The sequence below is a fragment of the Microcoleus sp. CAWBG640 genome (genome assembly GCF_020883015.1).
GTDB lineage: Bacteria > Cyanobacteriota > Cyanobacteriia > Cyanobacteriales > Microcoleaceae > Microcoleus > Microcoleus anatoxicus.
The window spans coordinates 1-115,343 of record NZ_JAHRFC010000009.1; the positions used below are offsets into that span (position 1 = coordinate 1).

General features: G+C 44.1%; 109 protein-coding genes. 43 read left to right on the forward strand and 66 right to left on the reverse strand.

Annotated features, from left to right (window positions below):
- The first annotated feature begins 492 nt into the window (after window positions 1-492).
- Both AAFP11_RS06785 and AAFP11_RS06790 read left to right on the forward strand, forming a co-directional pair.
- The gene (locus tag AAFP11_RS06785) at window positions 493-807 is read left to right on the forward strand and encodes a hypothetical protein (protein WP_340526368.1); all 315 of its coding nucleotides are present in this window, start codon (window positions 493-495) and stop codon (window positions 805-807) included.
- 502 nt (window positions 808-1,309) lie between these two features.
- Entirely contained in the window at window positions 1,310-7,705 is a 6,396-nt protein-coding gene (locus AAFP11_RS06790; protein WP_341736338.1) for an RHS repeat-associated core domain-containing protein, read from the forward strand.
- Between the two features lie 516 nt (window positions 7,706-8,221).
- Here the strand turns inward: AAFP11_RS06790 and AAFP11_RS06795 are convergent.
- Both AAFP11_RS06795 and AAFP11_RS06800 read right to left on the reverse strand, forming a co-directional pair.
- Window positions 8,222-8,350: a hypothetical protein gene (locus AAFP11_RS06795; RefSeq protein ID WP_341736339.1), complete on the reverse strand. Its 129-nt coding sequence runs from the start codon at window positions 8,348-8,350 to the stop codon at window positions 8,222-8,224.
- 421 nt (window positions 8,351-8,771) lie between these two features.
- Window positions 8,772-8,987, reverse strand: a complete 216-nt coding sequence (locus AAFP11_RS06800) for a hypothetical protein (RefSeq protein WP_341736340.1) — start codon at window positions 8,985-8,987, stop codon at window positions 8,772-8,774.
- Window positions 8,988-8,993: 6 nt separating this feature from the next.
- Here AAFP11_RS06800 and AAFP11_RS06805 point away from each other — a divergent pair, with 6 nt between their 5' ends.
- The 4 genes from AAFP11_RS06805 (at window position 8,994) to AAFP11_RS06820 (ending at window position 10,372) form a co-directional block, all read left to right on the forward strand.
- Entirely contained in the window at window positions 8,994-9,227 is a 234-nt protein-coding gene (locus AAFP11_RS06805) for a hypothetical protein (RefSeq protein ID WP_341736341.1), read from the forward strand.
- Window positions 9,214-9,636: a PIN domain-containing protein gene (locus AAFP11_RS06810; protein WP_341736342.1), complete on the forward strand. Its 423-nt coding sequence runs from the start codon at window positions 9,214-9,216 to the stop codon at window positions 9,634-9,636. Before AAFP11_RS06805 ends, AAFP11_RS06810 begins: the two co-directional genes overlap by 14 nt.
- A gap of 29 nt (window positions 9,637-9,665) precedes the next feature.
- The gene (locus tag AAFP11_RS06815; protein WP_341736343.1) at window positions 9,666-9,908 is read left to right on the forward strand and encodes a DUF4926 domain-containing protein; all 243 of its coding nucleotides are present in this window, start codon (window positions 9,666-9,668) and stop codon (window positions 9,906-9,908) included.
- Between the two features lie 284 nt (window positions 9,909-10,192).
- Window positions 10,193-10,372, forward strand: coding sequence for a hypothetical protein (locus AAFP11_RS06820; RefSeq protein ID WP_341736344.1), 180 nt, complete (start codon window positions 10,193-10,195; stop codon window positions 10,370-10,372).
- On the opposite strand, the gene AAFP11_RS06825 is transcribed toward AAFP11_RS06820, so the two are convergent.
- The 3 genes from AAFP11_RS06825 to AAFP11_RS06835 form a co-directional block, all read right to left on the reverse strand.
- The gene (locus tag AAFP11_RS06825; RefSeq protein ID WP_341736345.1) at window positions 10,365-10,784 is read right to left on the reverse strand and encodes a transcriptional regulator; all 420 of its coding nucleotides are present in this window, start codon (window positions 10,782-10,784) and stop codon (window positions 10,365-10,367) included. The two genes, AAFP11_RS06820 and AAFP11_RS06825, sit on opposite strands and share 8 nt — an antisense overlap.
- Window positions 10,768-10,983 (reverse strand): type II toxin-antitoxin system HigB family toxin, encoded by a 216-nt coding sequence (locus AAFP11_RS06830; RefSeq protein WP_341736463.1) that lies wholly within the window; start codon window positions 10,981-10,983, stop codon window positions 10,768-10,770. Before AAFP11_RS06830 ends, AAFP11_RS06825 begins: the two co-directional genes overlap by 17 nt.
- Before the next feature lie 246 nt (window positions 10,984-11,229).
- Window positions 11,230-12,708, reverse strand: coding sequence for an NAD(P)/FAD-dependent oxidoreductase (locus AAFP11_RS06835; protein WP_341736346.1), 1,479 nt, complete (start codon window positions 12,706-12,708; stop codon window positions 11,230-11,232).
- A gap of 3 nt (window positions 12,709-12,711) precedes the next feature.
- Between AAFP11_RS06835 and AAFP11_RS06840 the strand changes: the two genes are divergently transcribed.
- Window positions 12,712-12,840 (forward strand): hypothetical protein, encoded by a 129-nt coding sequence (locus tag AAFP11_RS06840; protein WP_341736347.1) that lies wholly within the window; start codon window positions 12,712-12,714, stop codon window positions 12,838-12,840.
- 94 nt (window positions 12,841-12,934) lie between these two features.
- On the opposite strand, the gene cobD is transcribed toward AAFP11_RS06840, so the two are convergent.
- From cobD to pilM, 6 genes are all read right to left on the reverse strand, one after another.
- Window positions 12,935-14,089, reverse strand: a complete 1,155-nt coding sequence (cobD, locus tag AAFP11_RS06845) for a threonine-phosphate decarboxylase CobD (RefSeq protein WP_341736348.1) — start codon at window positions 14,087-14,089, stop codon at window positions 12,935-12,937.
- Window positions 14,090-14,107: 18 nt separating this feature from the next.
- A complete protein-coding gene (locus AAFP11_RS06850; protein ID WP_341734161.1) occupies window positions 14,108-14,413 on the reverse strand; it encodes an HU family DNA-binding protein in 306 nt (101 codons plus the stop codon).
- A 755-nt stretch (window positions 14,414-15,168) separates the two neighbouring features.
- Window positions 15,169-17,565, reverse strand: coding sequence for an AMIN domain-containing protein (locus AAFP11_RS06855; protein ID WP_341736349.1), 2,397 nt, complete (start codon window positions 17,563-17,565; stop codon window positions 15,169-15,171).
- A gap of 83 nt (window positions 17,566-17,648) precedes the next feature.
- Window positions 17,649-18,476 (reverse strand): pilus assembly protein PilO, encoded by an 828-nt coding sequence (locus AAFP11_RS06860; RefSeq protein WP_341736350.1) that lies wholly within the window; start codon window positions 18,474-18,476, stop codon window positions 17,649-17,651.
- Entirely contained in the window at window positions 18,473-19,399 is a 927-nt protein-coding gene (locus AAFP11_RS06865; protein ID WP_341736351.1) for a PilN domain-containing protein, read from the reverse strand. Before AAFP11_RS06865 ends, AAFP11_RS06860 begins: the two co-directional genes overlap by 4 nt.
- Before the next feature lie 47 nt (window positions 19,400-19,446).
- Window positions 19,447-20,541 carry a type IV pilus assembly protein PilM gene (pilM, locus tag AAFP11_RS06870; protein WP_341736464.1) on the reverse strand — a complete coding sequence of 365 codons (1,095 nt, stop codon included), beginning with the start codon at window positions 20,539-20,541 and terminating at the stop codon, window positions 19,447-19,449.
- Window positions 20,542-20,859: 318 nt separating this feature from the next.
- On the opposite strand from pilM, the gene AAFP11_RS06875 reads away from it, so the two are divergent.
- Window positions 20,860-22,143: a sugar ABC transporter substrate-binding protein gene (locus AAFP11_RS06875; protein ID WP_341736352.1), complete on the forward strand. Its 1,284-nt coding sequence runs from the start codon at window positions 20,860-20,862 to the stop codon at window positions 22,141-22,143.
- Between the two features lie 50 nt (window positions 22,144-22,193).
- On the opposite strand, the gene AAFP11_RS06880 is transcribed toward AAFP11_RS06875, so the two are convergent.
- The 3 genes from AAFP11_RS06880 to AAFP11_RS06890 form a co-directional block, all read right to left on the reverse strand.
- On the reverse strand, window positions 22,194-22,625 hold the full coding sequence (locus AAFP11_RS06880; protein WP_341736353.1) for a type II toxin-antitoxin system VapC family toxin: 432 nt from the start codon (window positions 22,623-22,625) through the stop codon (window positions 22,194-22,196).
- Window positions 22,622-23,317 carry a hypothetical protein gene (locus AAFP11_RS06885; protein WP_341736354.1) on the reverse strand — a complete coding sequence of 232 codons (696 nt, stop codon included), beginning with the start codon at window positions 23,315-23,317 and terminating at the stop codon, window positions 22,622-22,624. Before AAFP11_RS06885 ends, AAFP11_RS06880 begins: the two co-directional genes overlap by 4 nt.
- A gap of 261 nt (window positions 23,318-23,578) precedes the next feature.
- Window positions 23,579-24,841 (reverse strand): folylpolyglutamate synthase/dihydrofolate synthase family protein, encoded by a 1,263-nt coding sequence (locus AAFP11_RS06890; protein ID WP_341736355.1) that lies wholly within the window; start codon window positions 24,839-24,841, stop codon window positions 23,579-23,581.
- A 66-nt stretch (window positions 24,842-24,907) separates the two neighbouring features.
- Here AAFP11_RS06890 and AAFP11_RS06895 point away from each other — a divergent pair, with 66 nt between their 5' ends.
- Complete coding sequence (locus AAFP11_RS06895; protein ID WP_341736356.1) at window positions 24,908-25,897, forward strand: DNA cytosine methyltransferase; 990 nt, start codon at window positions 24,908-24,910, stop codon at window positions 25,895-25,897.
- 151 nt (window positions 25,898-26,048) lie between these two features.
- Here AAFP11_RS06895 and AAFP11_RS06900 read toward each other — a convergent pair whose 3' ends face one another.
- Window positions 26,049-27,290, reverse strand: a complete 1,242-nt coding sequence (locus tag AAFP11_RS06900; RefSeq protein WP_341736357.1) for a Zn-dependent hydrolase — start codon at window positions 27,288-27,290, stop codon at window positions 26,049-26,051.
- Window positions 27,291-27,493: 203 nt separating this feature from the next.
- Here AAFP11_RS06900 and AAFP11_RS06905 point away from each other — a divergent pair, with 203 nt between their 5' ends.
- On the forward strand, window positions 27,494-27,901 hold the full coding sequence (locus tag AAFP11_RS06905; RefSeq protein ID WP_341736358.1) for a gamma-glutamylcyclotransferase: 408 nt from the start codon (window positions 27,494-27,496) through the stop codon (window positions 27,899-27,901).
- 157 nt (window positions 27,902-28,058) lie between these two features.
- Here the strand turns inward: AAFP11_RS06905 and puuE are convergent, their stop codons facing one another.
- The 4 genes from puuE to AAFP11_RS06925 all read right to left on the reverse strand — a co-directional run bounded on the left by puuE (window position 28,059) and on the right by AAFP11_RS06925 (window position 33,482).
- Window positions 28,059-28,973 (reverse strand): allantoinase PuuE, encoded by a 915-nt coding sequence (gene puuE, locus AAFP11_RS06910; RefSeq protein ID WP_341736359.1) that lies wholly within the window; start codon window positions 28,971-28,973, stop codon window positions 28,059-28,061.
- 19 nt (window positions 28,974-28,992) lie between these two features.
- A complete protein-coding gene (locus AAFP11_RS06915; protein WP_341736360.1) occupies window positions 28,993-29,694 on the reverse strand; it encodes a GntR family transcriptional regulator in 702 nt (233 codons plus the stop codon).
- A gap of 400 nt (window positions 29,695-30,094) precedes the next feature.
- Window positions 30,095-32,116 (reverse strand): iron uptake porin, encoded by a 2,022-nt coding sequence (locus AAFP11_RS06920; RefSeq protein WP_341736361.1) that lies wholly within the window; start codon window positions 32,114-32,116, stop codon window positions 30,095-30,097.
- Between the two features lie 244 nt (window positions 32,117-32,360).
- Window positions 32,361-33,482 (reverse strand): ABC transporter substrate-binding protein, encoded by a 1,122-nt coding sequence (locus AAFP11_RS06925; RefSeq protein ID WP_341736362.1) that lies wholly within the window; start codon window positions 33,480-33,482, stop codon window positions 32,361-32,363.
- Between the two features lie 397 nt (window positions 33,483-33,879).
- On the opposite strand from AAFP11_RS06925, the gene AAFP11_RS06930 reads away from it, so the two are divergent.
- Both AAFP11_RS06930 and AAFP11_RS06935 read left to right on the forward strand, forming a co-directional pair.
- Window positions 33,880-34,707, forward strand: coding sequence for an ABC transporter ATP-binding protein (locus AAFP11_RS06930; protein ID WP_341736363.1), 828 nt, complete (start codon window positions 33,880-33,882; stop codon window positions 34,705-34,707).
- 16 nt (window positions 34,708-34,723) lie between these two features.
- On the forward strand, window positions 34,724-35,494 hold the full coding sequence (locus AAFP11_RS06935) for an ABC transporter permease (RefSeq protein ID WP_341734104.1): 771 nt from the start codon (window positions 34,724-34,726) through the stop codon (window positions 35,492-35,494).
- Here AAFP11_RS06935 and AAFP11_RS06940 read toward each other — a convergent pair.
- From AAFP11_RS06940 to rsmI, 7 genes are all read right to left on the reverse strand, one after another.
- Window positions 35,479-35,634, reverse strand: a complete 156-nt coding sequence (locus tag AAFP11_RS06940) for a hypothetical protein (protein ID WP_341736364.1) — start codon at window positions 35,632-35,634, stop codon at window positions 35,479-35,481. The genes AAFP11_RS06935 and AAFP11_RS06940 overlap by 16 nt on opposite strands.
- 250 nt (window positions 35,635-35,884) lie before the next feature.
- A complete protein-coding gene (gene uraD / locus AAFP11_RS06945; protein ID WP_341736365.1) occupies window positions 35,885-36,385 on the reverse strand; it encodes a 2-oxo-4-hydroxy-4-carboxy-5-ureidoimidazoline decarboxylase in 501 nt (166 codons plus the stop codon).
- A 278-nt stretch (window positions 36,386-36,663) separates the two neighbouring features.
- Window positions 36,664-37,677 (reverse strand): aromatic ring-hydroxylating dioxygenase subunit alpha, encoded by a 1,014-nt coding sequence (locus AAFP11_RS06950; RefSeq protein WP_341736366.1) that lies wholly within the window; start codon window positions 37,675-37,677, stop codon window positions 36,664-36,666.
- A gap of 110 nt (window positions 37,678-37,787) precedes the next feature.
- Window positions 37,788-38,150, reverse strand: a complete 363-nt coding sequence (gene uraH / locus AAFP11_RS06955; RefSeq protein ID WP_341736367.1) for a hydroxyisourate hydrolase — start codon at window positions 38,148-38,150, stop codon at window positions 37,788-37,790.
- A 533-nt stretch (window positions 38,151-38,683) separates the two neighbouring features.
- The gene (hpxO, locus tag AAFP11_RS06960) at window positions 38,684-39,844 is read right to left on the reverse strand and encodes an FAD-dependent urate hydroxylase HpxO (RefSeq protein ID WP_341736368.1); all 1,161 of its coding nucleotides are present in this window, start codon (window positions 39,842-39,844) and stop codon (window positions 38,684-38,686) included.
- Between the two features lie 412 nt (window positions 39,845-40,256).
- Window positions 40,257-41,480: a glycosyltransferase gene (locus AAFP11_RS06965; protein ID WP_341736369.1), complete on the reverse strand. Its 1,224-nt coding sequence runs from the start codon at window positions 41,478-41,480 to the stop codon at window positions 40,257-40,259.
- Between the two features lie 79 nt (window positions 41,481-41,559).
- Window positions 41,560-42,423: a 16S rRNA (cytidine(1402)-2'-O)-methyltransferase gene (gene rsmI / locus AAFP11_RS06970; RefSeq protein WP_341736370.1), complete on the reverse strand. Its 864-nt coding sequence runs from the start codon at window positions 42,421-42,423 to the stop codon at window positions 41,560-41,562.
- A 49-nt stretch (window positions 42,424-42,472) separates the two neighbouring features.
- On the opposite strand from rsmI, the gene AAFP11_RS06975 reads away from it, so the two are divergent.
- The 3 genes from AAFP11_RS06975 to AAFP11_RS06985 all read left to right on the forward strand — a co-directional run bounded on the left by AAFP11_RS06975 (window position 42,473) and on the right by AAFP11_RS06985 (window position 45,859).
- Window positions 42,473-43,330, forward strand: coding sequence for a PfkB family carbohydrate kinase (locus AAFP11_RS06975; RefSeq protein ID WP_341736371.1), 858 nt, complete (start codon window positions 42,473-42,475; stop codon window positions 43,328-43,330).
- A gap of 305 nt (window positions 43,331-43,635) precedes the next feature.
- Window positions 43,636-44,760: a cupin-like domain-containing protein gene (locus tag AAFP11_RS06980; RefSeq protein WP_341736372.1), complete on the forward strand. Its 1,125-nt coding sequence runs from the start codon at window positions 43,636-43,638 to the stop codon at window positions 44,758-44,760.
- Between the two features lie 220 nt (window positions 44,761-44,980).
- Window positions 44,981-45,859, forward strand: coding sequence for an inositol monophosphatase family protein (locus AAFP11_RS06985; RefSeq protein WP_341736373.1), 879 nt, complete (start codon window positions 44,981-44,983; stop codon window positions 45,857-45,859).
- A 107-nt stretch (window positions 45,860-45,966) separates the two neighbouring features.
- On the opposite strand, the gene xseB is transcribed toward AAFP11_RS06985, so the two are convergent.
- A complete protein-coding gene (gene xseB / locus AAFP11_RS06990) occupies window positions 45,967-46,194 on the reverse strand; it encodes an exodeoxyribonuclease VII small subunit (RefSeq protein ID WP_341736374.1) in 228 nt (75 codons plus the stop codon).
- Window positions 46,191-47,360, reverse strand: coding sequence for an exodeoxyribonuclease VII large subunit (gene xseA / locus AAFP11_RS06995; RefSeq protein WP_341736375.1), 1,170 nt, complete (start codon window positions 47,358-47,360; stop codon window positions 46,191-46,193). The genes xseB and xseA overlap by 4 nt, the downstream gene beginning before the upstream one ends.
- Before the next feature lie 78 nt (window positions 47,361-47,438).
- Here xseA and AAFP11_RS07000 point away from each other — a divergent pair, with 78 nt between their 5' ends.
- Complete coding sequence (locus AAFP11_RS07000) at window positions 47,439-48,173, forward strand: hypothetical protein (RefSeq protein WP_341736376.1); 735 nt, start codon at window positions 47,439-47,441, stop codon at window positions 48,171-48,173.
- A gap of 228 nt (window positions 48,174-48,401) precedes the next feature.
- On the opposite strand, the gene gmk is transcribed toward AAFP11_RS07000, so the two are convergent.
- The 6 genes from gmk to AAFP11_RS07030 form a co-directional block, all read right to left on the reverse strand.
- A complete protein-coding gene (gmk, locus tag AAFP11_RS07005; RefSeq protein ID WP_340518651.1) occupies window positions 48,402-48,959 on the reverse strand; it encodes a guanylate kinase in 558 nt (185 codons plus the stop codon).
- A 79-nt stretch (window positions 48,960-49,038) separates the two neighbouring features.
- Window positions 49,039-49,305 carry a DUF370 domain-containing protein gene (locus AAFP11_RS07010; protein WP_340518650.1) on the reverse strand — a complete coding sequence of 89 codons (267 nt, stop codon included), beginning with the start codon at window positions 49,303-49,305 and terminating at the stop codon, window positions 49,039-49,041.
- Between the two features lie 461 nt (window positions 49,306-49,766).
- Window positions 49,767-51,869 carry a M3 family metallopeptidase gene (locus AAFP11_RS07015; RefSeq protein ID WP_341736377.1) on the reverse strand — a complete coding sequence of 701 codons (2,103 nt, stop codon included), beginning with the start codon at window positions 51,867-51,869 and terminating at the stop codon, window positions 49,767-49,769.
- A gap of 173 nt (window positions 51,870-52,042) precedes the next feature.
- Window positions 52,043-52,861 carry a hypothetical protein gene (locus tag AAFP11_RS07020; protein WP_341736378.1) on the reverse strand — a complete coding sequence of 273 codons (819 nt, stop codon included), beginning with the start codon at window positions 52,859-52,861 and terminating at the stop codon, window positions 52,043-52,045.
- 644 nt (window positions 52,862-53,505) lie between these two features.
- On the reverse strand, window positions 53,506-53,982 hold the full coding sequence (locus AAFP11_RS07025; protein WP_341736379.1) for a type II toxin-antitoxin system antitoxin SocA domain-containing protein: 477 nt from the start codon (window positions 53,980-53,982) through the stop codon (window positions 53,506-53,508).
- Window positions 53,983-54,252: 270 nt separating this feature from the next.
- Window positions 54,253-55,641: an NB-ARC domain-containing protein gene (locus AAFP11_RS07030; protein ID WP_341736380.1), complete on the reverse strand. Its 1,389-nt coding sequence runs from the start codon at window positions 55,639-55,641 to the stop codon at window positions 54,253-54,255.
- 208 nt (window positions 55,642-55,849) lie between these two features.
- Here AAFP11_RS07030 and AAFP11_RS07035 point away from each other — a divergent pair, with 208 nt between their 5' ends.
- From AAFP11_RS07035 to AAFP11_RS07080, 10 genes are all read left to right on the forward strand, one after another.
- On the forward strand, window positions 55,850-56,026 hold the full coding sequence (locus AAFP11_RS07035; RefSeq protein ID WP_341736381.1) for a hypothetical protein: 177 nt from the start codon (window positions 55,850-55,852) through the stop codon (window positions 56,024-56,026).
- An 89-nt stretch (window positions 56,027-56,115) separates the two neighbouring features.
- Window positions 56,116-57,288 (forward strand): radical SAM protein, encoded by a 1,173-nt coding sequence (locus tag AAFP11_RS07040; RefSeq protein WP_341736382.1) that lies wholly within the window; start codon window positions 56,116-56,118, stop codon window positions 57,286-57,288.
- 12 nt (window positions 57,289-57,300) lie between these two features.
- Window positions 57,301-58,545: an HEXXH motif-containing putative peptide modification protein gene (locus tag AAFP11_RS07045; RefSeq protein ID WP_341736383.1), complete on the forward strand. Its 1,245-nt coding sequence runs from the start codon at window positions 57,301-57,303 to the stop codon at window positions 58,543-58,545.
- 53 nt (window positions 58,546-58,598) lie between these two features.
- Window positions 58,599-59,009: a hypothetical protein gene (locus AAFP11_RS07050; RefSeq protein WP_341736384.1), complete on the forward strand. Its 411-nt coding sequence runs from the start codon at window positions 58,599-58,601 to the stop codon at window positions 59,007-59,009.
- Between the two features lie 15 nt (window positions 59,010-59,024).
- Window positions 59,025-59,207: a hypothetical protein gene (locus AAFP11_RS07055; RefSeq protein WP_341736385.1), complete on the forward strand. Its 183-nt coding sequence runs from the start codon at window positions 59,025-59,027 to the stop codon at window positions 59,205-59,207.
- 40 nt (window positions 59,208-59,247) lie between these two features.
- Window positions 59,248-59,490, forward strand: coding sequence for a hypothetical protein (locus AAFP11_RS07060; RefSeq protein WP_341736386.1), 243 nt, complete (start codon window positions 59,248-59,250; stop codon window positions 59,488-59,490).
- Entirely contained in the window at window positions 59,490-59,954 is a 465-nt protein-coding gene (locus tag AAFP11_RS07065; RefSeq protein ID WP_341736387.1) for a type II toxin-antitoxin system VapC family toxin, read from the forward strand. The genes AAFP11_RS07060 and AAFP11_RS07065 overlap by 1 nt, the downstream gene beginning before the upstream one ends.
- A 167-nt stretch (window positions 59,955-60,121) precedes the next feature.
- Window positions 60,122-60,448 (forward strand): flavoredoxin, encoded by a 327-nt coding sequence (locus tag AAFP11_RS07070; protein WP_341736388.1) that lies wholly within the window; start codon window positions 60,122-60,124, stop codon window positions 60,446-60,448.
- A gap of 13 nt (window positions 60,449-60,461) precedes the next feature.
- Window positions 60,462-60,722, forward strand: coding sequence for a hypothetical protein (locus tag AAFP11_RS07075; RefSeq protein WP_341736389.1), 261 nt, complete (start codon window positions 60,462-60,464; stop codon window positions 60,720-60,722).
- A gap of 87 nt (window positions 60,723-60,809) precedes the next feature.
- Window positions 60,810-61,031, forward strand: a complete 222-nt coding sequence (locus AAFP11_RS07080) for a DUF2281 domain-containing protein (RefSeq protein WP_341736390.1) — start codon at window positions 60,810-60,812, stop codon at window positions 61,029-61,031.
- Window positions 61,032-61,085: 54 nt separating this feature from the next.
- Here AAFP11_RS07080 and AAFP11_RS07085 read toward each other — a convergent pair whose 3' ends face one another.
- From AAFP11_RS07085 to AAFP11_RS07115, 7 genes are all read right to left on the reverse strand, one after another.
- The gene (locus tag AAFP11_RS07085; RefSeq protein ID WP_341736391.1) at window positions 61,086-61,238 is read right to left on the reverse strand and encodes a hypothetical protein; all 153 of its coding nucleotides are present in this window, start codon (window positions 61,236-61,238) and stop codon (window positions 61,086-61,088) included.
- 54 nt (window positions 61,239-61,292) lie between these two features.
- Window positions 61,293-61,694 carry a type II toxin-antitoxin system VapC family toxin gene (locus AAFP11_RS07090; RefSeq protein WP_341736392.1) on the reverse strand — a complete coding sequence of 134 codons (402 nt, stop codon included), beginning with the start codon at window positions 61,692-61,694 and terminating at the stop codon, window positions 61,293-61,295.
- Entirely contained in the window at window positions 61,691-61,936 is a 246-nt protein-coding gene (locus tag AAFP11_RS07095) for a type II toxin-antitoxin system Phd/YefM family antitoxin (RefSeq protein ID WP_340518638.1), read from the reverse strand. Before AAFP11_RS07095 ends, AAFP11_RS07090 begins: the two co-directional genes overlap by 4 nt.
- Window positions 61,937-62,047: 111 nt before the next feature.
- The gene (locus AAFP11_RS07100; protein WP_341736393.1) at window positions 62,048-62,224 is read right to left on the reverse strand and encodes a hypothetical protein; all 177 of its coding nucleotides are present in this window, start codon (window positions 62,222-62,224) and stop codon (window positions 62,048-62,050) included.
- 40 nt (window positions 62,225-62,264) lie between these two features.
- On the reverse strand, window positions 62,265-62,600 hold the full coding sequence (locus tag AAFP11_RS07105; protein ID WP_341736394.1) for a XisI protein: 336 nt from the start codon (window positions 62,598-62,600) through the stop codon (window positions 62,265-62,267).
- On the reverse strand, window positions 62,588-63,004 hold the full coding sequence (locus AAFP11_RS07110) for a XisH family protein (RefSeq protein WP_341736395.1): 417 nt from the start codon (window positions 63,002-63,004) through the stop codon (window positions 62,588-62,590). Before AAFP11_RS07110 ends, AAFP11_RS07105 begins: the two co-directional genes overlap by 13 nt.
- A gap of 82 nt (window positions 63,005-63,086) precedes the next feature.
- Entirely contained in the window at window positions 63,087-63,224 is a 138-nt protein-coding gene (locus tag AAFP11_RS07115; protein WP_341736396.1) for a hypothetical protein, read from the reverse strand.
- 69 nt (window positions 63,225-63,293) lie between these two features.
- Here AAFP11_RS07115 and AAFP11_RS07120 point away from each other — a divergent pair, with 69 nt between their 5' ends.
- Window positions 63,294-63,554 (forward strand): hypothetical protein, encoded by a 261-nt coding sequence (locus AAFP11_RS07120; protein WP_341736397.1) that lies wholly within the window; start codon window positions 63,294-63,296, stop codon window positions 63,552-63,554.
- A 55-nt stretch (window positions 63,555-63,609) separates the two neighbouring features.
- Here the strand turns inward: AAFP11_RS07120 and AAFP11_RS07125 are convergent, their stop codons facing one another.
- The 5 genes from AAFP11_RS07125 to AAFP11_RS07145 form a co-directional block, all read right to left on the reverse strand.
- Window positions 63,610-63,903: a type II toxin-antitoxin system mRNA interferase toxin, RelE/StbE family gene (locus AAFP11_RS07125; protein ID WP_341736465.1), complete on the reverse strand. Its 294-nt coding sequence runs from the start codon at window positions 63,901-63,903 to the stop codon at window positions 63,610-63,612.
- Complete coding sequence (locus AAFP11_RS07130) at window positions 63,891-64,103, reverse strand: hypothetical protein (protein ID WP_340518629.1); 213 nt, start codon at window positions 64,101-64,103, stop codon at window positions 63,891-63,893. The genes AAFP11_RS07125 and AAFP11_RS07130 overlap by 13 nt, the downstream gene beginning before the upstream one ends.
- 101 nt (window positions 64,104-64,204) lie before the next feature.
- A complete protein-coding gene (locus AAFP11_RS07135; protein WP_341736398.1) occupies window positions 64,205-64,498 on the reverse strand; it encodes a TIGR03792 family protein in 294 nt (97 codons plus the stop codon).
- Between the two features lie 26 nt (window positions 64,499-64,524).
- Window positions 64,525-66,735 (reverse strand): PAS domain S-box protein, encoded by a 2,211-nt coding sequence (locus AAFP11_RS07140; RefSeq protein WP_341736399.1) that lies wholly within the window; start codon window positions 66,733-66,735, stop codon window positions 64,525-64,527.
- A 404-nt stretch (window positions 66,736-67,139) separates the two neighbouring features.
- Entirely contained in the window at window positions 67,140-68,333 is a 1,194-nt protein-coding gene (locus AAFP11_RS07145) for an AAA family ATPase (protein WP_341736400.1), read from the reverse strand.
- Between the two features lie 286 nt (window positions 68,334-68,619).
- Here AAFP11_RS07145 and AAFP11_RS07150 point away from each other — a divergent pair, with 286 nt between their 5' ends.
- From AAFP11_RS07150 to AAFP11_RS07165, 4 genes are all read left to right on the forward strand, one after another.
- Window positions 68,620-68,793 carry a hypothetical protein gene (locus AAFP11_RS07150; protein WP_341736401.1) on the forward strand — a complete coding sequence of 58 codons (174 nt, stop codon included), beginning with the start codon at window positions 68,620-68,622 and terminating at the stop codon, window positions 68,791-68,793.
- A 266-nt stretch (window positions 68,794-69,059) separates the two neighbouring features.
- Window positions 69,060-71,780 (forward strand): diguanylate cyclase, encoded by a 2,721-nt coding sequence (locus tag AAFP11_RS07155; RefSeq protein ID WP_341736402.1) that lies wholly within the window; start codon window positions 69,060-69,062, stop codon window positions 71,778-71,780.
- Between the two features lie 509 nt (window positions 71,781-72,289).
- Window positions 72,290-73,768, forward strand: coding sequence for a tetratricopeptide repeat-containing serine protease family protein (locus tag AAFP11_RS07160; protein WP_341736403.1), 1,479 nt, complete (start codon window positions 72,290-72,292; stop codon window positions 73,766-73,768).
- An 81-nt stretch (window positions 73,769-73,849) separates the two neighbouring features.
- Entirely contained in the window at window positions 73,850-74,518 is a 669-nt protein-coding gene (locus tag AAFP11_RS07165) for a hypothetical protein (RefSeq protein WP_341736404.1), read from the forward strand.
- A 171-nt stretch (window positions 74,519-74,689) separates the two neighbouring features.
- Here AAFP11_RS07165 and AAFP11_RS07170 read toward each other — a convergent pair whose 3' ends face one another.
- On the reverse strand, window positions 74,690-75,469 hold the full coding sequence (locus AAFP11_RS07170) for a Tat pathway signal protein (protein WP_341736405.1): 780 nt from the start codon (window positions 75,467-75,469) through the stop codon (window positions 74,690-74,692).
- Between the two features lie 3 nt (window positions 75,470-75,472).
- On the reverse strand, window positions 75,473-75,976 hold the full coding sequence (locus AAFP11_RS07175; protein WP_341736406.1) for a hypothetical protein: 504 nt from the start codon (window positions 75,974-75,976) through the stop codon (window positions 75,473-75,475).
- Window positions 75,977-76,131: 155 nt separating this feature from the next.
- Between AAFP11_RS07175 and AAFP11_RS07180 the strand changes: the two genes are divergently transcribed.
- The 5 genes from AAFP11_RS07180 to AAFP11_RS07200 all read left to right on the forward strand — a co-directional run bounded on the left by AAFP11_RS07180 (window position 76,132) and on the right by AAFP11_RS07200 (window position 82,102).
- Window positions 76,132-77,742, forward strand: a complete 1,611-nt coding sequence (locus AAFP11_RS07180; protein ID WP_341736407.1) for an ATPase — start codon at window positions 76,132-76,134, stop codon at window positions 77,740-77,742.
- Window positions 77,743-77,839: 97 nt separating this feature from the next.
- Window positions 77,840-78,484: an SMI1/KNR4 family protein gene (locus AAFP11_RS07185; protein WP_341736408.1), complete on the forward strand. Its 645-nt coding sequence runs from the start codon at window positions 77,840-77,842 to the stop codon at window positions 78,482-78,484.
- Between the two features lie 68 nt (window positions 78,485-78,552).
- Window positions 78,553-79,794, forward strand: a complete 1,242-nt coding sequence (locus AAFP11_RS07190) for an exonuclease SbcCD subunit D (protein ID WP_341736409.1) — start codon at window positions 78,553-78,555, stop codon at window positions 79,792-79,794.
- Between the two features lie 104 nt (window positions 79,795-79,898).
- Window positions 79,899-81,227 (forward strand): AAA family ATPase, encoded by a 1,329-nt coding sequence (locus AAFP11_RS07195; protein WP_341736410.1) that lies wholly within the window; start codon window positions 79,899-79,901, stop codon window positions 81,225-81,227.
- Window positions 81,224-82,102 carry a DUF4435 domain-containing protein gene (locus AAFP11_RS07200; RefSeq protein WP_341736411.1) on the forward strand — a complete coding sequence of 293 codons (879 nt, stop codon included), beginning with the start codon at window positions 81,224-81,226 and terminating at the stop codon, window positions 82,100-82,102. Before AAFP11_RS07195 ends, AAFP11_RS07200 begins: the two co-directional genes overlap by 4 nt.
- On the opposite strand, the gene fmt is transcribed toward AAFP11_RS07200, so the two are convergent.
- Window positions 82,092-83,105 (reverse strand): methionyl-tRNA formyltransferase, encoded by a 1,014-nt coding sequence (gene fmt, locus AAFP11_RS07205; protein WP_341736412.1) that lies wholly within the window; start codon window positions 83,103-83,105, stop codon window positions 82,092-82,094. The genes AAFP11_RS07200 and fmt overlap by 11 nt on opposite strands.
- A gap of 90 nt (window positions 83,106-83,195) precedes the next feature.
- On the reverse strand, window positions 83,196-84,125 hold the full coding sequence (locus AAFP11_RS07210; RefSeq protein ID WP_341736413.1) for an OmpA family protein: 930 nt from the start codon (window positions 84,123-84,125) through the stop codon (window positions 83,196-83,198).
- A gap of 267 nt (window positions 84,126-84,392) precedes the next feature.
- Between AAFP11_RS07210 and AAFP11_RS07215 the strand changes: the two genes are divergently transcribed.
- The gene (locus AAFP11_RS07215; RefSeq protein WP_341736414.1) at window positions 84,393-85,064 is read left to right on the forward strand and encodes a hypothetical protein; all 672 of its coding nucleotides are present in this window, start codon (window positions 84,393-84,395) and stop codon (window positions 85,062-85,064) included.
- A gap of 10 nt (window positions 85,065-85,074) precedes the next feature.
- Window positions 85,075-87,084: an abortive infection protein gene (locus tag AAFP11_RS07220; protein ID WP_341736415.1), complete on the forward strand. Its 2,010-nt coding sequence runs from the start codon at window positions 85,075-85,077 to the stop codon at window positions 87,082-87,084.
- Between the two features lie 25 nt (window positions 87,085-87,109).
- Here AAFP11_RS07220 and AAFP11_RS07225 read toward each other — a convergent pair whose 3' ends face one another.
- From AAFP11_RS07225 to AAFP11_RS07235, 3 genes are all read right to left on the reverse strand, one after another.
- Complete coding sequence (locus AAFP11_RS07225) at window positions 87,110-88,444, reverse strand: LCP family protein (RefSeq protein WP_341736416.1); 1,335 nt, start codon at window positions 88,442-88,444, stop codon at window positions 87,110-87,112.
- 30 nt (window positions 88,445-88,474) lie between these two features.
- Window positions 88,475-88,702: a DUF6717 family protein gene (locus tag AAFP11_RS07230; protein ID WP_341736417.1), complete on the reverse strand. Its 228-nt coding sequence runs from the start codon at window positions 88,700-88,702 to the stop codon at window positions 88,475-88,477.
- Between the two features lie 172 nt (window positions 88,703-88,874).
- Window positions 88,875-89,957: a PIN/TRAM domain-containing protein gene (locus AAFP11_RS07235; protein WP_341736418.1), complete on the reverse strand. Its 1,083-nt coding sequence runs from the start codon at window positions 89,955-89,957 to the stop codon at window positions 88,875-88,877.
- Between the two features lie 373 nt (window positions 89,958-90,330).
- Between AAFP11_RS07235 and hemW the strand changes: the two genes are divergently transcribed.
- From hemW to AAFP11_RS07250, 3 genes are all read left to right on the forward strand, one after another.
- Window positions 90,331-91,656 carry a radical SAM family heme chaperone HemW gene (gene hemW, locus AAFP11_RS07240; RefSeq protein WP_341736419.1) on the forward strand — a complete coding sequence of 442 codons (1,326 nt, stop codon included), beginning with the start codon at window positions 90,331-90,333 and terminating at the stop codon, window positions 91,654-91,656.
- Window positions 91,657-92,289: 633 nt separating this feature from the next.
- On the forward strand, window positions 92,290-92,562 hold the full coding sequence (locus AAFP11_RS07245; RefSeq protein WP_341732804.1) for a DUF1830 domain-containing protein: 273 nt from the start codon (window positions 92,290-92,292) through the stop codon (window positions 92,560-92,562).
- 184 nt (window positions 92,563-92,746) lie between these two features.
- On the forward strand, window positions 92,747-94,312 hold the full coding sequence (locus AAFP11_RS07250; RefSeq protein ID WP_341736420.1) for an FAD-dependent oxidoreductase: 1,566 nt from the start codon (window positions 92,747-92,749) through the stop codon (window positions 94,310-94,312).
- 566 nt (window positions 94,313-94,878) lie between these two features.
- On the opposite strand, the gene AAFP11_RS07255 is transcribed toward AAFP11_RS07250, so the two are convergent.
- Window positions 94,879-95,745, reverse strand: coding sequence for a lipid kinase (locus AAFP11_RS07255; protein WP_341736421.1), 867 nt, complete (start codon window positions 95,743-95,745; stop codon window positions 94,879-94,881).
- 279 nt (window positions 95,746-96,024) lie between these two features.
- On the opposite strand from AAFP11_RS07255, the gene AAFP11_RS07260 reads away from it, so the two are divergent.
- Window positions 96,025-97,314, forward strand: a complete 1,290-nt coding sequence (locus AAFP11_RS07260; RefSeq protein ID WP_341736422.1) for a HEAT repeat domain-containing protein — start codon at window positions 96,025-96,027, stop codon at window positions 97,312-97,314.
- Window positions 97,315-97,500: 186 nt separating this feature from the next.
- Here AAFP11_RS07260 and AAFP11_RS07265 read toward each other — a convergent pair whose 3' ends face one another.
- From AAFP11_RS07265 to AAFP11_RS07320, 12 genes are all read right to left on the reverse strand, one after another.
- Complete coding sequence (locus AAFP11_RS07265; RefSeq protein ID WP_341736423.1) at window positions 97,501-98,676, reverse strand: DegT/DnrJ/EryC1/StrS family aminotransferase; 1,176 nt, start codon at window positions 98,674-98,676, stop codon at window positions 97,501-97,503.
- A 72-nt stretch (window positions 98,677-98,748) separates the two neighbouring features.
- Window positions 98,749-99,561, reverse strand: coding sequence for a glycosyltransferase family 2 protein (locus tag AAFP11_RS07270; RefSeq protein ID WP_341736424.1), 813 nt, complete (start codon window positions 99,559-99,561; stop codon window positions 98,749-98,751).
- 38 nt (window positions 99,562-99,599) lie between these two features.
- Complete coding sequence (locus AAFP11_RS07275; RefSeq protein WP_341736425.1) at window positions 99,600-100,703, reverse strand: DegT/DnrJ/EryC1/StrS aminotransferase family protein; 1,104 nt, start codon at window positions 100,701-100,703, stop codon at window positions 99,600-99,602.
- Window positions 100,696-101,334: a sugar transferase gene (locus AAFP11_RS07280; RefSeq protein WP_341736426.1), complete on the reverse strand. Its 639-nt coding sequence runs from the start codon at window positions 101,332-101,334 to the stop codon at window positions 100,696-100,698. Before AAFP11_RS07280 ends, AAFP11_RS07275 begins: the two co-directional genes overlap by 8 nt.
- A 114-nt stretch (window positions 101,335-101,448) precedes the next feature.
- On the reverse strand, window positions 101,449-102,522 hold the full coding sequence (locus AAFP11_RS07285; protein WP_341736427.1) for a FemAB family protein: 1,074 nt from the start codon (window positions 102,520-102,522) through the stop codon (window positions 101,449-101,451).
- A gap of 51 nt (window positions 102,523-102,573) precedes the next feature.
- On the reverse strand, window positions 102,574-103,701 hold the full coding sequence (locus AAFP11_RS07290) for a glycosyltransferase (protein WP_341736428.1): 1,128 nt from the start codon (window positions 103,699-103,701) through the stop codon (window positions 102,574-102,576).
- A gap of 106 nt (window positions 103,702-103,807) precedes the next feature.
- On the reverse strand, window positions 103,808-104,689 hold the full coding sequence (locus AAFP11_RS07295; protein ID WP_341736429.1) for a glycosyltransferase family 2 protein: 882 nt from the start codon (window positions 104,687-104,689) through the stop codon (window positions 103,808-103,810).
- A gap of 72 nt (window positions 104,690-104,761) precedes the next feature.
- On the reverse strand, window positions 104,762-105,934 hold the full coding sequence (locus AAFP11_RS07300) for a hypothetical protein (protein WP_341736430.1): 1,173 nt from the start codon (window positions 105,932-105,934) through the stop codon (window positions 104,762-104,764).
- A 58-nt stretch (window positions 105,935-105,992) separates the two neighbouring features.
- Window positions 105,993-107,306 carry an O-antigen ligase family protein gene (locus tag AAFP11_RS07305; RefSeq protein WP_341736431.1) on the reverse strand — a complete coding sequence of 438 codons (1,314 nt, stop codon included), beginning with the start codon at window positions 107,304-107,306 and terminating at the stop codon, window positions 105,993-105,995.
- On the reverse strand, window positions 107,303-108,508 hold the full coding sequence (locus AAFP11_RS07310) for a glycosyltransferase (RefSeq protein ID WP_341736432.1): 1,206 nt from the start codon (window positions 108,506-108,508) through the stop codon (window positions 107,303-107,305). Before AAFP11_RS07310 ends, AAFP11_RS07305 begins: the two co-directional genes overlap by 4 nt.
- On the reverse strand, window positions 108,474-109,814 hold the full coding sequence (locus AAFP11_RS07315) for an oligosaccharide flippase family protein (RefSeq protein WP_341736433.1): 1,341 nt from the start codon (window positions 109,812-109,814) through the stop codon (window positions 108,474-108,476). Before AAFP11_RS07315 ends, AAFP11_RS07310 begins: the two co-directional genes overlap by 35 nt.
- A 79-nt stretch (window positions 109,815-109,893) precedes the next feature.
- Complete coding sequence (locus tag AAFP11_RS07320; protein WP_341736434.1) at window positions 109,894-112,674, reverse strand: polysaccharide biosynthesis protein; 2,781 nt, start codon at window positions 112,672-112,674, stop codon at window positions 109,894-109,896.
- Between the two features lie 432 nt (window positions 112,675-113,106).
- On the opposite strand from AAFP11_RS07320, the gene AAFP11_RS07325 reads away from it, so the two are divergent.
- Window positions 113,107-115,341: a polysaccharide biosynthesis tyrosine autokinase gene (locus AAFP11_RS07325; protein WP_341736435.1), complete on the forward strand. Its 2,235-nt coding sequence runs from the start codon at window positions 113,107-113,109 to the stop codon at window positions 115,339-115,341.
- Window positions 115,342-115,343: the final 2 nt, after the last annotated feature.

Sequence of the window (115,343 nt, forward strand, 5' to 3'; positions counted from 1 at the left end):
GGGGGGACAAGAGCGCTTTCAAAGTCCCCCTTTCCGCATCCCCCCTTAGTAAGGGGGGGACAAGAGCGCTTTCAAAGTCCCCCTTTCCGCATCCCCCCTTGGGGGGGCAGGGGGGGGACAAGAGCGCTTTCAAAGTCCCCCTTTCCGCATCCCCCCTTGGGGGGGCAGGGGGGGGGACAAGAGCGCTTTCAAAGTCCCCCTTTCCGCATCCCCCCTTGGGGGGGGCAGGGGGGGGTTGGGATGCGAGGGGGATCGGAATATTAGGTGTAAATATTACAGAAACCGGAGTTTTTGGTTCTAGTTGAAGGCTGAAATGCAGCATCTAGGTAAGAAATCCGGTTTTTGGGTGTAAAACTCAATTAACTTTTTGGGATAGATAGTGAGAGATAGGGCGATCGTGTAAATGATTGTTACAAAATCTGCAATTATGCGTAAAAAAGATAGGTCATTTCCGAAATATATATAGAGACTAATATTGAGGGAGGACAATTGATGAGTTTGATTGAGGATGAAGAAGGATATGGGGCTTGTGAAGTAGGGAACGACGGTAGTCAATCTAAATCTAATCAGAAGGTGAAACCAAATATGTCATCATCGCACAACGTTAAAAGACATACTGTTAAACAAGTTTTTGACCAGGTTGAGAAGATTCTGGAGGAAACTTGGCAAGAAACTGGGTTTGGGAAGGTGACAATTGAAAGTGAAAGGGAAAAGAGCAATGTGATTCGGGTAATTGTCAAGGGTTCGACTTATTATAAGTTTTTTATTGACGATGAAGAAGTTAGTAAGTGGAGTTCGAGGAAGTAGGTGCGATCGAGCTATTTCGCAATCGGGCTACCTGACTTGGGTAATGAGATAGAGAGTCTCCTCACAAAAACAGAATGTTCAGATACCCGATTTCTTTAAGCAGTCGGGTATTTAACAATGCGAGGGTTTTACGTTTAATTACGTTGTGTTATTTATCCCTTTAGGATGTTGACAAATCGACTAAGATGGTGTACCTTATCAATTTAAGGTGCATAAAGCAAAAGTGCATCTGCGCTGCAAGGCTGAGAGAGCTGTCAGCGTTAAAGTTTGAATCAACTAAATAAACACAAAACCTAGTTCGAGACTGACGAGAGGCTCAGCGGTGGGCTGGGGAAGTGGTGTTTTCGCATTATGTGCGATCGACCCTTCTCCCAGGGCTGTTTCATTGTCAGATAGATCATAGTTTTGTAGGGGTAGTGCCACCACTGTCCTACCCTCCCCGTCCACCCCTTCTCTGGCCTTTTATTTTTTGGCAACAATTAGTTTTTTTGAGGAAAAAAATATGGTGTTTTTACCCGATCGCACATCTTTTGGCAATCCCGATGCTGACATTTTCAGCAGCACTGTCAAAAAAGATGATATTTTGGGAATTCAAGGTACTGAGAAATTACCTATAAATTTAGGCGATCGTTTTTTGCCGGGGAGTCAAAGCTCTAGTATCCTTGACAGCCAGGAAATCCCAAAGATAGTTGATGATAAAAACAACGATAGTTTACTACTAAGTGTACTAAGTGATAGTAGCAATAATATATTTGCACGTAAGCCAGAAACTGCTGTTGATAATTTAGCAAGTGTCGATATTACAGGGTTAAATTCTCCTAAAAAGATAGCTAGTAATGCCAGCGAATCAGTTGCCATAGATAAATTGACTGGGGGAAGTATTGCGGCCAGTCAAATCAATTTACAAACTCCGGCAGCACCTATTTTTGAGTCAGTTAAACCGATAACGGTGATAGCAGGAGATGAATTAGAACTACCGCTGATAGCCACCGATCCTAATGGCGATCGAGTTACTTTTTCTATAGATGCCAACTCTCCCAAATTTCCCGGCAAACTCGAAGGCAGTGGCAAGCTTGTTTTTCAACCCTCCCCAGCACAGGTAGGAACTTATAAGTTTACTTTAGTTGCCACCGATGGAGAATTGAAAACTTTTCAAACGGTAACGCTGAACATTATCCCAGATCCCAATCCCAAGACACGATTGTCTGGCATTGTTCAAAATACAGATAAAGAACCTTTGCGGGGAGTGCCAATTGAATTGGGAAATTTAACAACTGTTACTGGCCCTGATGGTTCCTTTAACTTTGAATTTAATGGCGCTTTTCCTAGCGATACCATCAAAGTCAGAGGCGAAAAGCTCCAGGGTGTAGTTGCCTATCCATTTGTTGCTGAAAAATTGCCGTTGATGTTGGGTAGGGAAGCTTTTAATGGAACTAAAAATGACATCAAACGCCCGATTTATTTGCCACAGCTAGACTTGAAATCAAATACTCAGACAACTAATGCTGCTGGGGATATCACTGTTACTAACAACTCTTTAGGTGCGACGGTAGAAGTTAAGTCTGGTACTCTGCAAAGTCAAACAGGGGGAGCATTTACAGGTCAGTTAAGTATTAGTCAAGTGCCGACTGAGTTGACTCCTGCGGCACTGCCAGAAAATCTAACTCCCGGCCTTGTCGTGACAATTCAGCCAGCAGAAACGCAGTTTTTGACACCTGCACCTCTGTCGCTGCCTAATACTAATAATTTGAAGCCGGGAACGATAACCGATTTGTGGTCAATTAATCCTGCCACTGGTTTGTTTGATAATGTTGGTAAGGGTAAGGTGAGTGATGATGGTAAAACTATTGCTACCATTGAAGGTGGGATTCGGAATAGCAGTTGGCACTTTTTTGCACCGCCAGAAAACGCGAACGATCCATCTAAAAATCCTAACAATGAAAAGGATAGCAAATCTTGTCCCTTGCCTGCTACTTCTGAAGTAGAACTACATTCGGGTGCGGTTTTAGAAACTCACGATTTAGTCCCCTATCAATCCCAAGGTGCGAGTCGGGGTTTGACGTTACAATATGATTCTATGCGGGCCTATCCCCAGCCGATCGTACATTTTGGATATGATACCGTGCCTCCGAATCCGGCTTTGAAATTGATTGCTCAAATGAGCGTTAAGAGTAAGGATTTTGAGTATCAAGTGCCGGGATATAGTGGGAGTGATTTTGGACTGAAGGGGGGAGAAAATTTCTGGTCAATTCCTGCGGGTTCGCCGACTTCTGGGATTAATATTGATGCGGCTTTGCAGGCTGATTTGAGTTTCTTGCCTTCGGGTCAATACGAGTATGAATTGAAAACGGGACTGCGACAATTAACGGACAATCGCTTTACAGGTGCGATCGCGACTAGCAAGGATAAGCTGGTAGTGGTTAACAGCATGAATAGTCCTTTTGGTAGCGGTTGGGGAATCGCTGGTTTGCAAGAATTGACAGGAAATGAAGATGGTTCCGTACTGTTAATTGATGGCAATGGCACCGAAGTTTTGTTTAAACCGCCGACAGCAGCGGGTGGGGCTTATATTGCGCCTGCGGGCGATTTTTCTAAGTTAGAAAGGTTGAGTAATGGGACGTTCCGACGGACGATGACTGACCAAACAATTTACAGTTTTAATGCAGCATTAAAATTGGCAAGCGTGCGCGATCGCACGGGTAATGAAACTCGCTACCTTTACGATAATACTAATCGTCTGACACAGGTTGTTGACCCCGTAGGTTTGGCAACAACGCTGACTTATTCGGGAAATAAAGTAAGTCAAATGACTGACCCTGCGGGCCGCGTAACTCAGATGGAATATGACAAAGATGGTAATTTGACTAAAATTACCGATCCCGATGGTTCTCAGCGCAATTGGGAGTACAGCAGCAAACATTTGATGACGGCTGAAACTGATAAGCGGGGCAATCGCGAACAGGACATTTACGATTTCGCAGGCAGGGTTGATAAAGCCATTCAAAAGAATGGTAAAACCATTGATGTAACTCCTGTTCAAGTACAGGGTTTATATCGCCCAGAAGCAACGATTGACCCGACGAATGCACCTCCTGTGCAAACTGTTGAAGCGAAGGCAACAACGGTGCAAGCAGAATATGTTGATGCTAATGGAAATGCGATTACTAATATCCTCGATCAAAGAGGTCAAGTTATTGCCTCATCTGATAAAGTTGGTCAGTTACCAACTGTTGAACGCAGTGACAAGAATTTGGTAACAAAACAAACTGATGCTAAAGGAAATGTGAGTGAGTTTAGTTACGACGATCGCGGTAATTTATTAACCGCTAAAGATGCGTTATCGAAGACAAGTAAAGATAGTCAAGGGCGAGTCTTTACCTATGAAAGTAAATTCAATCAGGTAACTAGCGTTACTGATGAATTAGGGCATAAAGTTCTTTACGATATTGACCCCGCAAATGGTAATGTGCGGTCAATTACTCAAGTCGTGGGTGAAGTGGGAGGAAATGACGATCTTGTTAGTCAATTTACCTACACGCAACAGGGATTAGTTGATATCATTACTAATCCCCTTGGCAGCGTGACTGACAATGATTATGACACCCAAGGGCGGTTAATTAGAACTGTCTTTGCTAAAGGCAAGCCGGAACAAGCTGTACAACAGTTTGAATACAACCAAGCTGGTAATTTGACGGCAAGTATTGACGAAAATGGCAATCGCACTGAGTACCAATACAATGCCATGAATCAACCTGTTTTAGTGCGAGATGCTTTGGGGAATACGACAACTTTTAATTATGACAAAACGGGCAATTTGGTAACGACACAAGATGCAAAAGGTAATGTCACTCAGAATGAGTATGACAAGCTGAATCGCCTCCGCAAAACTGTCGATCCGAACCAGAAAGCAAGTTTGTTTACTTATGATGCGGTTGGTAATGTGGTATCAATTGTCGATCCGCTTGGTAATGAAACAAAAAATGTTTATGATGCCCGAAATCGCATGGTTCAAACGATTGACCCAAACAAGGGATATACTGGTTTTAGCTATGATGCTAATAACAATCTTACGGGAGTTAGCGACCCTGTTGGGAATGCGACTTTATTTAGTTACGATTCTCGCGATCGCCTGACTTCTGAGGTGAAGGATTCGCGGTACGATCTGAGTAAGTGGCAAACTCTGACTACGACTAATCCTGTTGATAAGACTGAGTTTCCTCCTAATTGGCAGTTAGCTGGAGGTGGAAAGAATGTTAATCAATCTACGAATGCGACACCGACATTTTTTGTCAGCGATTTCGATGCGATTAATCGCGAGTTTTTTGCTCAAATTTCGACTAATTCCAGTGCAGATGATGATTGGATTGGCATGGTATTTGGGTTGAAAACTGAAGGTGGGGCGGGCAGCCAATCGACACCACCACAAAATGGGCAATCAGGGGCGGGCAGCCAATCGGCACCGCCCCTACAGGGTGGGAAACCGGATAGTTACTATGTTTTGACTTGGAAACAAACGGAACAGGATATTTTTGGCAAAGCAGAAGAAGGGATTAAGTTACTGAAGGTAACGGGGGCGGCGAAAGTGCCTGATGCGGATATTGCTAGTCAGTTGAGGGCGGGACAAAATACGCCTAACGTGCAAGTTTTAGCGAGTAAAGTTGGACAGGGTACGGGATGGCAAGATAACGCACAATATGGCTTTTCTTTGAACTATCAAGCTAACGGTAAAATCGAGATTAAGATTAATGATGCCAGTGGCAAAGAGATTAATAAGATTAGCGTTACCGATCGCAATCCTTTAGGTGCTGGTAAGGTTGGTTTCTACAACCGCAGTCAACCAAATGTTAGCTATGTTGGCAGTGCTAAACCCTTTGGCAATTCGATTCAATACGAATACGATTTAGATGATAATTTGGCTGCCAAAACTGACCGGAATGAACGCCGCACTGAGTTTAATTACGACGATCTGAATCGCTTGACGGCGGAAACTTGGGTTGGTAACGATCAAACGATTAATTACAGTTACGATAAGGTAGGGAATTTAACGGCAACTAAGGATAAATTTAGTTCCCTGGCCTTTGGATATGATGGGCGCGATCGCGTGACATCTGTGAATAATGCTGGTACGCCAAATGCGCCTAATGTTTTGTTGAATTATGCCTATGATGGTGTGGGGAATGTGCGTTTTGTTGCCGATAATATTAACGGTGGCGGGGTGAATAGTTATGCTTATGACCCGCTAAATCGAGTGACGGCAATTTCTCAAAGTGGCAATGGTGTCAAGGATGATAAATTAGTCAGTTTTGGCTACAATCAAGTCGGTCAATTAGCATCAATTAACCGTTATTCGGATGTTACTGGCAAATCGTTAGTGATGGGGACTAATTACACCTATGATGCTTTAAATCGCTTGACTAGCATGACGAATGGTAATGCCACAGTTGCGCCGAAATCCTACAGTTTGAGTTATGATGATGCGAGTCGGATTAATCAAATTAGTAATCAGGATGGGGCAACAAATTACAGTTACGATAAGAATGGTCAGTTAGTTGCGGCTAATTCTAATAACCCGGTTAAACCTGCGGAAGCCTACTCTTACGATGCTAATGGGAATCGGATTGCTGCGAATACGGGTGTGTCAAATCGCCGGAATCTGCAATATGAAACTGACCCGCAAAATCAGTTACGTTCTGATGGTCAATTCAGCTATGCTTACGATAATGAGGGTAATTTAATCCGTAAAACTGAGATAGCAACTGGTAAGTTACAAGAGTATCAGTGGGATTATCGCAACCGTTTGGTGGCGGTGGTTGATAAGGCGGCGGGAGGTCAAGAAACTCAGCGAGTTGAGTTTACTTATGATGCGTTCGATCGGCGTATTACTAAGAAGGTGGGAGATAAGATTACGGATTTTGTCTATGACGGTCAAGATGTCTATGCTGATTTTGTGGATAATGATGGAAATGGTGGGAAATCGCCTGTTTTGGATCGGCGGTATTTGCATGGCCCAGGAACGGATCAAGTATTAGCTCAAGAGGATGCTAATGGTAAGGTGTTGTGGGATTTGACGGATCATTTGGGTAGTGTTTCTGATTTAGTTGATAATAGCGGTGCGGTGCAGAATCATATTATTTATGATTCGTTTGGGAATGTGTTATCGCAGAGTAATCCTGATGCGAGTAGTCGCTATTTGTTTACGGGTCGGGAGTTTGATCGGGAGACTGGGTTACAGTTTAATCGGGCACGGTATTACGATCCGGGGACGGGTAAGTTTTTGAGTGAAGATCCGATTGGGTTTGATGGTGGGGATGCGAATTTGTATGGGTATGTAAGTGGGAATCCTGTGAATTTTACCGATCCTACAGGAAAAATTCTTCCACTGTTGCTTGCTGTTATTGCTGAAGTTGCTTGGCTTGCTTTGGAGGGAGCCGTGTTGAATGCTGCGTTAGACTTCCTTCAACAAGTATATGAAACAGAAGGAAGATGCTTTTATGATTATGATTTTGAAAGAACGGGTAAAAAAGCACTTGAAGGTGCTTTCTTCGGCGCTTTAGGTGGCACAGCATTAAAACTCCTTGAATTTGGTCCCGAAATACTTCAACTGGGTAAAGAATTGGTAAAGAGTACACCTAAAGTTGTTGAAGAAATCGGTGAAGTGCTTTCCTCTTTAACAAATCGTGCTGGACAGCAGACCCTAAATCGTGCTGGACAGCAGATTTCAAAAGTTCCTATTCCTAAGAACCCTCCTGGATTTTCAGGGCAAGGGTTAACTGCTCAGCGATTAAATATAAATCTCAATCGCCCGCAGATTGTCAAAAATCCTATTTATGAAAACCCTCCTGATACATTACTTCGAGATCCAAGGTTAATTGGTCAGCAATTAAATATAATAAAATAATATAAGCTGATTAAATACCTTGCTTCGCCCCTACAGGTTTTTTGAAGCGTGATCGCTTTTATTTTGCGAAGTGCGATCTCTCCGATCTCTTTCAGTTTTAGCTGATAATTGTCAGGCCAGTTTACATCATTTGTTGGTGGGGTTGGGGCGGGTTTATATAATTTGTTGATGGGTGTCAAATATCTAGGCGAACCCGCCCCTACAGGCCTGTAAAATATGGGGATAAATTTGTAGGGGCGGGTTAAGCGATCAATTCTGTCACCCACAGATAATCTTTGTAAACCCGCCCCCACTCAACCGTGAAACTTGCTAGAATAATGCACGCGATCGCTTTTCTTTTGCGAAGGGCGATCGCTCCGATCTCTTTCAGGTTTATCTGATAATTGTCAGGCCAGTTTGCATCATTTTTTGGTGGGGTTGGGGCGGGTTTAGATAATTTGTCGATGGGTGTCAAATATCTAGGCGAACCCAACCTGCAAGGCCTGTAAAATATGAGGATAAATTTGTAGGGGTGGGTTAAGCGATCGATTCTGTCACCCACAGATAATCTTGATAAACCCGCCCCCACCCAACCGTGAAACTTGCTAGAATAATGTACGCGATCGCTTTTCTTTTGTGAGGTGCGATCGTTCCGATCTCTTTCACGTTTAGCTGAGAATTGTCAGGCCAGTTTGCATCATTTGTTGGTGGGGTTGGGGCGGGTTTTTATAATTTGTCGATGGGTGTCAAATATCTAGGCGAACCCAACCTGCAAGGCCTGTAAAATATGAGGATAAATTTGTAGGGGCGGGTTAAGCGATCGATTCTGTCACCCACAGATAATCTTGATAAACCCGCCCCCACCTAACCGTGAAACTTGCTAGAATAATGTACGCGATCTCTTTTCTTTTGCGAAGTGCGATCATTCCGATCTCTTTCAGGTTTAGCTGATAATTGTCAGGCCAGTTTGCATCATTTGTTGGTGGGGTTGGGGCGGGTTTATATAATTTGTCGATGGGTGTCAAATATCTAGGCGAACCCGCCCCTACAAGCCTGTAAAATATGAGGATAAATTTGTAGGGGCGGGTTAACCAATCAATTCTGTCACCCACAGATAATCTTGATAAACCCGCCCCCACCACACTGTGAAACTGGCTATAACAATGTACGCGATACGGTTTTTCCATCCATGTTTATCTGTGGTAAAAAAGGGCGATCGCTTTTCTTTTGTGAGGTGCGATCGCTCATTCCACACATTGTAAATAAAAATGATAGACTGATATTGTCCTAAAATCCAGGTCAATCCACCATGTCAACCTTGTCAATTGAAGAAAGAGTCGCCGCGCTAGAAGCTGAAGTCGTACAGATTAGACAGAAGGTAGCAAGTCCAGAAGTTCCGGTAACGCCTTGGTGGGAAAAAATCGCAGGGACTTTCGCCCAAGATTCAGTTTACAATGAAGCTATGAAATTGGGTCATCAATATCGGCGATCGCTCCGCCGTCGATCTCCCCTAAAACGCAAGGCTAATCATGTACATTCTTGATACAGATTCTTTAAGTATCCTCGAACATAGTGGGGAAAATGCACGGCGTTTGTTAGCTAAACTCTCTACCCTGCAAGCCGATGAGTTATCAGTAACCATTATCAGCTATGAAGAACAAATGCGCGGTTGGTTGAGCTATCTTGCCAGATCCAGATCGATTCAAGCACAAGTTGAAGCTTATAAACGCTTGAAAAAGCAATTAGAAAATTATTGTGCTATCTCAGTCATTGAGTTTGATGAAAAGTCTGCTACCGAATTCCAACGTCTGAAAAAGCTGTATCCTCGCCTGGGTTCGATGGATTTGAAGATTGCGGCGATCGCCATAGCTAATGATGCGATACTTCTCACTCGTAACTTAACAGACTTCGGGCAGATTCAGGAATTACGTGCTGAAGATTGGACAGTTTAAATTCATTATCCTAATAAGGAGTTATGAAAATGAAATTTCCCTTGTTTAAAAGAGTAGCATTACGAGCAGATGTACCCAAGTACAAACTCTGTCGAGGAGATATTGCCACTATTGTTGAGCATCATCCCCACCCCGATGAGGATGGCTACAGTCTTGAAGTTTTTAATGCTTTAGGTGAAACTATAGCTGTAATTACTTTAGCTGAGTCGGAAATAGAACCGTTGATGTCTAATGAAGTTTTGCGTGTCAGGACTTTGACTGAGGCTGCATAAATCAATATCTAATACTCACCGCTTTTCTTTTGCGAAGTGCGATCGCTCCGATCTCTTTCAGGTTTAACTGATAATTGTCAGGCCAGTTTGCATCATTTGTTGGTGGGGGTTGGGGCGGGTTTATATAATTTGTCGATGGGTGTCAAATATCTAGGCGAACCCGCCCCTACAGGCCTGTAAAATATGAGGATAAATTTGTAGGGGCGGGTTAACAGATCGATTCTGTCACCCACAGATAATCTTGATAAACCCGCCCCCACCCAACCGTGAAACTGGCTACAACAATGTACGCGATACGGTTTTTTCATCCATGTTTATCTGGGGTGAAAAAGCGCAATTCCTTTGATGTCAATATCAATGTGGGGGCGATCGCATTGGACACGAAAATATCGCTATCGCTTTTCTTTTGTGAAGTGCGATCGCCTTTCTGGATGGGAAGGGCGATCGCTGTTGCTGTTAGATAGGCTGCGATCGCGATTCGAGAAACAAACTAATATCGACTTGGAAAAAGTCGGCGATTTTTCTGGCTTCATCTATTTCGATCGCCCTTCGATTAACCATAATTTCCTCAACCTCTCTTTCTGTTCCAAAAAATGGAATCAAGTCAGATTTATCTAAATTTCTCGCATCCATTAAATGTCGCAACATAGAGGCAGAGTTCCCTGCGGTCATTGGATAATTTTCAGATTCAAATTTTTCAATCAACGTTATTAAAAGCTCCAGAAATAGATCTTCCTCCGGCGATCGCGCAGGGCGGTGTTCCAGTTCGCAAGCGAGAGCGATCGCTGCATCGTTTTCTGCGCCCGTTGCGATCGGTTTTGGTTGATATCGAACAAGTAAATCTGTATAAGATTTTGCATCAAAAGTACGGATCATTTTTCCACTCATCCTTATCATACTCAGCGTGAGTCAAAACATATTTGATGTAGATCCTTTGAGAATCGTAAACCAAATCAACTATCAGCCGATATCGATTTCCCTTAATATTAAATACGGTAAAATTTCCGACTGATTCAGCTTTTGGATAAATCTGCTGAACATCAATTAGGTTCTGCCATTGGGCTTTACTTGACACTCTATACCAGTCATAAAGTGCATCACAGGAATCCGCATGGCTTTCACAGAAATCTCGTAGGATTTTTCGGCTGATAACACGCATTTCACCCTTTTTTTCTAAACTATACCAAATTTTGCTCGGAACTTACGCATTTGTCATATTATAAACATTTGTAAGTGCGATCGCCTTTATTTATCTTGTCCTAAACACTGGCAGAATGTATGGCATCAAAACCCAAAAATACCCAATACCCAACTCCCAAAACTACCTTTTCCAATACCTGCGCCAATGAAACAAATTTTCCCATAAATTACGCATAAAAGTATTGCGACGGAAACGCTCTAATTCCCAAGCCGCAGCAGTTTTCCCAGTAATCTCCGAAAAAGTAGACCCAATAAAAGGAAGTTCCGCGATCGCCCCAACAGTCATTCCCTGACGCACAGCCAAAGCCATAACATGAATCAACTCAGCAGCATTTGGCCCCACAATACTCGCCCCCAAAATCTCCCCATTACCCCGTCCCACAATCTTACAAAAACCAGTCATCTCCCCACATATTTGAGCCTTTTCAACATTCTTAAAATATTCCCGACTCACAATAATATCATCACCAAAACGACGCCTTGCTTGCGCCTCAGTCAAACCAACCCTCGCCAACTGCGGTTCAGAAAAAATAGCCCAAGGAATCCCGCGATAATCAATTTTTAACCTCGGCAAAAACAAAGCATTTTTCACAGCCACCAAAGCTTCGGAATTAGCAATGTGAGGGAACGCATAACCGCCAGCAACATCACCAATTCCATAAATCTGAGGATTAGTTGTTTGCAATTTCTCATTTAAAATCAATCCCTGGTGATTGCATTTAGCACCAGTCGCTTCTAGATTTAATGATTGAAAATTAGGCTTGCGCCCCGCAGCGATAAAAATCTCCTCAGTTTCGATCGCCCAATCCCCCGCTTGAACCCACTTCCTCCCATCAATCGCTCTAGTTTGAGTCACCTCAGTAGCCGTCAAAATCCGCACTCCTTGGGCTTCCATCGCAGCTTGAACCAAGCCAGCAGCCTCTGGCTCCTCTTTCGCCAAAATACGCGAACCCTTCACCACCAGCGTCACAGCCACCCCTAATCGAGCAAAAGTTTGAGCCACTTCGACACCGCTAGGATCTGCACCAATTACGACCAAACTTTTAGGAACTTGTTTAAGTTTTGCTAATTTCCAGACAGTTTCCGAAGTGAAATAACCAACAGACAAAAGTCCTTCAATAGGGGGAATCGCCGGGAGACTGGGACAAGCCAGCAAATAACCAAGCGATCGCAATTTCCGCCCATTGACAGCAAAAGCCAAATCTGGTTTCACCACAAACTCGCCATCACCACAAATAACATCAACCCCGCGAGTCGCCAAAATACCCAAATCGTTGATTTGGGACAAATTAGAAACAACACCTTCTGTCCACTGCATCACCTCATCAAACCGCAATTCCCTGGGCATTTCCGAATTAGTATTGTCCCAACGTACACCGAATTTCTGGTTAGTGATTTGTTCAGCAAATCGGCCACTCTCACTCAAAACTTGGTTGTATTGCAAACTTAAGGCGATCGCATCTTGGCCCGCCGTCGGCAAACTTTGTAAATCACTCAAGGGTTCCACCAAAGCAACACGAGCTTGGAAACCACTTGCAGTCAAAGCAGCATAGCGTCCGGCCGTCGTACCACCAATTATTACTAAATCGTAGTCAATCATAAATTGTCAGTTGGCAGTTGGCAGTTGGCAGTTGGCAGTTGGCAGTTGGCAGTTGGCAGTTGGCAGTTGGCAGTTGGCAGTTGGCAGTTGGCAGTTGGCAGTTGGCAGTTGATAGTTGTCGGTTATTATTAATTATTTGTTATTGGTTATTGGTTATTGGTTATTTGTTATTTTTTGTCAACGGACAACTGTCAACTGTCAACGGACAACTGTCAACCGTCAACCGTCAACCGTCAACTGTCAACGGACAAATGACTTCTTTAAGTGCAGAAATTAGTCGTAGATTGTCTGCCCGAGCGCGCACAGCCACCCGAAAAAAGCGATCGCCCAACTCAGGAAAACTCAAACAATCCCGAATTAAAATCCGGTGACGTTCCAGCAGACTTTGTTGAATCACCGCCACCGAAACCGACGACTCCACCAACAAAAAATTAGCCGCCCCCGGAAACGGCTGCAAACCCGGTAAACTAGCCAAACCCTCAAATAGCTCTTGGCGAGCCACAGGTAGCCAATCCCAGGTTTGCCGTTCAAAAACAACATCTCGCACCACAGCAGCCGCCGCAGCCGCCGCCAGAGCGTTCACAGGCCAAGGATCGCGCTGTAACTGCCAGCGACGGAGGCGATCGGGATGGGCGATCGCACAGCCCAACCGCAGTCCCGGCAGAGAATAGAATTTAGTGAGCGATCGTAAAATCACCAAATTCGGAAACTCCGCCACAGCATCGATCGAACTCTCCTGTTGTTCCGGCGGTAGAAAGTCCATAAAAGCCTCATCTACCACCACCAGACCCAACTGCTCCACATAAGGCCCAATCGCCTCCCTACTGAACAGCAAACCCGTAGGATTATGCGGATTATTCAGCAGCAAAGCTCGATCGCGATTCAGAGCAAGAGGCACCGGGACTTCTTTAGGAAGAGGAAAGATGCCTGTTGCACAAGAAAATTCATTTCTTGTGGAATGGGCATCTTGCCCGTTATTGACCATGGTGCCAGATGTAAGATCCAAAGGACATTCCAGCACCTTTGTGCCGAAAGCCAAAAGAGCCCGCCAGTAATCACCAAAAGCCGGAGTCACCAAATAAGTTGCTTCCAGCTTCGACAAATCCCAAGCCGCCCAAGTCAACAATTCCGCCGAACCATTCCCAGGCAAAACCCAATCCGGGTCAACATTCAAAGCCTCACCCAAAACAGCCCTCAGTTGTCCATAATCAGGGTCTGGGTAAGCAGTCAGACTGCCCAGGTGTGTTTGAATCGCATCCAGAGCCGACTTAGGCGGGCCCAAAGGACTGATACTGGCAGAAAAATCGAGAATAGCAGAAGCAGGGCAACCAGCCAGTGTGGCTGCCCAAGCTAAATTCCCACCGTGAACAGGTCTAGTCAAAGCTTAGTTTGCCGATATTTAGGAGTCTTTATCCGGTGCAACTCTGTCCTTAAACAATTTCCCTGCGGAAAAAGCAGGAACTCTGGTAGCCGGAATTTCCATTTTAGCGCCTGTTTTGGGATTGCGACCCTCACGAGCCTTGCGTTCCCGTGACTCAAAGGAGCCAAAACCGACCAATGTCACCTTGTCGCCGTCGGAGACAGCTTCCATGATTGCTTCCAAAGCGGCACTCAAAACGGCATCTGCCTGTTTTTTCGTCACGCTAGCCTTTTCCGCGACTGCATCAACCAATTCACCTTTGTTCATTACGAACTCCTTCTGGATTTGCAAAATACGTTCAACAGATTTCAACTATTAGCTGTGAGTTATCAACTGGATTCGGCCCTGCTTGGGGAGGTTTCGGTTGTACCCGATCGCCCCTGTCGGCTGCGCCGAATCATAACTCCTGCTGAATACTAACTACCCTAGAGTAATTGGTCAGAAAAGGAATTTTCATTTTTAATTGCTGAAAACCCCACAGCATCTAATTTTCACTGCATTATTCTAAAGTCTTCCCGACCGTTATGGATCGGTGGAACCTTTAATTTATATGGATTTGGACAATTTTTAGAATTAATCCATAAATTTGGTTACAAAAATACCACCTTGGAGAGTCGATTTCTCGCCTCGGTGGATTTGAAATCAGGAACAAAACAGAAACAGAAGGAACAAAATGTAATTTGTCAACAGCTAAAAGGAGATATTTTGTCCTCCTAAGAAACTCGCAGGGGAGAGGGGGAGAGAGGGAGAGGGGAGAGGGGGAGAGAGGGAGAGGGGGAGAAGGGGAGAGGGGGAGAGAGGGAGAGAGAGGGGGAGAAGGGGAGAGGGGGAGAAAGGGAGAGAGAGGGGGAGAAAGAGTTTTTTCATCCATAACGGGTGATCCGCCTCCGTGGAAAGCTCTCAAGAGGACTAATTAGTTCTTCAGTCCTCTTGAGAGGACTTTCGCTTTGAGGCAGGGGTTTCAACCCTTGCCGGACTATGGGTTGTACCTTAAATTGACACCAACCGTCAACCGTCAACTGTCAACCGCCAACAAACTACTACCTAGGTTGGATCGGCTGACCCCGCTGCAACAGTTGGCGGGCGTCGGGACTGATGTTGTTTTGATAGCCAAAGTTCGATCGATCGCTATCATCCAAAATCTGCGGTGTCAGCAATACAATCACTTCCGCCCGCTGGTTAGTCTTGTTAGTCTTCCTGAACAGCGAACCGATAATCGGCAAATCTCCCAAAATTGGAATCTTGTTTGCTTCAATCTTTTCTTGGTCGCTAATAATCCCCGAAATAATCAAAGTCTGACCATCCCGCAGGCGAATTAGTCCCGATTGCAAAGAACGTTCAGAAAGCAGTCTGATCTTATTGGTATTCCCGCCAGTGATCAGGTCTTGAATGGGACCCAATCCCCTGACGACCGGGTTGACCCGCAGAGAAACAAAACCGTTGTCATCCACCCGATCGACTGCCACACTCAACTGCAAACCAGCCTTGTCTTTAACCGCCGTCACTGTTGTGGTGCTGTTATTCCCAGTAGTCTGCGTTTGCGTTGTGATGTTACTAATCACCTCATCGGTAATATTCACATTAGCGGTTTCCCCTTCTTGCACAACCAGAGTCGGGTCAGTCAGGATTTTAGCGTTTTGGCTTTGAATAGTTGCCGTCAACGCAGACAGCAACCTCCTCGGATACTGCAACAATGGGAACAAGCCAAAAAGTGCAGTTCCCGAACTGGTCGCTCCTCCAGGTGTGTAATCCGTAATTCCAACTTGTGTGGGGCTATTACTAATTGGGGCTGTCGGCTGGAGGAACACACCTTTAGCTGGACCGTTGACACCTTGACCTGTCAACGGTACAACAACCCTGCCGTTGGCATCGTAGAAGGTATTCGGAATAGTGGTTCCTATGGGGTTGGTGACGATCGGCGGAGTTGATCGATTACCATTCGTCAGATCGGTGCCACTAGCCGGCTGCAAGCCACCAAAATTGAGACTTGCCGACCCACCATCATTCACGAAGAAATTGTTATTAATTCCGAAAGAGAAACTGCTATTACTTCTGTTATCTCCCAACAAATTGATATCGATCACCTTGACATTCACCGCCACTTGACGGCGGCGCAAATCTAGCTGCGTCAAGAAATTTACAGCGACATCAACCTTGCGCGGCTCTCCCACCAAAGTGATGGAATTGAGCCTCGCATCGGCCAGCACCGACAGTCCCCTCAACAATAACGGGCCATTGCCATCCTTAGCCCCGATCGCCTTAATATCAGGTTCCCGAATTTCCACATCCCGCGCCGCATTACCCTGACCCACCGTTTGAATAGTCACGCGAGTAATCGGGAGTTGAGTTTCGGCACCTTGAGCGCTCAAAAAGTTAGCTGCATCCGTAGACCGAACTTGATTCAGTCGCAGAGTCCGAACGATAATATTCCGCGAGTCCAGTGGCAGATTAGTACCTACAAAAATCGTCCGTCCCACCCGATTAGCTTGCAGCCCACTCAGGCGGAGTACGTAGTTAAAGACATCCTGCACCGACTCATTTTCGATGTCCAAAGAAATCTTCGGCCCTTCATCCGAACCTCCTGCTGCACCCGCCGTCGGTGCAGCCGCTGGCTGGCCTGGCTGACCAGGAGCGCCGCCACCTGTAAAAGCAATATTCAGCCCAGCAGCACGAGCCAGTAGAGCCAACACGTCCCGAACAGGGGCATCCCGTAGGACTAACCGAGGGATGCGTTCTCCCGAACTCAGCTCGATATTTCCCGCCGCTGGAGCGATGTTAGAAACGGAGATATCTCCTAGGGGTGGAGCAACGGCCCGCGGTAGGAAAGGCGCGGCCTGACTTGTCGGAGATTGAATTTCGCTGGGGAGTGGTGGGCGATCGTTTCTAGTGATTGTAACTTCAGGATTTTGCAAGACCACGTTCGGGTTTTGCGCTGTACGGATTTGGGGACCCGGCACAGGGGCTGTTTGGCTCAGGGGCAGGCTAGGAGGTGGTGGCGGTGCAGCTTGAGTAGATTGCGGTGTACCGCCCTGTCTGGCAACGCTCAGAACGATGCCATTGCCTTGTCCCTGAACGATTTGTCCGCTGGGAACGCCGTTAGTGCCTGTCACCAACACGCGGATGCTGTTAGCGTCTGCCGGGGTGACTTCTACTGAAGAAATGCCAGGAGCTGGGTTTTCTTGCCGGAATGTGCTGCCTTGGCTTAAGCGGAGCTGGGTATTGATGATTGTGGCTTGGTAGGTATTGCCATTATTAATGGCGAAGACTTGCGGGCGATCGCCCTTTTCCGTCGCCAACACAATATTTACCCCATTATTGGCTTGACTTACTTGCACTCCTGTGACCTGAGTTGGCGCTGCCCAAACGGGGGCTTGGGCCATCATCACTCCCGCCACACTGCTAAAGAGTCCTCCAGTTAATCGTAGATGCTGTTTCACGTTCGCTCCTCAAATAAACTTTATGAATTATTGTCTGTTAGCTGCTGGGTATTCTGTTTTTTTAGATGGGCTTAACTAGCTGCTTATTTAGCAACAGGAGTTGCCGCTGCACTGGGACTTGGAGTCGGTGTCGGCAGTTTTTCCTCTTGTTTTAACGGCAGCAGTGCGTGTAAATCAAAAGCAGTTTTAATTTTAGTTTCCGGTGGCTGGATGGGGACTATTTTCCCTTTCAAAACGTCAACTTCTATGGTCTGATTTGCTTCTGCCAATTCAGATTTCAAATTTCTCACTACCAACAGCGACTGCATCAATTCCAAGTTACGCATAAAGCTGCGGGTTTGAGCAAAATTCCCTTCAAACTCTACCTTATATTTTTTGCGTCTGAGCTTGCCAGCCAGAGAAGACCCAAAAGACGTATCTTTTAGAATATCAGGGTCTGTGGCTCCAGGTCCGGTAGCAGACGGTGCTGTTGCCGGCAAGATATCTGGCTCAAATTTTGTGAGTTTAGCTTTGCCCTGATCCCCTTGTACGCCTGCGTTGATTTTGTTCACCAGTTGATTCATGTCCAGCAACAAGGTGGTGCTACCCTCGTCACTAGCAAACATTGCCGTCACCTCTGCCCTGCGCTGTTTTGCTTCTTCTTGTTTGGCTTCTGCTTCTGCCCTTTTTTTAATTTGAGCTTGCAAGTTCAGTTGCGTTTCTTTCCCTTCGCTAATTTTTTGCTTGATGTCGGCGCTTTTCTGTATTTCTGGCATCACAAACTGTGTACCGATGTAGCCGGCCACTCCGAGGCCGAGAACAGCGATAGCTATTGCTTGAACTTGGGGTGTCAGCTTAATCCCGAATAGTTCCTGACTAGATGAATCTTGTCCTTGTTCTCCGCTGGGAATAAACTCATTTGCTGCTGTCATGGTTTTTTAACTTCTCCTTTTTGTTCGCTTTTTGGTGTTTCTATCACTCCTTTTTCTTGAAGTGTTTCTATCCGTATTGCCAGCCCATCTGCTTGCTGACTCCGCAGTTCGGGAAGCAACTCAGAGGCCACTGTCGGACTGAGGCTGGTTTCAATTTTATATTCCACCACCGGCCGCAGTTTAGGAATTTCTACCGCACCTAGGGCGCTTTGGTTCCGTACTTGTACTTGTGCGGGGTTGTTTTTTAAGGTGGCTGCTAGCAGTCTGGTATCAGTATTGAGGAAAAAAGGAGAGCGTTGAACTAGCAGCATGAAGTCGTTAACTTGAGCGAAGGTACTGGCGACTCCAGAAATTACTACCTTTGATGGCTGAACCGGGGCTACGGGGGTGGCAACTGCCACTGGGGTAGCGCTGGCTGCTGGGGAAGGACTCCCTCCGGCTGGGGACGGGCTGGCTGCTGGGGTGGCTGCGGGTGGAGGGGGAGCTGCTGCTACTGGGGACGGACTGGGGTCTATTTGCTCGATTTTGGCAATTTTCACTCCAGCGGGAGTGCGGTTACTTAGGTCTTGCAGCATTGCCGACCAAGGTTTAATTTGGTCGAATACTCCTGCTAATGCTTTGTATTCTGCGGTAACTTTATCGGTTTCGCTGTTGATGGCTTTGATGGCACTGGCTTGAGTGTTTAATTTTGCCACTTCTTGGTCGAGGGCTGTTTGTACTGCACTCAAGCCATTATTTTCGTTAGTGGCCCACCACCAGGCACCCATGACGGCGACGTTGATGCCCATGGCAAAGAGCACGGCACCAATTAAGGGAAGTTGGTCTTTGGTAGAGCCCGAACCTTTTTTGGTTGGAGCTTGGCTGGGTTCGTCCTGTTTGTATTCGGGACGGTCTCTGAGAAAGTTAATATCTAGGCTGTACATGGCTTTACTCGATTTGAGATTTTAAATTTGAGATTTTAATTGTCTGTTCACAAAACCTCCCTTAGTCCTAAACCTAAAGCTACTCCTAAACCTGCTCGCTGTTCTGGGCTAATTTCTTCGCTGACTTCGAGTCCTAGGGTGTCGATGGGATCTACTTGAGAAGCCGGCAAGCTTAATCTTTGCATGAAAAATTCATCTAGTTTGCCGATCGCAGCTCCTGGCCCTGCTAACAGGAGTTGTGCTACTTCTAGTTCTTCGCTCTGGTTGAGATAAAAGTCTACTGAACGACGCAGTTCGTCTGCGAGTTCTCCCAAGACTTTAATCATCGCATTTGTACCCGGATTTGCATCCCCTGATGTCCCCATTGTATCTGTTACTGGTAAGGTCATGCCTTGTAGTTCGCTGGTGTCTCTGGTTGGTGGCAGATTCATGGCTTCGTTGAGGGCAGTCTGGATTTGGTAAGTGCCGATCGGGATGGTACGGTTGAATTGTGGTATGCCGTCCACTACTATAGCTAACTCGGTGCTGTCAAATTCTATATCTGTCAAGACTGCTGCCTCTTGGGAGGAAAATTGTTGCAGTTGGTCTTTGAGGGTGCGGATCAGGGCAAAGCTGGTTACTTCTAGCACGTCTATAATCAGTCCGGCTTCTTTGAAGGTTTCTAGATAGGTGTCTGTCACTTCTTTGCGGGTTGCTACGAGTACAACTTGCACTTTTTCTACGCCGTCGTCATCGACAAATAGGCCGATTTTTTGATAGTCTACGTCGGCATCTTCTCTGGGAAATGGCAAGTATAGCCCTGCTTCTGAATTCATGTATTCTCGCAGTTCTTCGTTGTTGAGTTCTGATGGGACTGGAATTAACCGAATCACGGCTTCCCGTCCGGGAATGGCTGTGGCTACGTGCTTGGCTTTGATTTTGTTTTCGGCGAGGACTGAACGTATCAGTTCTGCCATCCCTGGCGGGTCGGCTATTTGTCCTTCTTGTACTATGTCTTCTGGTACTTCTATGGAGGCTAATGTGGCTATTTTTAATGCCTGAGCTTTCTTTTCCAGTTGAATGATGTTGATGCGGTCTGAGGCTAGTTCGATGCCGATTCCGGGCTGGCGTCTGGAAATTAGATTTTTGAAAAAGTTAACCATGTGATTGGGTCGCTGGTAATTGCTATTTTCTTTAACTTGTGCTTGGCCAGCCTGAGTCAGCAGTTGGCTGTGGGAAACTTTGTTTCCACGCGGCGAGGGTGCTGACATCTCGCTATTGGGCAGTACCTAAACGGTGGCCACTTTGTGTGTTGCGCGATTGTCCGATTTTATCCTATCCAATCTACTTGAGATTGAGCATTCTGGTGTGAATGTCAACAAATTTCAACTTGGGTCGATCGACCCGCTGGTCAATTCGGGAAACAACCCAGAGGAATTACCTAATAAATTACCTAATAGTTAAAACAAGGAGGCAGAAAGATGAAACGTAAATCTTGGCAATTATTTACTATTTTTGGGCTAGTGGGGCTGCTGTTGTCTGCGGTGGTGAGTTGCGGCAAACCTGCTGTTAATTCCCCGACACAGAATTCGGCGGTCATCGAATTCTGGACTATGCAACTGCAACCTCAGTTTACTGAATATTTCAATCAGACGATCGCCAATTTTGAGAAGGAAAATCCGCAGGTGAAGGTGCGCTGGGTAGACGTGCCTTGGTCGGCGATGGAAAGCAAGATTTTGGGGGCTGTTTCGGCGAAAACTGCGCCGGATGTGGTCAACCTAAATCCTGATTTTGCTTCGCTGTTGGCTGGGCGCAATGCTTGGTTGGATTTGGACTCGCGGATTTCGGAAAAAGTGCGATCGACTTATTTGCCGAATATCTGGAAAGCTGGTGTCCTCAATGGTAAAACTTTTGGCATTCCTTGGTATCTCACAACTGGGGTGACAATTTACAATACCGATTTGTTTAAAAAGGCTGGAATTACTAAACCTCCTGCTACCTATGCAGAATTAGCTCAAGTCGCGAAACAGGTGAAGGAGAAGACTGGGAAATTTGCTTTTTTTGTAACTTTTGTACCGGAAGATTCGGGGGAAGTTTTACAGTCTTTGGTGCAGATGGGTGTTACTTTGGTTGATGCTCAAGGTAAGGCGGCTTTTAATAATGCTCAGGGCAAAGCTGCTTTTCAGTATTGGGTTGATTTGTATAAGGGCGGATTTTTGCCAAAGGATGTTTTGGTTCAGGGCCATCGTCGGGCGATCGAGCTTTATCAATCTGGGGATACTGCTTTGTTGGCTTCTGGACCTCAATTTTTGAAGGCAATCGCCGAGAATGCTCCTAGTATAGGTGCTGTTTCGGCTGTGGCTCCTCAAATTACTGGTCCAAATGGCAAGAAGACTGTGGCGGTGATGAATTTGGTGGTGCCTCGCGACAGTAAGCGTCCTGACGATGCGGTCAAGTTTGCTCTGTTTGTGACCAATTCTCAGAATCAGTTAGCTTTTGCTAAGGCTGCTAATGTTTTGCCTTCTACGGTTGAGGCTTTGGGGGATGGTTATTTTAAGAGTGTAGCTGCTGATGCAACGGCGGGCGATCGGGCTCGGATTATTAGTGCTTCTGGGTTGACTTCGGCTGAGTTGTTGATTCCGCCTCTGAAGGATGTTAAGAAGTTGCAAAAGGCGATTTATGACAATTTGCAGGCGGCGATGTTGGGGGAGAAGTCGGTAGAGCAGGCTGTGGCTGATGCGGCAACTGCTTGGGATCAAAGGTAGTTTTGAGTTGAAGCTGGGGCGGGATTTTTTTTGGCGATCGCCCCTTGCTTTCAATTTTGAATTGTCCAGTCTTCCAGCACTAAACCAGGTAATTGCGAAAAATCTCGGTAGTTGCGCGTAACGAGGATAGCATTATTAGCAAGTACAATAGCAGCAATCCGCAAATCTTGCGTGCCGATGCGTATTCTTTGACGGCGGAATTGTGTGTAAATAGTCGAAGCATTCTCGTCAAATTTCAGGATGTTGAGAACTTTGAAATCTTCTAATGTATCCCATAGCTTCGTGTAAGCTAATATCAATTTGTCAGTTTGCGATGGCTCGGAAGCTTGTCTAATAACATTGAACCTACCGCGAATTAATTCCTCTGCTGTTACGATAGTCACAGCAATATTTTTAGCATTAGCCTCGACGCGCTGCATAACTATTGGATGATTCTGTTGCCAAAGGGAGAAACAATCCGTATCAAGTATGTATCGGCTCATTTTGCCTCAGCTTCAGCGTCTACTTGACGATAATAGGCTTCTGTTTCTGCATCGAGCTCGCGGCGATATTCTTCTATGTGTGCCAATACTTCATCGTATTGCGGATCGTTTTCATACTTACCAGCCAACCTCACCCAAGGATTATCCGATCGACTAGAAGTGAGTTTGACAGAGAGGATTTCAGCTTCGGCTAGCTGGGAATTTACTAAATCGTGAAGGTTTTGCAATGCTTGCGATCGCGTTTCACCAAAAGCTTTACATTCTGGCCATCCCAGCAATGCAGCACTGACTGTTCTGTCTGATTCATTTTTAATAATTATGCGATAAGTTGAACTATCGAATTCGCCTCCAAGATTAGTGCTATCTACTACGCGAATATCGTAAGTAGCGTTACCTGTTAAGAGTGTTTTTGTCTTGACTGTATCCTTGGTGTTTTCCTCGCGTGGCTTTTCTCTTTCTACGATGATAGGCGGTGTATCGAGTACCGCCTCAATAAATTTCATCATGTTTACTTTTTCTATTGCTGTCTCGCTTTGCAAGTCAATATCTGACTTGACTGTAAGAGCGATTTTTTTCTGACGCTGCTTGATTATGTTTCGCCTGAACAGCTCGTCAAATAGTAAAGTTTGCTCTTGGGCTGGCAAAGCTTCTATATATTCAATTAGTCTTTGCACCGATATAAGGCTGCTCATAAACTTCTGTACTCTAAAATTTTGTCAACTCACTTGTATGGTAACAAATGAACACCGATGAATTTAGGATGTTTTAGGTTGGGATGGGCGATCGCCAATCGCCTAATTTATTTTGGTTTTTCCTATTGCAATTTAGCGGGATTTGACATACTATATCATCATGGGAATCTGTGGCAGCATATAAGCTAGCTGTGCCTTAAGTTTGAATATAATTTCCACCGCAGATGATGGTGGATGCAGGTAGATAGAAGAGAGATATTTTTAGAGTGGGGTTGTTTGTAGTTGGAGAAAGTGACCGACTAGGTAAAGGGAACCGCAAAGGACTGTTAAGTTTTTGTCTGTTACAGCAGTGTCTAAGGCTGTTGTTAAGTTGGGGAAGGTTTGGCAGAGTGTTAATTCTCGACAGATGTTTTGGGCGAGGGCTGCTAATTCTGTTAGTGGTGTGGAATTTTGGTCTGGTACGGGTACTAAATACAGCCGATCGCCCTTTTTGAGTAATGCTGTTAATATATCATCGCAGTCTTTGGTGGCAATAATCCCGACAACCCAGTTAATTGGTTGGTAGTTGTGAAAATTATCGACATATTCACGCAACGCAATGGCTGCGGCTGGATTGTGAGCTCCATCTATTAATATTGTCTGGTTTTTCCAAGTTGTTTGTTGGAGTCTTCCTGGCCATTCGGTTTTGGCGATACCGTTTTGGATGGCGGTTTCGGAAATTTGCCATCCTTGGTTTTGGAGAGTGTCGATAGTTGCGATCGCAATTGCCGAATTCATCAGTTGAATTTTTCCCAACAATGGCAACTCATACCTTACTTTAACACCATTTTGGCTTAACTGATATTCTGCCAATCCTTGTCCTAAATCTATCGCTGGTTTTACCCAAGTTGCGGGACAATCTAATTCTTGGATGCGTTTCTCTAGGACTATTCTAGCAAATTCTGGCAATTCTCCGATAATTGCAGGACATTTTGATTTGAGAATTCCCGCTTTTTCCCCAGCAATATCGGCGACAGTCGGGCCGAGTATTTGCCAATGTTCGAGGCTAATTGATGTGATGACACTGGCGAGGGGATTTTCGCAAACATTAGTCGCGTCAAGTCTTCCTCCCAATCCGGTTTCGATGACGGCGATGTCTGCTTTTTGTTCGGCGAAATACAGCCAAGCTGCTGCTGTGATGATTTCAAATTGGGTGGGGGTTTCGGTGTTGTTTTGGGTGGTGGCGATTACTCGTTTGAGGTATGCTTGTAGTTCGATCGAGGAAATTGGTTTTTGGTTGATGCAAATTCTTTCTGTCCAATCAATTAAGTGCGGGGATGTGTAGCGCCCGACTCGATAGCCTGCTTCTGTGAGTACGGATGATAGATAAGCGCAGACAGAACCTTTACCATTTGTACCGGCGACGTGGATGATTGGTACTTTTTGCTGGGGATTATCTAGTTTTTCGAGAAGCTGGTTGATTCTTTCGAGACCGAGATGGACGCCGAAATGTTGGTATGATTGGAGGAGGGAACTTGCATTCATTGATTATTTCCCAGTCCACGTAGGTGGACTTAGTTTGTGTAGTAGCGATTTCAATCGCCGAGTTTTGTGAATATTATTTCTCTGTTTGCGGGTTGTGGTGGGTTGGATTTGGGTTTTCGTCTGGCTGGGTTTAATATTGTTTGGGCTAATGAATATGATAAGTCTATTTGGGATACCTATCAATTTAACCATACTAACACTCTGTTAGATCGCAGAGATATCCGCGAAATCAATTCTGATGAAGTTCCTGATTGTGTCGGGATAATCGGTGGGCCTCCTTGTCAAAGTTGGAGTGAAGCGGGTGCGAAACGCGGGATTGATGACAGTCGCGGTCAGCTTTTTTGGGATTATATCAGAATTGTGCGGGACAAGCAGCCTTTGTTTTTCTTGGCTGAGAATGTCAGCGGTATCTTAGCTCCTAGAAACAAGGATGCTTTCACTTATATATTATCGCAATTCGAGCAAATTGGCTATCGGGTTTCGTTCAAGTTGTTGAATGCTAAAAATTTTGGGGTTCCCCAGGACAGGAAAAGGGTGATTGTGGTTGGTTATCGGGAAAGTCTGGGTTTTGGCTTTGAGTTTCCTGAACCTGGGAATGAGGTTTTGACTTTGAAAGATGCGATTTTTGACTTAAAGGCGATCGCGCCAATTTCAGTTAAGGGTAAAGTAGATCATTATCATAATTCTGTCCCGAATCACGAATGTGCAGATTTGGGATTTTCCAGCATTTATATGTCGCGGAATCGAGTGAGAAGTTGGTCGGAACCTTCTTTTACAATTCAGGCTAGTGGCCGACACGCACCTATCCATCCTCAAGCTAATAAAATGATTTTGGTTAGCCAGGACAAACGCATTTTTGACCCGAATTCGCCTCAGCCTTACCGCAGATTTTCAATCAGGGAATGTGCAAGAATTCAGACTTTCCCGGATGAGTTTATCTTCAAGTATAAGTATATCATTGACGGATACAAAATGGTTGGTAATGCTGTTCCTGTGAAGTTGGCGAGTCGGTTGGCAAATAAGATTTTTGAAGACATGAAAATTTGCCACAAATGAGCAAACTAAATTTGTCTGATACAGTCCTGGACGCACGCTGTGTTGAGAAACCGGGTTTTTCACCTAATCTGCTGGTTGTTACGAAGTATTTTTGTAAAAAACCCGGTTTCTAGGCCTCGATATACCCAATCTAAAATCTAAAATCTAAAATCTAAAATCCATAAAGTCGATCGAGTTTTAAGAAGGTTTGCAACAGCGCATTTGCTCCCTGAGTACACTGTTCTGGGGAAGTATATTCATCTTCTGCATGGCTGATGCCGCCGCGAGAAGCCACGAAAATCATCCCCATATCGGCAAACCGTCCGATTTCTTGAGCATCGTGTCCAGCCCTGCTGATTAAATGCGTCGAAGTCAAGCTTAATTCTCGGCACACTTCGGCGATCGCATTTTGAATTTTTGGCGCTGCTAATGTCGGCAATACGTGCAGCATTTCGGTCATTTCAACTTCGGTTTTGGTAGCAGCAGCAATAGCTTCAAACTCCTGTTTCATTTTCACTAACAATTCTGCCAAATGGGTTTGAGATATATCGCGCAAGTCGATTTTAAAATCCACTTTTCCCGGTACAATATTTGTAGCATTCGGCGACACGTTTAAGTAACCTACGGTTGCTACTTGTTCCCCCGGTGTTTCTACTCCCAACTTGTTGACTGCGAGTACCATTTGTGCAGCAGCTACTAGCGCATCTTTGCGATCGCACATCGGTGTCGAACCGGCATGATTCGGGCGGCCCGTTACCGTCACTGCATAGCGGTATTGTCCGACAATCCCTTGAACTATGCCTATTTCATCCCCCGTATTTTCCAAAACGCCTCCTTGTTCGACATGGAGTTCTACAAATGCTGCTATTTCTTGGGGATGGCGTTTTGCTTCGGCAATTTTTGACCAATCTCCGCCAATTTGTGCTAAGCAAGTTTGGATGGAAGTTCCGTCGCTGCGCTGGTAATATTCTGGATTGCTGACTGTATTTCCGGCCATTGCTTTGCAGCCGATAACTGTGTTTTCTTCGTCAGTAAATACGATCGTCTCGATCGGATGTTCCAAGCATAGGTTATTTTCGTGCAGTACCCGCACCACTTCAATTCCTGCCAAAACTCCCAAAACTCCGTCGTAGTGGCCGCCCACAGGCACGGTATCGATGTGAGAACCTGTGGCTAGGGCGGCACCATCCCGCTTTCCGGGATACCGGCCGATAATATTTCCCGCCGCATCAATGCGAACTGTCATCCCTGCTTCTACCATCCAAGATTCCACGAGTTGGCGGGCGAGCAAATCTGCTTTGGTAAATGCTACCCGACTGACACCTCCTCCCGGCAGTTTGCCGATTTGGGCGAGTTGGGCGATGCTGCGGTTGAGGCGCGCTCCGTTGACTGCAAGTGTTAATGTAATTGTCATTTAAATTTCTGCTATTGATTGATTTAACTAATCGTTGTATACTGTATTTAATAGCATTTAAATGGGCTACATAATGTAGCCTTGTCTACCAAAATCGATGGCTTTGGTAATTTAACTACTGTCGGCAAAATACAGCAGGCAGAATAAAGGCGATCGCAGCGATTTAACAGTACAAAAGAGCACAATTTTTTATCGGTGTGGATATGAATCAAACAGTAATTGCAGCCAAACGAGTGTTCATTTGCGGTTCAGCCCTTCGGGGTCAGCCAGACAACAGCAACCTCGGAGATGCCAAGTTTATTAGAGAAGCAAAAACTCGTCCGATTTACCGTTTGCATTCGGCAGAAAATGGCTGGCATCCTGCAATTTATGAAGTGGCCGCCGGAGGTGTATCAATTCCGGGGGAAGTGTACGAATTAACCTCGGATCAATTTGAACAGCTTGCAGGGGGAGAACCGCCACATATGTATCCGTCGGATGTAGTTTTGGATGATGGGGAAGTGTTGACGGCTTTCTTTTACCCGCAGGAATTGGTGGAGAAATACCAATGGGAGGATATTTCCGATCGAGGTGGGTGGGCCGCTTATAAAGCTAGTAAAGGGCCAAATTAGACCGCAGTTGCGCCATGGAATTAGCTGGTTCCTAGGCTCTGCGTCGCTGTCGAAAGTGCAGGCAGAGCAAGAGCGATATGCGTTTAGCTGGTTCCTAGGCTCTGCCTAGGAACCCATGTCCAGAGGCTCTGCCTCGCTGTCGAAAGTGGAGGCAGTTTCAAGAATCGATCGCCCTGTGATGTTGATACCAGTGTCGGGCGATATCGATACGGCGGCATACCCACACCTTTTCGTGCTGCTGCACGTAATCCAAAAAACGCCCTAGGGCCGCCGCCCGCCCCGGCCTTCCCGCCAAACGGCAGTGCAGCCCCACACTCATCATTTTCGGTGCCCTCTCGCCCTCGGCGTAGAGCACATCGAAAGTATCCCGCAGGTAAGCAAAAAACTGATCCCCGGAATTAAACCCCTGATTGGTGGCAAACCTCATGTCGTTGTTGTCGAGGGTGTAGGGAATTACTAAGTGGGGTTTGCCGCCCTCATACACCCAGTAAGGCAAATCATCCGCATAGCTATCGGCATCGTAGAGAAACCCGCCTTCCTCCACTACTAGCTTGCGAGTGTGAGGGCTCGTGCGCCCGGTATACCAGCCGAGGGGACGGCTACCCGTAACTTGGGTATGAAGGTCGATCGCCTTTTGCAAGTGCTCCCGTTCCGCCTCTTGCCCAAAATACTTATAATCTATCCAGCGGTAGCCGTGGCTGGCAATTTCCCAATCGGCTTCTAGCATTGCTGCTACTGCTTCGGGATGCCTTTCTAATGCCATTGCTACGCCATAAACTGTGAGTGGCATTCCCCTGGAAGTAAACATCCGGTGCAGCCGCCAAAAACCCGCCCTACTGCCGTATTCGTAACAGGATTCCATGTTCATGTGCCGCAGCCCGGATAAGGGGAGGGCCCCGACAATTTCGGATAAAAATGTTTCTGAAGATGAATCTCCGTGGAGGATGCAGGTTTCGCCGCCTTCTTCGTAATTAATCACGAATTGTAGGGCTATGCGGGCTTCTTGGGGCCATTTAGGGTCTGGGGGATTTTGACCGTAACCGATTAAGTCTCTTGGATAATTTTGTGGCATATAAGTTATTTGTTATTTGTTATTTGTTGTTTGTTGTTTGTTCTATCTCCTGAATTTCTTTGATTACCCGCGCTTTGCTGGCAATTAAATGTTCTTTAATTGCTTGGGCTGCTGCGACGGGATTGTGTTCGATGACGGCTTCAAAAATGTGGCGGTGTTCGGTGCGGATTTCCAATACTCCCGGATTGTATTCCATTGTACGGAGTCGCACTAAGATCATTTTGTCAAATACCTGATCTAATAAAGTTACTAACCAAAAATTGCCGGAACATTGGGCTAGCAATCGGTGAAATTGATAGTCTGCGTAAAGCAATTGGTAGTTTGTCAGTTCGCCCGATCGCACTTGTGTGTTATTTTCTGCTTGAGAGACGATGGATTCGAGTTGTTTCAATTGAGCCTCTGTCGCATTTTGACTAGCCCCGGCTGCTGACAATTGTTCCAAAGCGATGCGACAATCGTAAAGATCCGCAGCATCGGCGATCGACAAGCTAGCAACTCGCAATCCATGATGGGGATCTGCGGTGACTAAATTCTCTCGTTGCAGTTGGCACAAAGCTTCTCTCACTGGAGTTCTGCTGACGTTTAACATTTCGGCCAGTTGTGTTTCGATCAATCGTTCTCCACCTGCTAATTCTCCCGACAGGATAGCAGTTCGGAGAGCTTGGTATGTTTGCTCGTGGAGGGATTGAGTGCGGCGAATCGCGCGAAATGACAGGCCCAAAATTACTTATCCTTAAGTTCAAACTACAGTAAATTCTGTATTGTTAAAAATTGTTAATTCAGCATCAAAACTCATATTTTTATGTTATGTAACAGGATGTTTTGGCTGACTCATTATCAATCATACAGCACATTGAAGCTTCTGTAGCAGGTAGGCATAGATTGCAGGTGACACGTCTGTAGGGACTTGAGCTTGGCCCGCAGGTGCCAACAACCACGCGCTTGGACGAAGTACGGCAGCATTCCGGCAGGGGTTTAAACCCCTGCCTCAAAGCGAAAGTCGGTTGAAACCGACTAAAGAGGTTGATGGAAACTGCGATTCATTTTAGTCCTCTTTGAGAGGACTTTCGCTATGAGACAGGGGTTTTTAACCCCTGTCGGACTGTCGGGAAAGCACTAGCTTAAAAGCTAAACTGAGTGCGCAGATTTCCGATAAATACGGTGGGGTTGCCATCAAAATTGTTGGCATTAAAGATAGCATAAAATGCCGGGACGATCGCAATATTATTCGTAATCGGGTAGTAGTACGAACCCTCTACTTCGTACTGAGTACCTCCATTACCCCCGCCAGAAAGCAAAAATCTGCGGCCGGATATGTAATCCTGGGGAACCACAAATGAAATTACTCCCAACGCGCCCTTTTTTCCCAAATCGGGAAATCCCATGCCGACTTGAAAAGATTGTACCTTAATATCTCCGCCAGAGCGATCGCGATTTACTGGATTTACCTCAAGTTGTCCGTAGGAATACCGCCCGAATAAACCAAAATTACGGCTCAGCAACCAATCAAAATTAACTACAAAAGTATCAGCGCCGGAGTCTCTAACTTTCCCCCCGAAACCGTCATCTGCATAGCCGTAAGGGAGTGGTTCGCCCACTGCTCCGCCGATGAATCCATTATAAGGTTTGAGGCTCGATCGCGCGTAAATTAGTCTCAGATTGAAAGAGTTGCTGGGGGCGTATTCCAACTGCGCTGTCATCGTGTTGGAACTGTTGAACAAACCATTGCTGGGATTGCTAGCGGTATTAAATACCGCAGGATTCAAAAATTCGGTATTTTCCGCCATATAAGCAGCGGTGAATTTCAGCGGTTTGGCAATTTGCCAAGTTATGGCAGCGCCCGATCCGCGATCGACTGCATTTAACAGTGTACTGCCGTTGGAGTTAAAACTCGTCGCTCCTTTCATGAAAAATGTAAAGCGATTGCCGTCAAAATAGCGATAATAGTTTAACCGCGGTCCGATCGCAACTTGCACCTTATCTCCCACTGGAAACGTGTAAGACATCTCGCGAATTCCCACAGTATTTGCCGTCGGTACGCCAGTTTGATCTAAAAACGGCGTTCCCCAAGAGTTGTAAAAACCCGCTGATACCAGTTCATTTGCAGGGGAGTTTCCGTTCCCAAATACTAACTGAGTTACCAGGGAATCTTTGCCTGTAAATGAAGTATTTAGGGTCAAAAAAGCGTAGTAGCTAAAAGTAGTTTCCGGGCGATCGCGTTCGACGCGAGTCGGTCGATTATTGGCATCGCGAGTTGGAGGAGCAAAGGCACTACCGGGCGCGGTGCGGCTGCGTTCAGCAGTGATATCGCCTGTGGGAAATGCTGATGTCAGGTTGAACCAAACCGTACCATTGAGTTTAGTTGTGGTCGAGAATTGATTGGATTCTAGCTCGGATGTGCGAGCTTCTAATACATCGATTCTACCGCGTAGGATTGCTAGTTCGGCTGCAAATTGTTCTTGCAGTTTTTGGACTTTTTCTACATCTTCTTTTTTGACTAAATTAGAACCTCCGGCTCTGATTAATTCCGTAACTTTATCTAGACACGCATTTAAGCCGGCGGCAAATTCGTAGCGCGTCATGGCTCGATTTCCGCGATAAGTACCGTCGGGATATCCTGCGATACATCCGTAGCGTTCAACTAAGGATTGCAGTGCTTGAAATGCCCAGTCTGTGGGTTTGACATCGCTGAGTTGGGAAACGGAGGTGACTTGCTCGATTTGGGAAGCATCGTTTGTTTCCAGGGTATCTACCTGTTGGATATCGGCGATATTTACTGGATTTTCCGGTGTTTGGATTGACTCGGCCAATACGCTGGATTCGTTGGATGCTTCGGCTGCTGTTTCTGTAGATTTTACTTCGCTTGATTCAGAAACTGCTGCGACTTCTTTCGGGTTTAGTTCTAGTTGATTTTCTGATGCAATGGCGGCTGGTTTTTCATTTGTTACCGCAGGATTTGTCTGTGTGTCAATTGGTGATGCCGCCAATTCTGCTATAGGTAACTCTGCTATCTCGGCTGTTGCTTCCTCGGTTTCCAAAACGGAATTTTCCGCAGCAAAGCTTGCGGGAGAAATCAGCAAATTAATACAAAAAAAGGCTGGCGTTGCTGTCAGCAGGATTTGGAAAAACAAAGATTTAGACATGATCCTCACACCGTAATTATTTAGTCCGCTTGGAGTGGACTTTGTTTGACTCTTAGATTTTGATCCCCCCTAGCCCCCCTTAAGAAGGGGGGGACAAGATTCCGATCAAAGTCCCCCTTCTTAAGGGGGATTTAGGGGGATCTAGGCTCGGCTATAAACGAGAGATACAAGGGTTTTCATGCTCAAGTAGACACCAATGGGCAGGGTGCGGTGTCCCTACATTTCATAAACCTGGAATACGCTTTTAAGTCAGCGGTTTGCGATCGCCCGCCGCAGGTAAAGCCCGCTCTTCTTTGGGAGGTAAATAGCTCTCGTCAACTATCTGATTAACTGGCGGAGCTGTAATTTTCAACACTTCTGCTACTTGTTTCGCTGTCGCTTCCAGACGAGTTGGATCGACTCCGCCCAAGCCTACTTTTTCCACTTCGGGAGTTATGTACAGCCTTTCTAAAGCAATTTGCAGGCGGCGCTTTTCGGCATTTTTGTCCATCAAGCTGTCTCCGGCTTTTACCACAGATGCCAATCCGGCTGTCGGATCTTTTAACGTATCTTGGAGTCCTTTAAAATACGCTCTCAAAAAGCCTTTTACTACTTCGGGATTTTTCTCTAAAAATGCTTTTTTGACAACGATCGCATTTCCGTACAAATCTAAACCGTTATCGGTATAGTAAAAGACATTCATATCTTCTGGCTTTTTGCCTGCTTTTTCTAACGCGGGGATGATGGTGGTTGCAAAACCGCTGACTGCATCCACATCGCCTTTAATTAATAATGTTTCGCGCAGCTTTGGTTCCATGGTAATCCACTCTACGCCATCGGCGGGTACCCCCACTTTTTGGGCAAATACCGGCCACAATTTGCGCGGTGCATCTCCTGCGGGAGCTCCTAGCTTTTTGCTGGCTAATGCTTTGGGATCGGCTATGTTGCTCGATTTGAGGGTGACTATGGAAAAGGCCGATCGATTGTAAGGTACTGCAACTGCTACTACTGGATCGTTGGGATTCTTGGCGTTGAACTCCATCATGGAGTAAATATCGCCAAATCCGATCTCGAATTGACCTGCTGCAACTTTGGTAATTGTATCAGATGAACCGTACCCCCGTTCGATTTTAACATCCAATCCTTCGGCTGGAAAATAGCCTTTGTCGATCGCCATTGTCAGCGGTGCGTTGTCGCCTTGTAACAGCCAAGATGGATTGACTTTAATGCTGCGTTTCTGTGACGTATCGGCGGCTGTTGTGGCAGTTGCTCCCCCCGATGCAGGGGTAGTTGCGGCATTCGGTTGCTGAGATTGGCAGCTACTTAGAATTAGTAGCGCTGCGATCGGCACTAGGGATAGCGATCGTCCTAACCACGTATTTTTCATGAAAAAAAGCTTGCTATTTGGACCACAAACTGAGGGGAAAACCTCTGTAGCTCACCAAACGCGATCGCTTATGTTTGCGGATTTCGCGTCAAAGTAAAGCTGCTAATCGGCTTCTTGTATACTGTATTCTTTTGTTTTTAGGCATACTGTATACAAAAACACAGTTTTTCGGTTTTTGTCAAACAATAATCAAATAGACAAGGGGAGAGTTGGGGCGGTATTTGCTGATACTGCGATCGCTGGCTAGATTATCCAAAAGTTTGTATTTTGCGATACAGACACGGGAAGAATTATCTAGAATAACTAGAAGTTACCGGCTTTCAAAAAATAAGTGTATACAGCATACGGTTAAGAAAATACTGTTGAGTTTATCCAAAAAAAAGGAGGTAAAGTAACTGTGGTACAGCCTAAAATGGTAACAGATGCGATCGAAACGCAAGAACCGACTCTTTTGGAATTCGATCGCGTGGGTTTAGAGTATCGAGTTGACGGCCAACCCAGACGAATTATCGACGAGATTTCGCTGTCGATCGCCCAAGGAGAATTTGTGTCCTTTGTCGGGCCCAGTGGCTGCGGTAAAACATCAATCTTGAGGATGGTTTCTGGGCTGTCTCCAGCGCCGATAGGCGAAGTTAGGATGCGGGAAAAGAAAATTACCAAACCGCTAAAAAATGTCGGAATTGCCTTTCAGAATCCAGTGCTGTTACCTTGGCGAAATACCCTCGACAACGTACTTTTGCCACTGGAAGTAGTGCAGCCTTACAAGCGAGAATCAAAAGATCCAAAGCGCAGGGAAATGTTTGTGCGCCAAGCCCAAGAATTGTTAGCTACCGTCGGATTGCAAGACTTTCAAAAACAGTTTCCCTGGCAATTGTCGGGAGGAATGCGGCAGAGGGCTTCCCTGTGTCGGGGATTAATTCACCAACCAGAAATCCTGCTGTTAGACGAACCTTTTGGGGCGTTAGATGCTTTCACTCGCGAGGAAATGTGGGTGATGTTGCAAGAGTTGTGGATGCGGGTGAAGTGCGTTTGCATCCTGATCACTCATGATTTGCGCGAGGCAGTTTTCTTGTCAGATACAGTTTATGTGATGGGCCCGCGTCCGAGTTCCATCGTCTACAAAGTAAAAGTCAATCTCCCGCGTCCTACCAATCTAGATATGATGATGTCGGATAATTTCAATCACATTGTAGCAGAACTGCGCCGCCACATTCACCGCAATTAAAAAACACGAAAAAGCAATGGATAATTTAGAGAAATTTGCACGCTCAAAAACAGCAAGTGTTGTGATGCCAATTGCTGCGACAATCTTGCTGTTCCTGGTGTGGGAAATTCTGGTATTTTTGTTGAAAATTCCTCCCTATAACTTGCCCGCACCTTCTGCGATTCTGGCAGCCACTTTCAACCAAAGTCAGGCACTGATCGAAAACAGCGGCCAAACTTTGTTTACAACTTTAGCGGGTTTCATCATCGCCATTGTCGCTGGCATAGTGCTGGGGTTTCTCATCGGGTATTCGCGCATTGCCTATGTAGTTCTTTACCCCCTATTAGTGGGGTTCAATACGGTACCGAAAGTCGCGTTAGTTCCGCTGTTTGCGCTGTGGTTTGGCATCGGTACGGTACCGGCAATTTTGACTGCTTTTTTGCTGGCATTTTTCCCGATCGCCGTTAACGTAGCTTTAGGATTAGATACAGTGGAACCTGAGATGAAAGATGTCATGCGATCGCTTGGTGCATCCCAGATTGAAATTTTCCAAAAAGTGGGTTTCCCCCACACCTTACCCTACGTCTTTGCATCCCTAAAAGTAGCAATTTCCCTTGCCTTTGTCGGCGCTGTAATTTCGGAAACAGTAGCATCCAACAAAGGCTTAGGCTACCTAATTGTCACGGCGAGTTCTAACTTTGACGTGCCTTTAGGTTTTGCAGGATTGATGGTGTTGGCAGTGATGGGAACCGCACTTTACGGCTTGTTTGCGGCGGCGGAGAAATACCTAATTTACTGGGCGCGCTGATGGGATGGATTCAACCAAACCCAGTGCCGAAAATTGCCGTGCATATGGCCTAAAGGTTCTTCGTGCCCAGGCTGTTTGATGTCTGCTACAGGTACTGGCGCGGGGGATTTTTTTGTGAATTTGCGATTGAAGAATGTCATAACTTTGCCTCCAAGATGGTTTGTCTGGGAAGCACATGGAAACCTGTCACCATACCAGCTTTATTTGGTATGTCCGAATCTTTTTCTGTGCCTTATGATACTATTTTACAACTATTTTGGTGTAAAGTATCGCCCGATCGGGTGATATTTCCTGGATCTAAATTGTCGTTGGGTCCCAGAAACCGGGTTTTTCGGGAATCTGCGGGCTGTAACGCAGTATTTTCGTAAAAACCCGGTTTCTTGAGTCGGATTAATTTCGGATTGCTGACTCCAGCCGAAAGCGGGCTATTTGGCAAATTTCAGCTACAGCCTGCTGCATTTCAGTTTCTGGGGAATTGTCGAGGCGCTGTTTAAAGGCTTCTAGAATGCTGGTTTTAGTGTGGTTTTTTACCGCCACAATGAAGGGAAAACCAAACTTTTGGCGGTACGATCGGTTGAGGGATTGAAAGCGATCGAACTCGTCAACCGATAGCCTATCCAAACCCGCACCGGCTTGTTCGCTAACTGACGCTTCGGCCATTTTTGCTTTGCTTCCTAAGTCTGGATGTGCTTGAATTAAAGCTAGTTTTTCGCCGACAGTCATGGCGCTGACTACTGTTACCATTTTGGCGTATAAGTCGGCTGTGGATGCAAAAGGGCGATCGTCCCAAGTGCGACGGGCGATGTCGGGTGTGTGTTCAAAAATCGCGCCCAAAGCTTGGGTAAATTCTTCCGGGCTGAGTTGGTTGAGTTCAACTAAAGAGTATGGCATTTTGTATTGGGGTGATTAATTTTAATTAGCTTTGTTTTAATATTTAGTTTGATTGAACCGCGAAGGCGCGAAGGACACGAAGGAAGAAGAGGGAAGAAGAAGGAAGTAGTAAATAATCTTCTACTGTTGATTGACTATGATTCCTGTAGGGGCGGGTTTCACCAACAATAGTCGCCAAAAACCGACTATCTCAAAAACCCGCCCCGGCCTATGTATTATGGACGATGGATCAGATTGCTACTGTTAACTGTTAACTGTCAACTGTCAATTGTCAACTGTCAACTGACTTTAGTTTGTTCTGTTTCGCCGTGGGCTTTTAGGAGTGCTGCAATTTTGCGGCGCATGATAATTCCCGGCTTATCTGTCAGCATATGTTGTTCTTGGTTGATGTCGAGGGGTACGTCCCAATCGGTTGTTTCTAATATGCGTTTGTCTTCTAATGTAACGGCGCGATCGAAGGCAATAATGTCGCTGGTTTTGGCATCTGTTTCGGTGTCGTTGCGGAGGCAAAATTGCACCATTTGAGAAGTGGAATCGTTAATCGGAGTCATGGTATTGACAATGATGTGAACGAGTCCATTTGGGTAAACAATCCTGAGTTTGACGGTAAATGGCATAAACCAAATTCCATCGATTGTCCGCACGGTTTCCTTTTCCTCCATTTTTAAGTTTTGCTGTTGCTGGGCGGGATTGACTACACCTAAAATGCTGTGATAGTGTAGTTCCCATTCTGTTTCTTGAAATTCCATTACATCCGGTGTAAGATGTGATTCGCTGCCGAAGGTTGTGGTATGCACAAAAGTAGGATGAGCCATGTCTAATTCATTTTCCATTACTCGCAATCCCGCGCAATTCCAGGGTTCGTAAAATTCGTGAATTTGGCGGTAGTTGGGGTCTGAAGCTTCGGGAATATCGGGAATATCTGTTAGGGGTTCTCCCAGACAAACCCAAGCGTATCCGTAGCGATCGCACGTTTGGTATGCTTTTACTTTGTAGTTGGGAGAGATGGTGTCTTTTTGCTGCTGCGGAACGCAAACGCAGGTTCCAGATGAGTTAAATGTCCAGCCGTGGTAGGCACAGGAAATGTTACCATCGACAACTTTTCCGAGGGAAAGTTTGGCTGTGCGGTGACAGCATCTGTCTTCAACTGCTGCGGGTTTACCTTGGGAATCTAACCACAAAACTATGGGTTCTCCTAATAGTTCAAAAGCTTTTGGTTCGCCGGACAATTCGGCGGTGCGAATTACTGGATACCAGAATTGTTTAAAAACACGTTGCTTTGTGACTAACATAATTTCTCCTATACTAACAACTATGAGGGCGGGCACGGGGGCACCGCCCCTACCAATCGATCGACTCTCAACTCTCAACTCTCAACTTCCCTCTTCCTTCTTCCCTCTATTCAACTACCGCGATAGGTGCTATAAGACCAAGGAGAAACTAGCAAAGGTACGTGATAGTGTGCGGTGATATCGGCGATGCCGAATTGAATCGGAATGCTATTTAAAAACGGCGGATCGGGCAAATTTTCCGTGTATTGTGCGAAGTATTCGCCAACGGAAAAGACTAATTCGTAAACTCCTGGTTTGAGTTCGCTTTCTGATAGTAACGGGGCTGCCGTGCGGCCGTCGGCATTCGTTGTTACAGTTTTCAACAGGGTTTTTGCGCCGGATTTTGGGTCAATTGAATGCAGGGCGATCGACATATTTGCTGCCGGACACCCGCGGGCTGTATCGAGAACGTGAGTAGTAAGTTTTCCTGACATTATTGAATGATTGATTAACTGCTAATTTCTACTCGTCAACTCGTTACCAGGCTCTGCCTGGTAACGCAGACCCAGAGGCTCTGCCTCCATTTTTGCTGTTTTAAAAGCGAGGCAGAGCCTCTGGATATTGGTTCCCTGGCAGAGCCTGGGAACCAGTTAAGAGCCTCTGGATATTCAACTCGTTACCAGGCTCTGCCTGGTAACGCAGATCCAGAGGCTCTGCCTCCATTTTTGCTGTTTTAAAAGCGAGGCAGAGCCTCTGGATATCGGTTCCCTGGCAGAGCCTGGGAACCAGTTAAGAGCCTCTGGATATTCAACTCGTTACCAGGCTCTGCCTGGTAACGCAGATCCAGAGGCTCTGCCTCCATTTTTGCTGTTTTAAAAGCGAGGCAGAGCCTCTGGATATCGGTTCCCTGGCAGAGCCTGGGAACCAGTTAAAGCGAGGCAGAGCCTCTGGATATGGGTTCCCTGGCAGAGCCTGGGAACCAGACTAAGGTTCTTCCTGGGAACCAGACTAAGGGCGCTAGTTTCTATTAGTGTAACGGGCCGGCTGAGATGACTTTGGCGATCGCATCTGTGACATCAGTTGGTCGTTCATAGGCTAATTGTGCGTACCATTTTTCTGTGACTATGGGATCTTTGCCATGTATTTGTTCCGCGCGCTGTCGGGCTTTTTCGACAACGGCATTGGCTCGCTGTTTGCGCTCGGTTTCGTAACGTTTGAGCGCGTATTCTACCCCCAAATTTGTACTCAAAAGGTAGTTACTGAGTACCAGCCCATCTTCCATGGCTTGACAGCCTCCTTGGCCGAGATCCGGGCAGGTGGCGTGGGCGGAATCTCCCAGCAAAGCTACTTTACCGCGAACGAAATGGTCGATCGGCCCTACGTCGTGAATTTCCGGCCGCGCCACTGCTGCGGGATCTAACCTATCTATCAGCAACTGTACGGGTTCTGCCCAACCTTTAAAGTGTTCTTTGAGTTCCGTTTTGTAATTATCGGGATTAGCGGGAATCCCTTTGGGTAAGGGAACATCTAAGAAAAAGTAAAATCTATCACCCGCAACTGGCATCATTGATGCCCGTTTGTGCTCGCCGACATATATCGCCCAAGTGTTTTTCGGCGCGAGTTCTGCATCGGCTGGGACTAGCCCATTCCAGTTGATATAACCTCCGTATTTCGGCTCTACTTCGTAGCCCAATACATAGGTACGCAAAATCGATCGCACGCCGTCAGCAGCCACTAATAAATCGCCATGAGCTTTGTCTCCATTTTCAAAAATTGCTGTTACTTTGTTTTCATCTTCTTCTACGGCGATACATTTGCGATCGAGCTTGACTTCTCCCTTAAATGCTGCTAGCAACATATTTTGCAAATCCCGGCGTGCAACGGGATAGGGGCGCTGACCAACTTGTTCAATTAACGGCATTAAATCAATGTCATTCAGGAGTTCGCCGGTTTTGGTGCGGTATTCCATGCGCTCCATTTGACCGCCGATTTTTGCCATTTTTTCACCTAAGCCGAGGCGGTTGAGAACTTTGACTCCGTTCGACCACAGGGAGATGCCGGCACCTGCGGGGCGCAGTTCTTTGACGCGATCGTAAATTTCAACTTCATAGCCCGCTTGTTCGAGGGCAATTCCAGCAGTTAAGCCGCCAATTCCCGCACCGATGATGATAACTTTCAAGTCGTGCATTCTCTGTTTTTCCTGCTGAATGAAATTTTATTTCAAGAATTGATCGCAATTAAATAAATCTTGTTTTCCGTCGATCGCCACTTTGAAACTCACTATATTTTATAATGCCATAAATGCGATCGTGACTGTATCGTAAATTACTAATTTATGCGGTTTTAGACAAATTGCGATCGGCTATTGGTGTCAACCTAAGTTCAAACCCAGTCACAGATTGCTGTTTGACCATTAAACTCAGATCCCCCCTAACCCCCCTTAAGAAGGGGGGAACAAGATCCTTCTCAAAGTCCCCCTTCTTAAGGGGGATTTAGGGGGATCTAGACTTAGGTAAAAGCGATATTTATTAAGGGTTTTAGGCTTAAGTTGATACCAATGGGGGAAAGCCTTTGTCCCTACTTCATAAACTTTCAGTATCTTACTCAGCTATAAACTTTGTGAGCTCGCCGAGATGTTGCTGAATCGCATTTATCCCGCGCAGGTGCGAAAGATGTGAACCTCCGTACAAGAAGCTATTCAAGCTAACTTGATAGTTTTGCTGAACTGCTAAATCCAGCCACAAATTGTTAACAACATCTCCGGGTTTGTAGTCGGGAATGTTGTGCTGATAGTAAGGGAAACTGTCAATGCAAGTATTGAAAAAGTTCTTTCGCCCGGAATGCTTTAAATACTGATATCGTGGCTTGAATTCTGTCCGATTTTCTAATACTGTATATATAGTATCAGCTAAAGATTCTGGATCGAATTTAGCATAAAGCCCTGCACCTTTGGGGAAAACAGGAGAGTCTCCTCTGGCATATTGGTTGAATTCTTGGAAACAAATTACGGGAACGTTGCAACTCATGGCTTCGGTGATGCCTCGGTTTTTTCCTTCGAGGAGGGAACCGAGAACAAATGCTTTGGATCGCGAATAATACAGAGGCATTTCGTTGTAGTAGTCAACTCTCGGCAGTAAGTTGATGTAGTCTGAGGGATTACCTAAAATTGTCTCGACTTGCTGCCATTCTTTTAAGGCGTACTCGTCGAGGGTTTTGAGATTGTTTGCATCAAAATCGTGTCCGCTGACAACTGTTAATTTTATGGGTTTTTGCGGGTATTTTTGGCGGTAAATTTTTAAGGCTTTGGCGATTGTGGGTAAGTTTTTTTCTTCGGAGATGCGGGCGACGGCGAGTAAGTCGATGTCTTTTTCTGGGACATTTCGCGGGGAAATTAGGTATTCGTTGATGAAGTCGGTGTCTTGTAGTGGTATGATTGGTTTGTGGGCGCGATCGGGATAAGTTTCGCGAAACCATTTCTCGCGCTGTGGGTTTTTGTACAAGCTGGAATATGCCTCGGCTACGGGGGCCCAAGAATAGGAGATTCCGGGAGAATAGGTAAAGGCAAAAAATACTGATTCAAGTTGGGGAAAGAGTTTTTTGATGAGTTCGACTCCTTCGCTGAAGTAAATGCCTTTGATGAATTTTCCTTCGTAAAACAATGGGGGAAGTAAGACGTAAAAGCTGACGGTATCGAAGCGGTGAGGTTGATCCTCGAATATTTCCCAGCTAAAGGCGTCTAAGTCTGCATAAATCTCGGCGATTGGTTTGTTGATGTGGGGGTTGCTTAAATATGGTTTTTGTCGATCGTAGTTTCCGCGTACCATATAGTTTTTAGTATGATTGTCTGGCTTTTTTTATTTAACCACAGAGGGTGCAGAGGGCGCAGAGGGGAGGAAGCGATGTTTATTCTGGTGATTGGTTGTCGTCTAGTGTGAGGGCGAGTTGGTAGATTTGGCGGCGGGGGAGGGATGTTTGTTGGGCTAGTTGGCGGCTGGCTTGGGAACGACTGATTCCTTCACTGATTAATGTTTGTAATTCGGCTTTGATGGCGTCTTCGGAGAATACTGGGGCTGCTGTTTGGAGGCCGCCGATGATGAGGGTAAATTCTCCTTTGGGTTCATTATTTGTGTAAAGTTCGATCGCACTTTCGATACTACCACGCCAAAACTCTTCGTGCATCTTGGTCAATTCCCTCGCCAGTACAATCTGTCTATCGCTTCCCAGGACATTTGCTAAATCTTGTAAAGTTTGTCGCAATCGGTGGGGAGATTCGTATAAGATAATGGTGCGGGATTCTATTTGCAAAGCTTCTAAACTTTGTTGGCGTTCTTGACCTTTCGCTGGCAAGAAACCTTCAAACACAAATCTGTCGGTGGGTAATCCTGATGCACTGATTCCTACTATGCAAGCGCAGGCTCCGGGAATGGGGATGATGTTAATGTTAGCATCAGCGCAAGCTTTGACTAACTCGGAACCAGGGTCGGAAATTCCGGGCATTCCAGCATCTGTAACTAGGGCGATATCTTTGCCTAAAAGCAGTTTGTCGATGAGTTCGGGAAGTCGTTGATGTCGGTTGTGTTCGTGATAGCTGATTTGGGGAGTGGTGATTTGGAAATGTTGTAAAAGTTTACCTGTGTGGCGGGTATCTTCGGCGGCAATCAAGTCGGCTGCTTGCAAAATTTTGATGGCGCGAAAAGTCATGTCTTCCAGGTTGCCGATCGGGGTTCCGACGATGTAAAGTGTTCCTGTATGGGGATTTGCTTGCATTTTAAGATGTAGATTTTTTAACCGCAGGTAAACGCGGATTAACGCAGATATGAAAACGGGATTGTTTTTGGGATTGGGGACTTTGGATTTAATTTATTTGGCCCAGCAGCCTCCGGGAGAAAATCAAAAAGTTGTTGCTTCCGATTGTACCATTGCAGCGGGCGGGCCGGCGGCGAATGCTGCGGTGACTTTTGGTTATTTGGGGAATAGGGCGATATGGGCTGGGGTTTTGGGGACTCATGCGATCGCCCAATTAATTAAAAATGACCTGGCTGAGTATAATGTGAGGATAATCGATTTAGGACTGAGGCGATCGGACCCACCGCCAGTTTCTTCAATTATTGTAACTCAAGGAACCGGAGAGCGATCGGTAATCTCGATTAATGCTACAAAATCCCAGGTTGACACTCAAACAATTAACCCAGATATTTTAACATCAGTTAATATTGTCCTGATAGACGGACACCAAATATTAGCCAGCACACAAATTGCTAAAATTGCCAAGTCCCAGAACATCCCAATGGTACTCGACGGAGGCAGTTGGAAACCAGGATTAGACGAAATATTACCATTTATCGAATGGGCTATATGCTCCGATAATTTTCATCCACCCAACTGCTACAACCCACAAGAAGTGTTTGCTTACTTATCAGCAGCCGGAATTCCAAATATTGCCATCACTCGTGGCGAAAAACCGATTTTATACCTCAGAAATGGCAACTATGGCAGTCTAGAAATACCTCCAATTCAAGCCACAGACACTTTAGGTGCTGGCGATATTTTTCACGGAGCTTTTTGTCACTACATTCTGCAAAAAAACTTTACAGACAGTCTCAGCTCAGCCGCCAAAATCGCTGGGGATTCCTGCCAACAATTCGGAACCCGTAGCTGGATGAAAAACAGTTAATCTTCAAGTAAAACTTACCAAAACATCCGGGAAAAACCACTCCCAGCCAGAAAACTTTAACAGACAACACTCCCTAAGTTAAAATCATAAAAACAACCCCGACAAAAATTGTAAACTTCATCCCAATCTTCCTTCGCGTCCTTTGCGCCTTCGCGGTTCGCTAAAATAGCTATACTTAGTCCCAAAACAACATACCCGAATCATGCAAAAATTGTAAACTTCATCCCAATCTTCCTTTGCGCCCTTTGCGCCTTCGCGGTTCGATAAAATTGCTATACTTAGTCCCAAAACAACATACCAAAATCATGCCTGATACCCAACCCCTAACCATCACACTTCCCCCTTTGCGGATTACCATGACTGACCAACAGCAGGTTAATCTAGAATGGCTGACGCAAAACCTGCAAAATCTACTTACTCCAAGCAAAAAAGAAGTACCCGAAAACATGAGACAGTGGGTAGCAGCCAACAAATTATTAAATAAACCCGATGCCGAAATCATTCAAGCCCTAGTAAGTACCGGTATAGATGCAGAAACAGCCACAGCAGAAGTCCGGGAAATATCCTCTCACCCCTACTTCCAAGCAGGTAATCAATACGTGCAGTTATTGCAGAAATTAGAATCCCAACTTAGCATTAACAATCAATTAGCATCCCTGTCTGCAAAATACGGGACAATCGAACGTAAAAGCAGCCTTTCGCGAGAATATTTCCTAGAAAATTACTACGCCAAAAATACGCCAGTAATTATTACCAATATCATGCACAATTGGAAAGCGTTGCAGTTGTGGACACCGGAGTATTTGCAGCAAAAATACGGCGATGCAGAGGTGCAAATTCAAGTCAACCGGAACTCTGACCCAGATTACGAAATTAAGATCGAAAATCACAAAAAAACTGTATTATTCCGCGAATACGTGGATATGGTCGTCAATGGTGGCCCCACCAATGACTGCTACATGGTTGCTAACAACCAAACTCTGGAAAGAGCGGAATTCAAACCTCTATTCAATGACATCGAAATTTTCCCAGAATACTTAAATCCTGCGGAAACAAGCGGCAGAGTTTTCTTTTGGTTTGGTCCAAAAGGTACGATTACGCCCCTACATCATGACCCAGTTAATTTAATTTTAGCGCAAGTTTCGGGTCGGAAATTAATTAAATTAATTTGTCCCCAACAAACACCTCTGCTTTACAATCATGTGGGTGTTTTTAGTAAGGTTGATGGCGAAAATCCCGACTATGAAAAGTATCCTCTTTACAGAGAGGCGAAAATCATTGAAGTGATTTTGGAACCGGGAGAAGCTATCTTTATTCCTGTGGGTTGGTGGCATCATGTAAAATCCTTGGATGTGAGTATTTCGGTTTCGTTTACTAATTTTGTATTTCCCAATTATTATGAGTGGAAATATCCTCATATTAATTGGTAATTTTCAGGGGCGGGCACGGAGCACCGCCCCTACAGGAGGCGTTTTCTCTCGTTTCTCTCGTTACTAGGCTCTGCCTAGTAACGCATATCTAGAGGCTCTGCCTCGGATTATACTAACAGGAAGAAGGAGGCAGAGCCTCCGGGTAGGCATTCCCAGGCAGAGCCTGGGAACGAGTATGATTAACGAGTATGATTAAGCTAATATTAGGGGAAGTTTGAGGATGAAAAATCTCGAAGAATTAAGCGAAATTGTGCGATCGATCGCCTGGGGTGCATCAGATATCCTACAATCCTATTATCGCCAGGATTCCCAGACTCCCAACCTCGACATCCAAGAACAAAAAGATGGGCCAGTCACCGCCGCCGATGTCGCTGTCAATAGTTACATTCTCGCTGAATTACAATCAGCTTTAGGGAATGCAGAATTTGGGTATCTTAGCGAAGAAACTTACAAAGCTTATTTAGAAATTCACGGGCAAATTCCCTTACCTCAAAGTTGGGTTTGGATTATTGACCCTTTGGATGGAACGCGGGATTTTATTGATAGGACAGGGGAATTTGCAGTTCATATTGCTTTAGCATACCAGGGAAGACCTGTTTTGTCAGTGGTGGCTTGGCCGGAACAACAAAAGATTTTTTACGCCATCAAAGATGCTGGTGCTTTTGTGGAAAGTCGAGATGGTTCTACGGTAAAGTTGCAGGTTTCTGAGCGCAATATAGTGGCGGATTTATCTATAGTAACCAGTCGCAGTCACCGGGACGATCGCTTTAATAAATTATTGCATAAACTGCCTTGTCAAAATCAACTAGCTGTCGGTAGCATTGGCTGTAAAGTTGCGACAATTGTGGAACAAAGGGCTGATGTTTATATTGCGCTGTCGGGAAAGTCTGCGCCTAAAGATTGGGATTTGGCGGCACCGGAATTGATTTTGACGGAAGCGGGGGGCCGATTTACTCGTTTTGACGGTTCTGCTTTGCAATATAACCGGGGAGATGTGAGTCAGTGGGGGGGATTGTTGGCTAGTAACGGTTGCTGTCACGCGGCTTTGTGCGGGGAAGCTGAGGCGATTTTAGCAGGGATAGATATGGATTTGAAATAAGTGCGATCGCCTTTAGAAAATACCTTATATTATCAATATAAGGTATTGTTGGGTTTGGGATAGGGACTCATGGCGATTACGATATTTTGGGAGATTATTAAGAACTCCTAAAAATCTATTTCATCTTCTAAAATCTCGATCGACAAATCCATTTTCTCCTTTCCCCGCGCCAAAAAAGTTTCGCACTCCTGCAAACACTCGACAGCTATCGAAAATTCCTCGAAAACCTGTTCCAGAGGCAATTCTCCCGATTCCACTCTCTCAATTATTGCTTCTATGCGATCGACTGTTTCTTCATAATTCCAGTCTGACTGACGCAAGGGCGAATTAATCATAACTTTTCTGTCGCATCCAATATTTCTACAATCTTAACTTTCACCACGCCCCGACTCAATTTCAGCGTCAATTCCTCTCCCAACACTAAACCCTCGGTGGTACGGACGATCGTACCATCACTTTGGATCGCCGCAGCGTAACCTCTTTCCAAAACTGCTGCGGGATTTAAGGCTGATAACTTTTGTTGCAGCACTTCCAATTTACCACTGGCTTGCTGCAAAGTTCGGGAGGTTACAGGTAAACGCTTTAATCGATGTTGCAGTTGTTGTAAATGCTTTTCTTCTTTTTGGAATCTGGATCTGACAACCTGTGCTAAATTGACGACTCGCTGTCGATGTTGGAAGTAAATATCTGCTAAATTAGGTACGGCTTGTTCAGCCGCAGCCGTGGGAGTGTGAGCTCGCTTGTCGGCAACTAAATCGGCTAGGGATTCATCTCTTTCGTGCCCGATACCAGTTATAATCGGAATCGCACAATTACCGATCGCCCTTACCACTCGCTCATCATTAAAACAGGCCAAATCTTCCGCAGCACCCCCACCCCGCCCTAAAATGATCAAATCAGCCCTACCATCCAATTCTACGCGGGCGATCGCCCTAACAATCTCAGCAGGAGCCGATTCTCCCTGCACCGCTGTGGGCGATAACAACACCTGCAAACGCGGATATCTTTGAGTTAGGGTGCGCTGAATGTCCCCCCAAGCTGCACTGGTATCGGATGTTACCACTGCCACAATTTTTGGGTGTGCCGGGAGTGGGCGTTTGTTGGCGGGAGAGAACAAACCCTCAGCATCCAAGCGCGATCGTAATTGTTCCAATCGCAAAGCTTGTAAGCCTTCCCCAGCGTCTAGGGATTGGGAAACATTCAACTGGTACTCGCCGCGAGTTTTATAAACCCGGAGGCTTCCCAATACCAGCAATTGCGCTCCTTTTGTGGGTTTCTCTAGTAATTTTTGCCGCTGAGATTTCCAGACTACGCAGCGAATAGCAGCGCTTTTGTCGGCATCGCAGAGGGTGAAATAGGTGCCGCTGGGGTGTTCGGAAACGCTGGCGACCTCCCCTGTTACCCACAGGGATTGCAAGCGGCGATCGCCCTCTAACAAGTCTTGGAGGTAAGATGTTAGTCGAGCAACAGATAAAGCTTTGTCGGAAATAGTTGAAGTCATCGACGGTCGTAACTAAAGGCAAATCTAGGCTAATATATCTAAGGTGATTTATTCAACTTGTTTGGAAATAATCTATTAATGATATCACTTTCTATGACTTCCATGAATATGTTGCGCCAAGAGGCGGAGGCGATCGGTATTACTGAGGAAGAAGCCAAAAAATATGGCAACATTCGACACAGAAGAACTTGGTCTCTGGCGATCGAACATCACCTCTCCATACAAGCAGAAGCCGATCGCATTCAACCATCTTTCACCACTGGCGATCCCAATTCCTCCTTTCCCTCGACAGAATCTCAGCAGAACGAGCATCGGCAAGAGTTAAAGGATTACGGCATTCAACTAACTGCAAATCTAGGGGAATCTCGACATAGAATAGCACAGCAAACAGCACCAATGATTGCGGCCCAACAGCCAGCAGAATATTCGGTACCGCACAGCAAATCCATCTACCGCCTCAAGCAAGCTCGCAGTTTTGACCAAGTAGTTCAAAATCACATTAAAGCCTTAAAAACAGCATCAGATACTCGCACAAATTCGCCACATTTATCGATCGGCAATTGGGTTTGTCCTGAGTGTGGCCCCCAAGCCGGAATTAGCTGTCACTTTTGTGAAGGTACCGGAAATATCACTGACATTGCAGCCATTGGATGGACTCTAGCTTATATGGAAATGTTGGGTTGTTCCGCCCGCGAAATTGAACCAATCAGGAGATTATTCCCGGAATCAAATACACTAGAATTGAATTTAAAAATTTGTGTAGCCATCAAACAAAGTACCGAAGTTTTAGCCCGCACTGAAAAATGGTTATAGAAGAAGGAAGAAGGAAGAAGGAAGAGGGAAGAAGGAAGAGAGCCATTCGACCCTTCGACTAGGCTCACGCGCACCGCTTCGCTGACTGAACCGAGTCAGATCAATTCCGGTTGTATCGGAATGATTAAACCACAGAGAACACAGAGGACACAGAGAAAGAGAAGAGAGAAATAATAATTCCGATGTCAACGGATTTGACATCAGTCCGAGGTCCGAGGGAAGAAACAGTCAACATTCAACAGTCAAAACAGATTCCAGCCCTTTTAAAGCAACTTCCAAATCATCATTAATAACTTGAAAATCAAATTCTCCCGCAGCTTCAATTTCTGCTTTAGCCCGTAACAACCGACGGGTAATCGCACTTTCAGAATCTAAACCCCGACTCCGCAGACGGCGTTCCAATTCTTCCCAAGAAGGAGGTAAAATAAAAATTCGCAGCGCCTCTGGAAACTTATCTCTAATTTGTCTAGCACCTTCAAGCTCAATTTCTAGCAATACCAACTTACCCGCTTCGATACCCCGCTGGAGAGCAAAATAGGGAGTACCGTAAAAATTACCCGCAAACTCAGCCCATTCAACCAATTCTCCAGCCTCAACCATTTCTTCAAAGCGACTGCGACTGACAAAATAGTAGTGTTGTCCGTCAATTTCTCCTTGACGGGGCCCACGAGTTGTCACCGATACAGAGAGATGAAGTTCGGGATGGCGCATGAGGAGCGATCGAACTAAGGTGCCTTTCCCCACACCGCTAGGCCCTGTCAGAACAATTAATTTCCCTGATTTCATGTTGACAATAGAAACTTTTAACAATTTAAGTTGTCGCTCAGTCTAGACTGTAGGCGCTCAAATTGCAACCGTCACAAGCTCAATCATCCCGACTTTGGCCCTCTTTGCTCACCACAAAGCGATTAGCCACGGTTTCCGGCTGAATCGCCGAGAGAATCACATGGCTTGAATCCGTAATAATAACCGCCCTCGTGCGGCGTCCGTAGGTAGCATCCACCAGTTGTCCTCGCTCCCGCGCATCGGTAATAATCCGTTTAATTGGCGCTGACTCTGGGCTGACAATCGCAATCACTCGATTAGCAGACACAATATTACCAAAACCGATATTAATTAATTGAATATCCATGAAAAGCTGAATGTATAGGTGAACGATCGACTGTTATTCCTAATTTCTCATCATATATACAAATATTGTTTTTTTACCACTTTCAAACTCAGGTCAAATACTTTTTTAGATCTCGACTCCCGGATTGATTCGATCGCAAACTGACTGACAGAAAACAGCCCAAATCCCCATCAGTCATAGTCCCCCTTGTTTATGAAAACTTTAAGAAATAGCAGCTATTTTGCCCGATATCTGAAAAATTTTGTAAAGTTTTCGATTTATAGTTGCCAATAAAAGCATTATCTGTATCCAAACAAAATCCACTCTACATGAAAAACTATCAACCACTATTTTTAAGTAAAATTACATACTTAATTCCACAAATACTCAATGGATAATAGCCGTAATAATACTGATACGACAAAACCCGGTTTCTCACAGAAACCGGGTTCTTTATCCCCTGTGGGTATGTCCTGAGTGGATTAAGCCGCCACTAAACCGCTATGTCTTAACAAAGCTTTAGTGCTCGGTTCCCGTCCCCGGAAACTTTTAAACACTTCCATCGGGTGCAAACTGCCACCCAATCCTAATACTGTATCGCGGAAGCGTTTACCTGTAGAGGCGATCGCCATTTCATCCTCCAAACCGGCTTCCTCAAAGGCCGCAAAAGCATCAGCACTAAGCACTTCCGCCCATTTATAACTGTAATAACCGGCCGCATAGCCACCAGCAAAAATGTGTCCGAAAGCGCACAAAAATGCGTCCTCTTCCAGAGGAGGCAAAACAGTAGTAATTTTAGCAATCCGGTTGCGGACATCAATCACAGTTTCGCTACCTCCCGGCTGGTAGCGGTGGTGCAATTCGATATCAACACTGCTAAAATGTACTTGTCTGAGCATGGCACTACCACTCATGTAATGCCGCGCTGCTAACAGCTTTTGGTAATAATGTTCTGGCAAAGTTTCCCCTGTTGCATAATGCTTTGCCATCCCGAACAACGTAGCGCGATCGTAACACCAATTTTCCATAAATTGACTGGGCAACTCCACAGCATCCCACTCAACATTATTAATGCCAGATGCTCCCGCATAATCGACCTTGGTCAACATATGCTGCAAACCGTGACCGAATTCGTGGAACAAAGTTTCTACTTCCAAGAAAGTCATTAAACTCGGTTTACCATCCACCGGCGGACTTTGGTTGCAAACCAAATATGCCACAGGTAAGCGCGTCTTGGTAATACCCGTTTCCACAAATTTAGCCCGGACCACGCACTCGTTCATCCAAGCACCGCCACGCTTTTCTTCCGGGCGATTGTAGGCATCTAAATAGAAATAGGCGATCGCCTTTCCTGATTCATCATTTATTTGGAAATAACGCACATCTTTGTTCCACACAGGAGCTTGACCGTCCGCAGCAATTACTGTCACGCCGAACAGTCGTTTGACTAATCCAAATAACCCCTCCAATACCTGTGGTAAAGCAAAATAAGGACGTAATTCTTCCGCACTAAAAGCAAACAATTCTTCCCGTCGTCGTTCGGACCAAAAAGTGACATCCCAGTGCTTCAATTTCCCAGATTCCGGTGCGCCCTTTGCCTTCGCAAAAGCCTGTAATTCTTCTAAATCTTTAACCGCAGCATTGTAACTAGAGAGGCGCAATTCTTCTAATAAAGCTTCCACTGCTGCAACGTTGGGAGCCATTTTGCTCGCCAAACTCAATTCTGCATAACTACTGAAACCCAGCAAAGCAGCTTGTTCCTGGCGTAGTGCTAAAATGCGATCGGTCAAGGGCCAGTTATTCAATTCCCCACTAGAAGCGCGGCTAATAAAAGCTTTGTACAATTTTTCCCGCAAATCAGCGCGGGTGCTGTGCTGCATGAAAGGGCCGTAACTGGGAAAGTCTAAGGTAATGCGCCAAGGGCCATTTTCAGCATCAGCATTTTCTGCGCCGGCGCTGCGAGCAACTTGGGCTGCTAAACTCAACAAACTCGGAGGCAAACCATCAATTTCATCTTTGTTGGTGAGAGTGAGACTAAAGGCTTTGGTAGCGTCTAGAACGTGATTGGAAAATAGAGTAGTAGCTTCTGCTAATTCTAATTGAATGGCATTAAAACGCTCTTTTTTTTCACCTTCTAAACCGACACCAGAGAGTTCAGCATCTCGCAGAGCAGCTTCTACAATTCGCTGTTGAGCTGACTCCAGGCTATCCCAACTTTCGCTGGCCCGCAGTGCTTTAAAAGCTTCGTAAAGAGGCTTACTTTGACTGAACTTGCTCCAAAATTTTACTACTTGTGGCTGTACAGTTTCGTGAGCCGATCGCAATTCCGGGCTATTTTTCACCCCCATCAAATGTCCGACAATGCCCCAAGTCCAATTTAAACGCTCTCCGAGTTCCTGTAGAGGTTCTACTAGGCCACTCCAAGTGGGCTTGACAGAGACTTCTAAAGCAGTCAGTTCTGCTTCTAGTTGTGGCAGTAGGTGGGCGATCGCAGGGACAATGTGTTCTGGCGCGATCGCTTCAAAAGGAGGCAATCCTTTGCCAATTAGTAACGGATTCTCAGTCATTGTAACGGTTGCAGTCATTTAATTTTCTGGTAACAGGTTGAAAAAAAGTCAGCTAGATAGATTAGCTTTTCATTGTTTAACACAAATAGCATAATCCTGTATTCATCTCTCTGGGATATCCCTCTGCGTTCTCTGCGTCCTCTGCGGTTAAATCATTCCCATCCAACCAGAAACGACACTACTAACTTTTACTAAGTATTCTGCAACTGCTTCACCACAGAAATTAACCGCTTGAGGTGTGGTTTAACAACCTCTTGATGTTCCTGTTCCAAGTTATCGATTTGAGCCTTAAAACTAGACAAATCCCCCGATTGTTGTGCTTGAGCCTGCACCTGGCTTTGGAGATTGGCAATTACTTTCTGGATTTCTAAAAATCGAGTATTGACTCCTTCCCAGTCATCTTGGGTGATGGAAGTTTCTCCCAATAGTTGAGTCACGCTTTGCAGTTCCTCAATCGCCTGTTCAACTGCTTCGAGATTTGTCGGTGATCCCACGGATAAATCTTGGAGTTGTTCTCTCACCTGGTGGCGGACATCTAGGACAGCGGAGGCGACAATTTCCTGCAAAGAAGCTACCGACTGTCCCAAGCTCAGCAACTGCTGCTCAATATTGATAGAATCCTCAAAACTTTCGGGCCGTGGTAGTGCAGACATTTGCTGGCGGAGTGATTCTATATCTGCGGACAACTGATTACGGACTTTGAGAATTACCGTCGCCGCAGTTTTCTCGACTTTGTTTACAGACTTTTGCACTGTGGCAATTTCCGAGTTTTGATAAAGCCGCACCTGCTGCTCAAATCGATAACGGTTGGCAACATTCAGCGACAAAGCTAAAGTTAGGGGGGCCACACCGTAAAAAGCTTGACCCGACAGGGCCACGGCTAGGGAACCGACACCAGAGGCTGCGAGGGAGGCGTATTCTGCCAACTCCAGCCAGTGTCTTTGAGGGGCTGTTTGTCTCAACTGCTTAGAGGCTGAGGGGTTTGGCTGCCGCAGGACTCTTTGGGTCATAGTATCTTCTCGTTGTTGGTAAGGTTGCGAGATTGGGTGGAGCATCGATGGTTATCCTTTTTAAAACTATATTTCTTAGATTATTTCCTGCCACTCTTAATATTTTTACCTGAGCGAGTCAGTTAAGGATGGCTGGCATATTATGATATGTCTAGTGTATTTAGCGGTTTGTGGCGATCGGCCAGAACGCGCCCCTATTTTACAGGATTTTGCGCGTAAGTCCTAGTCAACATCCATTGCCCATCCCAAATTTATGGTAATAATTGACCGATGAACTCAGAAAAACCCGGAATTGGCGATCGGCTCCAGTCTATTTTCAGTATCACAATCTTTGTAATTCTTGCATTTGGAGTAGGTTTTTTAAGCCTTAATTTTATTTTAGCTCTTTATGCAAAATTTTCTTAAACAAGACTAGATACCGCAGAAACCAGATTTTTTGCGCGAATATTTCCTGACAGCCACAGATGCAATAAAAAACCCCATTTCTTTAGTCGGAGTCTGTAAGTCCTGCTTACAGCCATGCCCTTGTGGAGGTAACTTCTTTCTTCGGCTATAATTTCAACTGTAAAGATTATGGTCTGGGTCTAGCCAGACAATATAAAAAACATTTTCACAAAGATGGCTGGTGGCGTATATCTGCTTTTTTAATTTTCTTCGATGACACGAGTTTTGTAAAAAGTTTTCATTGATTCCTTCGTAATAATAGCATGAGAAGGTTCATCTTTTGGCAAATTACCTCTAGCATTAATCCAAGGGTCTTCACGTCGCACCATCAATTCTAACTCATAGGCATCCCGAAAGAAGTAATCATCGGATAACTCGTCTAAAAACTCTTGTACTTCTTCGGGAAACTCTGGTTTTTCGACTTCTTTGAGAATTGGTTTAAAGTCAAATAGTTCTTGGTATGCGTAAAATAAAGCCGGGATAGTCGGTCCGTGTACCCACGCTTCAAAATCTTCATCAAACAGCGGTGTATCCTCAAATGCTAAATACCATACTTGGGCGTAGTACAATAGTTTTTGTAGCTTGTGGCTGCTGAGGTAGGAGCCGACATCATTGGCGAACCAGATGTAGTAATCAGCGAGTTTAGAGGCTGTTGTGACTGTAGTTATTGTGGTCATATAACTCGACTCAATATATTTTTTATTCTATGATAGCACAGTCACCGTCATTTATGATTGGGCGGTTGAAACCGCTTCTACATAAACAAAGTCTGCCTCCGCAGACTAAGAAATAAAGGAGGTATTTAAGGCGGATTGAGTATAACTGAAATCTTACCCTCTGTCAAAAAATTGTAGGGGCGGGTTTTACGAATAATCATCGCCAGAAACAAACAATCTCGAAAACCCGCCCTCTAACTCTAACCCAACGGTAAATCGCAACCCATTTATTTAGTGCGATCGTCGAGTTTTGATATACTGCTTCAGTACAGGTGACAGAGTGTAAAGACTTGCTTCTTTTTCAATGAAGCAGCGCCGCGATAGAGATTGCAAGGCGTTGAGCAAATCTGATGATGATATTTGTCCATGTTGGAGCAATTTGGCGAAGTTGACTGGCTGGTTTTCTGTCGCCAACAAGGAGAGGACTTGTTTTTCTAGTTCGGAAGTGCGATCGTACTGCTGCTGTAAAACATCTTTCAAATCTTCCGGCAACAATATGGTATCATCTATTAATACCTCAGTCGCGCCAATTCCCAACTCTTGAATCAAAGTCGCCACGCTTTTTAACCAGAAGGGATTGCCTTGGTAGCGGTGAATGAGTGCTTCGCAGTTATCGATTTCTGCTAATCCTTTATCTCGGAGAATTTCTCCGGCGGCGGCGATATCTAAACCAGTGAGTTGTAAGGTACGAATGGGAGTATTTTCGCTGGTGAGTTGAGGCACTTCTTTCGGCGGTTCCCAACCGACTAGCAGAAAGCAACTTTGATGGGATAATTTTTCTATTTGTTTGAATAGAGAGCGATATTCTTCGTAGTCTGGTTTATACTTTCCTGCTAATTCGCCGCTAGAAAAAAGGTTGTGAACGTCATCTAAGACTACTAAACAGCGATGATTTTGCAAATACTTAATCAGCGGTAAGCGTTTCTGGTTTGTTGGCGAGGAATCTAGGTTTTCTGAGTGGGAAAACAACTGTCTTAGGTTAGATTGAAATTTATCTATGGTGGGGAATTCGTCTAGGGTGTACCAAACTGCGTATTCAAACTCGTGTTTGATTTGTTGTACGAGTTTTACTGCTAGGGATGTTTTGCCGATTCCGCTGATACCGGTGAGGGTGATGAGGCGGCAGTTTTGTTGTAGAATCCAGGTTGTGAGGGTGTGGAGTTCGGAAGTGCGATCGAAGAAATTACCCAACTCCGGCATTTCGCTTAAATCTTGATGTAAAGTTTTGGTTGGTTTTGCGTTAGATGTTTCCTGATTTGGTGGGTGTAAGTTTGGTATATCTGGTGAGTGTAAAGTTTCTCCACAAAAATTAACGAAGCCTATTTGCACAGAGTCCTGTCCAAAATGTTTTGAAAACAGGAATACTTGCAACCTCTCTATTGCCGATCGCAAATTTGATTTACTAACATCTTCTCCTAACTCTTCTGAAAGTATTTCCCATAACTCTGCGCCCACTTTCCTCACACTACTTTCCGAACAGTCAAAGTCTTTGGCTATGTGTTTGTATGTCTCACGTTCTAGAGTGCCTTTGAGTACCGCTTCCTGTAAGTCGTCTAGGTGTTGGCCAGTTTTATCGAAGACTATCTTATTGGCGAGGTTTAAGGCTTCTTTTAGGTTCATCGGGGCCGGGAGATGTGAAAATTTTATGTATTATACACATTTATCCGCTTTTTAGAACAATTTTGTACAAAAATGTACAAAAATAGATCAAATAAAATGAAACAGGAAAAAACTGTAGGCAAAATTGAACATTTTTGTGGTAGACAAATCTTGAATTTCCACAAATAATAGAAAAATGCTAAATCAATCAAATGTGTGAGGCAAATAAATGACAGTTTATCTTGGTTCTAAACCTGTTGCTGAAATTGCAGTTAATGGTTTGAAAGAGGAACAGTTACAGAAAATCAATCCAAAAGTTTTAGCTGCGATTCAAGCGATTCAAGCAGAACGTATGGGTAAAGAGCCAATTGCCTGGTCTGATTTTAGTAGTCATACTACTAATTAAATTTAGATTGTTACAGAGACGGCGCTTGGCTGAGAAGTCTTTTAGCCAACAATGATTTTGGTTCTATAGTATAGCTTGAAGGAAAATTTATGTCACTTGAATTGCTTCTACCCCAAAGAACTGAGTTCTACGAAGTCCGACCTATAACAACAGTTGTAGTTAAAATCGTGAGTCGTTGCAATCTCAAGTGTTCCTATTGCTATATGTATGAGCACCCAGATCAAACTTGGAGAGAGCAGCCAGTTGTGATGAGTGCTAAGACGATTCAGCTTTTAGCAGATCGTCTTAGCAGCTATATTCGTATTCGTGAATTGAAACAAATTATTGTGGTTTTTCATGGGGGTGAGCCTCTGCTACTCGGAGCTTCTAAGCTGAGAGAGTTTTTCACTATTTTGCGGAGTAGTTTTCAGGATATTGAAGCGGATATCAGGTTCGGAATTCAAACGAATGCAACGCTGGTAGACGATGAAATTGTGCAGGTATTTCAAGACTTCAAAGTGCGTGCGGGTGTGAGTATTGACGGGCCACAAGAATGGAACGATATTATGCGAGTTGATGCCAAAGGGCGTGGCAGCTTTTCGCAGATTATCGCTGGTGTAGAAAAGCTGCGTAATCCCAAGTCTGGAGGGTCTGTGTTTGGAGGTTTTCTCACAGTTGCGAATCCTGAAATAGATCCTTATGAGCTATTGACATTCTTTGAAGAACTAAACACCACTGCTATAGATTTTATACTGCCAGATTTCAACTATGATACTTTTCCCTACGATAAGTATTCCCCAGGAACTTTTGGTCGATGGCTATCCGCTCTTTTCGATTATTGGTTAGCTTCAGAAACTAAGATGGAAGTTCGTATATTCAGAACTATCATGAAGCTTTTAATGGGTGGAAAGAGAGGCTATGATTCCTATGGGGCATTGAGTGATGGAGTCATTGTGGTTGAGACTGATGGCACTTATCACGGACTAGATGTTCTGAAAACTGCATATCATGGTGCTACCAAAACAGGTATGTCACTGAATTCTCATCCGATTGAAGATTTAGAATCTTTGCCTCTGGTAACAGCACTATCTAACAAGCAGTCTTCGGCACCTCAAAAGTGTCTTGATTGTCGGTTGTTTGATATCTGTGGTGGTGGATACCTCCCCCATCGTTACAGTTCCGAGCATGGTTTTAATCAGGAATCAATTTATTGTGAAGATTTAATAATTCTCATCGATCACATCAGAGATTATTTATCCACTGAACTATCAGGTATCTCATAAATATGTTGCGTTATGATTATTTGTGCAGAGCAAGAAACTAAGATTGGAACTGTTGACTTGGAGTTGACCTGTAAGCTAGATGATACTCAACTTTTCTACCAAAATGCGTTGATTAAATATGTCGAGGAGTCAGCTATCCGACACATAGCCATGCTGCATATTCTTAGCAATCAAGGTTATGAGCTAGCCACAGCACTTCTCCAACAAAGCGATGATGTGGATATGTTGAGCGGTTTGTTTTTGCAATATCGGGAACTGGAAGCAAAATCTCGATCGCTTTTCCAAGCTTATGTCAGCGGTGATACTGGTAGGATTCAGGACTTCCTAATTAATTTTTATAGTCTGTTTTCACCGCTGAGTGGGGGTTTGAGTTTAGGTTTAGATCCTCTCAAAAAAGTGGAAGTTGCTGCTGGCTCTCTTCTTTGTTTTCCTACGCTAGCTAGAGCGGCGGCTGTTATGCGAGATAGCAATCTTGCAGAAATTACAGAACAAGCAATTGAGGTGTTAATTGATGATAAATCCGATCGCATAACTTGGTTGCCAGACAGCTTTACACGATCGGGAATTCGTATTTCCACAGCAATAACTCAACCAGCAGCAGCGGGAAATGAGTTTAATTTCATTGAAAAAGATGATCTGCACGATGTTTCGGCTGTAAGCATCAGGCATGATGAAATCCGCCTCTGCTTGGATATGCTTTCATTCCTAGATATTGGACTTGGTGTCAGCATGAGTCGCGTGATGAAGGTGTACACTGTCTTGCCTCGTTTCTCTCCTACTACACGGAAGGCTGGTTCTGTATCACAGTTGCCTGGTTGGGCTTGGCAAGACTTCGATCCTGAAGCCGATCGAATGGAAGAAAGATGCCACTTGTGCGTACAAATGGTGCATGAGTTTTTTCATACCAAAGTTAATCTGGTAGAAAAAAATGTGCGTCTTTACACAACAGATGGAAATTCACCACAGGTTTTCTCTCCTTGGAAAAACAGAAACCGTCCTCTTAGACAGGTCATTCATGCTCTAATGACCTTTTCGGCCGGGGCGGCTGTATGGGCTAAACTTGTGTCTTCTCCTTGGTTTTCATCTGAAAAGTTGTACTCGGAAGCTGAGAGTTACTGGGCTGAAACACTTGGCTTTGCCGATATAGCTTATCAAGGTTTAATAAAGTCTGAAACGTTAACTGATGCAGGCAAGCTTTTAGTTGGTGCTTGTGTTGATAATTTGCGATTGACTATTAAATTAGGTCGCAGCAATTAGTCTTAGTTTCTAGTAACTGAATGAGTTACATGATTTAGAACACCACCAAGAATATGGAAGAAAATTTTCTGCTGTTGAATGAGTTAGCAAAAAGACTATCCTATAAGCCAGGTTATAGCTTTTTAATCCGTCGAATCGATAACGAAAAAGCTTTGATTTCTCTTAGATGTCCATCCTTAGCTGATTCTCAACACAAAAGTGAGGATATTGGGTTAACAATCAATAACACAGTAAAGCTGTCAGCGATCGTAACACCATCAGATGCCTTACACGCTTTCGCAAACGTCGTGGCAAGTCTGGAGCTTCACGAATCGGCAGAATGGTTCAAAATCGACGATCGCCAAGTATTCCTTCCACATGGTTGGGGAGATGAATTTGGTGGCTTTAAGTGGGAAGATTTTATGAATCTTAATGGTAAGTTTCTTAGGGCTCTAAAGAACTTTATCGAGCAGCCTAGTATATGAAGTAGAGATGATTGCATGGATAGCGATCGCCCAATCGCCCTTCACACCAAATACCAAACACTGCGATCATTGTACGGAGTGCGATCGCCCATAACGCACAAAAGGCGATCGCCCCTCACACCAAATACCCAACACTGCGATGATTCTACCAAGATCGATCGCCCTTTGTTGTTTCTGATGACCGATCGCCTAAAATGAAAGAGCGATCGCCCATAACTCAAGAACCACGGCACACCCTATGACCCTCAAAGAACAACTCCTCCAAGCAATTGAAGCTTTACCCAGCACAAAACTTGCCGAAGCCCTCACTTTCATGAAATCTCTCTCCACCAAACCTTCTATCACATCTGCTAAATCCTTCCTCGCTCACCTCCAGACAATCAGCACTTGGTCAGGCGACGACTTCCAAGAATGTCTAGAAGCCGTCCAAAACTCACGCGGTGAAGCACAATATGACTACAGCCCCAATCCTTTTGAATAATGTTTCTCCTCGACACCAACCATTGTAGCTATGCCCTACTAGGCAACACTCAAATACTCGATCGCCTTGCCAACCTTGGGGATGAGTCGATCGCCACCTGCACCATTGTCAAGGGTGAACTGATTGACATGGCGGCGCGATCGCAGCAACGACAGGTAAATCTTGGCCTAGTTCAACGCTTCCTGCTTGGGCTATACATCTACCCCATCGACGAAACCACCGCCGAAATTTACGGCAACCTCAAAGCGGCAGTTTTCGATCGCTACGCCCCAAAAGACAAAGCACAACGTCGTAGAACCAACATGACTCAATTGGGCATCGGCGAAAATGACCTGTGGATTGCCGCCGTTGCAATCCAGCATCAACTCACCTTAGTGACAGCCGATCGAGACTTCCAACGTATTCGATCAGTTCAGCCATTTGAGTTGGAATCCTGGATTTTAATATCGCCAGAGTCAGGATGAAGGATCTCGCCCGATCGCGCATCAAGATCGATCGCCCTTCACACCAAATACCAAACACTGCAATGATTGTACGGAGAGCGATCGCTTGAGTAAAAAAGATCGATCGCACTATGGGCAAAAATTTCTGGTAATATATAGCGCGTACTTGAATCAAACAATCTACATTTGTGGAAAAACTTCCAAACGAGGCCTTAGTAGTTCGTGGCGGTCGTAATCGCCCAGAAGATATTAAACGCAGCACCGGAACTCACCCCAGCGGCATCACGGGTATTTCTGTAGAATGTGCAGTAGAATTATCTGTAGCAGAGTTAGCAATGACCATCCCTCATGGACAAGTTGGTGTGACGACAGTTGGTGAAGTTCGAGCGTCCGATGGAGATGTCATCCGTACTTCAGGGAGAAGCCCAAATCATGCAACATTAACAGGCTTAACACCAGAACAAACAAGTCTGCTGCTGACACCAACGATTGCTAACCCATCACAACCATCCTGAGTGGAGCAAAAATATGAATTATCCCAGAATCTTTGCAGACTTTCATAATGCAGATGAACAAGGTCGCCTTCGCCTAAATTGTGTTGGTACAATTGAAGATTTGAGTCGCCAAAATATTAAGTTGCAAGATGGTCAATTACTAGCATTTTATGACGAAGAGTTAGAAGTCGATGGCGTGGTGCAATATTCAGAAGAGGAAAATCTTTGGGTTGCAGCAATTGATTGGAAGCAAATTAAGCAGTTAGAAGATATGCTTGTTCAAGCAACAGTCTAGTGCGATCGCCCTTCACACCAAATACCTTCTGACTGCAATTACAGTATAATGAGGGAACATGATCAGCGTAAAAATTGCAGAAAAATCATGACTATCGATCTAGAGATTTTTCAAACAGTCGTCAAGATGCCAGAATCTCTCAAACAAGAGATATTGCATTATGCAAAATATTTACTTGAGAAACACGCAAAAACTGAATTATCTCCAGAACAACTTGAACAACCTCATGGTTATGGTAGTTGGGCCGGTCAAATCGTTATGTCTGATGATTTCGATGAACCGCTGGAAGATTTAAAGGAATATATGTAACATGGAATGCCTTTTAGATACTCATGCTTTGTGGTGATGAAGAAGGCAAAAATGTTAGATTAGCGATCGCCATTCACACCAAATACCAAACACTGCGATAATTGTACGAGTTGCGATGCTTGAGTAAAAAAGAGCGATCGCCCTTTTTTTTTCAGACGCTCGATCGTCTAAAATAAAAGAGCGATCGCCCTTCACACCAAATACCAAACACTGCGATGATTGTACGGAGTGCGATCGACAGAATAAATGAGAAGTAAAATCTCACGAATTTGCTGCCCAAAGAATAGTAATATCGCTGTATTGCTTGAACATTGAATCAGCACTCACCAGCGTCATCTCCTCAATCTGAGCCTGGGCAATTAGCATTCGATCAAAGGGATCTCGATGATGTAATGGTAACGCAGCCGCCCGCAGGGCATGAGGTGCTGTAATTTCCAACGATCGCACATCTAACTGTATCATACGGCTAGAAATGTAGGTATCTATCGGTTCTGGCAGTGGCAACTTTCCGATCGCAACTTTGATACCCATTTCCCAGATACTAGCAACAGAAAACCACAATTCGTTCGTTTCATCGGCAATCTGTGCGATCGCCTCCTCATTCAATCGCTCTGGTTGGGCAAACCACCACAAAAAGCACTGCGTATCCAGCAATAGTTTCACTTTTCATCCCCCTCGAATGCGGTCAAAATATCTTTTGGCAAAGGATCGTTAAAGTCCTCTGGCAAAACAAATCTCCCTCGATCTTGCCCTAAACTAGCTCGTCGATTAGATGAAGTACGAAACGGCACCAACTTCGCGATTGGGATGTCTCCGTTTGCAATAATGATTTCTTCTCCCAATTCTACACGCAACAGTAGTAGTGAGAGATTTGTTTTAGCTTGATGGATATTTACAGTTTCCATGCTCTTAAAAAATTAAGTCTATAAGTTAAGTTTAGTTCGATGGTGAGAGTTCTGCAAGATCGAGTTTATGAATGCTCTACAAATACCACCCAGCGCATACTCTCACCAAAATTAATAGCGATCGCCCTTTGTTGTTTCTGATGAGCGATCGCCTAAAATGAAAGATCGATCGCCCTTCACACCAAATACCAAATAGTGCGATCGTTGTACGGAGTGCGATCGCCCCTCACAGCAAATACCAAACACTGCGATGATTGTACCGAGTGCGATCGCCCCATCACGCATCAAGAACGATCGATGTCTGCAACCAAAAGCATCAACGTTAGTTTTAACTCACTGCAAAGTCTGTGAACTGACGCATATAAGGAGGATGAAACCCAACTACAATGTCCGACTTCGGCACACCTATATTAACCAGCTCTTGCCCTAAATCGATTTCTGTTCCATTCTGCTGAATCCAGATTTTGCCATCCTTAATGTCGAGATGTATAGGACAACCGTAAACTCGCTGTTTGTTATCCCAGCCGACTCGAACAACTTGATAATGATTGTGTTCTGTATCAAAAACAACTTGCATCTCCACTTCTCCATAAGAAGGCTTGTATGCAGCATATTTCGTCAGAACTTGTTTGATATAATCCCGATATTTTTCTACTTTTTCCATAAAGATATCACCTCTTGTTCTACATCATAGACCAATAACTTAAACTGGTAATCATCCACAACAGCGATTGCAAATTCACGCTTGAAGAAATCGTTATACGCCGTCAAAGGAATTGCCAAAAATAGCTGGCGTTGGGGGTCTTTGAACTTGAGTGCTGTACGGTAATTGATAAATTGTCCAACCGCTAAATGAAAATCTGTTATGGCTGAAGTATTCAAAAAGCTCTTGATTTCTACAGCTATTTTCTCGCCCTGGCGTTCGGCTGCGAGCAGACGTTCCGCCCCCAGATCGATTAACATATCAACTCCACCCACACTGATGGAAAGTGGGTCATCTGTAATCAGCCAACCATCCTTTTCCAAGGCAATCTTCACAACATCATGAAATTTATCCTTTGCTGACATAAAGCCCTGATAACAAACAATTATAATTATACTGGTATTGATTGGGATGTGTGAGTGCAATTCAGGTTGTTGACTCACCAAATCAAGCCTCGTGTCCGATCGCACTCTGGTAAGGCTTGTTCAAGGGAGTGCGCCCTTCACACCAAATACCAAACACTGCGATGATTGTACAAGTTGCGTGAAGCGTAGCTATCCCGTAGGGAATCGCCCAATCAAGCATAAAGAGCGATCGCCATTAAAACGCGAGTTTAAAGGCTAAAATAAACCTATGTAATCTTAAACAAGCGATATGCCACTCAGCGAGCTTTTACCCACGGTCGATCAATTATCTCATCAAGATAAACTGCGACTCATTCACTTTCTCCTACTTGCAGTTGCCAAGGAAGAAGGATGCAGCCTAGAACCTGCTGAAGATATTAATTCAGAAAATGTACTTCTGAATCAACTAGCATCAACGAGTGCAGTTGTATGGTCTCCACAGGCCGATCGAGAATCAGTTCAAGCATTATCAGAACTTCTACTTGCCGCCCAAGAATCAGCTCATGCTTAATAGTCAGCGATTTCCATTTATAGAGCGAATTGATAGCCTTGGGCGAAGGATGAACTCAATAAACTTCGTCATGGCTACCAATATCAATCAGAAGTATCTCTTCGACATCTGAATCTGAATATTTCTTGAAATTGAAGACTATTCGACAGTCGTACTCTACAGTACAAGCCCAAGCACCAGATAGCTTACCTTTCAGCTTGTGGGTCTTAAGTGAGGGATGAAATGGATCGTTTACCAATACTTCTAGTCGCTCAGCTATTTTTTTCTCCATTTCAGGTTCTTGACGGATTAAGGATTTGAAAGCTCGTTTAAACGAAGAGGCTAAGACAAGAGTTCTTATCGTTTTAATTCTGCCATTATATCATTTACTGTGCCTCGGAATACTTGTTCCTGCAAATACTCTTCATCGGCACGAACAATATTAAGAGCGATATCATCTCTTCGTTTTTCCCTAAGTCGTCGCCCGATCAAATCGACGAGAGTCATCTGTTCGTCATCAGACATTTCTTCGACTAACTCTATAATTGCATCAAAGCTATAGGTTTTCATTGTTCTAAGCTTCGTAAGTCTACAACTGTCAGTATAACAAATAAAGCGATCGCCTTTCACACCAAATACCAAACAGTGCGATGATTGTACGAGTTGCGATACTAATGCAAGAACTTGCGGACTTGATATTCGCGACTTTCGGCGATCGGCATTTGCAGATCCCCCATTTTCGCATCCAACTCATCGATTAGACTTGGCGGCACCGACTTCCACAACTCTTTACTTTCCCAGCGAATCAACATCACCACCTCATTCTGCACCGGATCTACCCAAGTTTCCTTACCCAAAAAACCGGGGAAACTTCTTAATCCAGCAGTCCAAACTTCTTCATCTCGCTGCATAAATGCTTCCCACTTTTCGTGAGGCACTTTAAATCTCAGCCACTCGATAACCATAAAAGTTGCCCTTTGTAAATAGCTAATCAACCATTGCCGATCGCAATTTTAACAATTACCTCAGTTCCCCGTCCCGGCTCAGAAACATATTCCAATTTACCACCATGTTTTTCTACTACTAAATGTCGGGATATTGACAAACCCAAACCGGTGCTAGTACCTGGGGGTTTAGTGGTAAATAAAGGGTCAAAGATACAACCGAGGACTTCTTGTGTCATGCCTGGCCCGTTGTCGCTAATCACGATCGCCACTTCGCTTTCCCCTACCATTTCCGTGCGAATCCGAATTTCGGGATTTGGCATTTTACCTGGGGACTCGTGAGCGGATAAATCAGCATGGTTTTTGATTGTACCAGATTTTTCGGCATTTTTTACTCCCGTTTCCACGGCATCGATCGCATTGGTTAACAAGTGCATGAACACTTGGTTTAGATGTCCTGGATAGCAATGGACGCGCGGTAAATTACCGTATTCTTTAATGAGAGAAATCCCGGTTCGTCCGCCTTTAGCTTGGAGGCGATTTTGCAAAATCAGCAGAGTGCTATCCAAGCCCTCATGGATATCTGCGGACTTCATTTCGGCTTCGTCGGTACGGGAAAATAGGCGGAGCGATCGCACAACATCGCGAATTCTTTCCGAACCTACCTGCATAGAATTTAGCAGTTTCACCAAATCTTTTTTGAGAAAATCTAAGTCTAATTCTTCGATGTAATTTTGAATTTCTGGCACTACACTGGGATAATATTTTTGGTAAAGTTCCACCAATTGCAACAGTTCTTCAATGTAGCCTCTAGCGTGGCTGACATTGCCGGAAATAAAACTAACTGGATTGTTAATTTCGTGGGCGACTCCAGCCACCAATTGTCCCAGAGATGACATTTTTTCCGTTTGAATCAATTGAGTTTGAGTGCGCTGCAACACCAACAGCATTTGTTCCAATTTGGATGCTTGCTGTCGCAGGCGTTCCTCAGATTCCTGCAAAGCTGAGAGAGCTTGTTTCCGGTCTGTAATGTCCAATCCTACAAACACAGCCATGCTATTTTTTTGGTATTTTTGAGCAACTATTAAATAGGTTTTGTTTTCTCCTTTAACGCTGGCTGTTACTTCTTCAGATGTGGTTTTATCATCGCTGGCAAAAAACTTGTATACTAAATCGTTAAACTTGGAACTTGTTTCTAAAAAACCTACTTTTTGACCGACAAATATTTCAGCAGGCATTTGGTAAGCAGCAGCTAAATGGCGGTTAACTCCCAAGTACCGCAAATCGGAACTTACCCAAGAAACTAATCCGGGTACGGCATCCAAGACGGCTTGCAGTTGCTCTTTAGCTTCTAAAAGTGCTAATTGTGCTACTTTGCGATCGCAGATGTCGCGGGCGATCGCGCAGTAGTATTCTTGACCGTCTGATTCAAAATAATTGACTTTTACTTCTACGGGCAAGCTTTTGCCTTCTTTGGTTTGACACAGGGCTTCAAAAGTCAGACAATTTTGTGCCTTAATTTGACTACAGTGAGTCTGCCAATCTACTAAGGATAACTGGGGATTTATATCGCTAACTTTGAGTTGTTGCATTTCTGACTGAGAGTAGCCGAGATTGCGACAAATAGCTTGGTTGGCGTAGCATATTTGACCTTCTGAGGTAGCGAACAGGACTAGATCGGGGCAGGTATCGATCGCCAGTTTAGTGATGTGTGCTGGTGTTTCTGGGCGATCGGTTTTGACATCAGATGGCAAAGGGCGATCGCCATGATCTGAGGAGATGCGATCGGCTAGGGATGAAGTAGATAGAATCAAACCTCCGATCGCCCCGTCGCTATTTTTCCAAGGTTTAAAGGCCCATTTGATGGCTTCGCCAGTGGCGCCTGGCCCGGTTTTGTTGGCGATCGATAATGTCGATCGCGCTTCGACAAACTCGGTATATTCTAAAACACCAGCCAACATAGCGCGGATAGTTTGCTGCCAATATTGGGCCAGATGAGGGAACAGTTCCCAATGAGACTTGCCGATGATATGTGGGGCACTTAAGTTACAAGCTGTTTCCCAGGTAGGAGAAACAGACAGGTAGCGCATTTCACAGTCTACCATTGCTACGGCGTCAGGGGAATGCTCCACAAACCGCCGAAATTGCTCTTTACTCTCAGACACGGCTGCCTCTGTCAGTTTGTGGGTAACGAAGGTTGGACGATCGGCATACCTTTCCAGTACCTGACTTTTTTGCTTAACTGGCCTAGTTTGCACGGTTGGGGAAGTCCTCCTGATCTGTCTTGTTGGCAAAAAATCAACGCAGAAACCTGGTTTTTCGAGCAAAATACGGCGTTAAGACCTTTAATTCTGTCAAAAAACCCCGGTTTATTTGGTCAGGAGTGGGTAAATCCTGAAAAATTCTTTTTAATACAAAAAATGCTTTGTCCCTGATGAACTCGATCGGGTAATACCCTAGAGGGGTCTCACCCATCAGTGATATCATTTTTGATCTAGATATGTCTATAGGCGATCGGAAAATTTCGCTTTAAATTATCAAATTCAAGTATTAACAGCCTGTTTGGGAAATGTTTAAGGGTCAGCATTCTAAGTATTATTGCGTATTGCCAGAGGGGCAATTCATGGGTTCGCGCAGATTTATAGAGACTCTGAAATTTAAGTCAGACAAATTTGTACGTAAATTCACAGGTAAAGTCCACTCTTCCTTTCCGTAATATTGCGGGGTCTAGTCTTTCTGTCGTATTGCACGTCATCAAAACTACGAGTTTTTGCTGAAATTGAATACCATGTTCATCTATGACACTTTGATACAAAGTTCCATCCAGCAAACTCAGAATATGTTCCGTTTTATTACTGCGTTGGGCTGAAACAGTCGATCGATCCTGTGCCAAATTATCAGCTTCGTTGATAATAATACAAATCCGCTCTAAATAACTAGGTGGCACAAAATTTTCCACAGCATCGTGGTCTAAGATAAAAATCACATAACCAAGGGGGACTAAAATTTCCTTAGCCACGGCTTGGGTCCAGGCAGTTTTGCCAGTCCCTGGTGCGCCGCTGACCAGAACAGCCAACTGATTTTGGTCAAGAATTGCCTGCTGAACACTATCTGTAAAACTTTGAACATCGGCTGGAAAAGTCCGAATTTGATACTGACTATTCACCTGTCCAACGCGGCTTTTGTATCCACTCAGAATCACTGCTAAATTGTAAGTTGCTTTCCTGACCAGTGGTGCAATGTTTTGGCAAATTAGAGTGTAGCGCCGCTTTCCCCTATCGTAGCTGTCTATTTGTAACCAGCAGGATGCGTCTGTCCAATAAGCATAAACACTACCCAAAACTTCCAAGCGTTCCCAGCTCGTAAATCGTTCCGGGGGATAGGAAAAATTTCTGTCCATAAATACCTGGGTAATGGCATCGGGATTCCCCAGCAAATCCAGAATTTTGAAAATAGTAATTTCTTGAAGTTTGTTGAGAACATATTCGATGGGAATGCTGGCGCGACTGACTAATTGTACCACTGGTGTTTCGGTGGTTAGTACATCTTGGAAGCGATAATTTGGGTAAACTTGCTGGGGAGTAATGTAATCCCAAAATTCGTCAATTTCGTAACGAGTATTTTCGGAAAATACATTTAAGATATTTGCCCACCAACTATATTGATGTCGTCCCATTGCATCGGCAATATCGCTGGCTATATCTAAGGTTTTTTGAGTTAATTCCTTGGGGTCTGTCGCCACTAAGTGCAGGAAGTGTTCCCACTCAAATTGTCGGTATAGAGGTTGCCAACCAGCTCCTAGTAAGCCTCGGTTTTGAGGAGTTTTTTGAGTGTAATTGTTGTCGGAATCGTTCATATATATTTGATGCGTGATTATTACTGATGGTTTTTTGGATCTGTTAATATTTTGAAGGTCATTGTATATTTTTCTTAACTTATCGTGATTGACTTTTTTATTTAGGCTTCGTTTGTGTATCTAAATTCACAGATATTTTTTCTCAATATGTTAATCTTCTAGTTCCTCAATACTTTGTTATCTAAACCTCAACACATTGTATTATATACATAATACAACAAAGATACACCTCTGTCAAGGTGTAGAAAAAAAATGATGAAAATTGCTACCGATAGGAAGATGCGCCATGGATTACTCCAGCAGCATAAATTATTTATCAAGAATCAATACTTCTGTATTGAGTGCGGGAATTACACAAAAAAAACCAAAAATCTCAGCAGGCGCTGAGATTGCACAGGGAATAATAACAGTAGGCAACGATGGAGGGGATAGTTATATAATTGATGTGACTCCAGACTAGGGGCGACTAGGGCGTGTTTTCTCTCCCCGGAGATCCCCCCCAACCCCCCTTAAAAAGGGGGGAGAAAGAAGCTCAAAGTCCCCCTTCTTAAGGGGGATTTAGGGGGATCAGGATCTGATGGATCAGGCAAGAAAACACGCCCTAGGGAGTCCCGTTGAAAATCAAAATCTAGCAAGTATTGCACTCCCAGGCGCGGTAAAAAAAACAGGGGTAATGTCTGTGGGTGTGAGTGAATAAGGTGTTAGCTATCAGGGAAAAAAACAGCAATGAATATCAAAAAGCAGATTCAGGCTCAAACAGAATTCACAAAACAGGATAGAGTCGATCGCGATGGCATTAATATTACCAAAGGCATAGACTCATCTATTCAAGAATGTTTAGATTTGAAAGTAGCGATCGACCGCTCGGCATTGGCGGTAAGAACAGATGGGAACGGAATTATCAATTACGTGAGCGATCGAGTTTGCTCGATTTCTCAATATCTGCGAAGCGAACTAATCGGTTGTCATTTTGGTATCCTCCATTCGGAAGATCAATCTTCGGCATTAATGAGAAATTTGCGGTCAACGGTGACAAAAAGTGAAGTTTGGCAAGGGGAAATTAAAAATCAAACCAAAGATGGCACTGATTATTGGGTACATGGAGTGATAGTTCCGTTCCTGGATTTTCAAGGAAAACCCTATCAGTATTTAGCGATCGGATTCGACATCACAAACCACAAAACCGAGGAAGCAGCACTAACCCAACTCAACCGCGCCAAAGATGAATTTTTGGGAATCGCTTCCCACGAACTACGATCGCCCCTCAGCGCCATTTTGGGATGGGTGCAACTAGCGCGATCGCGGAAATTAAACGAAGCGACTACCAGTAGGGCTTTGGAAATCATCGAGCGCAACGCCAAGATACAAAACCAGCAAATAGACAATCTCCTAGATCTGTCGCGGCTGCTGCGAGGTCAAGTACGGCTCAATATCGTTCGAGTCCACCTCCCATCAGCGATCGAATCGGCGATCGACATTCTCCGTCCCGCAGCAGATGCCAAAAACATCCAAATAGAAAAATCTTTCGATCCCGCCATCCACTATATTTTGGGAGATGCAGAACGCTTGCAGCAAATAATCTGGAACCTGCTTTCCAACGCGATCAAATTTACCCCGAAATCGGCGGCGGGGGTAGTTCAAATCATGATGGAGTCTGTCCCGTCGGGGGTGCTGATTCAAGTCAGGGATAGGGGTTGCGGGATCGATGCCAAATTGTTGCCCCACATTTTTGACTACTTCCGCCCCGGAGATAACTGGAATAGCAAGGAACAAAACCGTCTGGGTTTGGGGCTGTCGATTGTACGCCAGTTGGTGGAACTCCACGGAGGAACTGTGTGGGCTTCGAGTCCTGGTATTGGTGAGGGGGCGACCTTTGGGGTGCAGCTACCCATGGTCAATCACCAGAATGTACCAGACGATCGCCTTGGTGCGATCGGTAACAGGAAAAATAAAGACTCATTAGTTCCCCAAGCCTTAGCCGGAAAGCAAGTGCTGCTGGTGAAGGATAGCGCCGAGAGCGGGGAATATTTGATTTCTGCCTTAGAAGCCTTGGGAGCAAAGGTAACAGCAGTCCGTAGCGTCCCCGAAGTAATGGCAGAGTTAGCAAAATCATGGTCTGACGTGTTGGTAAGCGATTTGGCGATACCGGAAGCAGAGGGCTGGGATTTGATTCGTCGCGTCAGAGCCCTGGAAATTTCTGAGCGCAGGGAATTGCTGCCGGCGGTGGCGCTGACTGCGGGTGTGGCGGAAGATGATGCAACATGGGCTCAGAAAGCCGGTTTTCAGAAACATTTGTCCAAGCCGGTGGAACTCAATCAGTTGGTGGGTGCGATCGTTCAACTGGCGGGACTCAAGGGATTTGGGAACTCCCCCTGGAGTCGGGAAAATGTGACAGCGATCGCGCCGGAATACCTTCTAGCTGGAACTAATAGTTTGCAGTCGCCCAAAAACGCAGCCGAATGTGTCGATGACTGCCGAGAGTTACCGCTGTTACTGGTAGTAGAAGACAACTATTTTCTGCTGGCATACTTGCAAACTTTACTCAATCCTCATTACCGAGTGGCTGTGGCGCGGGACGGAGTAGAAGGTTTAGAAACTGCCAAAATATTGCGACCAAATTTAATTATCAGCGATCAAATAATGCCCCGACAAGACGGGTTGCATTTACTGAAAGAAATTCGGAATACTGCTGAATTGAGTTCTACTCCGGTCATTTTTTTGACAGCTCGCACGGGGATGGAAGCTCGGATTGAAAGTTTGGATGCTGGTGCGGATGATTATATTTCTAAGCCTTTTGATGAAAGAGAATTACTGGCGAGGGTGAGAAATTTGTTGCGATCGCACGCGGCGGAACAGCAGTTGGTAGCGCTCAACCGTCAGTTGCAGGAGCAAAAACAGCAGTTAGAAACGGTGAATGAAGCCTTGCATTATTTAGCAACCTATGACAGTTTAACTCAGGTAAAAAATCGTCGGTGTTTTAATGAATATCTCGATACTGAATGGCGGCGTTTGGCGAGGGAAGAAGCTACGCTGTCTTTGATTATGTGCGATATCGATTATTTCAAGCTTTACAATGATACCTACGGCCACCAAGCGGGGGATGAATGTTTGCGACGAGTGGCTACTGTGCTTCAGCGTTCGGTAAAACGTTCGGCTGATTTAGTGGCGCGTTACGGTGGCGAAGAATTTGTAGTAGTTTTGCCGAATACGGATATTCAAGGTGCTGCTTGCGTGGCGGAATTTATCCGTGAAGAAGTGCGGAATTTGCAGATAGTTCACGCTAAGTCTGCTGTTAGCGAATATGTGACGCTGAGTTTGGGTGTCGCTTGCTGTATTCCCGCACCGATGTCGCAGTCTGGGACGCTGATTGCGATCGCAGATGAGGCACTTTATCGAGCTAAAAAAGCAGGGCGCGATCGGGTATCAGTTGCCTCTTTTCCAGAATAGTCTCTGGTTTTTTGTTGGTTGGGAAACCTGGGCGTAAAAAAGGTGTTTTTACCTATTGATTTTTGGTGTTTTTTGGGTTATATTTTAGATAATGGGAGTGGTGACAAAAATAATTATTTTTGTCACCACTCCCATTATTAGATGATACCTAATTAACTAGGAATTGTCAACCTTTTAAGCTGAAAAAAAAGGGCGATTTTTTTTGATAATAATTAAAAAAAATATCTTGAAGTGAGTTAAGTAGAAATAGAAACAAAAGAAGAGGCGATGGATAGTCAAAGCTAGAGTTGTGGCGAAGCAGAGCCAACTTGAGTGAAGGCGCAAATTAGCTTGCAACCACATAACAAATTATCACGAATTTGTCCTCTAATGTACGAAATGTAAGGAATGTACGGAATGTCAGAAAAAGGGCGATCGCTGGAAAATTTCGAGTAGATTGATTTTTCCAACAAGGGATTTTCATCTATACTATTTGGAGTATAAAAAATCTTAGTCTTCAGCAATCATTTATGAATAGGGGTTATTCGCGGTTTGATTCCCTCGCCAGCATCCTAGCAGGAACAGTAACGGTAGCAGGAATAGTCGTCTTTGCAGCAGCACCTGTTTTCGCAAAAACTCCCCAAGAAATTGCAAAATTAGCTGAATCTGTCACAGTTCAAATCAATGGAACAGATAGTCGTAGCGGGACGGGATTTATTATTGCCAAACAAGGCACGACTTACAGGGTTTTGACAGCTAAGCACGTTGTTCCAAATAGTAAAGCTACCTATAAGATTCGCACTTATACGGGAAAAGAACATCAAGTAACCAGTGTTGTACCATTACAAAAAACCGATAACGAACTGGATTTAGCCGTCGTAACATTTAACAGTACAGAAACTTATCGAGTTGTAACTTTAGGCGATTCCCTACAAGCAGAGAGCGGTACACAAATTTTTGTGATTGGCTATCCAAATAATAGATCGAGAAATCAGTCGAATCCTGAGTTTACACAGGGTTTTGTTACCAGTCGTTCTCCGACTCATAAGCGCGGTTATACCTTGCGTTATACTGCCATAACTCAAAAAGGAATGAGTGGAGGGCCTGTATTTGATGGGGAAGGGCGCGTAGTTGGGATTCATGGAGAAGGCGAACTAGATTTTTCGACAAATGATACAGGATCATCTATAGATGCTATCTCCAAAACGGGATTTAATTCAGCAATTCCTATCAACACTTTTCTAGCTAAATTGTCAGAGGCTGGGTTAAATCGATCGGCTCTTTTGATAAATACTTCAACCGCCACTAATGCACCTCTGAAACTGAACAATCCGCAAGATGCTAAGACTTATTATGTTCGAGGTTTAACTCGGTTTGACAAAGGAGATTTGTCAGGTGCTGTTGCCGATTTCAACGAAGCAATTCAAACTCAATCTGATTACACGGAAGCTTATTTTTATCGAGCCCTCGCTTATTTCGATTTGAAACAAATGCCCAAGAGTATCGCTGATTATAGCAAGGCGATCGCCCTTAATGCCAGTTATGTTGACGCTTACTACAATCGGGGGCTGGTGTTGTCGGCATTGGGAGATAAACCGGGGGCGATCGCCGATTATACTCAAGTCATCCGCTTGGATCGAAACTTTGCAGCAGCTTACAACAACCGAGGATTGGCGCTTTCGGACTTGGGCGACCAAAAAGGGGCGATCGACGATTTCAATCAAGCACTGCAAATTAATCCCGGTCGCGCTAACACTTATTTTAACAGAGGATTGGCGCTATTTCGCATCAATAACGATCGCTCTGCCTTAGCCGATTACACCCAAGCAATTCAACTCAATCCCAGTTATGCCAAGGCTTTTGCTAACCGAGGAATTACCTTGGTGAGAATGGGAGATAGACAAGGGGCGATCGCAGATTTGCAGCAAGCGGCTCGTTTATTTAGGGTTCAAGGCATGAATGCTGATGCTCAAAAAGCATTAGATGCGATCGGTCAATTGCAAAAGTAGTAAACTTGATGATATAATCGACTAATACTATGGCAATTAATGCTGTAGGGGCGGGTTCACCAACATTTGAAACAAACAAACATGACTGGCATTGTAGCAATTGGTGAAATCATTAAAAATGGAGTAGTATTCGATATGAAAAATTGGGGAACAGACCTCTCTAACTCCGATAATCTACCAGAAATAATTGACCGATTGTTTACTACATTAGCAGAACGCAACATAGATTATCTGTTAGTAGGTGGCGTAGCATTATTAAGTTACATAGAAGGTCGCAACACCCAAGATATTGATTTGATTCTCTCCTTAGAAGACTTAGCAACATTGCCTGAAATTGCAGTTACGGAGGAAAACCGCGACTTTGCTAGGGGAGTTTATGAGACAGTGCAGATCGATTTATTATTGACTCGCAATTCCTTATTTGAATTAGTAAGAAATAGCTGTGTGGCAAATCGAGAATTCGGAGGTCGTACAGTTCGCTGTGTTACAGTCGAGGGATTAGTATTGCTCAAGTTATTTGCCCTCCCCTCTCTTTACCGACAAGGTAATTTTTCACGGGTGAGTATTTATGAAAATGATATTACCCTTCTCCTGCTCAACTACTCGGTTGAGTTAGACCCAATTTTGCAAGAGCTCACCAGACATTTAATTCCCACAGATATGCAGGAAATTCGAGGGATGGTTTCCGATATTCAAAGTCGCATTCAACGGTTTTCGTCACAGCGAAATAAGTTACAGGATGAGCAGTAAAAATCAGAAGTTGACAGATATAAAAACAGGACACAGCACTGCTGTGTCCCTACTGAATATCCGTATGACGGTCGGCATTTCAGTCCTTTTCAAAGGACTTTCGCTATGAGACGGGGGTTTAAACCCCCGTCGGACCCGACAACAAACGCGAGAATTAATATTACTCTTCCCCTAAAACCTCACCGTCACCAAAATCACCCGCCGAGGCTGATTTTCCGCTTCAATAGTAAACTCAACCCGCCCAAAACCTTTCGGCCCCGGTTCAACTAAATCATAGCGAGATGTCACTGTACCTGCGGCTGTATCGTATTGAGCAAAAACAGCACCAGGATTCCTCCCAGCAGACGCATCCGCATCTCCTCCCCAAGCTGTTGTATCATCTATTCGCGATCGCGTTGGTAAGACAGAAGCGGCGATTTCTGGAGGTGTTAATCTTTGGTCTGCTAAGACTTTTTGAGCGTTATGAATAGCGCACATTGTCGGCCCCGAAATTTTGGCATCGCTATATTGATCTTCCCACTTTTGCACGAAGCCAAAGCCCACATTCGGGCCGACTTTCTCCTGTCTTTGTCTGCCCCACAAACTACTGATAGTGCTATTCCCCTCAACACCACTGCCAGTCATGGCTAATTCGGTTCTTTTGCTAGTAAAATTGCGGCTGACAAATTCTTTGTCTGCGGTGCGAATCCGGTTGGCTGCGGCTACCTCTATTTTACTGCTAACATTACTATTACCTTGTAAAATTGGTGAGAGAACGCCGGGGATGGGTTCGGCTCCACAATTTTTTTGAATACCGTTGAAAACGCGATCGGCTGATAAAGCACTAATCGGAAATTCTAGGGAATAAGCCTCAGCAGGTTTGGGGAAAAAGATGCCGGATGTTGCGGAAGCAGCAAAAGAAGCGCCACCCCAGATAACGATCCGATTAAATTGACGGCGGCTGATACTCATAATTTATCTTCTCCCAGGAGAGCGCGCCCCTGGCTCAATTTGAGCTTTCATAAACCAGTAGTAACCACCGCAATTTGTGGCTCTAGCACAAAATACTTCTACTGCTAGACTTTTGCCACTACTAATATTTACTAGCATTGTATTTACTTGACCTGAGTCCCCTGTCTGGGAGGCTACTTGATTTCCGTCAACATAGACATCTATTCGTGCTGGTGGGGCTTGCGAAGTGTCAGGAATTGCAAACTCCAACCGGAGAGTAGCCGGGCCACCAGGAAGTCTACAAGTCATAGCGGTATTAGGCTCAATATATAAAACAGTCGTGTAAATTTGTCTGCCGACAGAAATATCTTGTTGGTTAGATCTCCAGTTACCCGATCTGACCACACACTTCAGGTCAGCCAAAGGAATCGGGCGCTGGGCTTGTGCCACTTGTGCGCCAACCGTCCCTAACATCACACATAACATCCCAGCGAGGAACAAACCACTGAGCCACCGATCGCGTTTCATATAAAATATCCTCTCAACACCTTAATGAACTAATATAAAGGATGAGCTGTGTAGGAAAAATCCTGACTTTAGATAGATGACAAAATCAAAAATGTCACACTTGTACGAAATGTCAGGTATAATCTATGGTGTAAACTCCAGCTTTTCCCGAATCTATGGATATTGCAGAAGTTTTGACACTGGCAGATCAGCTAATTTTTGCTAAGACGGGAAAGCATTTAGATTACGTGCAAGATGCTATTCTGCGGGGGACATTGGAAGACGCAACTTACACGCAAATTGCTCAAGAACTTTACACAAGTCCAAGTCATGTTAGAAATGTCGGATCGGACCTTTGGAAAACACTTTCAAAAGGATTGAAAAAAGATATTACTAAAAACAATTTTAGGGCTGTATTAGAAAAGGGTATAGTTTATAATTATCAATCAGCAATTGTTGAAAATATAACAGGCGAGAGTATAACAGTTAATAATAAGCTTAATATTTGTTCTGAAAAAGTGCGATCGCCCAAAACACCCCAAAACCCCGAACCAACAGCAAAACAGCCCCGCATCGACATAGGCGACGCACCAGAAATCTCGACATTTTTCGATCGCACATCCGAACTCACCACCCTCGAAAACTGGATTTTAAGCCGCACCCGCCTCATCACCATCCTCGGCTTATCCGGTATTGGCAAAACCGCCCTGACACTGCAACTAATCCCACAAATTCAACAGGAATTCGACTGCATCATCTGGCGAAGCCTCCACAACGCGCCACCCCTCGCATCACTCCAAACCGACATAATTCAATCCCTATCGCAGCAGCAAGAAACTAACCCCCCCAACCCCCCCTTATCAAGGGGGGGCGAAGAAATTCAGCCTGCTTCTCCCAGGGGTGGCGAAGAGATTCAACCTCTTTCTCTTTCTCCCCCCCTTAGCAAGGGGGGGCTGGGGGGGGTAATAGACTATAGCGGCCAAGAGACTCAACCTCTTTCTCCCCCCCTTAGCAAGGGGGGGCTGGGGGGGGTAATAGACTATAGCGGCCAAGAGACTCAACCTCTTTCTCCCCCCCTTAGCAAGGGGGGGCTGGGGGGGGTAATCCACCATTTACGTTCCCACCGTTGTCTCATCATCCTCGATGATGTGCAAACAATCTTCAGCAGCCAACAACTAGCAGGAAACTACAAACCGGGCTATGAAAACTACGGCCCATTCTTCAAACAAATAGCAGAATCATCCCACAACAGTTGCATAATCTTGCTCAGTTGGGAAAAGCCCAGAGAAATTGCAGCCTTAGAAAGCCACCAAAAAAGTTGTCAAACATTGCAACTCAATGGCTTAGGCGAAGCAGCGCGAGAAATCTTCACAAAAAAAGGCTTAGCCGAATCAGAAAACTGGTCAGAATTGATTGAGCTTTACCAAGGCAATCCCTTGTGGTTAAATATAGTAGCTGCTGGAATTCAAGACTTATTTAGCGGCAATGTTACTGACTTTTTATCCTATAATAGCCTAGTTTTAGGAGACCTAGAATACTTATTAGACCAACATTTTCAGCGGTTGTCAGAGACGGAAAAACAAGTATTGTCCTGGTTGGCAAATCAAAACAAACCAGTCGAAATCTCCAAAAAGCCAGCCCTGCTCGAATTATCGCCGTCAGAATTCCTCAAAGCCGTGGAATCCTTGAGACGGAGGTTGTTAATCGAAAAAGTCCAAAAGGGCGATCGCACCCTCTTCCAACTGCAACCAGCCATCGCAGAATACATAAAAGAGCGCATCAAATAACCGCCCTTAGTTGAGAATTTGGGAGTTTTCACAGCAACCTGGTTTTGGGGATTTTGCTATAATTTGTATCATGTAACTTAAATGCCGATGAGCTTATATGGACAACCACTTGCGGCCCCAAACTCCTCTCGTCAGCACCTTTGTACAAACCTTAGAAAATTACTATCCCGATGCGCTAACTTTACTCAATCCCGGTGTAGCAGAAACAGAAATCGAATTATTCAAAAATCGTTACAAACGGGAACTTCCTCAAACATTCTACGATTTTTACCGCTGTTGTAATGGTTCAGCCTATGAAAGTTTAGAGGATAATTGGCTGTTTCCTTTCGAGCATGGTAGGAGTCTTTTACCTTTACAACGTATTGCAAAGGAGAAAGATTTTTGGGATGGGGAGAGTAAAGTTAGTTTCTCTGAATGGAAACCAGGGGAATATTGGAATGAAGCATGGATTCCGTTTATGAAAGTAGATAGTTGGTGGCTGCGGGTTGTGGATACTGAAGGCTGTTTCGGCGGTATTCCCGGACAAATCATCAGTTTTGACTACAAGAGTTATCCGTTTAGAAGTATTGAATATGATTCCTTTGACAAGTGGCTGGAAACTGTGATTGCGAAAATTGAGTCTGGGTTTTTGTTTAAAGAGTTTCATGAAATCGGGTTGGAGGAGGATCAGGCAATATTTGCGATGGAAAAACGGATCAATCCCCAGCGCCGCAGTATTGAATTAGAACCCAACAAAGTGTAAAATTAAGATGGAGTTGATAGTTGCACTTTCAATCACGACTAAGCTAACAACCAATCACCAATAACAAAATGATTAAAATTTTACATCTTTCAGATATCCACATGGGAAGCGGCTTTTCTCACGGGCGCGTTAATCCCGAAACAGGTTTAAATACACGCTTGGAAGACTTCGCCAATAGCCTGAGTAAATGTATGGATAGAGCGATTTCTGAACCCGTAGATTTAGTCATATTCGGCGGGGATGCTTTCCCCGATTCCACGCCACCACCGTTTGTCAAAGAGGCTTTTGCGCGTCAATTTAGCCGCTTGGTGGATGCGCAAATTCCGACGGTTTTGCTGGTAGGAAATCACGATCAACATTCCCAGGGACAAGGTGGCGCGAGTTTGGGAATTTATCGGACTTTGGGTATACCTAAGTTTATTGTAGGCGATCGCCTGGATACTCACCGCATCGAAACCCGCAACGGCCCGGTACAGGTGGTAACATTACCTTGGTTGACGCGATCGACCTTAATGACTAAATCAGAAACCGAAAACCTTTCCGTGGGAGATGTTAACCAATTATTAACCGAAAAACTGACGATCGCCCTAGAAGGAGAAATTCGCCGTCTCGATCCAAACATCCCCACTGTACTTTTAGCACACTTAATGGCAGATAAAGCCAGTTTGGGTGCAGAGCGTTTTTTAGCAGTGGGAAAAGGCTTTAATATTCCCGTCTCCATGTTAACTCGTTCGTGTTTCGATTATGTGGCTCTCGGCCACGTTCACAAACACCAAAATTTGAATGCTTCTAACAATCCCCCCGTAGTTTATCCTGGAAGCATTGAACGGGTTGATTTTAGCGAAGAGAAAGAAGACAAGGGTTTTGTGCTAGTTAATTTGCAACGGGGCCAAGCTGAGTGGGAATTTTGCGCTTTACCTGTGCGGAAATTTCAGACGATTAAGGTGAATGTGGCTGAAGCGGAAAACCCGCAAACTGAGTTGGTGAAAGCGATTGGGAAGAAAGAGATATCAGACGCGGTGGTGAGATTGATCTACCAATTGCGATCGGAACAATTAGACTTAATTGATAATGCAGAATTGCACGCACTTTTGGGCGCAGCGCACAGCTACACAATTCAACCGGAATTAGTCAGTCAATTAGCAAGGCCGCGGTTGCCCGAATTGAATGCTAACAATAGTATAGACCCATTAGATGCTTTGAAAACTTATTTGGCAAGTCGTGAAGATTTGAAAGATGTGGCGGAGAATATGTTGGAGGCGGCCCAGGGTTTGTTGGGTGGGAAAGAGGAAGTTGTGGTAGAATTTTAGGTATGGGAATTATTTAACCGCAGAGAACGCAGAGAACACAGAGGAAGAGAAGAGAGATAGGAATAATTTCAATACTAACTGATTTGATATAACTAGAGGGAAAAATGAGAATCAATAAGATTTCTGTCACTAAACTTTTTGGAGTGTTCAACCATCCGGTTGCGCTCAATATGGAAGATAGAATCACGATTATTCACAGTCCGAATGGATTTGGTAAGACAGCCTTGCTCAGGTTAATTAATGATTTTTTTAATTCACCTTACTCAGAACTTCGGACTATTCCATTTGAAGAATTTAGAATAGACTTTGATGATGGCAGTTATCTACAAATAAATAAATTTATTGATACAATTGAAGACAAAAAAAATAAAGATTTGATATTTTATTTTTCTAAGCCTGGTGCAGAAGCAGAGATATTTTCACCTAATCTATTAATAGGTTCATTGGCAGAAACAAATGTTTCTTTGGATATCACAGAAGAGAGATTACAGTCATCAGGTGGTATAGAAACACAAACTAAAACTTCCGAATCAACCGCCTTTCAAAATCTGATCAAGAGCTTGACTAACTTGACTAAAGAGTTAACTTCAAGCATAAAAATTAATAAGGAACCAAAGTGGCTGTCAGAACTAAAAAGCTCCATCGACGTTCATTTTATAGAAACTCAGCGCTTGTTAACTCCCTCAAATGTTCCTGAAGCGGCGGTAGACACGAAACACCCATCAATGATTCCCTCAGTTAATATATATTCTCAGGAACTCGCAGAAGAGATTCAAGCAAAACTGGCTGAATATGGTGCATTGTCTCAATCCCTTGAAAGAACCTTTCCCGCAAGAATTTTTAATAACAAAACATCCTCGAATGTCACAGAAGAAACGCTGCGTAACCAATTAAATGACATCGAGGAAAAGCGTTCTCACCTCATAGAAATTGGTCTTTTAGATAAAGACGAAAATCCTGATTTTCAAATCGAACAACATATTGATAATACCACAAAAAATATTTTGTCAGTTTATGTTGAAGATGTCGAAAAAAAACTCATGGTTTTTAAGGAACTCGCTACTAAAATAGAACTTTTTGTAAGAATTATTAAACAGCGATTTCTCTATAAAAATATGAGCATTAGTAAAGAGAAAGGTTTTACCTTTACAACGCCTGATGGTAAACCTTTGTCGCCCACAGATTTATCTTTCGGGGAACAGCACGAACTGGTAATGCTTTATGAGTTGTTATTCAAAGTTCAACCTAACTCGCTTGTTCTCATTGACGAACCAGAACTTTCGCTGCATATAGCATGGCAAATCGAGTTTCTCAAAGATTTGCGAGCAATTATTAAACTGGCAAACTTTGACGTGTTGTTAGCTACTCACTCTCCAGATATTATTGACGATAGCTGGGATTTGACAGTAGAATTACAAGGGCTAGTTGAATGACACAAAACCTTAAATTCGATCCACAAAACCTTAAGCCCGATCGAATTGCCAACAGAATTCGCTTACTGAGAACTCAATCTCAATATACTGGATCTATTTTAATTGTTGAGGGAGATACAGACGCACGGGTATGGAAAAACTTGGTACACTCCACAAAGTGCCGTGTGGAAATTGCCCATAACAAGGACAATGCTGTGAAAGTGCTAAATATCCTTGAACAAGGTAACTTTGTTGGTGTTTTGGCTATTGTTGATGCTGATTTTAATATATTAGAAGGAACTGTTTCAGTTAGTCAAAATTTGCTGTTCACAGATACTCATGATTTGGAAACTATGCTGCTGAAGTCACCAGCGCTTGAAAAAGTTCTTGCCGAGCACGGTTCTGAAGATAAAATTAAGCTTTTTGCTAAAGATATTCGCCAGACTTTGCTCGAAAGTGCCAAAGTTATTGGTTATTTGCGATGGGCTTCGCTGAAGTTTGATTATTGTTTAAAATTTGAAGGTTTAGAATTTAAAAAATTTGTAGATGAGAAAACCTTGGCACTAAATGAATCGAAATTGATTAAAACACTGAAAGATAAATCCCAAAAATTGGGACTTGACGATCGAGAAATTCAACAAAAAATGGATAGCTTAAAAACAAATACTCAAGATATATGGTATATTTGTTGCGGTCACGATATGATTGCTATTTTGTCGATCGCACTTTGTAAAGCATTAGGTTCCTGTAACTCAAAGCAGGTTGAACCTAATGTACTAGAAATAAATTTAAGGCTAGCCTATGAGTCTGCTCATTTCCGGCTGACAAAACTTTATATAGCGATTCAGACATGGGAACAAACTAATCAACCTTTCGAGGTTCTACCTAACCCTTAACCTCCACACCACCAAAAATCTCGCCCGCAGCCAATCGAGTTCCATTGGCAAAATCCACCCCAGACTGCACTTTTTTACCAGCTAACTGCACCTCCCGTAATAATAATAAACCATTGCCAGTTTGGACGATCGCCCCTAAGCCCTTCACAACCTTAACAACTTCCCCATTCTCCCCTGACAACTGGGATAAAACAGGCCATTCCCGTTCCAAAACTCTCAACTCTGGCGGTAATTGCAGCCAATATTCTGGTCCGACTGGGGCTGTAGCCATCACCTTCAGAGAATTGCTGTGAAAAGTCGTCGTACAATCGGGGTGAAAACCCCTAACTTGATTGTGCAGCGCGATCGCACTTTTCGACCAATCCAACACAAAATCAGCACCCTTAATCATCGGCGCATAAGTCGCTTCTGCCTCATTTTGAGCAACAGCTTCAATTTTTCCATCCCTCAATTTAACCAAAGTTTCCACCAACAAATCCGCCCCAATTTCTGACAGCCTATCTCCCAAAGAATCAGCATTATCCAAAAGCGTAATTCCTGCAAAATCCTTCAACAACATCGCCCCAGTATCCATCCCCGCATCCATCAACATCGTAGTAATTCCAGTTTCCTTTTCTCCCTCATAAAGACAGCGCTGAATCGGTGCCGCCCCGCGATACTTCGGTAAAATTGAACCATGAACGTTGACACAAGCTATATTAGGAATATCCAGTATTTCTTGAGACAGAATCTGACCATAAGCTACCACTACAAACACATCAGCTTCCGCTGCCCGCAGTTGGGCAATTGTTTCGGCATCTTTCTTGATTCGCGAGGGCTGCAAAACCGGGAGACTGTGATTTAAAGCCGCCATTTTGACTGGTGAAGGCATCAATTGATTGCCTCTTCCCCGACGCTTGTCCGGCTGAGTGACAACAGCTACCACCTCGAATTCGGGATGACTTAGCAGGCTGGATAAAGTAGGAACCGCAAATTCTGGAGTGCCAAAAAAGATAATTTTCATAATAAAATTGGTTATTAGTTATTTGTTATTTGTTAGAACAACAACTGCCAACTGCCAACTGCCAACTGCCAACTGACTACTGACTACTGACTACTGACTAATTGCTACTTCAATGCGGCGATTGCGCTGCCGATTGGCATCGGAACCATTATCCACCGAAGGGCGACTGTCTCCATAGCCGATCGCCACCCAATGATACTTCTCCCCAAGCACATTAGACAAATAGTTCGCCACCGCCTGAGCTCGCGCAAAAGACAAATTGCGATTATCCACCGCTTCCCCCACATTATCAGTGTGTCCAGAAACCTGCACCGTCGCCCCCTGGTAATTGCGCAAATCCGCCACCAAATTATCTAAAATCGCATTGGTTCCCACGCGCAAGGAAATACTGCCAGTATCAAACAAAACATCGCTAGGCAATGTCACCATCAGCGCTTCCCCTGCAAACACGGGATGATTATCGCTTGGTTGCGCCTCCGTCACAGGCTGTGGAGTTGCAGTCGCGCCAATGGCGGGTAAAGCCGGAGTAGGCGTTGAGGCTGTTTCCGGTGATGCTAATTCCCGTGACATCAACTGCAATCGCTTTTCCAAGGTTTCCGTCGGGCGACTGCTACCCAACTGGCTTTCCAAAGCAGCCGTGCGCCCGATGAGGGCGTTCAACTCTCCCTGTAACTGTCTCAAATCTGACTGCAACTTCTGTTTGGCGGCGGGATTGAGTTGCGACTGCGGGCTCGGCGTAGTGGTTGGTGTTGGTAGCACCGGAATTTGCTTGGCTCGTGGGCGTTTCGCACCGGGGGTCAAATTTTGAGTTAGACGCAGGAATCTCTCGGCTAGGGGCATTTCCGTGGCGCTAGATGGGTAAATTTGGGCGATCGACATTCCCAAAACCCAGGCAAAACCGCCGCCTACCCCCAGCAGTAACAGTCGAAAAATCAGCGATAGTACGAAAACACCTTTCCCCCGCGACTTGGGGACGCGAGTTGGGGGAATTGAAGGTTTTTGATTAAAAGATGCCGTCATGGCTCCTCCCTCTCGGTACACTTACGATATCAATTTTGATACTATCATTCGATTTTAGGTTTAAGATTTGAGATTGGAGATGAAAACATAAACAATCATTCCTGTGGAGTAGGGGTTAGGCATACAGGGTGCATCTGTGTTTTACAAATATATTCGTAGGGGCGAAGGACGGGGCTTCAGACCCAGTTTCTTGGTGAGATTTTAAATCTGACGATTTTAGATGTGAAATCTGTTAGATAATGCAATATAACTTTTGGAAAAAACTCCATGAACGACCCTTTAAATAGCCCTTATCCCGTTCCTTGGGAATGGATCACCACTACTCATGCTAAAGTTAGCTCGACTATGGGTTCTGGCGTCCGCTACTATCGCAGTCCTTCCCTAGTTTCGGTTAATGGTGAATACGCGGCTTACAGTCGCATTGAGTTACAAGTGCAGCCGGAATTATTCCAGTGTCGAGTTAGTAGTGTCATGTTTGTGGAAAATCTGAAAACGGGGGAACTGCAAACCGTGGCTGCTGCTTCGCCACTGGCTGAAAGCGGGTTTTACGCTACTGACGAAACTGATATGTCTGGGACGATCGCCATTTTAGTACCAGTTGGTTGGAATCAAACAGGTTCCCGCCTCCTCGCCCGCGAATTTGAAGCCATTTTCTGTTCTTCGGATATGTCTGACTACGCTGTCATCTGGGACAAAAATGATAATTATACCTATACTGTTGCTCCCGCTCGCAGTCTTTACACTCATGCTGTATTGTTGGGTTGGAGTCAAGTTTGTCCAGGACAAGTTTTGTTCCGCGCTGGCAATTTGGGGGAGGGAACTTGGCCTCTTTGTGCCGTTGATACGACCGGCCAAACCGTAGCTGTCAACGACGATAGAGCCCTAGTTTTCGGCACTCAAACCAGCACCGACTGGATCGAACCAAAAACTCGTTTTTAGATATTATTTTATGACAGTATCTGTTTTTGCCTTGTCTAAAACTCTTCTCCTGTCAGGTCAATTTGTCAACAGGTTATTTTTCGGAATTGGGTTGATAATTTTGACGGTAATTTTTTCGTTAACCGCTTTTATTTTTATGATGATTTTCATCAAGTGGTTGCAGGCGAATTTCCAAAAATACCGACAAGATTTAAGGCTGCCATTCAGAAAAAATATCAGCCATGACGCGGTTAATATATTTGAAGAAAACAGCAATGTGCCGCCATTGCAACCTGGGGAAAATCTCTACAAAAATTCCCCAGCCATCGCCCATTTATATCAGCCCATCGCTCTTTGGTATGGACGTTTAATTTTGCCATCAAAGGAACAACGGCAACCCTACGGTTCAGTATTTTTTGAAGTTTTCCATGCACCGAAAAAGTATCAAAAATTTATCGGTAAAATAGTTAATTTAAAATGGAGTACCAATCGCGAAGTTCAATTTTTTGTCCACGCTGTCACCCAAGATATTAACTTCACCAAACAGGTGGAAAATAGTAAAAAAGCGGGCAACATCCATCCAGATAGATTGAACGGATTAGCCAATGTCGGCCCTTTAGAAACTCTGGCAGGTAGTAGACTAGAAGACAACGTGACAGTGATGCTGCGACGTCCAGCGATCGCTACTCATTATAGCAGCAGCGATCGCTATGAACTCACCATCGAGCGCGAACCAGTACAAATTATCGGACGTTGGTGCGCCCTCATCTCAATTCTCCAACGAAACAAACCCAACAGCGACAAATTTATTGTCCGCCATTTTAACAAAAAATCTCAACAGTTTGATGGCCCCGCCGAAATCATTCGGATTCCCCAAGTCAAGCCAGACAAAAATGGCGTAGCGAGGTCTACAAATCACCAGATCGAAAAATCCCCATTAAATCCCGAAGGCTGGTACATTTACGGCGAAAAAGGTCCCGACAATATTTTTGTTGTCCAAGCAATCGAACCCCGAAAAATCACCAAACTAATCCCAGATGAAACACATTTTGGACTGCCCAAATCTCTGGATTATTTAAACAGCAAAAATTGGCAAAATACACGCCAGCAAAAAGGGCAAGCTAAGATAGTATTATTATCGTCGTCAAACGAAGCAGAAAACGCTCGTACTTCCCCTTGGCAAGAAGGAGATATGGGTATCGTGATTCACTGTTTCGGCGGTATCGGTGGCAAAAAAGCCGAATTCGCCCCCCTGGGAATTGTCACGGGACATTTTGCTTTTGGCATAGCCAAAGTTGTGCGCGATCGATTTACCAATGAATTACGTTTTGACATAGAATACAAACAAGTGTACGCCCACAATCCCGACGGAATTATCGCCGGTGCGAGCAAATGGCAAAGTTATATGGGAGACTTGGCAAGAGGTTGGTTGGGCGATCGCCCAGTTTGCGATATCATTTGTAAATTAGATTGCGTGTGTCTTGACTACCACTTCGACAGCATCCAATTGTCACCTTTAGACGAATTAAACCAGCAATTAGATATCATGATGGCGCGTTATCGCAGCGGAGACGGTACCGGGGCGAGTTTAGTCACCCCTGCAACTTCCTGCGTGCAAGATTCCAGTCAAGCAATTTACGCTACCATCAAAAAAATCACTGCCGAAGTAGAATCAAATCCTCAGATTCAAGACTGGCTAAAAACCCATCCCACCGACGTACAAACTCAAAGATTTCAAGAATTAGTAGCCTTAGGCAAAAGTTTAGAAAAAATCTTAATTCCCCTGGGCATTGTCCGTCCTGATTGGCGCAAAAATGCTAGATTAGTGGGAATTCATGCTCACCATAAAAAAAGTCACTTCAGGAGTATAACTAATCCACTAAAAGCTGCGATTAGTTACCGAACCATGTTACCCAGACGCACCCAAGATGAACTTGCCAAAATATTATTAAAACAAGCATCATTCCTGTGGATAATTAGGACAAATCAAGTCGGTGGCTTTGATGCTAATATTGAGCCTGTCCCACCGACAAGGATTTAAATATTTGAGATTATAGCAAGTCTATTTAAAATCTTTTTATCCAATCTTCACCGATGCGAACTGTCAAGTCCGAATCGATTTCACCAGTAGAAGCTGCCTCAATTTTACCATCGCCTAATGCTTTTTGAAGCATATTTGCTCCCTCTAAATCACCTTGCTGGACAATAATTTGGCTTTGAAGTTGCTTGTCTGCCCAATCCGGGGCTACCGATACATTAGAAAAGCCTTTTTTTCGGAGAAATGCTGCCACATTTTTAGCTGTTTTAGGTTTACTATTGGCATTTTGGAGGGCAATTTTGAGGTTTTTGAGTGAAGCAGAATCGCCCGGATTGCGAAATCGCCCTTGGGTGAAATCCGATGCGCCTTGCTTGAAATATTGTGTCATAATGCGATCGCGCCCCGTCTTATCTAAAATCCAATAACTCCTAGAATCTCCTTCGGCTGAACTAGAACGCCCTGGCAACATCACCATTTTAAAATTATCTGGTTCTAATTGCCAACTAAAATTTGCAAGGGTCAATATTTCCTGAAAGTTTAAATTAGTATGGACATATTTTTGCATCACTCGAATAATTTGTGGTATTTGGGGTAATACCGCTGGACTTCCGAGACGATTTCGCATCGCTTGAATCAAAGATTGCTGACGTCCAATGCGGCCGATATCTCCCAAACCGTCATGGCGAAATCGAGCAAATTGCTCTGCTTGTTCTCCGTTGAGAGTTTGCCAGCCCTGTGCTAATTTGATGGTTAACTTTTGACTATTATCTTGATAGGACATGGTGTGAGGTACAAATACTTCAACTGGTCCCAATAAATCGACTAATTCCCGCAAGGCATCGGTGTTAACTCGGAGGTATCTATCGATAGTAATATTGTTCAGCATAGTGCTAATTAATCGTAAGGCTAAGGCTGAACCTCCTTTAGCATTGGCTTCGTTAATTTTGCTGAAGCTAATTCCGGGGACTTCGATTTTTGTATCTCGCGGAATCGAAAGTAAATTAATAGATTTATCTCTAGGATCGATGCGGACTAGGAGTATTGTATCGCTGCGCCCGTCAAAGTTTTTCGGGGAGTTTAGCGAAGTTTTGGGTACGCCGTCAACACCCATGATTAAGATATTAATTGGGCGTGAGAGTCGATCGCCTGAAGCAGAGGATGAGATATCGTTGAACCCTGTAGCGTCTAGGAATTTACTCATTATTTGCGGTTCCACGGGGGCTAAGAGTGCGCTAATTGCCGCGATCGCTGCGGAGACTGCTGCTAGGATCGACAGCGCAAATACCCCAAACAGATACAGGGTGTTTTTGGGCTTGTTTCGAGATAGGCGATCGACTGGTTTAAATAAGTTTCTTGTAAACATTGACAAGTTTTTCATTGACTTGTTTTTTAATTATGGTATTTTTTCAGCTTTGCAGTATAATTTCGGCGGTGCTGTGGTAAAATATTTGAACAAAGCTGGACAAAGCCAGCCTTCCATATTTTTCGATTCCCACCGATACCAGTTGCCGCCGTATTCTTCTCTTAACAACAACATTTCTGCTTGATATCCGGGAAAAGGTGTTGCTGAAAATAACAATCGAAAACCTGTTTCGGCATTGGGAATGTCTGCTACAAGCACGTTAATTATTTCGGGTACACCCTGAACAAATTACTTAGGGATTCCCAACACTTAAGACATACAAAAAACCACAGCCCCGATTCGTCATACCGAACACGGTAGAGAATCGGGGCTGGTAGGAAACAACGATCGCAATTTTTAATCCTAATTGCTCTAGCCATGTTACTTTATGTTAAGCAATGACTGACTCTTGAGGGCGGGCAAAAATCATTCTCCCTGCGGTTGTTTGCAGGGCACTGGTAACAACAACTCTGGCTTCAGCACCAACGTAGCTGCTACCAGCTTCCACGACAACCATTGTGCCGTCATCCAAATAGCCAATTCCTTGAGAAGGTTCTTTGCCTTCTTTGCGGATTTTGAGATCGATGGTGTCTCCGGGTAAATAAGTCGGACGGACTGCATGAGTCAAATCATTAATATTCAAAACAGGCAGTTTTTGAACGGTAGCTACTTTCGATAAATTGTAATCGTTGGTGAGCAAAATGCCGTCGATATCTAAAGCAAAACGGACTAATTTGGCATCGACTGTGGCAATATCTTCGTAGTCAGCCGAGTGAATTTGAATCCGTTCTGGATAAGTTTCTTTGATGCGGTTGAGAATATCTAAGCCGCGTCTACCTCGTACTCGTTTTTGGTCGTTGGCGGAATCAGCTATTACTTGCAATTCTTGGAGAACGAATTGGGGGATGATAATTTGACCTTCTAGAAAGCCGGTTTCTAATAGATTTTCAATTCTACCGTCAATAATGCAGCTTGTATCGACAACTTTGGCACTGGCAGGTTTAAAAGTACCCTCAGCCATTAACACTGTGGCGTCTAAGCTTTTGGGGTTGATCAGTCGCAGGAAAGCGCGGCCGTGGGTGTCGGTTAAGCTGACTCCTGTAAAACCGAACATGACGCTACCTAAGACTGCGACTAGAGGTTTGATGAAGCCAAACTCGCGGGGAATTGGTAGCAGGAACAGGGGGGCTAGCATTAAGTTGGCTACTAGGAGTCCGATGATTAAGCCGATCGCCCGTGTCAGCAGCATTTCCACCGGCATATCGCGAAATTGCTTTTCTACCCGTCGGTAGGTAGTTTGAGCCACTAATCCTAGCACGAATCCGATTAATGCCCCAAAGGCTCCCAGTACAGAACTTAAACCTTGTATATTTGTAACTTGTTCCAGCAAGTTAGTGGGTAGGAGTTCGACTCCGTAAAAGCCGATACCTCCCCCTGCGATTATGAATGAGATAATTATGATTGCGTCTAGCATTGTTCGAGGTTAATGAATTTGTTTACATTATATCTTTCCCGTGCCGATAGTTTTTTCTGGCTTTCGGACGGATATCGCTATATTTACTGATTAATTTTCATAAACTTATTTTTCGCGGTTGTCACTTTTGGGGGATGTGCGATCGCCCTGTAGGCCATGAGTCGCCGGCGATCGCATCTACCAAATTCCTCGATGGGGGCAGATGTGGCGGTAGCTTCGGGAATTACTGCTACTCAAAACAGTTTGTGCTTAAACTGAAATAGGCGATCGCCCCATTCTCATTGAGTTAACAAACTGTCATAAAATACATAATTATTATTGACAATTTAATTAAAATTCAAGATGAGAAATAGTAATTTTTAGGTGAGATTGAATGAAATTTACCACAGATTATTTAACATTTGAACGGGACAAAGGGGCGCAAAGGGCAAATTATGGGATTCCCAGTTCGGCTTACCTGCACATACCTTTTTGTCGTCGCCGCTGTTATTACTGCGATTTTCCGGTGTTTGTAGTGGGCGATCGCAAAAATGGCGATAATTCCGGCACAATCGTGCAATACGTAGAGGTACTATGTCAAGAAATTCAGAAAACGCCCAATAAAGGGTCAGCCCTGAACACAGTTTTTTTTGGTGGCGGTACACCTTCGCTGCTGTCAGTGAGACAATTAACTACTATTTTAGAAACTCTCGACAGCCAATTTGGGATTGCTGCTGAGGCGGAAATTTCTATAGAAATAGACCCAGGTACCTTTACTTTAGAACAGTTGCGGGGATATGTAGCAGCGGGAGTTAATCGAGTTAGTTTGGGTTCCCAAGCTTTTCAGGATGAATTGTTGCAAGCTTGCGGGCGATCGCACTCTGTCGCTGATATTTTTGCATCAGTAGAAATAATTCGAGCAGCAGGTATAGTCAATTTCAGTTTAGACCTGATATCGGGACTGCCGCACCAAACTGCTTCTGAGTGGGAAGCTTCCCTGAGAGCCGCCGTAGCAATTTCCCCCACTCACCTGTCGAGTTACGACTTAATTATTGAGCCCGTCACAGCTTTCGGCCGCTATTTTCAAGCAGGGGAACAACCCTTGCCTGCGGATGAAACCGCTGCTCAAATGTACCGTTTAGCGCGAGAAATTCTCACCGGTTCTGGATACGAACATTACGAGATTTCTAATTATGCTCGGCCCGGTTATCAGTGTCGTCACAACCGGGTTTATTGGGAAAATCGCCCTTATTACGGTTTGGGAATGGGGGCGGCGAGTTATGTGGAGGGAGTGCGATGGACTAGACCTCGCAAAACTCAAGAATATTATGAATGGGTGCGATCGATTTCTCCGATCGATTCCCAGGATGATGCTGACTCGACAATTAAGCAAAATTTCCCCCTGTCAGAAAATGAAGTTTTGTTAGAAACCTTAATGCTGGGTTTGCGTTTAGCAGAAGGGCTGAGTTTGTCAGATTTAGCTGATAAGTTCGGTCAAAAAACCGTTGAGAAAATTTGGCAGTCTTTGCAACCGTACTCGCGGCAAGGGTGGGTGGAAATTGTGGCTTCTGATGGGGCGATTCCCGACGGAATAACTTCGCTTCACCCAACTTTAAATCAGGGCGAACTGCTACGGCTGTCCGGGAATTTGAGGTTAAGCGATCCGGAAGGTTTTTTATTTTCCAATACTATTTTGGCTACTTTATTTAACAAGTTATAGGAAAATATAACCCTTCTCCGATCGGGCGCTCAGGGACAGAGCGCCTAAGTCCTAGAACCTAGGGAATTGTACGGGAGCTAGCCGAAGTATAGGGCATTAGTCATTACTGTCGATCCGCCGATTAAATCGATCCCTATGCTTTTAATCTAAAAAAGGAAGTTGTTTAGATAGCTCCCTGACCCAGAATAAATAATAAGTAAGCCTTAAGATAGACGCAGGGTATTAAATTGTGCTGTCATACTTGAAAGTAATGATTTAAAAAGTAATTTGATGAGCACTCTACTTCTAGACCGCCAGAAAATTGTAAACAAGCCCAACATTGTAACGGCGGAACGCGATTGCAATTCAATTTCTAAATGTACTTTTTGCCATCACTATGAAATGCAAACAGGTTCCTTTGGTCAGTGCCAATTGTTGAGCGCACCTGTTATGGGTGCATGGGAATCTTGTTCTTTAGGTACGCCTGTCTTTGCACAAGATTGAGAGTAAATTAAGAAGTTTAAAGACAAATTAAACCGTTGAAATACCTAGGGAAATAACATAATTATTGCCATTTAAAAAAAATTGTGTTAGTTTGGTAAGTGTCAACTTTTTGATTAAATCACCTCCTGACAAAAACAGCAACTTAAGAACATGAATTTAACAATTAACTCCGTAAATTCCGATCCCTCTGTAAAGATTCTGTGTTGGTATATCAATACTACTAACAAGATTCAAATTGCTCGGATTACCAATATTCCTGATTGGTATTTTGAGCGCACGGTATTTCCGGGAGAACGTTTGTTGTTTGAAGCACCACAGCACGCTGAGTTGGAAGTTTCCCGGAGTACGGAGAGTGGTGCAATTGTGTGCGATCGCATTGGGTGCGATCGACTACAGGTTGAAGAAGTAAGTACACTTGATTAAAAATCATTGCCAAAAGCCAGTGACACAGGCCCAAAAGCCTGTGAAATCAGTCTGGCCCAGGCAAGATGGCTGTCAATTACTCCATTCAAGAACAGGCAATAGGCCTGTTCCACTTTTAATTAAAAAAAATTAAAAATACCAATAGCTAAACTATAAAACTAATCCTATTTAATATTAAAACCCTATGTCCCTCACCGAAAAAATCCTCTCCCAAGTACCGGGAGACGCCCTTGGAGGCCTGCGAAAGGTCGATCGACTCTGGGAAAACCTCAAACAAAACACCGCACCCACACCCCAAGCCGTCGAGTACAGCCCACAACCCCTCGAAACCATAAACTTCGACATAGTTATCAGCGGCGCAACCCTAGGAATACTAATCGGTACAGCCCTAGCCCTGCAAGGCTGGCGAGTTGCCTTACTCGAACGTGGCATCCTGCGAGGGCGCGATCAAGAATGGAACATTTCCCGCAAAGAATTAGACGTATTCTTAAAACTAAATTTACTATCCCTTGAAGAAATAGAAAAAGCCATTGCTACCGAATATAATCCAGCCCGCATCAGCTTTCCCGATACCCCAGACATTTGGGTGCGGGACGTACTCAACATTGGAATCGACCCAGTTTACCTCCTCGAAACCCTCAAACAGCGCTTTCTCCAAGCCGGAGGTAAACTATTTGAAAATACACCATTTAAAAAAGCAACCATTCACCCAAATGGAGTTGTCATAGAATCTACCAGTACAGATGCGCAAGCAGCCCCAAATTTATTTAAAACCAGATTATTAATAGACGCAATGGGGCATTTTTCACCCATTGTGCGACAAGCCAGACAAGGCAAAAAACCCGATGCCGTCTGTTTAGTAGTCGGTAGTTGCGCTAAAGGATTCCCCAAAAATGACACCGGCGACTTATTTGCATCCTTCACCCCAATGCAAAATCAGTGCCAATATTTTTGGGAAGCATTTCCCGCGCGAGACGGGCGCACCACTTACCTATTTACTTACCTAGATGCCGACACAGAAAGATTCAGTTTAGAAACATTATTTGAAGAATATCTGCGCTTGCTTCCCCAATATCAAAAGGTCGAACTTCACCAGCTTAAATTTCAAAGAGCACTCTATGGATTTTTCCCTTGCTATCGCCAAAGTCCTCTCAAAACCCCTTGGAATCGAATTCTCCCCGTCGGAGATAGCAGCGGCAGTCAATCTCCCCTCAGCTTTGGTGGTTTCGGCGCCATGGTGCGTCATCTTCAGCGCTTAACTCTAGGAATTCATGAAGCTTTGACAAGCGACAGTCTCAGTCAAAATTCCCTAGCACTTTTGCAGCCCTATCAGCCAAATCTATCTGTCACCTGGTTGTTTCAGCGTTCCATGAGTGCGGCGATGAATCAGAAAATCGCCCCCAATCAAATTAATCAACTTTTGTCTAGTGTGTTTCAGGTAATGGAAGAGTTGGGGGAACCTGTACTCAAACCATTTCTTCAGGATATCGTGCTGTTTCCGGCTTTGTCAAAAACGCTGTTTAAAACTGCAATTAGTCATCCTGGATTAGTGATGAAAATCATCCCGCAGGTGGGAATACCTAATTTGTTGGATTGGATGGTTCATTATGTAAATTTAGGGATTTATACGGGATTGCAGCCTTTGGCTAAAGCTGTAGAACCGCAGGTGAAGCAGTTGTCACCGCAGCAGCAATATTATTTTCACCGATTAATTGAAGCCTGGGAATACGGCGCTGGGGGCGATTATTAACTGATAAAAAAACAGGCAAGATGCCTGTTCTACAAGACACATATATAGCCTTTCTCAGTTAGGTGGGTAATGGGTAATGGGTAATGGGTAATGGGGCACTTGGGCTCCAGCGTTGTCGAAGTATGGGGCATGGGGAACCCCCCCCTGCCCATTGGTGTCAACTTAAGGCTGAAATTCTTGATAAATGTCGCTTTCACCCCAGTCTAGATCCCCCTAAATCCCCCTTAAGAAGGGGGACTTTGAGAAGATTCCTGTCCCCCCCTTGGGAAGGGGGGCTAGGGGGGATCTGGCGTTAATAGTCAAACAGCAGTCTCTGACTGAGTTTGAGCTTAAGTTGACACCTATGCCCCCTGCCCCCCCCTAGGGGGGATGGGTATAGGGCATTACCAATTACCAATTACCAATTACCTCATCTTTCTAAGAAAGGCTATATAGCGGTTCTCAAAAAAGTGAGGTATGCCCTATGCCCTATGCCCTATGCCCTATGCCCTATGCCCTATGCCCTATGCCCTATGCCCATGAGTACCTCATCTTTCTAAGAAAGGCTATATATAAGTTGTGAGTTATTACGGTGCTATAACTATTAAAGCTTTAGGAATAACTCGAAATTTCGCAGGAGTATGAGTTGTGATTTCACCATCGGTATTGATCGCAAGACGTTTGGTAGTATACACCTCAATTTCTTCAGATTCCAAGGTGCGAACATTAGACCAAATAGCATGATTGCCTTGCCTCATGGCAGGAAGTAAAGCGATTATTTCCCACAAATTATTTGTTTCCAAACTGTACAAATCTAGTCGCCGATCGTCTATGGTTGCATCTTCCGCAATCGTCATGCCACCGCCATAGTAGCGACCGTTACCAATCGCAATTTGAATAGTTCTTACATAAAAAATTTGGTTATTTGTATGAATTTCCGCTCTAAAGATTCGGGATTTCCAAATTACTTGCAACGCAGTAAAAGCATAGGCTAAAATACCCCAACGCTGCTTGACTTCTTTCGTCAGTCGTTCGGTAATTTGCACGCTCAATCCCAAACTCGCTACATTAAAAAAATGCTGGCCGTTCACCCAACCTAAGTCTATGCGCCGGACTTTGCCGCTGGCAATTACTTGACAAGCTGCTGATAAAGAGGTAGGAATTCCGAGAGTGCGAGCTAAGTCATTGGCAGTTCCCATGGGCAAAATACCCAAGGGCAACTGAGTGTCAATTAAACCTTCGATGGCTGCATTGAGAGTGCCGTCTCCACCGCCGACTATGACTAATTCCACCAAATTTTGGTAGGATTTTATGATTGCTGAAAGTTCGTGAGGATCGGTGCTAGACTCTACAATTAACTCAAAACCTAGTGCTTGCAATTGGGCAGTTGCTTGAGAGAATAGATTTTTCCCTTTTCGGGAGTGCTGGTTTATTAACAGTAGAGCTTTTTTCATTTTTTTCATTGTTATTGGTTATTGGTTATTGGTTATTGGTTATAATAATAAAGGTCAACTATCAACTGCCCACTGCCCATTATCAACTGCCCACGGCCAACTGCCCACGGCTAACTAATAAGTGGATAAAATTGATGCTCTGTTTGTATGTTACCAGTGAGGATGGATTGACCAAACTGTCAAAGAATGTGTAATTGTAGCAAAAGATAGTTGAGAAGTATTTGGTATTCTTAGCTAGCGTTCATCTACCTCCCTCCTTAAAAAAGCTCAACTAAAATTATGTCTAATATTTTAGAACAAGCGCAAGCCGCTGCCGATCGCCAAAACTGGTCTGAACTTGTCCAATGCTTGCAACAACTGCCACTCAAGGGACACCGGGCGCTGGAAACACAAAATTTAGACAAGGCCGTAAGTTTGGCCATAGAAGTCTTAGAATGGGGCGATTTTCAAGATCGATGGGATATTGCGAAAATATTGCCCAATCTGGGAACTGGGGCGATCGCACCCTTAATTGATATACTAGAAAACGAAGACGCAGATACCGAACAGCAGTGGTTCGCCACCCGCATCCTCGGAAAGTTCGATCGCCCGGAAGTGATTGAAACTTTAGCAAAATTAGTCAAAAATTCCGACGAAGAATTGAGTCAAATCGCAGCGGAAACCCTGGGGAATTTAGGGCCAACAGCAGTCGCATCCCTAGCAGCTCTGTTATCCCAAGCAGACTCCCGACAGTTTGCAACAGAAGCACTGGCTCAAATTCGCCACACTGAAACCATCGTACCGCTGTTGAGTGTAGTCGGAGATTCCGAAGTTGCAGTGCGGTTGGCGGCGATCGAGGCGCTTAGCACCTTTCACGACTCGCGGATTGGGCCGGTATTGATAGCAGCACTCACAGATTCAGCCACAGCAGTCAGAAAAGAAGCCGTGCGATCCCTAGGAGTTCGTTCGTACCTAGATGCAGAATTCGATTTAGTTAATTTGCTGAAACCTTTGTTGTGGGATATCCGTTTGGAAGTTTGTTACCAAGCTGTGATGGCTCTGGGACGGCTGAAAACTGATGTAGCGGCGGCGGCTTTATTTGAATTATTGCGATCGGTAACAACTCCGGTGGAATTGCAAATTGAAACTGTTCGGGCTTTAAGCTGGATGGAAACGATCGCCGCTTGGGAATATTTGCAACAAGCGCTAACCGGAGGATTTATTAACATTAATTATGCTGTTTGTCAAGAAATTATTACGGTGTTGGGGCGTCTGTCAACGCCGGAATTAAAAGGCAAAACTGCTGAGATTCTGATCGATTTTCTCGAAAGTAGTCATGCCGCAGCCCAGCAGGTGGAAGTCCAACAAGCTTTAGCTTTAGCTTTAGGTCAATTAGGAGATTTCAGGGCGCTAGATTGTTTGATTCAACTGTTGGCTAACCCAGATACCAGAATCAGGCTCCACAGTTTATCAGCGCTCAAACAGCTAGGTGAGGCTCAGGTGAAGCAGAAATTAGAAAGTTTACTGAAAGAAGATAATTTGGAACTGGGGTTGAGAAAGGGAATTGCGATCGCATTGCAAGAATGGTAGCAGCATCAATCAAAAAACAGAATACCGATATCCCCGACTTATTGAAGAAGTCGGGGATATACTTTGGTATCGTCCTGTATTCATCTCTCTTCTCTTCTGGAGACTTTGCGGCCAGAGCGGTTTAATCATTTCCAAACAACCGTAAACAATATTAAAGAATCCTTTGCCGAACTTTCTTCGGCTAGATCATCCATGTTCTTTGTGAATTTGCGATATCGCACTTGTCACCCGCTCTAAATCTTTATCAGTTAAATTAGAACCAGAAGGTAAACAAAGCCCATACTCAAATAACTCTTGGGCTACCGCACCGCCGATACATTCACAATCAGCAAAAACAGGCTGTAAATGTAAAGGTTTCCAAACCGGACGCGCTTCTATTTTCTCTTGGGCGAGGGCGAGACGAACCTGTTCTCTATCTGCACCAAAAGCGGCTGGATCGATTGTCAAACAAGTCAGCCAGCGAGTAGCTTTGCCAAAAGCTGCTTCCGGCATAAATTCGATTCCCGGCAAGTTTCCTAAAGCTTGTTTGTAAACTTCAAAATTGTGCCTTCTCGCCTGTACTCGCTCTTCCAAAACCTGCAATTGTCCCCGACCAATTCCCGCTAAAATATTGCTAAGACGGTAATTGTAGCCAATTTCTGAGTGTTGGTAATGAGGAGCGGGATCGCGGGCTTGGGTTGCCAAGAAACGAGCTTTTTCTATTAATTTTTGGTCATCTGAAACTAACATTCCGCCGCCGGAAGTGGTGATAATTTTGTTACCATTGAATGAGAAAATGCCGATTTTACCAAAGCTTCCAGGCGATCGACCTTTGTAGCTAGCCCCTAGAGATTCGGCTGCATCTTCTATGAGCGGAATTTCATAAGCATTGCAAGCTGCTAGAATTGGGTCGATGTCGCAACTTTGACCGTAGAGGTGTACGATGACAACAGCTTTGGGTAATTTACCAATTTTTGCTCGTTTGTCAAGGGCTTCTCGGAACAAGTTGGGGTCTAGATTCCAAGAAGTGCGATCGCTATCAATAAAAACAGGTTTTGCACCAAGATAAGTAATCGGGCTAGCAGTCGCAATAAAAGTCAAAGTCGAGCAAAAAACCTCATCTCCCGCACCGACACCAATTAATTTGAGGGCTAAATGCAAAGCTGCGGTACCCGAAGTAACAGCCGCCGCGTGTTTAGCGCCAACTACTTCGCAGAATTCTTGCTCGAAAGCGTCTACATGGGGACCGACGGGGGCGATCCAGTTGGTGTCAAAGGCTTCTTTGACGAACTCCTGTTCGAGGGAACCCATGTGAGGTGTTGATAGCAGAATTTGTTTTTTCACTATGTAAAATAAACTGTAAGTAATGTTTCCAATTACCACTTTGGGCTATTTCAACCCGGAAGCAATAATTTTTCGCAGACTAAGTATACAGCACTTTTAATCTGCTGGTTGCTAATGGCTTCCACCACAGGGATACAAGCCAAATTCATCAGTTATTGACTTACTCAAAAATACCAATCTATACTTAAAAATCTTTTTAATGAGAGAGCCAATATCTTTCATCAAAGTTGTGTTGATAATCTGTGACGTTATTTGTTTGTTGGCTAAAATATTTTCACCATTTTCAATGGTGTAAACAGCTCCTACAAAGGGTAAAGGTTGGATATTGGCACCTGGTAACACATTAAAGCTATGAGCATACAAGTCAGGATTTTCAAAAAGCAGCTTATGCAAACCATACTTAATAATCACCGAGGTGCCTGTGGTCTGATTAAAAGTTTTAGTGTTCATGTAAAGAATTTTACTGTTTTCTCGATAGATGTATCCTTTTCTGAAGACCCAACCATCACCATCCTCGTGTCTATGGACATACTCAGCTAGTTTTTTACTAACACAATCATCACAATCTACCACCATAATATGTGAAGGCTGAAATTGTTGACTAAATTCTATTCCCGTTAAAATTTTTCTGGCTTTGTCTGCATTTTTCATGACTATTTCTTTGCTATGCAAAGCATAGTCATAACCCTTCAGTCGTTCCGGTTCGGTATCTTTGTAAATAGGTACGGGAAAATCTACTTCAACATAGTAAATATGAGGATGTTGAAACTGAATATTCGGTTTCTCGTTACAAACCACAACTACTCGGAAATTAAGTGATGTTTGGTTACAAGCAGACTTAACGCATCGTTCCACTAATTTCGAGAGGATTTCCCAGGAATTTGTAATTTCCTTACTCTTGACAGGCATAATAAAGACAAGCATGAACATTTCTCCTAGTATTTCATTCTCGTAAAATATAACTAATGAGTGGGTAAAAATACACCCATTTGGGCAGCTACTCGCTCAATATCGTTGTAGGAATAACGATGATCTGTGGGAATTATCAAGAGTCGATTGGATAAATCGAAAGCCAGGGCATCCTTACCAGATACTAGGTCCGGCGGTTGTGGCCAATGAACTGGGGCAAAAATATTTTCGCCTATCAAAAATCGGCGCAGTTCTTGTCGAATTTGATGATTTTTACACAGGATAATGCTGTTAAAAGGTACTGCACCTGGTTTCCACTCAGTACAAAGGGGTTGCCAATAGTCATTTTTATTGTTCAATACCCAATCTAAAAATTTTCTGATGTTGGCTTCTCGCCGTTGCCTCATTTCGTCAATTTTTAAACTTAACAGGATAGTTTTTGTCAGGGTAGAAATGGCGCGATCGCCATCATTAATCAGATGTTCCTCACCTTGGGTTTGCAGGATTCGATAGCTATCTTTGGAAATATCCGCACCCATCAAATATGCTCGTTTTAGTAGCATAGCGGTGAGTTTTTGGGAAGCAGCGGGTGATTCTTCTGATTGAGAAGGTCGAGGGAGTTCCATTTTTTCCCCAGACCAAACCATCCCTCCGTCGGGAATGGGCAGTGTTTTTCGCAGGGATGCCATCGCGTAGTGAGCGGTAGTCTGCTGCGCCCAAAGGGAGAAGGGATCGTGGCTGTGGTCTTCAATTAGGATAATATCTTCCTGTTGAGTTAGCCAATCTTGCCAAGCTTTCCCTTCTTTCACCCCAAACAAATTAACTGCCAACACCAAATCACCGGCTAAGGGGCGAAGCGTGTTAAAGTCTGGTGTTGGTTCTGTAGGCAAATCTCGATACCAACACAGCTCGAAAACTCTACTCATTTTCTGTGCCACTTCCATGCAGAAGTAGGTTGGCAAATGCAGCCTCAATCGAGATCCATCGCCTTTTAACAAACGTTGTATAGACAATAAAACGCCTGTCCCCGTGGCAAATAGTTCATATTTTTCTGGAAATAGATTTGCCGATGATGATGGTGCTAAAGCATCATCCGACCAATGGAATTCTGAGCCGAATTCCCATCTTTCTGTCAGTGATTCTAATTCCTTATTCATTACCTTTAAACTCTTCGCTTGTAGCATGATTTGCTTGGCTGATTTCTTTTTGTCCCAATACTTGACCTACTGTTAGCCAAAGTATTTTCAAATCCAGCCACAGACTCCAATTATCGACATACCAAACGTCGAGCCTAAATTTCTCTGACCAATTTGCATCTAGTAGTCGGCGACCGTTCACTTGCGCCCACCCAGTGATACCGGGCATAACTTCGTGGCGGCGTGCTTGTTCAGGGCTGTAGCGTTCTAGATATCTTACTAACAAGGGGCGAGGGCCAACCAAACTCATATCCCCTTTGAGAACATTCCAGAGTTGAGGAAGTTCGTCTAAGCTGGTGCGACGCAAAAATTCACCGATCGCGGTTAATCTTTGTTCATCGGGGAGTAAGTTTCCTTCCCCATCACAATCGCTGGTCATGGTGCGAAATTTGTAGAAGCTAAAAATGCGACCGTCTTTACCGGGGCGGGGTTGGGTAAAAACAATCGGTTGGCCCATACGCATATAAATGGCGATCGCCACAATTAGTATCGCGGGAGAGAAAGCCAACAGGGCGATCGCAGCAACTAATCTATCTAATACCCACTTAACTAATTTGGCAAATTTGGTGATTGGCGATTGGTGATTATTCATTTTCCCTGACCGATTATGTATTTTTACAGAAACAGTAAATCATTCCTTTGTTCTTGAACTGTCCAATTGTCAAATTCTACTTGGCTGTAACTTTTCTTGTTTTCCATCATACAATTATCCTAATCCGTTCGAGCGATAGGCCGGGAAAAAATTGGTATTCAGTAGCTTTTCTACCTCAATGTTCAGATATTTTGCACGTAATTTAACTAAATGAAGATATTTTTCTTCATCTGTAATTAAGCGGAGGGTGAAAAAAGTTTGTCTTTCCTTAGAAAAGCCAGCCTTAAATTGATAGAGACTATCTTTTGTACCACCCACACCACCACCTAGATGCAAAACTTGATGACCCCGTTCCTTAGCCCAGAATCGAACATAATCTAACATTAGAGTAGTGGGTGCTTGTTTCAAAAAGCTTGACTTCGTACCACTTAGGTGAAATTGAACGATACCACAGCATTCAGTAAACAAACCACCACAGGTAATTTCCCCATGCAATTCTACCATACATAAATGCAATTTGTCTCCTAATACCTCGCTCATTTTTGCAAAATAGTCTAGTCCAAAATAATATGATTTTGACGCTCCCACCCGATCCATTGTCTCTTCATAGACCGCGTTAAACTCATTAATATATTCCTCTATCGGAACCATTTTAGCCGAAAATCCTTCGCGTTTGCGTTTATTTATTTTATTCCGATGATCTCCTCTAGTTTGATGCCATATTTCACTTGGTTCAAGTTCTAAGTTTACAGAAACTGTTTCTCCATTAACGGTAAATAAGTCATCATTTGTCATTTTATTAATGTCCTGGTTCAGGATAGGATGCAGTCGCAAAAAAGCCGAACAAACATTTCTATCCCGCCAGGTTTTTGTTAATTCATCCATTGCTAAATTTAAAAAATCATGGTTCGTAGTTGCGAATTGATTCAACAAAAATCCGGGATAACCATAGGGCGATATGACATCAAAAATTTCAACTGTATCTGCCAATAAATCATGGCAATCTCGCCACAAATAAGGCAAGAAAAATATTTTTTCGCCATCGGCAATCAAAATAGCTTCTGCCTTAGCGTGGGTTCTTGTTGCTTCTAAATCTACGTACTCAGGCAAATGATAAAAATCATGGGGGATTAGTTCGAGAGTCTTTAGCCACAAGGGATCGCTTGAATTGATAATTTGTATTTTCATGTTTTTCGGAAATCTTTAATTGATTGATTGAGAGAGAGCATTTCTCCTAAATTATCGGATTCCGTATAGAGATTCATAGAGTTCAATAATCGGTTTTTCGGCATAAGCCATCATCTGTTTTCTTGCTCCTTTACCCATTGTCTTAGCTGACTCTGGATGCTCTAAAATCCAGGCTATTGCCTGGGTTAATGCCTGAATATCACCCACTTTTACTAAGATACCGTTGCCATTTTGCAACAGATCGCGAGTCCCTCGAATCTCAGTCCCAATCACAGGAATTTCTGCACATAAAGATTCCATGACACAATTAGGAAGACCTTCTTGGGACGATGCCAAGATTGTCGCCACAGATGCCCGCAGCAAAATCGGAATATCGGAACGTAAGCCCAAAAAATGCACCTGATTTTGGAGTCCTAAGTTTGATGCTAATTGTTGCATTTCCTCAAACAGAATTCCATTACCGGCGAAGGCTAAATGCACTTCGGTACGTCCTAACTGGGCAAAAGCCCTAATAATATCTTCTGGTCTTTTGCGGTGTATGAATTCTCCCACAGACAAAAATAAAGGATTTTCCGGTGTCAGTCCCAACTCTTGACGCACCCGTATTACCTCTGTTTCAGGAATATTACTGGGATTAAAGCGTTCCACATTTAAACCAGTTCCGGGGATATAATGAACGCGATCGGGGGCGATGAGTCCATAGCGTTTCGCAGCTTCCTCATCTTCGCGATTAACAACAACTAACTCATCAGTCCACAAACCTGCTAATTTTTCTAGAGTCAAGAAAATCGCATTGCGGTGAGGAGAACCTCCTCGATAAAAGTGAAAACCTTGGGCTGTATAAATGATTTTGACTTTACCTTGCTTGCGTAAATTCTTGAGGCTATAGCGAGCGACAAAAGCGGCTACAGGTGTAGAAACATTGACCAAATCATAAGATTCTTCAGCCCACACTTTTTGGATTTGTTGGGGCGCGATCGTTAAGTTGCGGGGATCTAAGGGATTTCTTGACCATTCGACATCCCAAACGCGATCGAATGCTTTTAGATGTTTGGGACTCTGGGACACCCGATCGGCCATCCCATCCACTTGCCACCCCTGAGCACGCAATTTAGCAGCAATGGGTAAAAAGAAATTCAGGGTTTCTGGGATAGTTGTCACTACTAACAGTTTTTTCATTATTTTTGTTTTAACCACGCTTCAGTCATCTCTCGTACATAACGATAAAAAGCAATCCGCTTTTTTTGGATAATTTCGTCTCGATACTGTTTGGATGTCTCTAGCCCTAATACTTGATATCTTCAGTATCACTATTAGACTTCTCCCAAATTTCTTGCCATTGCCTTAATTCTTTTGGAGAAACTGGCTGATTACCAGTCCGATGCCGCAGAATTTTTAAATTTAGACCTGTACTCATTGCCACAACATCTACTGAAGCTTTTGCTAGTTGCTCTACTACTCCCCATGTCCATCCATATTTTTTTTCAGTCCAAGCCTTTTCTAATAAAATTCTAGACAAGTTATAGCGACTTACTAAACTCTTTTTGAGCGACAAATTAGCTACACGATATCCCAGTAAAACATCAGGAAGACAGGCAAAACAACTGTTTTGATAACTACGAACTAGAATATCATAATCTTCTATTCGAGTCGCCCATGTTCGGTATTGATAAGTCCGAAACCATTCAGTTTTACCCATCCAAGTGGGATGTAATATATTGAATCCTGCTCTCGGGCGATGACAAATTTCATTGTGTTCAAGGTTGCCTTGAGTTGTTCCCATAGGATTTCCTTCTCCATCAAAAACTACATACTTTGTTCCTAAAAGGTCAATTTCAGGATGTTCTTCAAGGTATTCTACTTGAGATTTTAAACGCTCTGGATAAGCAATGTCGTCCCCATCCATTCGGGCAAAATACTTACCCTGACTCAAAGAGATGGCTTGGTTTAGACGACGCTGAAGCTTTTGGTTAAGCCCATCGGCTATGACTCGAATTCTGGGATCTTTGAAACTCTGGGCAATATTTAATGTTTGATCTTCTGAACCATCATCAATTAGCAGAAGTTCCCAATGAGGATAGGTTTGATTTAACAGAGAACGAATCGCCAATTTTAAAGTTTTTTCACAATTGAAAATCGGCATTCCAATACTGACCAGTGGTTCCATATTATTCTCCTCTAAAGTATTCCCTCGAATTTACACAGATGATTTTTGATTAAATATAAACCGTTTTATATTTCACAAATTAAAGTAATAGATATGAACAGCCAGTGGCTGAAGTTTTCCAGAAAGCTGCCCCTCTCCAAAGTTCATCTGAGAAATCTCTGAAACCTTTGAACGTAGATTGTTCACAGAAATAGGTAGTGGAATGGTCAAATTGTTAATGGCTTTGTCAGAGGCATTAGTGAGAATTACCAAAGCTTTATCGTTGAGCACCCAAATAGCTCCAAATACATTTGGGTAGTTAACATCTATTTTACGCCAACTTCCTTGTAATAAGAAAGGAGTGATAGTATTAATCTCAGGCACTAAAGATTTTAATCCTTCCCATAACTGAGGATGATCTGGCAAGTACCAACTACGATCATAATAAGTGTAATAGATAATTCCTTTAACCCCGGCAACTAAGGCTTGATAGGTCATATTTCTTACTTCATTGAAAGTCGGAATTACAAGATGTTTAATACGTTCTTGAGAATCTGACCATGCAAAAGCTTGTATATTCGCATAAACAGTTCCATTGAATGGTTCAACTGTCTCACGAGTAAGAGACACTCGTCGATAAGTAGAAGAAATTTCATCATTGTTACCAATGGGATAAGATTGCATAGCAATTATATCAGAACTATTCCCGAATTTATAAATTTCATCTGAATATCCACTTATATAAGTAATATGGTTGTAATCTAATGATTTTATCTTATGATGCAATTGCCGAATATCATGGGGAGTTTGCTTGCCATCATTTACATCATCCGCAATATTCCAGGCTAAAACGGCAGGTTTGTGTTTAAACTCCTTAACAACATTCTGTAAATTAATTTGTTGCTCAGTAATAACATATATTCCCTGTTGTGCTGATTGATCGAGAAAGTCCCCATAGCTACTTTGATCGTTTATGTCGGTTGTCGAAGAAACATGAATTGTGTTAAATCCAGCCTTGGCAATGTTCTGCATAGCTTTTATTCTCTCTGCTGCTGTTGATTGCCATGAAACATGATAAAATCCAAAGGGAAATAAAGGCTTACCGTTCACAGTTGTGATTCCCTTAACAATCATCACACCTTTTATTTGTGATTTAGAAAGAGAACCTGGATTATCGAAAGAAATGGAACCATTATCAAAAGATAAACACCAACTGATAATCAAGGATACTAAAAAAACTATGCCCAGGTTGATTTTTATGTTCATGGTTAATTATTTGTATTAATGAAGAGGCTAGAAAAAATAGACCTTAACTTTAAAAAAATTAGTTTGGTAATTTTCTCCTAAGAGCGATTGCAACAGAGCATAGATAAAAGCCAATGAACTGTCCTATAGAAGGAGTTGGATAAAACGTTTCTTGGCTTCCTGCTGAAACCAAAAAAGCAACTGTCACCCAAAAAATTGGTCTTTCTCCAATTTCAAATTGATATAGATGACGCAGTATCAAAGAAAATAAGAAAGAAAAGATTACTAAGCCTATTAATCCGGTTTCGGAAGTAATCTGCAAAGGAAGCATATGTGCATTGTCCCCACGATCAATGGCAGAGCCAAATCCGTTGCCAACAAACCAATTGATAGGATTGTTATCTAGACTAGCTAGGTGCGCAACCCATCGCTCATCACGCCCACTTAAATTTTCCTTTTTATTAGCTTGTAGTACAGTAAGTTGTCGTTCAATAATTGATCCTTCATTAGAGTTTATCTCAATTGATTGCAATCCAATTTGGATAGCAAATGTGGTTATTACCAGGAATGAAGTAATAAGCAAAAATGCATGAGTAGGTTTATATAAATAATATACCAAGAAAAAAAATACCATCGATACCAAACCAGAGCGAGACTCGGTGATAAATACAGTAAACAAAGAAATAACCATTATAATTGTATTATAAATCGCTTGATTTTGATTTAGTGTTAAATGAATTCTCAATCCGATTAGCATCATTACCTGAGCAGCTACGTAGGCACGATTATATCCAACAAATCCCAATCCCTGTTTTCCACCGGACTTGGCTATGCCTTCGTAAAATTGCCACGGTCCCACTTTAGGTAAATGCGCAACGATGCTATCAATAGGAATTAAACCTGCATAAGTTATGAAAACTCCCATACATACAAAAATCAAGACTCCATCAACTATCCACCTTGCTACTTCAAGTCTTTTGGATGTTAAAGGTACTTTTGATATCAACCAAAATATTGCAAAAAAGACTGAAAGTCTGTAAATTTGGAAAGCACCAAAAATCGAACCACTGGACTCTTTATCTGCCGAAGCCTGATAACTAATATAAGAGATGATAGAACCAAAAAAAACTATGCACAGGAGCAGAAATATTTTTCTTGCAGGAATAGAAAGCTCGACGGTAAATCGCCGACATTTCCAAAATGTGAAAACTAGGCAAACAAATGCTACATCGGACAAAGTTGGCCAAAGTGCCCAAGGTCCAACCGGTAAAATAGGAATAGTAATACTCTGAGAGGCTAAGTAACAGCACAAGGAAAAAAATAACCATCTAGTCTGATTTAACTGTAATAATAAAGTATTTTCATTCTCCTTTCTATTATTCTCCTTAGTCATTTTAAATTCCCTTCGTTAATTACCTGAGTCAATTCCCATAGTTTCCGATAAAAATCAACCAAGTTGGTCAAACTATTCTGGATATTAAATGGACTATGCTCAATTATATTCAACATTTCGGGCTTAGAAATGTCAAGTTTTTTTACCCAAATATCTAAAATTAAATCAGACCATTGCAATGAAGATTGTGATAATGAAAGTCGTCGTATTAGAGGTAATCCCCGATCTAATTCTTCTGTAACAACATCCGATAAAACGAATGGAAGCCCCGCAGCTTGTGCTTCAATACCGACCACTGGTAGTCCTTCGTGTATAGATGGCAATAGAAAAATATTCATCACACTTTGCATCAATTGAGGAACGTCCGATCGCAATCCTGCGAAAATAATACAAGGTGTCAAGCTCATTTGTTTTACTTTCTCCTCGATCATGGGTCTTAAAATGCCATCTCCTATCAAGAGTAAACGCATTCCAGGTTCTTTTTGAGCAACAATAGCAGCGATTTCTAAAATAAATAAATGATTTTTTTGTTCCTCAAAACGACCAACATGACCAATGACAAAAGCATCCTCTGGAATACCTAATTCCCGACGCAGGGCAAGTCCATCCACAGGTGTTTTAAACGGTGTTAAGTCAATACCACAATAGAGCACTTGCCAACGGGTGTTGTTCTCCCAATCATCCCCAAATAGAGCCACTGCCGAGACGCGACTCGCAGCTAAGCCGGCTGTGGCAGAACCCTGAATAAAACCTTTCATTAAGGTGGTATAAAGCCGTCGTAAAAAACTCGCGTGGGCATCTACCTCAGAAGTATCATTATGACTATGGGCGATGCGGATCGGTACTCCCACCTGTTTTGCTAACCAGAGAATATATCCGCTAAAGTGATGGACGTGGCTGTGAATGATGTCATAGGGGCCATACTCGCGCAAAATACGCTTTAGATTACGACTGTACAACCAGGGTTTTGATCGATCAAGACAGGGAATTATTTGGCAGCCCAAGGCGCGAATCTCTTCATCGTAAGCAGAGGGCTGATCTGTATGAACCAGAAAATCCATCTGGAAAAGATCGCGATCGATATTTCGCAAGATGTGCATAAGCCACGTTTCAGTGCCGGCACGGTTCATGCCTCCAACAGCATGGAGGATTCGGATAGAAGGTCGATCAACTAACATATGGTGGTGATTTTGTTTTCTCATGTTTTTGGATCTTGTATATTGCATAGACGATAACTCCCAAACTAAAAACTGCTTGAACGATCGCCCCAAGGATCAGCGCGATCGCCGCCCCTCGCACTCCCTGTGTCGGAATTAACCAGAAACAGGCGATCGCCGAAATCCCCGTTACCAAAACAAACAAAGGCATTTGCACCTGAAAGTACCTAGCCGCCGTCATCCCGTAACCCAAAAAGGAAGAAACGTAACCAATACCCGCACCCACCATCAGCCACGCGAACAAATCAGCTCGATCGGCATACTCCGGTTTATAAAGTAAAGTTAAGATTTCCCGGCCCGCAACAACAGAAACAACAACACCTCCGACACCTAACATCAAGCCAACCCCCACCAGCTTGAGCATTAGCGTGCCAAAAGCAGTGCTATTTCCCTCTGCATAATATTTTGCCAGCCGCGGACTTGCAGACTCCGCCAGCGCACTGACAACCATACTTCCAACCACCATCAGGTAAGAGATAGCAGCGAAAATACCCAGTTCCCGTTCGCCCAAATACCGCTCGATAAAATAGCGAGGAATATTAGTATTTAGCGAAATCAACATCATCACAAAACCCAGAGGTAAAGCCAGCCAAACTAACTTGCTCAAAGTTTTTCGGTGCCAGCGCGGGTACAAGGAATTTTGGCTGTTTCCAGGTTCAGCATCAGCAACTAATAAATCTGATTCTTCTCTTCCATTTGAAGAATTATTTAAAATTAATCTACCATTGCGAATATCCCAGAAACAGAGAATTAAACCCCAGGCAATTGCTAATCCGATCGCTCCTCCTACAACACTCCCAGTCAGCGAAACTCCGATGGCTAAAAGTAACAGCGATAACGGGCCTTTAATCATCAGGGCGATCGCAATTTTATCCATCCGTTCGTGCTGCTGAATCAGTCCGTAAAATACATCACTGATTGACTCGAAAGCCTTGGCTAAGGCGATCGCCAAAATCACCAGTGAAGTCTCCCAGCTATACCCAGCTTTCAGCGTAATTCCCGCAATTATGAACAGGGCTAAACCAGTGCCAATTAACCTCAGACCTAAATAGTCGGCAAAAACATACTCGCCTTTGGCATCAGTCACTTGGATACTTCGCAGTTGCAGATTAGTAAACATCATCACAGGTGCTGTCACCGCCAAACCCAAGGTAAATTTACCCACCATTTCAGGACTGCCCAATTTAGCAAGCACCACCAACATCCCCCACTGGGAAGCTGCATAAACTAGATTCCCAGTGAAAGTCCAGGAAAAATTTCGGCGTAATGTTAGTGGTTTCAACTGTTGCATTAGTAGCTAATTTCCGGCTGGCTAATTGGTTAATTCCAAATCCTGTATTTGGCTGGCAATTTTATTCACCGATGCCCAATTAATTTTTATTGACTTTAGCCCCCATCAGTTTACCTGCCGCAGCGCATTCTACAGGCTTCGAGAAAAAGTATCCCTGTCCGTAGACGCACTTCAGCTCTTTTAGCTGAGCGATTTGCCATCTCGTTTCTACTCCTGTGGCAATCATCCCCATACCTAACTCCTGAGTTATGGCAATAATTTTGTGAAGAATTTCTAAGTTTGGGTGGCTAGCATCCAGACCACTTACTAAAGAGCAATCTAGCTTCAAACTGTCGAATTTTCCATACTTAAGCCGCGTCAATTGGTAGAGCTGAGTTAACGATACATCACTCAAACCACAGTGATCGATTTGTACTTGCACGCCTAAAGTTTTAATTTGAACTAAAACAGAGCCAGCCAACTCAGAATTTTGGGTCACAACATCTTCAGGAATTTCTAATCTCAAACTAGAAGCATCAAGATTTGTTTCCTTCAATATTTGGCAGATATTCTCGATTAAGTCAGGGTGAAAAAACTGTTTGCTAGTCAGATTGACACTGACTTTTAAAGGAGAATCAAGACCAAATTGCGACTGCCAAATCTGCATCTGGGTGCAAGCTTGCCGCAGTACCCACTCGCCAATCGGAACAATCAAGCCAGTTTCTTCTGCTGCTGTGAGGAATTCGTCTGGCCATAGCAAACCTCTAGTCGGGTGCTGCCAGCGCAACAGCGCTTCAAAACTACTAATTTTATTGGTTTCTAGGCAGACGATCGGCTGATAGTGAATCCGAAACTCCTCATTGGCCAGAGCCACTCGCAGATCGTTCTCTAACTGCACAGATGCTACACTGCTAATCTTGACTGGTTCAGTTTTTTCTGTCGCTGTAGTTTCGTGTAAATTTGCTGTGGAATATCCTGGTATGTATTCAGGGACTAACTGCTGTAGGAGCGAGACAATTAAATTGGCATCATTGCGATCGCCCGCTTGACAAAGAGCTTCTACTTCCCGATCGATATTATCTTTCACTAGGCGGCTGGCATTACCCAAACTGAGAATTTTTGCGTGTTGAGTTTTGTTATATTGCTCACCAGGAATAAATAGCTCTTCAAACAATTTTTCTCCAGGCCGCAGCCCTGTGAACGCGATTTCAATGTCTTTGCCGACTTCATATCCTGAGAGCCGAATCAAATCATTTGCCAAATCAACAATTCTCACTGCTTCCCCCATCTCCAGCATGAAAACTTCCCCGCCACCACCGATGACTGCGCCCTGCAAAACCAGTTGAACTGCTTCGGGAATTGTCATGAAGTAGCGACAGATATCTGGATGGGTAATGGTAATCGGCCCACCCTCAGCAATTTGTCGCTTGAAAGTGGGGACGACGCTACCGCGGCTGCCAAGAACATTACCAAAACGAACAACTACAAAGGGGTTTTCGCTTTTTTTTGCTGCTTGCAACACCAGCATTTCGGCAACTCTTTTGCTAGCTCCCATAATGCTAGTTGGATTCACCGCTTTGTCGGTGGAAATCATCACAAAGTTTTGCACATTGTATTTCAATGCCATATCCAGCAGATTTTTTGTCCCTCGCACATTGTTGGTGATGGCTTCCGGCGGGTTTAATTCCATCATGGGTACGTGCTTGTGAGCAGCCGCATGAAAAATCATGTCTGGTCTAACTGTTTCAAAAACGTACTCTAAGCGATCGAGCAAACGAATGTCGGCGATGCAAGCTGTAATGCGAGTAATATCTGTTGGGGTTTTGCTGGTCTTTTTGAGTTGTGACAGAACTTTGGTTAGTTCTTGTTGAATGTTGAATACAGAATTTTCTCCGTGTCCGACGATGATGATTTCGGCGGGAGCGCACTTTAATATTTGCCGACACAGTTCGCTACCAATGGAGCCACCGGCACCAGTGATTAGAACTTTTTTGCCTCCAATCAATCCCAAGACTTTCTGGGTATCGGTTTGGATTGGAGCGCGGCGGAGTAAGTCCTCAATTTGGACTTCTCTGAGGTTCCCGATACTGACTCGACCGTTGATGATCTCATTCAGGCCGGGGAGGGTGCTGGTTGGAACTCCAATTGACTGGCAAATTTGGACGATTTCCCTAATCTCTTGTCCCGGAGCTGAGGGGATGGCAATCATGACTTTGCTGATATTTAGCGATCGAACTACGTCGGGAATGTTATAACGATTGCCGAGTACAGTCAGTTTGCGAATCTTTTTGGTGATTTTTTTAGGGTCATCGTCAACGAAAGCGATTGGATCTAGCCCTAACTCTGGGCTCCTTTGCATCGTTTGCACCAGAGATGTGCCTGCACTACCGGCACCGACTATCAGGATGCGATCGCGTTGTTGAACTTTCCACGGTTTTTGGTTCCATCTTTCCAGGGTGGGAATGCTGAAACGAACTGCCGCCACTAACAAAAAGCCGATCATGGTGTCTACCAGCGGCAGCGATCGTGGCAGAATGGCGATCGCCGAATTATTTAGCTGGTAGAGTTGGTGGAACAATATAACTTCCACTGCTAGGGATATACCTATCAGCATCGCTATTTGTGTCATTTCTTCCAGACCAGCATACTGCCAGTAACGATTGTATAAGCCACCAACATAAAAAACTGCTAGTTTGACTGCTACAAATAATACTGTAACTACCGCTAAACTGTTTAGATAGGGAGCCAGACTCGTATCATCTAAACGAATTGCCAGGGCTAATAACGGTGCGATGCCAAAACAAATGGCATCGACAAGTAAAAAATGACGGGTTCTTAATCCCACCAACACTTTGCTGATTTTTTTGACTAGGCTATTCATAAGACGCTATGAGAAAACAAGTTTGCTCAAACTAGATATCTTCATCGAATTTTTTGTTTTTTTTTATACTTGCCTTACAGATGAAATTTTTCCGCAATTAAATCAGAATCCACTTCTGTGCTAGCATTAAGGGGAGCTGGCAAAGCATTTGTTACATCTCCTAATTGCCTTGTTAGGGATTTATTTTTTTAAAATTCGACTTGATATTGGCTCTATATTCTCCCACTACGGGTTCTCTAGTCCAGAATTTAATAATTCTTTACTTTGTTCTTAACAAAAGTATATACTTAAGTAGGGTTTTGAGTGGAAGTAACATATTTATTAAAACAATGAGATTGTGGAAATTAAGTGATAAAATGGAAATCTTAAATCATCAGTTTAAAAGCCCTATATTGTGACTATTTACCAAAAATATATCTTTGGGAGAGATTTATGGAATCAAGTGAAAATGGTCTGGGATTTCAGGAATACTGGCAGATTTTGAAGCGTCGATGGCTGCCAGCCCTAGCTGTATTTGCCTCAGTGGTGGCACTCGCCACCTACATAACCCTTAAAGAAAAACCAGTTTATGAAGCAGAAGGAAAGTTGTTATTTAAGAAAACAACTCCTGGATCGGCGTTGACAGAATTGGGAAAAGAAATCGGACAGTTGACTCCTGCTGCTGAGCAAAGTAATCCTCTGACAACCGAAATTGAACTGATTCGTTCTGTTGAAATTGTCGAAAAAACTATCAACAAGCTTCAGTTGCAAGATGAAAAAAATCATCATCTTAAAGTCAAAATCTTTTTGAAGAATCTGACAGTAGCTACTATTAGGGGAGCGGATATACTAACAGTGTCATACAAAGATAAAAATCCCCAAGTAGCAGCAGATGTCGTAAAGACAATGATGATTTTTTATATAGACAACAATCAAAAAGTAAATCGTCTAGAAGCTGTATCAGTGCGACAGTTTATCGAAAAGAAACTGCCTAATTCCGACAAAGCTATGCGAAAAGCCGCGGCAGAATTGAGCAAATTCAAAGAAGATAATAAAGTGGTAAATCTGGAAGAAGAAGCTAAATCAGCAGTAGCCGTCATGGCGGGACTAGAAAGTCAAATAGACCAAGCTAAATCGGATTTTATCAAAGCAAGTGCTAAGTCAAAAGCATTTGAAAACCAATTACAAATGACTCCCCAACAAGCATTGGCTACCAGTACCCTCAGCCAATCTAGCACTGTGCAGGAAGCTCTGAAAGAATACAAACAAATAGAGCGGCAGTTAGCTATTGAGCAAAATCGATACCTGGATACTTCGCCTGTAATAACTAGGTTGGTAACTAAAAAAGCTACGATGAAAGCTTTACTAGATGAACAAATTAAACAAGTTTTAGGCGGTCAACAGCCCTTGGAAAATCAAAGCTTACAGATAGGAGAAGTAAAACCAAAGTTGATTCAAGAATTTATCAGTGTCGATGTAGAACGCCAGGGTTTGGCCGATCGCGTTACTATTCTCTCAAATGCTTTAGCAGCCTACAAGCAGCGGGTAAAGGTTTTGCCGGCGCTAGAGAAACAAAAGCGGGAACTAGAAAGAAAACTCCAAGAAGCCGAGGCTGATTATGAAGAATTGCAGAAAAAGCTCCAGCAAATTCGGATTACGGAAAATCAGCAAGTCGGGAATGCTCGCATTATTCAAAAGCCGAGTGTTCCTGAAGAACCAGTGCGCTCTCGCAAGTCTTTATTGTTGGTGTCGGGTACTTTGTTGGGAACTCTGCTGGCGATCGCTGCGGCGCTGCTTTTAGAATCTCAAGATAAGTCTGTCAAAACTATTGAAGAGGCGAGGGAGTTGTTTGGGTTTACTTTGTTGGGAGTGATTCCTTTCCATAAAAAGCCTGAAAAAAATACGAGGCGCAATTCCAAGCGGCTTAAATCTACTTCCCAGGATTTAGAGCCATCTCCTCAACAGATTGTGGTGAGAGATAGTGCTCATACTTCCAGCAGTGCTGCTTACCGAATGCTTCAGGCAAATCTCAGGTTTCTGAGTTCTGATAAAGAGCTGAAAGTGATTGTCGTCAGTAGTTCGTTACCGCAAGAGGGTAAGTCTACTGTATCAGCTAATTTGGCTGTGGCTATAGCTCAATTGGGACGGAAAGTTTTGCTGGTAGATGCGGATATGCACTGTCCTGTTCAGCATCGGATTTGGGAACTTCCTAATCAAGTAGGCTTGAGCAATGCGATTGTGGGACAAGCTGAATTGAAAAGTGCGATCGCACAAGTTATGGAGAATTTAGATGTGCTCCCTTGCGGGGTAATTCCGCCTAATCCCATGGCTCTTTTGGACTCCCAGCGGATAACTTCGTTAATTAAGCAATTTGCGGCTAGTTATGATGCAGTGATTATTGATGCTCCTTCTTTGAATGTTGCTGCTGATGCTCTGATTTTGGGGAATAAAGCCGATGGGATTTTATTGGTAGTCAGGCCTGGAGTTCTTCATTCTGGTACTGTGGCTTTTGCGAAGGAGCTTTTGAAGAAATCCAGTCAACAGGTTCTGGGCTTAGTGGTGAATGGAGTAATTCCCAAAAATGAACCTCACAGTCATTACTATTTTACCAATGAATCTTACGCTCAAGAGCAGGATGCTAATTTCAATCACAAGATTTTGCGATCGCCAAGGGAGATGGGGAGATGAGG

Coding starts and splice junctions, on each gene's coding strand:
- AAFP11_RS06885 (WP_341736354.1), bottom strand. CDS start 23,317: ATGAGCAGCCTTATATCGGTGCAAAGACTAATTGAATATATAGAAGCT.
- AAFP11_RS06790 (WP_341736338.1), top strand. CDS start 1,310: ATGGTGTTTTTACCCGATCGCACATCTTTTGGCAATCCCGATGCTGAC.
- AAFP11_RS07295 (WP_341736429.1), bottom strand. CDS start 104,689: ATGGAACCACTGGTCAGTATTGGAATGCCGATTTTCAATTGTGAAAAA.
- AAFP11_RS07020 (WP_341736378.1), bottom strand. CDS start 52,861: ATGACCCAAAGAGTCCTGCGGCAGCCAAACCCCTCAGCCTCTAAGCAG.
- AAFP11_RS07025 (WP_341736379.1), bottom strand. CDS start 53,982: ATGACCACAATAACTACAGTCACAACAGCCTCTAAACTCGCTGATTAC.
- AAFP11_RS07175 (WP_341736406.1), bottom strand. CDS start 75,976: ATGAAACGCGATCGGTGGCTCAGTGGTTTGTTCCTCGCTGGGATGTTA.
- fmt (WP_341736412.1), bottom strand. CDS start 83,105: ATGAAAATTATCTTTTTTGGCACTCCAGAATTTGCGGTTCCTACTTTA.
- AAFP11_RS07180 (WP_341736407.1), top strand. CDS start 76,132: ATGGATATTGCAGAAGTTTTGACACTGGCAGATCAGCTAATTTTTGCT.
- AAFP11_RS06950 (WP_341736366.1), bottom strand. CDS start 37,677: ATGTTAGTCACAAAGCAACGTGTTTTTAAACAATTCTGGTATCCAGTA.
- AAFP11_RS07035 (WP_341736381.1), top strand. CDS start 55,850: ATGACAGTTTATCTTGGTTCTAAACCTGTTGCTGAAATTGCAGTTAAT.
- AAFP11_RS07000 (WP_341736376.1), top strand. CDS start 47,439: ATGATATCACTTTCTATGACTTCCATGAATATGTTGCGCCAAGAGGCG.
- AAFP11_RS07130 (WP_340518629.1), bottom strand. CDS start 64,103: ATGAAAACCTATAGCTTTGATGCAATTATAGAGTTAGTCGAAGAAATG.
- AAFP11_RS07215 (WP_341736414.1), top strand. CDS start 84,393: ATGAACGACCCTTTAAATAGCCCTTATCCCGTTCCTTGGGAATGGATC.
- AAFP11_RS07155 (WP_341736402.1), top strand. CDS start 69,060: ATGAATATCAAAAAGCAGATTCAGGCTCAAACAGAATTCACAAAACAG.
- AAFP11_RS07255 (WP_341736421.1), bottom strand. CDS start 95,745: ATGAAAAAAGCTCTACTGTTAATAAACCAGCACTCCCGAAAAGGGAAA.
- AAFP11_RS06805 (WP_341736341.1), top strand. CDS start 8,994: ATGTCAACCTTGTCAATTGAAGAAAGAGTCGCCGCGCTAGAAGCTGAA.
- AAFP11_RS07105 (WP_341736394.1), bottom strand. CDS start 62,600: ATGGAAAAAGTAGAAAAATATCGGGATTATATCAAACAAGTTCTGACG.
- AAFP11_RS07165 (WP_341736404.1), top strand. CDS start 73,850: ATGACTGGCATTGTAGCAATTGGTGAAATCATTAAAAATGGAGTAGTA.
- AAFP11_RS07120 (WP_341736397.1), top strand. CDS start 63,294: ATGCCACTCAGCGAGCTTTTACCCACGGTCGATCAATTATCTCATCAA.
- AAFP11_RS07275 (WP_341736425.1), bottom strand. CDS start 100,703: ATGAATAAGGAATTAGAATCACTGACAGAAAGATGGGAATTCGGCTCA.
- AAFP11_RS07080 (WP_341736390.1), top strand. CDS start 60,810: ATGACTATCGATCTAGAGATTTTTCAAACAGTCGTCAAGATGCCAGAA.
- pilM (WP_341736464.1), bottom strand. CDS start 20,541: ATGGTTAACTTTTTCAAAAATCTAATTTCCAGACGCCAGCCCGGAATC.
- AAFP11_RS07300 (WP_341736430.1), bottom strand. CDS start 105,934: ATGAACATAAAAATCAACCTGGGCATAGTTTTTTTAGTATCCTTGATT.
- AAFP11_RS07030 (WP_341736380.1), bottom strand. CDS start 55,641: ATGAACCTAAAAGAAGCCTTAAACCTCGCCAATAAGATAGTCTTCGAT.
- AAFP11_RS06920 (WP_341736361.1), bottom strand. CDS start 32,116: ATGTCTAAATCTTTGTTTTTCCAAATCCTGCTGACAGCAACGCCAGCC.
- AAFP11_RS06875 (WP_341736352.1), top strand. CDS start 20,860: ATGAAACGTAAATCTTGGCAATTATTTACTATTTTTGGGCTAGTGGGG.
- AAFP11_RS06810 (WP_341736342.1), top strand. CDS start 9,214: ATGTACATTCTTGATACAGATTCTTTAAGTATCCTCGAACATAGTGGG.
- AAFP11_RS07190 (WP_341736409.1), top strand. CDS start 78,553: ATGATTAAAATTTTACATCTTTCAGATATCCACATGGGAAGCGGCTTT.
- AAFP11_RS07010 (WP_340518650.1), bottom strand. CDS start 49,305: ATGGATATTCAATTAATTAATATCGGTTTTGGTAATATTGTGTCTGCT.
- AAFP11_RS07135 (WP_341736398.1), bottom strand. CDS start 64,498: ATGGTTATCGAGTGGCTGAGATTTAAAGTGCCTCACGAAAAGTGGGAA.
- xseA (WP_341736375.1), bottom strand. CDS start 47,360: ATGACTTCAACTATTTCCGACAAAGCTTTATCTGTTGCTCGACTAACA.
- AAFP11_RS07195 (WP_341736410.1), top strand. CDS start 79,899: ATGAGAATCAATAAGATTTCTGTCACTAAACTTTTTGGAGTGTTCAAC.
- AAFP11_RS07045 (WP_341736383.1), top strand. CDS start 57,301: ATGATTATTTGTGCAGAGCAAGAAACTAAGATTGGAACTGTTGACTTG.
- AAFP11_RS07150 (WP_341736401.1), top strand. CDS start 68,620: ATGGATTACTCCAGCAGCATAAATTATTTATCAAGAATCAATACTTCT.
- AAFP11_RS07285 (WP_341736427.1), bottom strand. CDS start 102,522: ATGAAAATACAAATTATCAATTCAAGCGATCCCTTGTGGCTAAAGACT.
- AAFP11_RS07250 (WP_341736420.1), top strand. CDS start 92,747: ATGTCCCTCACCGAAAAAATCCTCTCCCAAGTACCGGGAGACGCCCTT.
- AAFP11_RS06815 (WP_341736343.1), top strand. CDS start 9,666: ATGAAATTTCCCTTGTTTAAAAGAGTAGCATTACGAGCAGATGTACCC.
- AAFP11_RS07310 (WP_341736432.1), bottom strand. CDS start 108,508: ATGAGAAAACAAAATCACCACCATATGTTAGTTGATCGACCTTCTATC.
- AAFP11_RS06835 (WP_341736346.1), bottom strand. CDS start 12,708: ATGATTGACTACGATTTAGTAATAATTGGTGGTACGACGGCCGGACGC.
- AAFP11_RS06900 (WP_341736357.1), bottom strand. CDS start 27,290: ATGACAATTACATTAACACTTGCAGTCAACGGAGCGCGCCTCAACCGC.
- AAFP11_RS06940 (WP_341736364.1), bottom strand. CDS start 35,634: ATGACATTCTTCAATCGCAAATTCACAAAAAAATCCCCCGCGCCAGTA.
- AAFP11_RS07235 (WP_341736418.1), bottom strand. CDS start 89,957: ATGCTAGACGCAATCATAATTATCTCATTCATAATCGCAGGGGGAGGT.
- AAFP11_RS07305 (WP_341736431.1), bottom strand. CDS start 107,306: ATGACTAAGGAGAATAATAGAAAGGAGAATGAAAATACTTTATTATTA.
- AAFP11_RS07210 (WP_341736413.1), bottom strand. CDS start 84,125: ATGACGGCATCTTTTAATCAAAAACCTTCAATTCCCCCAACTCGCGTC.
- AAFP11_RS06880 (WP_341736353.1), bottom strand. CDS start 22,625: ATGAGCCGATACATACTTGATACGGATTGTTTCTCCCTTTGGCAACAG.
- AAFP11_RS07075 (WP_341736389.1), top strand. CDS start 60,462: ATGAATTATCCCAGAATCTTTGCAGACTTTCATAATGCAGATGAACAA.
- AAFP11_RS07055 (WP_341736385.1), top strand. CDS start 59,025: ATGGATAGCGATCGCCCAATCGCCCTTCACACCAAATACCAAACACTG.
- AAFP11_RS07245 (WP_341732804.1), top strand. CDS start 92,290: ATGAATTTAACAATTAACTCCGTAAATTCCGATCCCTCTGTAAAGATT.
- AAFP11_RS06980 (WP_341736372.1), top strand. CDS start 43,636: ATGCCTGATACCCAACCCCTAACCATCACACTTCCCCCTTTGCGGATT.
- AAFP11_RS06785 (WP_340526368.1), top strand. CDS start 493: ATGAGTTTGATTGAGGATGAAGAAGGATATGGGGCTTGTGAAGTAGGG.
- AAFP11_RS07065 (WP_341736387.1), top strand. CDS start 59,490: ATGTTTCTCCTCGACACCAACCATTGTAGCTATGCCCTACTAGGCAAC.
- AAFP11_RS07325 (WP_341736435.1), top strand. CDS start 113,107: ATGGAATCAAGTGAAAATGGTCTGGGATTTCAGGAATACTGGCAGATT.
- AAFP11_RS06935 (WP_341734104.1), top strand. CDS start 34,724: ATGGATAATTTAGAGAAATTTGCACGCTCAAAAACAGCAAGTGTTGTG.
- AAFP11_RS07110 (WP_341736395.1), bottom strand. CDS start 63,004: ATGTCAGCAAAGGATAAATTTCATGATGTTGTGAAGATTGCCTTGGAA.
- AAFP11_RS07185 (WP_341736408.1), top strand. CDS start 77,840: ATGGACAACCACTTGCGGCCCCAAACTCCTCTCGTCAGCACCTTTGTA.
- AAFP11_RS07280 (WP_341736426.1), bottom strand. CDS start 101,334: ATGAATAATCACCAATCGCCAATCACCAAATTTGCCAAATTAGTTAAG.
- AAFP11_RS06925 (WP_341736362.1), bottom strand. CDS start 33,482: ATGAAAAATACGTGGTTAGGACGATCGCTATCCCTAGTGCCGATCGCA.
- uraH (WP_341736367.1), bottom strand. CDS start 38,150: ATGTCAGGAAAACTTACTACTCACGTTCTCGATACAGCCCGCGGGTGT.
- hemW (WP_341736419.1), top strand. CDS start 90,331: ATGAAATTTACCACAGATTATTTAACATTTGAACGGGACAAAGGGGCG.
- AAFP11_RS07145 (WP_341736400.1), bottom strand. CDS start 68,333: ATGAACGATTCCGACAACAATTACACTCAAAAAACTCCTCAAAACCGA.
- AAFP11_RS06975 (WP_341736371.1), top strand. CDS start 42,473: ATGAAAACGGGATTGTTTTTGGGATTGGGGACTTTGGATTTAATTTAT.
- AAFP11_RS07220 (WP_341736415.1), top strand. CDS start 85,075: ATGACAGTATCTGTTTTTGCCTTGTCTAAAACTCTTCTCCTGTCAGGT.
- rsmI (WP_341736370.1), bottom strand. CDS start 42,423: ATGCAAGCAAATCCCCATACAGGAACACTTTACATCGTCGGAACCCCG.
- AAFP11_RS06985 (WP_341736373.1), top strand. CDS start 44,981: ATGAAAAATCTCGAAGAATTAAGCGAAATTGTGCGATCGATCGCCTGG.
- AAFP11_RS07050 (WP_341736384.1), top strand. CDS start 58,599: ATGGAAGAAAATTTTCTGCTGTTGAATGAGTTAGCAAAAAGACTATCC.
- AAFP11_RS06825 (WP_341736345.1), bottom strand. CDS start 10,784: ATGATCCGTACTTTTGATGCAAAATCTTATACAGATTTACTTGTTCGA.
- AAFP11_RS07315 (WP_341736433.1), bottom strand. CDS start 109,814: ATGCAACAGTTGAAACCACTAACATTACGCCGAAATTTTTCCTGGACT.
- AAFP11_RS07270 (WP_341736424.1), bottom strand. CDS start 99,561: ATGCTTGTCTTTATTATGCCTGTCAAGAGTAAGGAAATTACAAATTCC.
- AAFP11_RS07200 (WP_341736411.1), top strand. CDS start 81,224: ATGACACAAAACCTTAAATTCGATCCACAAAACCTTAAGCCCGATCGA.
- AAFP11_RS06860 (WP_341736350.1), bottom strand. CDS start 18,476: ATGACAGCAGCAAATGAGTTTATTCCCAGCGGAGAACAAGGACAAGAT.
- AAFP11_RS07095 (WP_340518638.1), bottom strand. CDS start 61,936: ATGGAAACTGTAAATATCCATCAAGCTAAAACAAATCTCTCACTACTA.
- AAFP11_RS07160 (WP_341736403.1), top strand. CDS start 72,290: ATGAATAGGGGTTATTCGCGGTTTGATTCCCTCGCCAGCATCCTAGCA.
- AAFP11_RS07320 (WP_341736434.1), bottom strand. CDS start 112,674: ATGAATAGCCTAGTCAAAAAAATCAGCAAAGTGTTGGTGGGATTAAGA.
- AAFP11_RS07040 (WP_341736382.1), top strand. CDS start 56,116: ATGTCACTTGAATTGCTTCTACCCCAAAGAACTGAGTTCTACGAAGTC.
- uraD (WP_341736365.1), bottom strand. CDS start 36,385: ATGCCATACTCTTTAGTTGAACTCAACCAACTCAGCCCGGAAGAATTT.
- gmk (WP_340518651.1), bottom strand. CDS start 48,959: ATGAAATCAGGGAAATTAATTGTTCTGACAGGGCCTAGCGGTGTGGGG.
- hpxO (WP_341736368.1), bottom strand. CDS start 39,844: ATGCACGACTTGAAAGTTATCATCATCGGTGCGGGAATTGGCGGCTTA.
- AAFP11_RS07225 (WP_341736416.1), bottom strand. CDS start 88,444: ATGTTTACAAGAAACTTATTTAAACCAGTCGATCGCCTATCTCGAAAC.
- xseB (WP_341736374.1), bottom strand. CDS start 46,194: ATGATTAATTCGCCCTTGCGTCAGTCAGACTGGAATTATGAAGAAACA.
- puuE (WP_341736359.1), bottom strand. CDS start 28,973: ATGCCACAAAATTATCCAAGAGACTTAATCGGTTACGGTCAAAATCCC.
- AAFP11_RS07170 (WP_341736405.1), bottom strand. CDS start 75,469: ATGAGTATCAGCCGCCGTCAATTTAATCGGATCGTTATCTGGGGTGGC.
- AAFP11_RS06820 (WP_341736344.1), top strand. CDS start 10,193: ATGTACGCGATACGGTTTTTTCATCCATGTTTATCTGGGGTGAAAAAG.
- AAFP11_RS06965 (WP_341736369.1), bottom strand. CDS start 41,480: ATGGTACGCGGAAACTACGATCGACAAAAACCATATTTAAGCAACCCC.
- AAFP11_RS07060 (WP_341736386.1), top strand. CDS start 59,248: ATGACCCTCAAAGAACAACTCCTCCAAGCAATTGAAGCTTTACCCAGC.
- AAFP11_RS07290 (WP_341736428.1), bottom strand. CDS start 103,701: ATGAAAAAACTGTTAGTAGTGACAACTATCCCAGAAACCCTGAATTTC.
- AAFP11_RS06890 (WP_341736355.1), bottom strand. CDS start 24,841: ATGAATGCAAGTTCCCTCCTCCAATCATACCAACATTTCGGCGTCCAT.
- AAFP11_RS07260 (WP_341736422.1), top strand. CDS start 96,025: ATGTCTAATATTTTAGAACAAGCGCAAGCCGCTGCCGATCGCCAAAAC.
- AAFP11_RS06905 (WP_341736358.1), top strand. CDS start 27,494: ATGAATCAAACAGTAATTGCAGCCAAACGAGTGTTCATTTGCGGTTCA.
- AAFP11_RS07115 (WP_341736396.1), bottom strand. CDS start 63,224: ATGCTTGATTGGGCGATTCCCTACGGGATAGCTACGCTTCACGCAACT.
- AAFP11_RS07015 (WP_341736377.1), bottom strand. CDS start 51,869: ATGACTGCAACCGTTACAATGACTGAGAATCCGTTACTAATTGGCAAA.
- AAFP11_RS06865 (WP_341736351.1), bottom strand. CDS start 19,399: ATGTACAGCCTAGATATTAACTTTCTCAGAGACCGTCCCGAATACAAA.